Origin of the sequence: Desulfobacula phenolica (assembly GCF_900105645.1) — a bacterium.
GTDB classification, from domain to species: Bacteria; Desulfobacterota; Desulfobacteria; order Desulfobacterales; family Desulfobacteraceae; genus Desulfobacula; species Desulfobacula toluolica.
This window is the reverse complement of record NZ_FNLL01000009.1, coordinates 1-115,343: the sequence shown is the minus strand read 5'-3', so window position 1 is coordinate 115,343 and position 115,343 is coordinate 1. Positions and strand designations below refer to the sequence as shown.

Here is a 115,343-nt window from a genome sequence, read left to right as displayed (position 1 = left end):
TCAAACATCAGATGGCCATAGAGGTCATTGACCGGGTGGGTCTTGGATCAAAAGCCCTTCGCCTGCCGGATCAGCTGTCAGGAGGAGAACAGGAACGGGTTGCCATTGCAAGGGCCATTGTAAACAAGCCTCCCATTATCCTGGCGGATGAACCCACGGGAAATCTGGATTCAAAAACCGCAAAAGAGATCATGATGCTGTTGCAATCTTTAAACAATGAAGGACAGACCGTTATTGTGGTGACCCATAACTCGGATATGGAAGCCTATGCAACCAGAAATATCAGGGTTATGGACGGGGAATGTTTTGTTGAGTGCAAACCCAAATAAAATACCAGGTCATCCTTAGCTCATTGTCTGGCTTTAGCTCCTTGTCTGCCTCTATAAACCAAAATCAAACTAAACAAATATACAATTCAATTATAATGCCAAAATGCCTGTTATCTTATCTTTCAAATGTTTTACAGAAAAAGGTTTATCAAGCACGCTGGTAAAACCGTAACAATTGATTTCTTTTTCATCCATATCGTCAGGGTATTCAGTAATTAAAACGCCCTTGATATCGGGATCTATTTTTTTGAATTCTTCCATGGTTGAAAATTCGCCCTGCCCTTTCCTGATATCAAAATTAAGCAAAGCAATATCAATTTTTTTATCACCGGCTTTAGCTGTTTTACAAATTTCAATGGCCTGATTACGGTTAGATGCGACAAGCGTTTTATATCCCAGGTGCCTCAACATCTGGGATATGGCATCCAAAAGCAATTCATCCTCATCCATGACCAGCACCCAAACATTGGTTTTATTCAAAACAGGTTTGGCCTGATGTTCAAAATTTTTATCATGCTTGCTCTCCAACCCTTTTTGATTGAAAACCGGCAGGATAATATTAAAAAGGGTTCCTTTATTCAAGGTTGATTCAACATTAATATGGCCGCCATGCCTTGTGACGATTGTCCAGGCAACACTCAGGCCAAGGCCTTTGCTTTTCCGGTTGTCCATGTGTTTGGTTGTAAAATATGGATTAAAGACCATATCCAGATTCTCTCCGGGTATGCCGCAGCCTGAATCGGAAATAAAAATGGAAATTTGGGGATTTTTAGGACGGTGGTCCAGGTATCTTACGATAATATCAATTTTGCCGGCACCCCTCATTGCTTCAACCGAATTTTGAAGCATATTTTCAATTGCAACTTTTAACTGATCCGGATCTGCATAAAAGGGAACGGGAATGCTCTCCGGTTCAAAAGAAAAAATGACCGTCTCCGGGTAAAAATTATTTTCAAGGATCTGCCTGATCAATATTTCAATATCCGTCTTTTCCTTTAACGGTTTGGAACCTTTTCCAAACAAAACAAGCTTTGACGATATCCCTTTTGCCTGCATAACGCCTTTTTCGGCGTTTTCCAGATATTCTTGCGTTTCACTGTCAAGAGAACCCATCTGGGCCAGATTGATATTACCGATAATCGCGGTAAGGGTATTGTTAAAATCGTGGGCAACCCCACCGGCAAAGGTGCTGATACTTTTAAGTTTTCTTGATGTCTCAATTGTTTTATCAAATTCCCGGAATAATTTTTCGTGTTCTTTTTTGTCTGTGATGTCAAATGCCGTTTCAAGGCGGACGATTCTATTGTCAGGCCACTCAATGGCTTTGTCAATAATCCTGTACCAGCGGTTATTGAGTGTGTTGCAAAATTCCCATTCATATGCTTCATCCGGTTTTCCATCGGGATGAACAAGTCTTTTGTTGGTGCAAAAAGAACAGACCCCTGTCTGATTTTTCTGGATAACCTGCCAGCATTTTTGTCCTTCAAGTACCACTGAATCATCATATCCCAATGTCTGTTTTAATTTTTTATTGGTATATATCAATTCATGGGTCTGCATATCCGATACAAATACGATTGACTCCATTGAATCAAGTATAGCCCTGAAAATATCAACATCTTTTTCAATATTCTTTTTTGGTATGATTTGATCGTTTATCTGATTATATTTTTTTTCCATAATGCTCCCTGCTATATTCCCAATCGGCTTAAACAGACAGGAAAATTTTCAGGCGATAAGCGCCGATATTAATTTTATATATCAAAAAATCGCATTGTCATAAATTTTTCTATAACTGCCACGGGCAGACTTGGTATTTCATCCTGGTTTGCCCACAACAAAGATTGAAAGCCTCTGTATGAATTTTTTAAGACTTTCATATAAAATCATCTGGATTTTAATTAAAACCAAGTTTATACTTTGTATAAAAAAAATACAATCAGTAAAAACCCTTAATTTCAATAAATAATTTTCAATATTCCCAAAAAAGTTATGCTTAAAAATTTGGCTGTATTTATTTTGCATGGGATTTTTTATAAAATCATTACGATTTCAAGATAGCAGAAGAGACGATATGCGCCTGAAAAAGCAGTTTGCCCACTGAAAATTCATGCATATATTATGAAATGACAGATTCTAACAGCAACCCAAAAATCATGGAGACATAACTATGACAACCCTGAATAGAATTTCAGCAGTTGATGCAAAAACAAGGGTGGATTCTGGTCTGTCCTTGCTGGTTTGCATCTATGACGATGAAAAATTTCATTCCCAGGCCCACCTTGAAGGTGCCATTCCCATGAGTGAATTTTTAAAATTAAAACCTGATCTTGGCAAAGACACGGACATTATTTTTTACTGAGGCTGAGTCGATGATAAGTCTTCGGCAGGTCTTGCCGTACAATACACAAAAGAAGGTTACACCAATGTCAGGTTTCTTGACAAAGGAATCAATGGATGGAAAGAAGCGGGATTTAATGTTCTTTAATTGCATACCCTGCCATGGCGATTTTGCCATGGCAGGGTATGCAATTCCTATTGGATTTAACTGATTTCAGAACGCATCAACCAAATCAACCGGTAACCCAAAATCATCAACTTCTAATACCTATTGGACATCATTGATTCCCACTTCTTCAAAAGTTTTGATGTCTGCAAGAATTCTTGTGGAAAGATCCAGAAGTTCCATACACACGGCAGCGCCGGTTCCTTCCCCTAATCTGAATTTCAAATCAATCAAGGGTTCAAGCCCCAGTCGTTTGTGCATGAACCGATGACCTGTTTCCACGGATTTATGACTGACAAAAAGATAATTTTTTGCCGCAGGTGCAAGTTCGCAGGCAATCAAAGCACCTGCAGTAGAGATAAACCCGTCGCAGATAACCGGAATGCCCCTGGCGGCAGCGCCCAGGACGAGGCCTGCAAGCCCGCCGATCTCAAGTCCCCCGACTTTTGACAACACGTCAACAGGATCATGGGGATCAGGCTTATGAAGGGCAAGTCCTTTTTTGATGACATTAATCTTATTTTTCAAGCTCTTATCATCAATACCGGTCCCGCGGCCCGTAAGTTTTTCAACTTCAATTCCGGAAAAGGCGGCAATAATGGCGGAAGAAGGTGTTGTGTTGCCGATCCCCATATCGCCGGTTCCCAACAGATCAACCGGCTCCAGAGCCTCAAGTTCATTTACGATTTCAATGCCTGCTTCAATAGACAAAATAGCCTCTGCCCGTGTCATGGCAGGTTCTTTTGTGAAATTGGCGGTCCCGTATCTGACTTTTTTATGAAAGATGGGCAGGTCCGGGGCAAAATCATGATTTACCCCTATATCAGCCGCTTTAACAATAGCACCCGCATGTTTTCCAATGACATTGACCGATGCCCCGTTATTGGCAAAATTATAGACCATCTGGGGGGTGACGTCAGCCGGAAAAAGACTGACCCCTTCCTGGGTAACCCCGTGATCTCCCGCACAGGTAATGATCCGTTTATTTGAAAGATTAACATTAATGGTGCCTTTTATTGCGGCAAGCCTTGCTGAGATATCTTCCATGATGCCAAGACTTCCAACCGGCTTGGCCTGATTTGCCAGCCGTTCTTTTGCCGAATGAAATGCATCCTCATCAAGTGTTTCATCAATGGATAAAATAGTCTGATCTAATAAGCTCATAATACTTACCTCTTGTCTGTAATATCCTTCTCAAATATTTCCATGCCTTTTTTCATGGCACAAAAATCCCCGCACATGGTGCAGGTTTCTTGTTGGGCAGGCGCACGTTCCTCACGGGTTTTTCTGGCAATTTCAGGAAATAACAGATATTTTTCCAGATCATTCCATCTCATGTCCCGTCTTGCCATGGCAGCCTGTTTTTCATTTTCCCGCCGGTCAGGGTATTTGGAAATATCCCCGATACGGGCTGCAAGCCGAGTGGCCCTCACGCCTTCTCTCACGTCATTGACATCCGGCAGGGCAAGATGTTCGGCAGGAGTGATATAACAGATCAGATCCGCGCCAAACCGGGCGGAACTTGCCGCACCAATGGCGGCGGTGATATGATCGTATCCTGCGCCGGTATCGCAGGGGATGGGGCCTAAAACATAATAAGGCGCATTGCCGGACATGCGTTTTTCCAGCATGATATTGCCTTCAATTTCGTCCAGGGGGACGTGGCCCGGTCCTTCCACCATCATCTGGCAGCCCTGATTCCGACCGATTTCCGCCAGTTCGCAGTTGATGATCATTTCAGCCATCTGGGCACGGTCATGGCTGTCATGGATGGCACCGGCCCTGATCCCGTTGCCTAAGGAAAGAACGGCATCATATTTTTTCATCAACGCACACACACGGTCAAACTGCTCATACAAGGGGTTCTCTTTTTTATTGATATCCATCCAGGCCACCATATAGGTTCCGCCCTTGGATGCCAGACCGCCATAACGAAATCCCTGTTTTCTTAAGCGTTCAATGGTGTACTGGTTAATCCCGCAATGAATGGCCATAAAGCTCAAGCCGTCATCCAATTGCTTTTCAATCAGGTCAAACAGGTATTCAGGGTCTAATTTTGCCGGATTTTTGTATTTGCGGATGGCTTCTTTAAATGCCTGGTACAACGGCACATTGCCCACGGCAAGATCGGTATTGGCCAGAACCGTTTGCCTTACGTTATCAAGATCCCCGGCAGCAGACAATTCCATTAAGGTGTCAGCCCCTTCTTCCCGGGCAGCCTCTGCCTTTGCCACCTCAAGATTAACATCACAGATATCTGAAGAGGTTCCAATGGAAGCGTTCACCTTGGTGCGCAGGCCGGTTCCAATTCCGGTAACCTTTTGCCCGGGGCGCTTGGGATTACAGGGGATAACAATTTCACCCTTTGCCACATGATCTAAAATAAAGGATTCAGACAGCCCTTCAGTCTGGGCAACGATTTGCATTTGTTTTGTGATGGTTCCCTGGCGGGCATGCTCAAGCTGTGTTGTCATAGTTTCCTCGCTATCAAATCTCCTGTAAAACCAAAAAAATTTTGCAAGAGATGAGTTCTTACAAAACCTTTTACCATTAGATTTTACAATGATTTTTACCTGGCTCGTCTTCTGACTTCCGGCATTAAACCTGTTTTTTTAGCCTTCCCGTTTTCACAGTGGCCTTTATAAAAAAAAACAGATGTTTCCGGTTACAGCGGCGGGACCGTTACGGAGTTTCACCGTATTCCGTTTGCCAAGGCAACCAACAAAATATGAACACTTTTTATAGAATACGGCGTGTGAAGTCAATATTTTTTTTGCACGACGATCAAGGTTACATGGGTAACGTTGCACGGTCTCCTTGTAAGGATACGGGTCAGCTTAAATATAATCAATGAACACTAAGAAATTATTTTAAAATCGAACAAACTTATACGAGATCCTTCTGAAAACAAGCAAGAAAGACAAGAACGAACCTATATCCGATGAAGAAATACTTGAATTTTATGAATGAGATTAAAAATACTGATTTGGAAGCTGTAGCAAAAATCCTCGATCTTGAGTATTCTGAATCAGAATCCATACTTATTCCATTCCTGAGCAGAACATATAATGTGTCGCAAAAAGGCATATATCGTGATGATAGGGTGGACCGCTCCGCGCTCCACCCTATCGGTGCGATATCGGTATTATAATAATTTTTAACTTGTCTGCCGTTGAAAAGCTCAATGATATTTTCGAAAAAAGATGGGCCTGAGTCTGCTACCTTTTTAAACTGTTTGACGCATTGATGTTCAAAAAAAACTGGATCAATCTTTATCTATTTTAACCGCTCACCCATTAGACTTCCAATTCGCACGGCTTCGTCCCATACTTCCTTTTGATCCTCTACTTTGGCATATTGAACATCAGCTGCCTTTGTTCCGGTCTCAATCAGATTACTTCTGAATGCACTCATCTCGCAATCATACCCCACACCGCAGAACGCACAGACAATATTTCCCTGAACCGTTACCTGTCCGATAAGATCCATGTTCTCATATTCTTTGAACTCGGTAGCCAATGCTTTATTGACAGCGGTCAGTGCCTCCGGCACAAGTCCGGTCAGAACGGTTGCAACCAGTTTGCCTTTTAAAAGATTTTTCTGGTGTCTGAACGACCAGAATCTTTCTAAAAGCGCCTTTGTGAATCCATCAATTTGTGAATAGGGAATATATCCACCAATCACCAGGGCTTTGGCTGCTTTAATTTTTTCTGCAAGTGCAGGAAAGTCATCGTTTTGTTTGCAAACGTTATCATGGACGCATTTATAACAGGCAAGGCAGGGTCTGACATTAATTGAACTGAGCTTCACAAATTCGGTTTCTGCACCGGTTGCATCCAATACCGCTTTGATGATACGATCTGTGTTACTGTTTTTTGTGGGGCTTCCGGAAATTCCTAATACGTCGATACTCATTTATATTCTCCTTATTTGATATAGATATTGATTCCTATCGTTCATTGATACAAACGAATATATTTTAAATAGCCAAACATTCTGTAATAATTGCTACAATATTAACAATAATATTTAATAATACGGTTTACAAAGGAGGTTTGCAATTTAATCAAATTACGCATATTTTAACACCATTATCCTAATTTAAAAGACTATTTTGAACAAACATTCAAAAAATTGTTGATGCGGGATCTTTTGGGGTTTATCTTGAACGTACATTAAAGATTAATTTGTTTGTGAACAAAAACATTGATTGAGTTCCTGTTATTGATTTTAAAATACTGCTATTCTATCGTTATTATTAGGCGCTTTTCCTAATTTGCAGAAGGGGCACCATGTCGAATCGCAAGTTTATGTTACCGGTTTCAATTTTCAAAAGACTTTTTTATCATCAGGCATTTCCATCCCATGAGGTCCGGGGATGGCTTTTTTACCATGCCCTGAATCTTGCTTTTTCTGATGCATATCATCCGGCCTCAGCTTTTTGATTTGATCCCCATTCAGAATTTTTCCAACCGCCAGTCGAGATTCAATATCCTGGATAAAAATTTTACCTTTTATGTCTGAAATTTTTTTCGCCAGTTGAATGACTGCTGCATTGTCAACAATGTCATCGGAAAATGCCTTATCCATTTGCAGACGAAAAGCGTCGAGTTGTGCTTTCAACTCCAAACACTTTTCACGAAAGGTAAAATCCGCATCCCGGAGCTGTTTGACCTGTTCTTTTGTGAGTTTCAGTTTCTGAACCATTTGCGGATTTCGCCAGATTCCAAGGGCGGGCTGATTATGGTCTTGCCTGTCAAATCCCTTGTCCTGCCTTTGGTAGTCTGGTGTGAACGCCCCTGCCAGTGATGGAGTAAAGCATACCATAATCACAAAAACAATTACGCCAGTGCCGATTTTTTTACTAAAATTAGAATTCATGGTGTATCTCCTTTTAATGGTTGTCATTTTTCCAAGGATTTCTTCCTCGATCTTGAACTTATGATAGGCAACGGGTGTAAAGAATTTATGTTATTCGAAAACAAAATTGTAAGAATTTTGTAAAGTGAATTGCCCCGGTGTTATATTATGGTATAAAAAATGAGGATATTAAGTTGAATTTAAAAAAAGGATATCATAATGACGCATCAAGAGATTGTGCCGGCTAAGATGAAAATTTTGATTATCGACGATGACAAAAAACTGTGCCGGCTTGTGGCGGATTACCTGGAGCCCATGGGATACGATGCAGAGGCTGCCCACAACGGAACCCAGGGACTGCAAATGATCCTTGAGGGTGACTATCACGCGGTGATTCTGGACGTGATGATGCCGGGGATGGATGGGTTCGAGGTATTGAAACGGTTGCGCAAGGAATCCGACATACCGGTTTTGATGCTCACCGCGCGGGGTGAAGAAACCGACAGAATTGTGGGACTTGAGATGGGGGCCGATGATTATTTGCCCAAGACCTTTTCTTCTCGTGAGCTTTTAGCACGACTTCGCGCCGTTACCCGCCGATATTTCATATCTGAAAGTCAGTCTACATCCGAAGCTGCGGATAACGTCTTGATATTCGGGGATCTGCAAATTGAACAAAGCTCTCGAACCGTTCGTTTTCATGGAAAAAAAATAGTCCTTACCCCCATTGAATATAATCTTTTGACCTGCCTGGCCGGAGCAGCCGGACGGGTTCTGACACGGGATCAGCTTTTGGATGCCGTTACCGGTCGCAGTTATGAAGTGTTCGACCGAACCGTTGATGTCCATATCTCTTCCCTGCGGCGCAGGCTCGGTGAAGATCCTCGCAACCCTATGTTCATTCAAACTATTCGAAGCGTCGGGTACATGTTCAAGATGCCCGGGGAACAGACATGATCAGGCCTGTGTCGTCCCTGTTTTCAAAAATTGTGGGCTGGTTTTTTCTCAACATAGCCTTGGTGGCAACGGTTCCTGTAATCTTTATTGTGTTCCAGCCCCAGGTTAATCTCCATGCTGTTTTCGGAGAACAAGTGTTCAACCGCCTTAGGACCGCCGGCATGCTTATGGCCCATGACCTGAAACAGACGTCAAGGGATAACTGGTCCAAAGTGCTTGCCAGACATGCAGAAATCCATCAGGTTGATTTTACACTTGTGCTTGAAGACGCCTCTTGTTTTTCTTCCATGGAAACGAATCTGCCTGAAGAAGTGATCGCAAGGGCGAGGGAGGCGTTGGATCCAAAACCGCATCCGGGACATTTGACACCTCCTGATAGGTTCGGGATTCCTCAAGGGCGGCCGGTGCCCCCCGGAAAACGCGATCCCCGGGCTTTCCTTGAAAAAGAACCCATGGGGAAAAAATCGCATTTAATAATGCGGACACGGCATCCGGTTCGTTATTGGACCGGGATTCGAATCCTGTTACCTCCTGGGCCATCCAGCTGGCCGGCCCCTGCACTTTTACTGGCCGTATCGGATTCCGTAACAGGAAACGGCTTTTTTATTGACCCACTGCCCTGGATGATTGCCGCCCTGGCAATGATGCTGATGTCCATACTCTTGTGGATTCCCATGGTCAAAAGCATCACCCGCCCCCTTGCCCGCATCACCCTTGCCACAGAAAAAATTGCCAGGGGATGCTTTCATGTGTCCATTCATGAACCCCGGAGCGATGAAATCGGTCGCCTGGCAAGGGCAGTAACCCACATGGCCGCACGGTTGGAAGCTTTCGTGAAAGGTCAGAAAAGATTTCTAGGAGATGTGGCCCATGAACTGGGCTCACCCATCGCCCGAATTCAGTTTGGGTTGGGTGCCCTGAAACAGCGAATTCAGACAGAAAACCGACAACGGGTGATCGAGGTAATGGAAGATGTAGACCACTTATCCAAACTGATCCAGGAACTCCTCGCCTTTTCCCGGGCTGATATGAACAATAAAACGGTCAGGCTCGAAGCCATAGACCTTGGGTCCGTGGTTCAAACAGCGGTAAAGCGGGAGAACACACCGGCCGCTGAAATCATCACCACAATAGATCCGGGGATTCGGGTGGTCGCATCCGTGGAGCTGTTGATCCGGGCTATTGCCAACCTTTTGCGAAATGCTGTCAAATATGCCGGAGAAGCCGGTCCGATTCATGTTTACGCCGAAAAAAGAAACCATGGGGTGGCTATCGAGGTCAGGGATCTTGGCCCTGGTGTTCCCGAGTACCTCCTGGATCAGCTGTTTGAGCCTTTTTTCCGTCCGGAACCCTCCCGGGATCGAGACTCCGGTGGGGTCGGCCTTGGACTGGCCATCGTGAAAACCTGTATTGAAACCTGCAAAGGCTCTGTCTCAGCCCGTAATCTTAAATCCGGTGGATTTGCGGTAACAATCATCCTGACCGCTTATTAGGAAATCTCCATTGACTTTTTTTGCAGGTTCTATGCACTTTACAAAATATTTACAATTTAATCCCAGATCAACAATAAATCTTTACATTGTTTGACTATCATCCCTCCATTACATACCTGTACTGATAAAAAGTAAATTTATCTCTATCTACAACTAAAATTTGAGGAGAATAATTTTATGAGAATAAAACGAACAACACTGTCCATTGGGATTTTATTAATCTGTCTGTCCATGTTCCTGGGGGCATGTAACAGTAGTGATTCCACAAGTTCTGATGATTCTACGACAAGCACCACTGAAACCACTGATGCCACAACCAGCGAAGATGACATCACACGGCCCGAAGGCTGGACTGCGGAAACCCATGGAGATGATGCATCTGCCAATTATGAGGTGGTATTTAAAGATGATGAGGTAGGACGTATTGACCTCACCATAACAGCCTCCGACTGGGAAGCCATGATGACGGATGAAAATCTTGTAGCAGCCTACGGTTCATTTGGGTCACAGTCGGCCATAGGTATGCCCCCCGCAGATGAAATGGAACCCGATGATGTAGTGGAACCTGTAGGTGGAATGGCCCCCCCAGGCGGAATGCCCCCCCCAGGCGGAATCAACGAAGAAGCTGTGGAATTGACTGAAAATCCCATCTGGATTCCCTGCACACTCACATTTACCGGAATCACATGGAATTATGTGGGGGTTCGTTTAAAAGGAAATTCCTCTTTAAGGGACGCCTGGACTGCCGGCATTTATAAAATGCCGTTCAGGTTTGATTTTGATGAATTTGAGGATATTTACACGGAGATTGATGATCAACGATTTTATGGATTTAAAAAACTCACCCTTTCCAGCGGGTATAAGGATGACAGTCTGATAAGGGAAAAAATTGTGGCGGATATCTTCAGGGGGCTTGGCGTTCCTGCACCAAGGACAGCCTTTTATCGACTCTTTATCGATTGCAGTGATGGCGAAGGGGCCAGATATTTCGGTCTCTATACAATGGTTGAAGTCCCTACTGATCCCATGCTTGAGGCACAGTTCTGGACGTCTGACGGCAACCTTTACAAACCCGATGGAGCTACGGCAAGTTTCGGGGCCGGTTCCCTTTCAGAAGAAGACTTTGATAAAGAAACCAATAAGGACGAAGCCGATTACAGTGATGTCAATGCACTGTATACTGCCATCAATGATACCACCAGCGACGATGAAACCTGGAAGAGTACTCTTGAGTCTATTTTTGATGTGGATAGTTTCCTCAACTGGCTTGCGGTGAATACGGTTATCCAGAACTGGGACACCTATGGCAACATGACCCATAACTACTACCTCTACAACGATGATGGCATGCTAACATGGATTCCCTGGGATAACAATGAAGCTCTCAAAGATACAGATGCTGCCATCCAGAACCCCCTTTCCCTTGAGCTTGATGAAGGCTCATTGGACGTCTGGCCCCTTATCAGCCGGGTGCTTGAACAGACTGAATATAAAAACATCTATCAGCAATACTGTGAGACCACAGTGACGGATTACTTTAATACAGAAAACATGCAGGTTCTTTATGAAGATGCCCATAATCTTATTTGTAATTATGTTGTGGGGGATGAAGGCGAGCAGGAGGGGTATACGCTGCTCAACAGTTCCCAGGATTTTATTAACAGCCTTGACTATCTCAATACCCATGTTGAAAACAGAGAAAGTGCGGTGACCAACTTTCTTAATCTCTGATTTTCAGGTGGAATCCAGGTCATATTCAGCAAACAGGATCAAATTTCAGGAGACATGAAATTGCGCAGACAAAACAAAGGAAACGTGGTGCTTTATGGGGTATGGTTCATTATTTTAACTGCAACCATTGCCATAACCCGTTTTTATAGCGTGGAGAGTTCAAACTTTTATGGAATTGCCGAGACACGTGAAATTGTGGTCAATTTTGAAGGTGCGGTTGAAATCAAAAAAATTGATGTCACAGAAGGCCAATCCGTTGAACAGGGAATGTTAATGGTTGAACTCAGCAGCCCGGATCTGATGTTGAAAATCAATCACATCTCACATCAGCTGGATCAATTAAAAGCCCAGAAAGGGGTTGATAAATCAGAAATCCAGTCAAGACTCAGACAGTTAAAGGCACAGAAGGCCGCCAAAGAAAATGAGCTTAAAAACCAGATCGCACAACTTGAAAATCAGTATAAAATAAACAAGTCATTGCTTTCCGGTTTAAAAAGCATTCCAGGTGGCAGCGGTTATGGCAACGATGAAGGCAGAAGTCCCATGGAAATGAAAATCAGAAGTTTAAAAGAAGAGCTCAGGCTTTGCATCAATCCCCTTGCGATTCAGATTGAACTTTTCCAAAAAACCCTGGCCAACTCAAAGGATCCCGTCAAAATTCAGGTTGAACGACTTGAGAAAGAGTTGAGCCTGCTCAGAGATGAAAACAGCAAACTGAAGATATATGCGCAAATTTCAGGAATAATTGGTTCGGTGAACTTTAAACCCGGGGCAAAGGTGTCTCCTTTTGCCCCTATTCTGACACTCCATACAAGAACCCCTTCATTTATAAAAGGGTACATCTATGAGAATGCCTATGCCGACATCAGTATGGGGGAAAAGATAACCGTGGCATCCCTTGCCATTGCAAACAGGAATATTACAGGTGTCGTGGTTGGAATAGGAGCACGAATTGTGGCCTATCCGGAACGGTTGAGAAAACATCCCGACCTGCAAATGTGGGGTCGGGAAGTGGTCATCCAGATACCTGCAAACAATCATTTTATTCTGGGTGAAAAGGTATTGATTACCTCATCTTTAAAAAAGGCGAGATTTACTGACCAGTTGAAACGATTGTTTACCCCTTCGCAAAGCATTGCAGATGTTCTGCAAACCTGTAAAAACTTTTTGTTTCAGGAAAAGATCCTGCCCATCATCCCCCTTGAGACAGAGGGGATTGAAGCTTCAGCGCTTTTATATCTTGAGGATATTGACAGATATATGGTGTTAAGTGATGACACGCTAGGTAATGCCCCGCTTGTGATGCTTATGGATTCCAATGGCAGAATCACCAGGGAAACACCTATTGCCGGATTAGATCGAATAGATGACATGGAATCGGTGGCCGAAGGTGAACAAGGAATTCTCTACATTTCTTCATCCCTTGGCACCGGCAGAAAAGGCAAAATTAAAGCGGCAAGAAAACATCTTATTTCGGTCCAGCGACAGGAAAATCATTTCTCCCTTTTGGGAATGGTAGATCTTTATTCCCTTTTCATGACCCATGCCGAAACTGCGGCAGGTAAACCATGGGCAGACTTTATCCTTGGTGGCATTTTGAAAAAAACCCTTGATATGGAAGGCATGATGTATAGGGAGGGGACTCTTTTTCTGGGTTTTAAAGCCCCTCTGATGAACCAGAAATCGGTTGTTCTAAAGATCAATGAAATAGACCAGGTCATAAAAACAAAAAAACTCAAGCCGGGTCAAATCTCCATCTGGCAAACGGTCCGCCTGCAACGTGGGGAGGATCAATTACAGGAAGGTATTTCAGACCTGCTCTATTTTGAAGGGGCTCTGTATCTCACGGGTACTCCTTTGATTAAAAAAGAGGGATCACGATCCGGTAGCCTCTGGAAGCTTGAGGAATCAGCCGGGACACCCATCTGTCTCACCCATTTTAATGATCTTCAACCAGAGGGGGTCGCCGTTGGAAAAGAAAAAAACACCCTGATCATCTGTTTTGACCAGGGACGAAAGATAAAATCAAAAATATGCGTCGTAAAGGTGAAATAATGAAAAAAATATGTATCCTCCTATTCGTTCTTTTTTTAACCCTGACGGGTTTCGGTAGTGTCCATACCCTTGAAAACAAGGAAAAACTGACCATTGAGACCTTTGTCATGACAGCAAAGAATGATCTGAAACTTCAAAATCAGCGGGAACTTACCCGCTATCTGAAAGAAGCACCCACCAGTACCCCCTACATTGATCGCATGGAGTTCAGGACAGAAACCGAGGAGTTTGATCTGGAAAAACAGAAGTATTCACTGAGATTTTACCCCAAGGGGTGGGGCGAGACGCAGTATACGAAGCAGGTGACCGAACTTGCCAACCAGTCCTGCCGTACCGAGCAGCTCAATTACTACAACACCGCCCTAAAGATGCGCTATGATCTGGTTCTGGATTATCTTGAATCCAGCTCCATGATCGACCTGAAAAGTCAACTGGCCACCGTGTGTGAGGACAGAATCCATGTACTCAATAAAAAAAGTGCCGGAAGTCTCTCCTTTGATATCAGTGAGCTGATCGCGGCAGAGGAGCTGTTGACTGAACTTAGGCTGGAACTTGTGGCGCTTGAAAATAAAATTACCGGACTCAATCACCAGATATCCGTTGCTGCAGATTCACAAATGCCCGTTACTTTTGACAGGAGAAGGCTTATAGAGATCAGTGCCATTGAAAAAAAGATACATGAACTGCCCCAGGAGATAACGGTTAATAATGTCAAGTTGGAGGACCAGAAGAATAAGATGGACCTTGCCAACAGCAAGTACATGCTTGAGCAGGCAAAAAACCGGGATTATTTAAGTTATTTTGAAGTCTCCTATGACAGCGATGATTACGATGATGCACAAAAGGCCTGTTCCATTGAAGTGGCAATCAAGTTGCCGTTTATCAATTCCGACTGGGATGGGGTGAACAGAAGAAAAGTGAACTACATGAAAGAACGCCTCCAATACAATGAGGAGATGAGAGTACTTTCTGAAAAAAGGATATCCCTGACCTGTGTACTCGACCGGTTAATCAAGCAATACACGTTGCTTGAAACAAACAAAAAGAACAGTAACGCCGAAGTTTCCTTTAAAGCCTATTTGAAAATGGATGGCATGGAACCCCTGAACCTTTTGAAAATAAAGGAGTCCATTATCAAAAGTGATATCCAGATTGAAAAAACAGCTTTCAATATACGCTGCAGGTTCATCGAATTAATGGATATTATGGGAAACCTTCCTGCAACGCCCTTTAAAAATTACATTATCTTATAACTTACATGGCAGAAATACCTGCCACAATCAAGATTGAAAAAGCAGTTGCTGTTAACAACCCGGACCTGACACCCATCACCTGCTTTTTCATAAAAAAGGAAACATTATCTTGGGCAGCCATAAACAGAAAGCCATTCCTGCTTTACTTGAGCGATATGAACTGAAATTTTTAATTCCCACTGAGATGATAGATCCCATCTCAAAATTTGCATCGGTTTATTGTTCCCTGGATAAATACGCTTTGGATGCGCCCAATGGCTACTACAGGGTGAACAGCATCTATCTTGATTCACCGGAGTATCTGTTTTTGAGAAGGCGTCTTGAGGGGGTGCAGAACCGATTCAACATGCGGGTGCGTTCCTATGGTGACCATCCGGAACTGCCGTATTTTCTTGAAATTAAGCAGAAAACAGGTGGGGTGGCCAGAAAATATCGGGCGGCAGTGACGGATAAGGATTGGAGCAAGGTGTATACCGAACCTGGTTTTGAACTTGAAAGTGATGGGGGAAGTGGGAAAGAGGAGATCAATAAAAAATTGTTTGAACGGATGCTATACACCTACAATGCCGCCCCTAAAATACTTACGCAATATCTCAGGAAGGCATGGATAAGCGATGTGGATGAATATGCACGGATCACATTTGACGTTGACTTAAGATTCCGGCAGGAAAACGAATACCGACCCGTTCCGAGCCATGGTGAGATGGTTTCATGTGATCATACCCTGGCCTTTGATCCCGGATGTGCAGTGGTTCTGGAGTTGAAATGTTATACCTCCAGGGTTCCCCTGTGGATGATTGACCTTATTCGGTTTTTTAATCTGGAGCGGCGCAGTTTTTCAAAATACCTGACAGGTGCATCGGAACTTATGGTTCTCCATCGCTATGATGACGATTCAAGGGTCTCGGCAATTTTGTGAGCTACCCAAAGCTAAATCAAAAACTTCTATTCCAAACCTAAAGGATTGGGTTTTACGGCCTAAAGGCCAAGACTATAAAAAACCAACGTGTAATCAGATTTTTCCTATTACACGTTTTACCAGTCTGATCATGAAATACGGAGAATAAAATGTTAGATACACTGACACTTCAAACGGCGACATCCAATTCAGGCGTGCTGATTATCATCTATACCATGTTTGTGGCATTCCTCCTGTCGGTAACCATAGGGATAACCTATATTAAAACTTTCCGGGGACTTTCCTACTCAAGAACCTATGTTCAGGCGGTGATCCTGAGTTCCATCGTAGCGGCCACAGTTGTTCATGCCATTGGTGACAGCCTTGCCCACGGGCTTGGGATGATCGGTGCCCTTGCCATCATAAGGTTCCGGACAAGTTTCAAGGATCCGAGAGATATCCTTTTCATGTTTTCCGCCCTGGCAGCGGGAATCGGTTGCGGGGTTGGAGCATACAACGTTGCTGTTATCGGAACCTTGGGATTTGTACTGATGGCATTGTTGCTGCATGTTACACCCCTGGGACAACCCAGCACCTTTGATGGCATGCTGCGTTTCAACATTAACAGCAGTGATGAGAACAGGCATGAACTTGAAGGACTGTTGAAAAAATATTGCAAAACTTTTGCCTTGATCACATTAAGAGAGATGCAGCAGGGAGAGCGCCTGGATTATGCCTATCATGTGAAAATAAGGAAAAACCGCAAAAGCGCGCTACTGATCAAGGAAATGCCGGAAAAAATTCCTTCTGTACGGGGAGTGGGACTCATGCTTCAAGAGACTACGGTGGAGTTGTAGCCCCATTAAAATTCTTCATTGACTGGCCGCCATGATGGTTTTTCAAGGTTTCCGATCCCCCCGTACCGGCGGTCTGCCCATAGACGAAATTCAACAGGGGGGCCAGAAAAATAAGCTTACGCTTTCATCAAGCCGTTTGATTCATCAAGAATTCTATTTCATCGCTGTAACCATAGGCGCTGGTAACCTTTTCGAGCATCTGGTCATACAGGTCTTCAATGGTGTTTGTCTCAGAAATGGATGTCTCCTCCTCAAACAAAGATGATGATTGAGTGGGCGGTGGGGGCGGCATCATCTTTCCCCCGCCCTTGGATGGGCCACCGCCCCCCTGACCAGCCCCGGACGGCGAAGGCTGGAGTCCATAATCGGAAACTAGGCTGAACAACTCTTCCCCGCTCAGCTGATTATCTCCGTCCAGGTCATAGCTCTCCATGGCTGTTTCCGTATCAATGGTCTTGCCGGTGGTTTCTTCCACGCTTGACGCAAGGCTTTCAAGTTCAGAAGTTGAGATACCGCCACTGGCATCGGTGTCAGAGGACTGAAACCGATCGACCGGCCCTGGCCCTTGCCCCGTTTGATTCATACGCATGGTAGGCATGTAATTGTTCATACTGCTAACGCTGTTTATCATGTAATTCTCCTTTGATAATCGTGTTGTATTTTTCCAGGTCAGCGTCTGTCTCCAACCCCGCTTTTAAGTTGTGCTTCCATTTCCCTCCTTTTACGTTCTGGACAGATTTTGGGCCAAAATACATTTCAGGCAGTTTAAAAATCACCGGTTTAGACCAAAATATATGATTGATGTAAAGAAAGTTTGTTTGTCCGACATAAAATTGTAAAGATTTTGTAAAGAGGAGGCTGGGTACCCTTTCCCGGTTTTGATTCAACAATCATAGTACCGCTATGGTTCTTGGTAATGATAAAATATCACTTTATTCGTATCGCATCGCCTCTATTGGGTTAAATGCTGAAGCCTTTTTTGCAGGATAGTAACCAAAAAAAATCCCGACTGCCGCAGTAAATCCAACACTGATGATGATCATGGATGGTTCCACAATCACCTGAGTACCCATGATTTTGCCCAATCCAAAGGCGATACCTATCCCGGTCAAGACTCCGATGATTCCACCTGAAAGACTCAGGATGACCGCTTCGATCAGGAACTGAATCAAAATATCAAAGCTCCGGGCACCAACTGCAATGAGAATACCTATTTCCCGGGTCCTTTCGGTTACGGAAACCAGCATGATATTCATAATACCTATCCCCCCGACCAGCAGGGAAACACAGGCGACGGCACTGAGCAGCATGGTAAGAGTGCTGGTAACCTGGGTGGCCATACTAACAATTTCAGCCTGATCACGGATTTCAAAATCATTATCGTTGCCTGTTGCAATGCGATGATTTTTTCTGAGAATGCTTGTGATTTCAGCCTTTGCCTTGTCCATGGCTGATTCTGAAATGGAACTGGCCATGATGTCATGAACGGTTTTTCCGTCACTCATTCGATAAAGGGCGGTTGTGAATGGGACAAAGACAATATCATCCTGATCATTTCCCATGGAGGATTGGCCTTTTTCAGCGAGAACGCCTATGACTTTAAAGGGGATGTTACCGATACGGATACATAACCCCACGGGATTCTGGCCGAAAAAAAGCTCATCCACAATCGTTTGCCCGAGTACCGCAACCTTGGCCTTCACCTTTATATCTCTCTGGCTAAAAAATGATCCCTGGACTACCTCATAGTTGCGAATCATGGGATAGGTTATATCCACACCTTCAATGACTGAATTCCAGTTAGCGTTACCCGCAATAATTTGGGATGGAACCCGAATAACCGGCGATACATATTGGATATTTTCGTTGGATTTGGAGAGAGTCGTAACGTCATCCATGGTCAGGCAGCTTCTGGTACCGGCTCCACCCCTCACTCCATGGGTCTTGGTGCTGCCCGGTTTAACCATGATCAGATTGGTTCCAAGGGAACTGATCTCTGATTCAATATCTGCCTGCGACCCTTTTCCCAAGGCAACGAGTGCGATCACGGAAGCCAAGCCAATAATGATTCCTAACATGGTGAGCAGGCTTCTCATTCTGTTTCTGGCAATGCTTCTAAAAGCAACGATAACAAACTGTCTTAATTTCATAACAGGGATCTCCATTTCATGTATATGATATAGTATCAGGATATTTATATTGACGCATATCGTCGATGTGAAATCTCATAATCATTTATGATACGGCCATCTCTCACATCAATCAGGCGTTTGGCATGCTCAGCTACTTCCATTTCATGGGTTACAAGAACAATAGTGATTCCTTCATCATTAAGTTTTTGAAACAGGGAAAGGATCTCCTCCGTAGTTCGGCTGTCCAGATTACCACTGGGTTCATCTGCAAGAATAATGGCAGGATCTGTCACCAAAGCTCTGGCAATGGCAACCCGCTGCTGTTGACCACCTGAAAGCTGGTTGGGTTCATGGTGAATTCGTTTTGCAAGCCCTACCATATCAAGAGCCTCTTTTGCCTTTTTTGCAGGATGATTTATCTGTTTTCCCCTTCTATAGATGAGTGGCAACTGCACATTTTCCAGGGCTGTTGTTCTGGGAAGCAAATTGAATCCTTGAAACACAAAGCCGATTTTTTGATTCCGAATGTCGGCCAATGCGTTCTTATCCATTTGACTCACCTTTAATCCCTCCAGAAAATATTCACCATGGTCGGCTTGATCCAGGCAGCCGATAATGTTCATTAGGGTGGATTTCCCAGATCCGGATGTACCGATTACCGCCAGAAAATCCCCCCTCTCAACAGTGAGAGAGATTCCATCCAGTGCACGGATGGTTTCTCCGCCCAGTCGAAAAATTTTTTTGATATTTTTGAGTTGTATTGTTTTCATTTTTTTCCTCTTACAAATCGTCCTTAACCCCTTTTGATTTGAAACTGTATGCTATATTCTTGGCCCACGACCGCCTCCGGGAGACTTTGGAAAAATTTTTGACATAAACCCTTTGGAACTTTTGGTTTTTTCAATATTGTTTCCAATAATCACCAAGGTCCCGGGAGTCAGGTTTTCACTTTTTATAACCGTCGTCATACTGTCGGTGATACCGGTGGTAACACAAATTCTTTCGGATATGCCCCCATCAAGCACATATATGCCGGAATCCTCTTTATTCTTGCGGTCATCAAGCCTGAAATTCAGGGCAGCGTTTGAAACCAGCAGTTCGTTTTCCGCCTTTTCCACAACAAAATCTGCTGTAGCGGTCATACCCGGAAGCAGTTTCCCCTTCTTGTTTGGCGCAGCCACAATCACAGTATACATAACTACATTGGACGTTTCGGTTGGATTCATCTGTATTTGGGTTACTGTCCCATAAAAGAGATCATCAGGATAAGACTGAACCGTGAATGTCACCTCTTGTCCCTTGTTTACCATCCCGATATCACTTTCATCAACGCTTGCCTCGATCTCCATGCTTGACAGATTTTCTGCAATAATGAACAGGGTCGGCGTACTTAAGCTGGCTGCTACAGTCTGCCCCTCTTCAATATCCCGTTTGAGGATGACACCGTTAATGGGAGATCTGATCTGGGCGTTCCTGAGATTGATTTTTTCTTTTTTCACAAAAGCCTTAGCAGAAAGGAGTTCCGCCCTTGCAGTCTCCTTTTCGGTCTCATAGATAAGGATCTCCTGGGATGAGAGATGTCCCTGTTCATACAACGGCTTATTTCTTTCATAGTCGGCTGTGGCCTGTTTGTAAAGTGCGCGGGACTTGATAACCGAAGCGTTGGCTGTATCCACCGCTGCATTAAACGTGTCCAAATCGAGTTCGGCAAGAATTTGTCCTTTTGTCACCCGGTCATTATAATCTACCAATACTTTTTTGATTGTGCCGGACACCTGTGTCCCCACCTCCACGGTTCCAACAGCTGAAAGGGTTCCGGTACAGGAGATAGTGTTTTCTATACTGCCCCTTTTGATTTTTTCAATCCGGAATTGGGATGCTTTTGGCGTATCTTGATATAAAAACGCTGCCAAAGACCGATGAATGGTAAGGATAATAAAAAGAACGCCACAGGTCATGAGCGCAAGTTTTAAAAATTTTATTCCGATTTTTACTATTTTCATAACAATTCCTTCTTTAAAATATGTGACACTCCAAGATCTCCTTTGTAAAAAAAGATGGAAATGGTTTTCAGTATTTTATCCATCTCAGCTTTGATCTTGTTATTCCGGGCTTCCACTTGATCTGACCGGATCTGGGTTAATTCAGTCAAATTGGCCACACCCATTTTGTACCGCTGAAAAACGGATTCCAAGGCTTTGTTGGTATAAAACAGTCTGGATTTAGACACCATGATTGATTCACATGCTGTTTGGTAGTCGGCAACCGCCTGACCCAGCTCCTCACGGATCTGTTGTTTCAATTTTTCAAGGGTCACATTTGCAGACTGTTTGTCAATTTTTGCCTGATTCACCTTGGTTCGGGTAAGCTGTCTGTCAAAAATGGGCAGAGAGACTGAGACCCCTATATAAGAATATAGATTATCGTTGCTGAACTGATCCCCAAAATCTTCATCACACCGGTTGTCATACAAACTTCCCATGCCAGTATTAAGATCCACTGACGGGTATTTGCCGGACGCCGCCTTCTTTATTTCCGCTTCTTTGACAGAAACATTTTTCTCCAGCGCAAGAAGATCCGGACGGGTTTCAAAGGCTGCCTGTATCAGACGATCTGTATCTGTTTCCGGCGTCATGGTGAAAATCTTGATTTCAGGCATCTCAATTTCGATATCGCCAGGGATCGAAACACCTATGATTTTAATGAGCTGCATCTTGCTGATCTTGTAATTATTTTCGGCGCTGATAAAATCGAATCTGGCTTTAGCCGTTTCAGCCTGCTGCTGGTAAAGGTCTGTGGCTGGGACTTTGCCGGCTTCATGAAAGGCTTTGATCTCTTTCTCCTGCTGGCGGTTGGTTGTCAAATTCTCCCGGGCCACCTCAATTTCCTGAAATTGTTGCACAACATTGATATATGCACTCATAGTATCATAGATCACCTGTTGCTGCTGCCTGATCTGTGCGTGTTCATCCGAAGACAGGTCATAATATGCACTTTCGAGGGATGCCTTATCCTCGAATCCTTTAAAAAGATTGAGTTGGGCAAATACTTCTGCTCTCTGGGTATAATAGTCCTGGTTTGCGTCTGATTGCCCATAGTTATTGTTCAGAGTCGTATTTGCGGTACCTGTGACTTGAGGCAGATAATCGTTCTTTTCCTTTTTAAGCAAGAGCATTGAGTATTGAACACTGTTTTTTGCAAGTTTCAAATCCTGTTTTTTTTTTAGCGCCAGCTCAACCGCCTCAACCAGACTCATTTTCTGAATTTCAGAGGCCTGTGCCATCTCCCAGGAAAAAACATGAAGAAATAAAACAATCATCACCAGGAAAACGATTTGCTTATTCGTCATCCATGAGGAAATAGTAAATCCCCGTATCACCCGAATTTTTTCTTCTGTTAAATCCTTGATCATTTTTATTTTCCTGCTTTCTATTCTTTGGTTAAAATTTTTGATCATGATCTCTTTTCATCATGGTTGTGATCTGAATATAACCCTTTTTTTTCTCTCTTGCTGTAAAGTTACAGTTAAGCCAGGGTTAAGAATTGTAAATTCCGATCCAGATGACTTTACGTTTCTTTACATGCAAAATGATCATATTCGTGTATAATTAAGCATTTGGTAGAGGAGACAGCTATATAACTGTATTTATTAGACTTTTTAACCGTAAAGAAAAAACTATGAACCATATTCTTGTGATTGATGATGATGAAGAGCTCTGTGAACTGTTAATCGACTACCTGACCCCTGAAGGATTTGATGTCAAGGCGGTTCAGACCCCTGAAGAGGGTCTTTTGCTTGCCCTCAGTCAAGCCCATGACCTGGTGGTTTTAGATGTAATGCTGCCGGGGATGAGCGGGTTTGACACCCTGCGCCATATTCGTACCAAATCTCAAATCCCCGTCATCATGCTCACGGCAAGAGGGGATGATGTCGATCGGATTGTAGGCCTTGAAATGGGAGCAGACGACTATCTGCCCAAGCCTTTTAATCCCAGAGAACTTGTGGCAAGAATTCGTGCTGTACAGCGGCGACTTGAGACAAGAGCAGGCTCTGAAAGTATACCCCGGCAAAGTCCCTCTCTCGAAACAGGAGATGTTATCCTCAATCCTGGATCAAGGACCGTGTGTCTAAATGGAAAACCAGTTTCGTTCACAGCCGTTGAATTCAAACTGCTTCATGAACTCTTGAAAAATACCGGCAATGTGGTTAGTCGCGATATTCTTTCTGAAACTGTTCTGGGCAGAAAGCTGGATATTTTCGACAGAAGCATTGATGTTCATGTGAGCAGTCTCAGAAAAAAATTGGGATCTAAATATAAAGGCACTGAGCGGATTCAAAGTATCCGAGGCGTAGGTTATATCTACTCACTACCGGAAGAAGGGGTATAAGGAGACGAATCCTAATGATGAGCGCCCAAACAAAGAGATTTTGGCCTGATCTTTTCCTGAACAACTACCTCTCCGGCATCATAAGAAAAAATCTATTTTTCAAGATTCTCTTTTTTGCTTGCAGTATCAATTTTTTATCCATGGGAATCGCGCTGCTGGTTGCATTTACTTCCAGTACAGGTCCTGCTGCAAGGATGAAGCACCGGGAGGAAAATCGTCAACAGAATCTTGCTCAAATCCTTTATCTTTATTCAACCCCCTTGATTGAAAGGTGGGCCTTAAAAGGAAGCACCGCCGCTATTATTTATGCCAATCAACTGGAAAAATTTCTTGATTTCGAACCTTATGTGTTTAATTTTGAGGGACATGCATTGATCAACAGAAAAATGCCGCTGGAATTTGAGGCAATTCTGAAACGATTCAGAAAAGAAGATAATCCGGTTATAAATACAACTACCGCCAATGGCATCGTTGTGATGTGTCGAATGGTCGGGCCGAATGGGGAAACCTACATAGTAGCAGGACGTCAGGGACGACCAAAAAAAATTTTGATTTTTCCGCCTGATTTCACAATAAGAATTATAATCTCTATTATTATGCTTACCCTTCTCAGTTTTCTGCTTGCGCGCCATATCACAGGCCCCATTACAAAACTCCGCAGAGCAACCAGAAAAATTGCCACAGGGGATCTGGGAGCAAGGGTTAGTGAAACCATCGGAAGGCGACAGGATGAAATCGCCCAGTTGGGCTTGGACTTTGATCAAATGGTCTCTCAGATCCAGAATCTGATCAAAGACCGTCAGCAGCTTTTGAGAGACATTTCTCATGAGCTCCGCTCCCCCCTTGCAAGACTCTCCATTGCACTGGAAATATCAAGGAACAAGGCATCTGAAGAAGTAATGCCGAGCCTGCAACGTATCGACCTCGAAGCAGAACGGCTCAACACTCTCATCGGGGAAATTCTACTGTTGAACAGGCTCGAAGCAGGACCAAATTTAAGGATCTGTAAATCGGTTGACGTGTCCGAGTTGATCCATATTATAGGAGAGGATGCTAACTTCGAAGCCCAACATAGAAATGTTTCCGTGGTCATTGCCTCCTCTTCTGTTATCAAAACCCACGGTTATCCGGAGATGCTTCATCGAGCCATTGAAAATGTCGTTCGAAACGCGATCCGATATACGGATGAGGGTACAACCGTGAACATAAGCATTGAAACCAGAAACTTAGAAAAAGATCCCATCATTCTGACCATTAAGGATCACGGCCCTGGTGTCCCATCGACATCTCTACCCCATCTTTTCAAACCTTTTTACAGGGTAGAAGGAGACAGAGGAAGAAAAACAGGCGGCACCGGTGTGGGTCTTGCAATTGCATACAGAGCCATTAAACTTCATGATGGAGAAATCAGGGCGGAAAATTCAAAGGCCGGCGGCCTGAAAATCATAATCACGATTCCCAAAACAATGATTGCCGGTTAACGTGTACTGCACAGTTTGAAACAATTGTATTTATATTCAGGATTGAAACGATTGACAATACAAGCTTTGCTAAATGGCCTTCAGGAATATAATCATTAATGGCTTCAGGAAAAAATACCATTTGATCTCTTGACTCACCGGCTTTGAATCTGGGCATAAAATACTCCATAAATAGTTGGAGGATTCATAGCATTTGCCGCAATGAAAATCAATAAATATTACTTGCTATTTCAATTAGTTGCGGTATTTTTATGTTCCGTAACGGCCTGTCGAGTACCAATAATCATAAATCAGCTAAAAAACAACCATAATATAATCAAAGCCTAAATAAAAATAAAATATTTTGCAAAAAAAACAAATTCACTTGATTTCTGCTGGACTTGATGGAATACCCATGGCATAAAATAAGATTGAGGTATCATTGATCGACAAAAGGGTCTTGTTGTGAATATGATAAAAGCTGAACTGGAAAAATCTCGCCAAGTCAACATAAAAAAACAACCGAAAAAAAGACAACTAATCATCATTTTTATCAACCAGCCAAGGAGAAAAAAATGGGGAAATTATTAAGGGTTAACACCCAAAACAAAACCTTTGGGTTTGAACAAGTTCCCAAAGCTTATGCAGGTCTTGGGGGCCGGGCACTCACATCCAAAATGATTCTGGATGAAGTGCCTGCAACCTGCCACCCGCTTGGAAAAGCAAACAAATTAATCTTTGCACCCGGCATTATGTCCGGATCTCCTGCCGCAGATTCAGGACGGCTTTCAGCAGGAGCCAAATCCCCTCTTACAGGCGGCATCAAAGAGAGCAATGCAGGAGGACTTGTTTCACAGAAACTGGCCAAACTGGGTATCACCGCCCTTGTTCTTGAAGACAAACCCCAAACAGAGGGTTACAGCATCATTGTCATCAATAAGGATGGCGTTGAAATCCTGGATGCAGGCCATCTTGCCGGCAAGGGAAATTATGAGGTCATGGAAAATCTATGGCAAAAATATGGCAAATCAGTTGGAGTCTTAAGCATTGGCCAGGCAGGCGAACAATGTTTGAAGGGCGCAAGCATCCAGCAGGCCGACATGAACGGGAGACCGGGACGTGCCCACGGCAGAGGCGGTTTGGGAGCGGTTATGGGGGCAAAAAGAATCAAAGCCATTGTCGTGGATGACAAGGGTGCAGGACGTCTTGCGATAAAAGATCCGGATGCCTTTAAAGCAGCCAATAAAAAATGGGTGGACATGCTCAGAAAACATCCGGTTACAGGACAAGGCCTTCCCGCACTTGGTACGGCAGTATTGGTCAATGTCATCAATGAAGCCGGCACTCTGCCAACAAAAAATTTCAGGTCAGGCCGATTTGAGCATGCCCAGGACATCAGTGGGGAAAAAATGGCACAAAACATTGAGCAAAGAGGGGGTATTACAACAGAGCCCTGCCATCCGGGTTGTGTGATCAGATGCTCCAATGTTTACCATGACAAGAAAGGCAAATATCTCACCTCCGGGTTTGAATATGAAACAATCTGGGCATTTGGTGCCCACACCACCATCAGGGAGCTGGATGATATTGCCATGCTGGACAGGATGTGTGATGACTTCGGTCTTGATACCATTGAGATGGGAGTTGCCATCGGCATTGCCATGGAAGGAGGCATGATTCCATGGGGAGACGGCAAGGCTGCCATAGATCTTCTGTCCAAAGTCGGAACGGCTGCACCAGAGGGTAAAATCATTGGAAACGGCGCTTTGTTCACAGGAGACGCCCTGGGCGTGGACAGAGTTCCCGTGGTAAAAAAACAGGCATTCCCGGCCTATGACCCGAGAGCATGCAAAGGGGTTGGGGTCACCTATGCCACAACGCCAATGGGTGCGGATCATACGGCAGGCTATGGGGTTACAGCCAATATCCTGGGCGTGGGAGGCACTATTGATCCTCTTAAAAAAGAGGGTAATGTTGAATTATCACAGGGGCTTCAAATCGCAACAGCTGCCATTGATGCAGCCGGGCTTTGCCTATTTGTTGCTTTTGCCGTTCTTGACAACGAAGACGGGCTTCCAACCATCGTGGAGATGATCAATGCACAGCATGGCCTTTCTCTCACACCGGATGATGTTCTGGAACTTGGAAAATCAATTTTGAACAATGAAAATGAATTCAACAAAAAAGCAGGGTTCACACAAGCTGATGATCAGCTTCCTGAAATGTTTAACGAAACATTTCCCCCTCATAACACCAAATGGGATTTTTCTTCCGAAGAATTATCAAAAACACTCAGCTTTTAAAACCTGAAGCCGGATAATACTTAAAACCAGGGGCGGACTTTCTGCTCCTGGTTTTTTAGTTGTCATTCAATCACGGCAACACAGTTTCTTCAACATCATGATGCCTGGAATAAGCCTGTTTAAATTTATTTAATGGATTTATAAAGCTTGTTTTGCTATAAAAAGGACAAAAAAAAGTAATTATATGTGTCTGAAATTTATCGTAATTTAATGGCCATGTAATATATCATAATATAACCCATATGTTTTGGAATAATAATAAAATGAAAATATATCAATATCCTTCCAAGAGTGCGGAAAAAAGAGTGAAAGATACCATAGATCGTGGTTTGGGGTTTTCAAAACAAGATTATGAGACAGTCGAAACCTATCTTGAAGATGTCAAAACAAGAGGGGATGAGGCCCTTGTTGAATATACCAACAAATTTGATTCAAGCAAGGTAACTGTTGAAAATTTAAAAGTAACCCCAAAAGAATTTGATCTTGCATTAAAAAAAGTTGATGCATCCTTTTTAAAGAGCCTTGACCGGTCCGTCAATCAACTGGAGTATTTTCATTCCAAGCAAAAAGAAAATTCCTGGATCGACACACCCAGAAGCGGTGTCATGGTAGGCCAGCTTGTAAAGCCCGTTAGCGCGGCAGGCGTTTATGCCCCCGGAGCAAAGGGTGGGAAAACTCCTCTGGTGTCATCCGTATTGATGGGAGGAATTCCAGCCAAAGTCGCGGGTGTCCCTTCTATAAATCTTGTGACCCCTCCCATGGAAGACGGAAACATCAACCCTCATATTCTTGCCGCAGCCCACAAAATTGGAATTGACTCGGTGTTTAAGGCTGGAAGTGCCTGGGCCATTGCCGCCCTGGCCTATGGAACCCAAACCGTTCCAAAAGTGGATGTAATTGTGGGCCCTGGAAATATTTATGTGACCCTGGCCAAAAAAATTGTTTCAGGAACCGTGGGCATTGACATGATTGCAGGCCCAAGTGAGATCCTGATAATTGCAGATCAGGATGCCGACCCCCAATTTCTGGCAGCAGACCTTCTTTCCCAGGCCGAACATGATGTCATGGCATCTTCCATATTGGTTACCGATTCCGAAGATCTTGCAAAAGCAACCGTTGCCGCCCTGGAAGAACAGATTGAAAAATTATCCAGAAAAGAGATTGCAAAGCAGTCCATTGAAAATTTCGGTGCCGTCATGCTGGTGCCGGACATTGAAACCGGTATTGACCTTTCCAACCGCCTGGCACCTGAACACCTTGAACTTATCGTCAAAGAGCCATTTGATTATATCAACCGGATACAAAATGCCGGTGCCCTGTTTTTAGGCTCATATACGCCCGAACCCATGGGAGATTATATTGCCGGTCCCAATCATGTCCTGCCCACTGCCGGAACAGCCCGATTTTCTTCAGCCTTAAGTGTTGAACATTTTACAAAAAAAACCAGCTTGATTCATTATTCTAAGGCTGCCTTTAAAAAAGAAGCCGACGATGTGATACGGCTGGCTCAAACAGAAGGTTTGGGGGCACATGCCAATTGTGTTAAAATCAGAAAATAACTGCCATGGGCAAACCGGGCCTTTCAATTTAGTTTGCCCACAACAAAGATTTAAAGTCTCTGTATGAATTTTTCAAGACTTTCATATCAAAAATATTATTTTATATATTGACTAACACTCTGATTTTAATCTATAAAGAACGTTTGTTTAAATTTTGATAATAACTGCCGCGGGCAGACCTGGTATTTAACCTTATGTTTGCCCGCAGCAAAACATGAAAGTCTTTGTTGGAATTGTTCAAGACTTTCATATAAAAATTTTAGTGGTAAAGAAAAAACAATGCAGACCATACGAGGATTCAGAGATATACTGCCGGAGCATATTTCCCTTTGGCAGAAAGTGGAAAAAGAAGCAAAAGATTTATTTGAAGCGTTCGGTTTTAAGGAAATCCGAATTCCCATCATTGAAAAAACACAGCTGTTTGCCAGAAGCATCGGAGAGGTCACTGATATTGTTGAAAAAGAGATGTACACCTTTGCCGATCGAAAAGGGGACAAGCTGACCTTAAGGCCGGAAGCCACTGCATCCATTGTCAGATCCTATATCCAGCACAAGATGTATGCCGCAGATCCAGTCAGAAAATTTTTCATGATCGGCCCCATGTTCAGACGGGAAAGACCTCAAAAAGGCAGATACCGCCAATTTTATCAAATTGATGCGGAAGTGTTCGGCATTGAATCCGCCTATATTGACAGCCAGATGATTTTTCTGTTAAACGAATTGTTTAAACGCCTTGGTTTAACAGGCCTTTCAGCCCATATCAACTCCCTTGGCTGCCCTGACTGCAGGCCGGGTTTTCAAAAAGCACTCTTAGATTTTCTTGAATCAAAAAAAGACCGGCTGTGTGAAAACTGCTTAAGACGGATGGATAAAAATCCCTTGAGAATCATTGACTGCAAAGCCACTGATTGCCAAGAGGCCCTTCAGGATGCCCCGGCAACTCTGGATTATCTCTGCAATGAGTGCGAAGACCATTTTGCCACGGTTAAAACAACCCTTGAACATCAGGGGGTTGATTTTATTGTGGACAAATCCCTGGTACGGGGTCTGGATTATTATACCCGGACTGCCTGGGAAATTCAGACTACAGCCCTTGGTGCCCAGAGTGCCGTTGCCGGCGGCGGCAGGTATGACGGCCTTGTCAAAGAGCTGGGAGGCCCCCAGACACCAGGAATCGGATTTGCCATTGGATTTGACCGTCTGGTGGAGGTCATGGAACAAATTGACAAGACACCTCAAATTCCTGGCCTTGATCTGTTTATCGTGTCTTTAGGGGATGCGGCCATGGAAAAAGGATATCACTGGTCTTGTGAATTGAACCAGGCAGGTATCCGCACAGAAATTGATTTCAGGGCAAAAAGCATGAAAGCCCTTATGAAAAGGGCAAATAAATTCAATGCTCAATATGTATTGATTGCAGGAGAAAACGAACTGACACAAAATGCCATCATTTTAAGAAACATGAACACCAAAGAACAGGTTTTACTTGCCCTTGAAACACTGGTTCCGGAACTGATCAAGATATTAAAAAAATAAAATAGAGGAATTATTGAAGTGACTGATTTGCTAGGAGATCTGACAAGGACACATCATTGTTGCCAGTTAAGGGACACTGATATCGACAAAGAAGTGGTCTTAATGGGCTGGGTACAGCACCGCCGTGACCACGGAGGGGTAATATTCATTGATTTAAGGGATAAAGAAGGTATCACACAGATCGTTTTTAACCCGGAACATTCAAAAACAGTCCATGAAAAAGCCCAGGAAATCAGAAACGAGTATGTCCTTGGCGTAAAAGGAAAAGTCATTGCCAGGCCGGGTGATATGCTAAATCCAAATATGAAAACCGGTGCTGTTGAAGTGATGATAGATGAACTTTATATTTTTTCAAAAGCCAAGACACCGGCATTCCAGATAGAAGACCGGGTGGAAACATCGGAAGTTCTTCGTTTGCAGTACAGATATCTGGATTTAAGACGGCCCCAGCTGAAAAACAATATCCTGGCAAGGCATAAGGCCACCATGGCAATACGCAACTATCTGAACAATAAAGGCTTTGTGGATATTGAAACACCATTTTTGACCAAAAGCACACCCGAAGGTGCCAGGGATTATCTGGTTCCGTCAAGGGTCAACCAGGGGGAATTTTATGCCCTGCCCCAGTCTCCCCAGCTGTTCAAGCAATTATTGATGATTTCAGGGTTTGACAAGTATTATCAGATTGTCAAATGTTTCAGGGATGAAGACTTAAGAGCGGACCGGCAGCCCGAGTTTACCCAGATCGATATGGAGCTTTCGTTTGTTGATGAACAGCAGATCATGGACGTTGCAGAGGGTATGATCGTTGCTGTTTTCAAAAAAGTATTGAATATTGACCTTGTTACGCCGTTTCCCAGGATCACCTATGATGAAGCCATGTCAAGATTTGGTCTGGACAGACCTGATCTCAGGTTTGGTCTGGAATTGTGTGAGGTCTCCGATATTGTAAAAGATGCAGGATTCAAGGTGTTTGCCAATGTGGTAAAAAACGGCGGTCTTGTTAAAGCTGTCAATGCAAAAGGGTGTGCCACTTTTACCCGCAAACAGATTGATGAACTGACTGATTTTACGGCTGTTTACAAAGCAAAGGGACTGGCCTGGATAAAAATAAAAGAAGATAGCTGGCAATCCCCCATTGCCAAATTCTTTACAGATGAAGAAAAAGAGGCCTTAAGAAAAAGGCTTGACCTTGAACCAGGGGATATTGTTTTTTTCGTGGCAGATCAGCCGAAAATCACCAACGAAGCCCTTGGCCAGCTGAGAAACGAACTGGCAAGGCGGCTTGAGCTGATTTCCGAAGATACCTATAAATTTACCTGGGTAACCCGGTTTCCCCTGCTGGATTATGATGAAACCGAAAACCGCTACCAGGCACTGCACCATCCTTTTACAGCTCCACTTGAAGAAGATATTAAAAAACTTGATTCCGATCCCCTTTCAATTAAATCAAGGGCTTATGACCTGGTGTTGAACGGGATTGAAATAGGTGGGGGAAGTATTCGTATTCACGACACTGAACTCCAGGCAAAAGTCTTAAACTGTCTTGGCATTGATGAAACCGAAGCCAATGAAAAATTCGGGTTTCTTTTAAAGGCATTGTCGTCCGGAGCCCCCCCGCATGGAGGAATTGCTTTCGGGCTGGACCGGCTGATGATGCTGTTGTGCCGTGAAGACTCCATCAGAAATGTCATTGCATTCCCCAAAACCCAGAAAGCCACCTGCCTTTTGACGGATGCACCGTCCAAGGCATCGACTGCACAGCTCAGGGAGCTTGCCATCAAAGTCACTAAAATAGACGAATAAAACTGATTTTTCAAACAAAAAGGTGTCTTGCCCATTGCAGGCAAGACACCTTTCTTATCAAAGTTTTTTATCGGATTGGTTTGTTCGGGAAAACAGATGCTTCATGTTATGACGGTAATCTGCAGATATAAAGATTGCGGTGATCGTCATATGGAACTTGCAGGGTGCGTTGCAACATATCTATTAAAGCTGCCAATTGTCATAAGGCATTTCAATAGGTCCCATTATCTTATCATAGGTTCCATTCGCTTTTAACTTTGAGATGGTCTCAGATAAAAACTTATCAGTTTTACCGCCAGCCCCGTTTTTTGGTATGATTATTTTTACATCATAAACTTTGAAAAGATCTCTTTTTATATTGGTAAGGTTATTTTTCTTTACAAGCGGATCAGATGCAAAATCTGCAAAGATAAATGCATCAATTCTTCCAGCACTAACCTTTTTCAAACTCAATTCCAGATTGGATGATCCTTTGATTGGAAAATTAAAATATGGCAGATGCGCAATATCTGTTTCCACCTTGGAATTTTGAAGTTTGTCAATGCTTATATTGCTTCCTTTCTTTGTATAAAGTACAAAATTGACATGAAAAATTGTCTCAGTTGAATAATCGTAATCCAGAGTTGTCATGTCAATTCCAGGAATTGCAATTAAAGGCATATGAAAATCTGCTTTTCCAGAAACCACATTATGTAATGATCTAGCGAATGGCTCAATAACAAGGTTAATTTTTTCTCCTGATTGAGATTCAATAGCCTTTACAAGATCAACAAGAACACCCTTTTCCGCACTCTCTGCATAAATCGGCATTTTAGCAAGAGTTGCTTTATAATCCTGTGCGTATGCTGAAACTGCAGTGGTTAAAATAAAAATTGTAAGGAATAAACATTTCATAAAAAAAAATCTCCTTTGGTAATAAATTTAATTATTCAAATAAACACCCTTGCTACCGTAAGCAACAAGAAATATCCGCCATATTATTGCCGATCTAAAATTCTTTAAAGTTATCGTCGTCATCAAAGGGGATGACTTGGTCAGGTCCAATCTCTTTTGACTGGATTGCCACCATTCTTTTTTTAGAGACATGGTTGTGTTTTAATTGTGGAACAACAGTTCTGATTTTTTTAGCAGATGACCTTGCTGATTGATCTCCTTTTGATCCTCTGATAAGGAGGGCAAGCTCATTGATATAATTTTTTAACTTTTTTGCCTGAGCACCCATCTCTTCAGATGCTAAAGCAGATTCTTCTGCATTGGCAGCATTTTGCTGAACCACTCTTTCCATCTCAGTTGTAGCATTATTTACCTGTTCTATACCATCGGACTGCTCTCTTGACGCTTCAAAAATTTCCGAAACCAAATCCCCTACCTTGGCTGTACTATCTGCAATCTGGCTGAAAGAATCATTTGTTATTGAAACAATATCTATTCCCAAGTTAACCTTTTCTACAGTTCTTTCAATCAGCTGAGCTGTATTGCTTGCAGCATCCGCAGCTCTCATTGCAAGACTTCTGACCTCATCTGCCACAACGGCAAAACCTGCTCCTGCTTCACCTGCCCTGGCAGCTTCAACAGCAGCATTCAAAGCCAGAAGATTAGTCTGAAAAGCAATTGCATCAATGGTTTTTACGATCTTTGACGTCTCTTCACTTGCCTTGGAAATATCATCCATAGAGTGGATAAGCTGTTCCATTGATTCATTGGCAGTATTTACAACATGACTGGCTTCTTTCATCAGATTCTCAGCCTGGCCTGCATTCTCAGCATTTTTTTTGGTCATGGAAGCCATTTCTTCCATTGAAGAAGATGTCTCTTCAATGGATGCAGCCTGCTCAGAGGAACTTTCAGCAAGAATTTGGCTGGAAGAAGACATCTGATTTGATGCTGCTGCGACTTGGTTGGCACCCTCGTTCATACTCTGAGTGATCTTATTAATTGGGTTTACAACAATAAATCGCAAGCATAAAACTATGGATACAATTAAAGCGATAATAATACATGCAGCTACAAAAATTTGACTTTTAACAGAATCACTGATACTTTTTGTTGCTCTGCCTTGAAATCCCGCAATTCTTGTTTCTGTCTTTTTCTTCTTGTTTGCAATTTCATTTTGTACAAGCTGATCAATAAAATAAACTCGAACATTTCCAACCTTTGATCCATCATATATAGCATCTTGAACGTAAGAAAAATCCTCTTTCAGGCTCATCTCAGAAGGAATACTATCACCTGTTTTAATTTCTGAGTCTTCCCATGCAGCAGCAAATGGTTGACCATCCACATCAAGGACTTTGATGGCCACAAGTCCATCATTTTTTATAAAACCCGCCAATAACCCTTTAAGGTTATCGTGATCAAAATTATATATAAAAGATGCAGCTATGCTGCTGCATATTTCCAAATTAATTTTTGTATTTTTTCTGATTAATTGGTTTTGTGTTGATGCATATTCCTCCAAATCTTTACTCTGGGATTGTGTAAAATCATCAATCATAAGCTGGGATGACTTAAATTGAAGATTTATGGATATAATGCTGCTTATGCAAAGAAAAATAAGCACAATTATCCCTGAAATCATTGATGTCTTTGTGGAGACATCTAATCTTCTGCTTTTACTTAATCTCATTTTATTAACCCCTCAACTTGGTTTGTTATTTCTTTCATTGAGGAGGATTTGTTTAAAAACGCAGCAACTCCCAATGAAATTACTTTGTCATAACTTTCTTTTGAGGCATAACCTGTCACCAGGTGTTTGTCAATGAAGTTGTCGCCTAAACCATATTTTCTTTTTATAAGAAAGTCTTTAAAAATCCAAACAGCGACTTTCAATATTTGTTGTGGGCAAACCAAGGTGGAATAACAGGTCTGCCCGTGGCAGTCATTTCATGCCGCCTAAGGATCAACATGCGGAATATCATCCATGATATCTTCAGGTTCTTTATCCTTATAGGGCATTAATACTGCCTGGGAGGTCTTTCCGTCCACAAGAATTTTTATGGGATTTTCAAATTTTATATGCTTCAGATAAGTTGTTGTGGTTTCGCATGTCTGACAACTGAAAAATTCATAATCAATAAAATCCTCTCCCTTATCTGATACGGTAATATAACTGATACCAAGAGAGGTGATGTTCTGGAAAAAATGAGACCCCTGGGAAGGATCTGCCTTGATGCTTTCAATGGTGGTTTCCAGCATTACTCCCACATTGGAAATATCATTCCAGACAACCGGAATCCCCAGCCACCGGTCTGAAGTTCCCCACCTGCCCGGCCCGATCAGGACGTATTTTTTGTTATTTTCATTAAACAGGGCATTGATTTTATTTATTTCCGTTGCTATTTCAATGGTTTTACCTGGATCAAAGGTTGCAGGGTCCACATAGACAACATCATAGATATCCTTATATTCTCCGTTCCCAAGTGACATAGTGGAATAACAAAACGCATCCTTAATGTCATCTTTTCCTATTTTCACCTTGAGATTTTGTTTGTACCGTCCCATGGGCCTGATTTGCAGCAAGGAAAACTGTGCTTTTTGAGTCCCGTTTTCCGGTAACGTAACTGCAAATTCGATCTCAACAGACGCCCCCATCCATTTTCTTCCGATTTTGGTCACTTCTTCAAGAATGGAGGCCAGGGGAAAAGAATTGTATTTTAAAATATTGGCAAAGGTTAATATGGGAAAGCCTTTATTTGAAAAAGAATCTCTGATCCGGTTATCCTGGACATGAAAGGTGGAGGATAAACTCCTGACAACCGGATGATCGGTTGCATCATTTATGTCTATTTTTGCAATAGTAGGATCTTCAGGAGATTCAGATATGAATTTTTCATCATCCGGGAATTCATCAAGTTTTAATGCATAAAAATATTTTTGAGAGTTTTCAAGGATATCATTTATCATGGAAAACTGGGGCAGAAACTGGGGATATTTCGGGCAGAATCTCAAAGTTTGACCGCCTTCCATAACGATTTTTCCAAGGCCCAGCGCAATATAGCTTATGCCCTCTTCCGCCTTTAAATGGGAGATGGGATAAAAATTATATGACCGGGCCACGCCTGAAATTGACGGGTAAAAGTACTGTTTGTGTGCCTTGCCGGTCAATTGCTGCAGAATCACGGCCATTTCCTCATCCTCAGTTCTGTGCATGGTTGATCTTGCATAAGATCTGGGTGCTTTAAGATAGGTGGAGGCATAAACCAGTTTGATTGCCATAATAAGCCGTTCCAGCCGTTTTTCAAAATCAGGATGTGAATTGGGAAGCATATAGGTGTTATACAATCCGGCAAAAGGTTGATAATGGGCATCTTCAAAAAGAGAGGAAGACCTCACTGCAATGGGGTATTTTACATTCCTCAAATAGGCTTCCAGGCTTTTTTTCAACCCTACCGGGAAACGGGCCTCAACAAATTGCGCAACAATGTACTCGTCTTCCGGGGCATTATCAGGTTCCAGAAGCCTGGAAAGTCTGTTTTCTTCAATAAAACTTTTAAATCCTTCCGTTGAAATCACAAAGGTCTGGGGAATACTGATATCCACGTCAGGAAACTTGTCTTGCAAAGAAGGGTCGCGTTTTATCTGGGAGGCTATAAAGGCAAGTCCCCTGGCCTTGCCGCCAAGGGAGCCGTTTCCGATTTTCATAAAATCCGTATCAGAATCTAATTTTTCAGAATCAAAATCAATAATCTGCCCCTGCCTGGACCCTTTTCTTCTGGCATGGATGCTCTCGGTTAAAAAGCTTTTCAATTCCCGGGCATCTGGAAAATCACTTATCTTATAAGGCCTGAGCCGCATTGCAAAATCAAATTCACTCCTGGCCATAAACCACCTTGAAAAATCATTGTTCATGGCATGATAAACAATTGAATCATCGGGAATTTCAGACAAAAGCTTTTCAATGGCTCTTAAATCCCTGGCCCTGGCAATTTCCTTTCCATTGGGCAGTCGAAAAACAAAATCCCCAAACCCGAGATAGGACACAAAAAAACTTTTAATTCGATTGTTTAAGTTGTTTGAATTCTTATTGATAAATACTGCCGGGATATCAAGAACTTTTTTCCTGTTACGCTCCTCCGTACTCAGGATCAATACCGGCAGATCCGGGATCTCTTTTTTGATTTTTGATAGAAGCTTATATCCTGCTTCTTCATCCTCAACCCCTTTTTTCCGGTATCGCATATCGGAAAAAACCGACAACAGATAAGGTTTGTATTTTTCATACAGAACCATGGCCTCTTCATAATTATGAGCCATCAGCACCTTGGGCCTGCCACGCATCTTTAACAACCTATGTTCTTCGTTAATGGATTCATCAATAACGGAAAGAGTCTGCAGTACAATCTGTTTATAAAGCACCGGCAAAAAAGAAGAATAATGATAAGGGGAATCTTCCACCAGGATAATCACCCTGACATTGCCGTTCTCCGTATCAAAGGCCACATTCATTTCATCTTCAAAATTTTTGATAATGGCCAGCAAAAGGTCTGCATTCCCGCCCCAGATATAAGTGCGGTCAATGGCCGTGGAATTATCCACACAGATGTACTTGTCAATATCACAGGTATTGTGCAGCAGCATGAAAAAAGGCAGTTCGGAATATCTGGCCTTTACTTGCTCACCAAAGGTGTAGACATCCATTCCATCCAGGCTGGGCATGGCAAGAATCAAATCAAATTTCTTGTTCTCAAGTCGCCGGAATGCTTCTGATGCAGATGACACCCATGTAAGCCTCGGCGGTTTTGACAGGTTAAGTCCTTTATACTCATTGATAATTCTTGTTGACAGGCGGCCTTCTTCCTCCATGATGAATGCATCATACGGACAGGATACCAGGAGGATGTCCCCCACCTTTTTGGCCATTAGCTCATGATATAATTTAAGGGAAGGAACTTTAATCGAGTCATTTGAATGATTCTTCATCTGTATAAACCTTTTTAAATGATTGATACCTTTTTAATTAAGGTAAACTTTTTTAATCTTAATTTATATAAAAAATAATACTTGAATGCAATGAAAGAGCGGACTTGGCTCAAGGTAAATGGCGTCTTATTTCTATACTGCCATGATTTATGATTTTTTTGTATAAATTATTGCTAAGACCGACGGCAGTCTCTTCTGGAGATTATAAGTGAAATATACAGAAGTTTGCAACTTGCAGAAAATTAAAAAATGATATTATAATCTTCCGCACAGTGGATTTATTGAACCAATAACTGGTGCGAATTCAAAGTACAGGATCAAACATTTCAACCGTTAACACATAAAACAAGTATTGATAGGAGGAGACATGAAATTGAGATTAGCTGTATTTATTGTTGCAATTTTCACAATAGCCGGATGTTCAACTCTTGAAATAAAATCAAGTTCTAATTTGGATAATGCACATAAAACTGCTCTGCTTTATGAAGAACTGATTGAAGGCAAATCACCGGATACAGCTCAACTTACCCTTTTTTTTTCCAACATGCCAAAAGGCGGAGACCTGCACAATCATTATTCAGGAAGTATTTATGCGGAAACATATTTAGATTGGGTTAAAGATGCCGGTTATTGGATAGACAAAAACACACTTTATATCAGTAAAGCAACTACTGACAGCAGTATTTGCGTTGATGAATTACGTTCCGACAACAAACTTTATAGAAAACTTTTAACCCTTTGGTCTGACAAAGACTACCAGAATCATTACCACTTGCAGCCACCCCCGGATGCTAATTTTTTTAATACATTCGGTTATTTTGGTCCAATTTCTCAGCATTACAACAAAGGCCTGATGATTTTAAAAGACCGGGCCATAAAAGAAAATGTCGGTTTTATAGAACTCATGCTTAAATCAGTCGGTTACTCATACTCTGATAAAGAATTTAATGAAAATTTTGATGAAAAAATCAGGAAAGCCGCCGATAATGAAGCTGTTTCATTACTTCTTGACGTAATGTCTTCGAGAATAGATGCAGACAATACTTTTAAAGAATCGGTTTATGGATTCATCAAGACAGTAGAAGAAGCTCATAAGGGTGTGGATGATGATCAATTTATGATGCGTTATCAAACATATGCATCAAGAAACAGTTCGCCAAGCAAAGTATTTTCAGCGCTGTATTCAGCATTTAAGGCTGTTGATAAATCCGATCTTCTGGTAGGGGTTAATATTGTCGGCCCTGAAAATGGTGTGGTTGCAATCGCGGATTATAATTTACACATGCAGATGTTTGCATACTTAAAAAAGAAATTCCCAAGCGTTAACAAATCATTGCACGCAGGCGAACTTACACTCGGCATGGTGCGCCCGAAAAATTTAAAGTTCCATATTTCTCAGGCCATACATACCACCGGCGCTCAAAGGATAGGGCATGGTGTGGATTTGCCTTATGAAGACAACGCTATCAAGCTATTGCAGGAAATCAAAGAAAAATCGGTCATAGAGATCTGCTTTACCAGCAATGAATTTATATTGGGGGTTAAGGATAATGATCACCCTTATCTGATATATTCAAAATACGACGTTCCAATAGTTATATGTACAGACGATTCAGGAGTTTCCAGGAACAATTTAACCGGGGAATACGTTTTGCTGGCAACAAGATATAAACCAAGCTATGAAAAGGTGAAAGAATATGTGTACAACAGCATTAAACATTCTTTCTTTTCAAAAAGCGATAAAAATTTATTAACCGATTCGCTTGACGCTCGTTTTGAAAAATTTGAAGCTGATATGTCCGGGTATTCCGATTTAATACTTAAGTAAAGAGTGCTGACAATTGCTTGCACAACTGATCCCGGGGTGGACAAAAACAAAAGCCGTTTTGCAAACAATCCGGCAGGCAAAATGTCTGCAAAAATGGATAGAACAGTCAACCTGGGATAAACATTATGCAACTCCGGTTTTAGCTATACCTGGATGGTATATAAATACTTCTGCCAAACCGAGAAAATTAAGGATCAGCAACAAGAAAAATTTTGATTTTCTTGCAAAAAAGAAGATTGTATTAACTAAAAAAACAGGCGGCTGTTATTTCATTTCAGATCGAAAAAATGTATCGTACCATAAAAGGTAAAGCTTATAATAAGAAATAAATGCAAAAATCAAAATACTTTTTAGCGATTTACGGGCTTTGCTTGGATGGTATAAAATTAAAACTTTTACTTGAGAAGGAAAAATCAGATATGTCTTCATTAAGCAAAACATTTTTTAATGAACAACACAGGGCACTGGGTGCCACAATGGTTGATTTCGGCGGCTGGGATATGCCGGTACAATATGAAAAAGGAGTGATTCAGGAACACTTGGCTACCCGGAAGAGTTCAGGACTTTTTGACGTGTCCCATATGGGACGGTTTATTATCAGCGGAAAAGATAGACTGCCGTTTCTCCAGCGGGTGCTGACCAACAATGCCGGGGCTCTTGAAGTGGGCGAGAGCCAGTACACCATCATACCGGATGAAAACGGACATGCTGTTGATGATGCCTATCTCTACCGGTTTCATGAAGACAACTACCTGCTGGTGGTCAATGCATCCAACCGTGAAAAGGACTGGAACCATTTTATGGAACAGGCCAAAAAATTTGATGATCTTCAATTAAAGGATCATACCCTTGATATGGGGATGCTAAGTCTTCAGGGACCTGCCTCCAAAAAAGTCATGAATGCACTTATAGATTCTGGCACCCTGCCTATTCCCCTGAGAAACACCTTGAGCGAGGTGATGATTTGTGGAGCAAAAGTGCTGCTTGCCAGGACCGGTTATACTGGTGATCCGCTTGGATTTGAACTCTTCATGGACAAGGATGATGCCGTTAAAATATGGGATCTGCTCCTGGCACAGGGGGTGGAACCCATTGGGCTGGGTGCCAGGGATACGCTGCGGCTTGAAGCTTCGCTGCCCCTGTACGGCCATGAATTCGGAGATGACCCGGACAATAAACCCATTCCCATTTTTGCCTGCCCCCTTGCTAAATTTGCCGTCAGCTTTGCTGCTCAAAAAGGTGATTTCATTGGTAAGGCTGCCCTGATTGAACAGTTCAGTGCATTGAAACGCATTGCGGATTTCGATTATTCCAATATTGAGGCCCTGCCCCGGGTTATTGTGCCGGTGGCCGTTACCGGCAAAGGCATTGCCAGGAACGGCTGTGAAGTGATGAAAGACGGTCGCCATGTCGGGTATATCACCAGCGGCACCATGGTGCCTTACTGGAGTACGCAAGGAGAGGGGCTTTTTTCCGTGTTGACGGAGAATGATGAAAAAAGGGCAATTGCACTTGCACTTGTGGATGCAGATGTTGTACAGGGGGATCAGCTTGAAATTAAGATCCGCAAAAAAATATACACAGGGGTTGTGGTTCCCTATCACATGAGAGCGGAAGCACCTCCCAATGCCAGAGCTATTGTCTGGAATCAACTGGGTGTGGAGGTGTCCCCGGCAAAGGCATCGCAGACAAAAGAAACACAGTCCGGCACAATGTCAAAAACCGAATCCCTGATGTCAGGTCTTATTCAAAAAGCCGTGGACAACACCACCTGGCGCCAGTCCCAATGCATCAATCTCATCCCCTCGGAGCAGACAGCCTCCTCTTTTTCAAGACTGCTTTCCATCATGGACTCTTCGGGCAGATATGCAGAACATAAAAAAGTAAAAGCCTTTTGTGATCATGAGGTATTTTATTACCAGGGAACCCAGTTTATAAGTGAAGTGGAAGAGTTGCTGGTACAGGAATTCCAAAAATTTTTGGGGTGCCGTACCGTGGAAACCCGTGTACTATCGGGTCAGATGGCCAATACGGCTGTGTTCAGTGCCATGGTGGATTATCTCAACCGGGTGGACAGAAAAAGTGAACAGCGCCGTATCCGGAAAATCATGAACAACCACATCCTTAACGGCGGCCATTTAAGTGCCCAGCCCATGGGAGCTTTGCGCGATTTTGTGGCACGGGACCCGAAAACCGAAAAGCCTGCAGTGGTCAATTTCCCGGTCTGCCAGGACAATTTGTACAAGATTGATGTACCTGCCTGCCAAAAACTCATTGAAATCCATCAGCCGGAGCTGATTATTTTCGGCAAAAGCATGACCATATACCCGGAACCTGTGGCCCAAATCCGCAAAATGGTAAAAGCCGCAGGGCTTGATACTGTAATAATGTATGATATGGCCCATGTGCTGGGGCTTGTAGGCCCCCATTTTCAGGAACCGTTCAAAGATGGTGCCGATCTTGTGACCGGTTCAACCCATAAAACTTTTTTCGGCACCCAGAGAGGTATTGTTGCGGGGAATTATGCTCTTGATGACCAGAGATATCCTCTGTGGGAAGCCATTGAAAGAAGAACTTTTCCGGGAAGCGTGAGCAATCATCATCTTGGAACCATGCTGGGTCTGCTGGCCTCAGCCTATGAGATGAATCATTTTAAAGACGACTACCAGAAACAGGTGATTGCCAATGCCAGGGCGTTTGCATCAGCCCTGGCTGAACTGGGCATTGATGTGGCAGGAGAGAAAGCCGATGGCTTCACTCATACCCATCAGGTCATTGTGAATGTGGGATATTCAAAAGGTCCGGAGGTAGCGGACTTTCTTGAGAAAAACAATGTTATTGTCAATTATCAGGCCACCCCGGAAGAAGAGGGCTTTACCGCCTCCGGTTCCTTGCGCATGGGCGTGTCTGAAATGACCCGTTTCGGTATGAAAGAACAAGATTTCCAGGTCCTTGCCCAATTGATTCATGATGGTGTTAAAGGGGCTAAATCAATCAAGGATGAGGTGATTGGCTTGAGAAAACAATTTACACAAATGCAGTTTTGTTTTGACAATTCAAAGAATCTTGAAGGTTTGATGGAAAAACTTCATGCATTGGCTTAGGATCTGGTTTGTCAGGGACATATTTCAAATCGGTCCCCCTTTCAGGAAAAATATAACCATGTGATCCCATTATCTAAAATCAGCATGACATGCTCACCAGATCACTGTACCGGTTCCGGACTAATGGAAGATTATCTCAAAAAGTCCGTGCCGGTGCAGTGCTGAATTTCGGTGATGCAAAATAGATTTGTTTTTAAAGCCTTTCAAACCGACTTGAAAGGCATAAAAATTATTTTGCTTTGCACCACAATTGAATCCTCATTGTTCCCGGGCCGGCATGCTATCGATACTCTTTATAATTGATACTATATTTAGCAGCCTTATAGGAAAATTTTCTAACAGTGATTCCAATGAGTTTTGATGCCTTATGAATATTTCCTTTGGTGTTTTTCAACGCATCCATGAGGATCTCTTTTTCAAGGTGGGCAACCGCATCTTCAAGGGATAAGGGAAGGGTTTTGGATTTGGTTCCGGTTTGAAGGGTGGCAGGAAGGTGATAGCTGTGGATGGCACCTTCATTACAGAGGATGACAGCCCTTTCAATACAGTTTTCCAATTCCCTTACATTTCCGGGCCAGTGATATTCCATCATCATGTCAATGGCAGGGGAGGTGATGCGTTTGATCTCTTTTCCATGTTCTTTTCTGTATTTTTCAAGAAAGTGATCGGCCAGCAAAATGATATCGGTTTTGCGCATTCGAAGGCTGGGAATATAAATCGGGAATACATTCAGCCTGAAATAAAGATCATCCCTGAATTTGCCCTGTCGGGACATCTCTTCAAGATTTGAGTTGGTTGCGGCAATGATTCTGACATCACTTTTAATGGGGGTGTATCCCCCTACGCGTTCAAATTCTTTTTCCTGCAGCACCCTTAAGAGTTTTACCTGTGCTGAAAGGGCCATGTTTCCGATTTCATCCAGAAAGACAGTGCCTTTGTCCGCTATCTCAAATTTCCCTTTTTTCTGATGGGAAGCTCCGGTAAACGATCCTTTTTCATGACCGAACAATTCACTTTCAATAAGGTTTTCCGGGATGGCTGCACAATTGATCTTGATAAAGGGTTTTTTGTTTCTATTGCTGTTATAATGGATGGCATTGGCAACCAGTTCTTTTCCCGTCCCGCTTTCTCCCCGGATCAAAACAGTGGCTGAAGAAGATGATACCTGGGCGATCATTTGAAGAACTTCTCTCATTTTATTGGAATTGCCGATAATGTTGGTAAAGCTGTATCTGTTTTCAAGTGCTGATTTCAGTCGTATATTTTCTGTTTTAAGCTGTTCTTTTTCAACTCTTATGGTTTCAATATTGATCACATGATGTGCTACCATGGTTGCCACCACAGACAGGAGCTTTTCGCCCTTTTCCAGGGATTTTTTCCCCTCAAAGGGTTGATCGGCACTGATGGCTCCTATGACCCTGTTGTCTTTTTTTATGGGGACGCAGATAAAAGAATAATCCCGACCTTCCATGACCTGCCTTGAATGGGTTTTGTCAAGGAACAGCGGTTCTTTGCTGATGCGGGGAACCACAGCCGACTCTCCGGTTTGAATGACTCGACCGATTATGCCTTCCCCTGGAAGATATTTGATTTTGCGGGTGGTTTCTTTAGAAATGCCATGGGCCATTTCAATTCTAATTTCACCGGTTTCAGAGCTGATCAAAAAAATGATCCCCCTTACCAGGTTCAAGGATTCAGACAGAACGCTTAATACCTTGAATAATGATTTTTTCATGTCCATATGCTGGTTCAGTGATTCACTGATTTCATATAAAAGTGATATTTCTTCAAAAAATTTCATTTATTTTGTTCCGCATACTTAAATTCATAATTAAGCTATTGATTTAAAAGTTGTATTGAAATATTTCACAAAAAGAGGCCCTGTGGGAATATTATTGCATAAAATTTGATTTTATAACAAGATATAATGTTTTGCCGTGATTAAAAAGGAAATTTTTAATCTGTCCGGGCATAAGAAATTTTATCACCTGATTAATTCCGGTTGAATCGTTTTTTACTTTACAGGTGATAGCCTTTTTAATGAAGCAATTGTTCTTGATAAAATCAAGCTTTAATGGAATAATGTGATTTTTTTTGGATGTGCCTTAAATAAAAAGACAAAAAGGGTTGTCATGGGAAAAAATCAATCTGCAAAAACGAAAAAGAAGCGAAGTCCCGATAACACCCTGAAAGTATTGTTTGACATATCCGAAGCAATCAACACAACCCGGAATCTGGATGAACTCTATGCAGTGATTCATAAAAGTCTGGATGAAATTCTTAATGCGGATAATTTTTATATCGCTCTTTACGATAAAGCAAGTGATTCCATCACATTTCCATATTATGCGGATGAAAAAGGTGAGGCACCCGAAGAGATAATTGGTTTGAGTAAAACAGCCTCTTCCACCGGCATGGTCATTCAAAACAAAAAACCAATGATTTTTTATAACAAGGATCTTATTCGGCTTGCTGATCAGCAAAAACAAAAATCAAGGAAAACAGTCGGAAAAATCTGGCTTGGCGTACCTTTAATTATCCATGACAGGGTAAAAGGCGTCATTGTGGTTCAAAGCTATACTTCAGCAAGCGACTATAAAAAAAAGGATCTGGAACTTTTAGACTCAGTTTCCCGGCATATTGCCCTTGCCATTGAACGAAAAAAATCGGATGAAAAATCGGCAGAGCAGCAACATATTCTTGAAAAAATTCTGGAATCGTTACCAGTGGGAATCGGCCTTGCGCAGAAACGGATTTTCAAGTGGGTTAATAATGAAATGGTTCGAATGTTTGGATATCAATCAAAACAGGATTTTGAGAATAAAAGTACAAGGATGCTCTATCCTGATATTGATCATTATGATGTTAACGGGAAAAAAATATATTACAGCCTTGTCAACAATGGTACGGCAGATTATGAAATTGATATGGTTAAACAGGACAAGACTCTGTTTCCGGTCCATATCAAGCTGAACTGTGGTGATGTGTCTGATCCCGCTGCATGGACCATTGCAATACTTACGGACATCAGCCGGAGAAGATTGGCTGAAAAAGAAAAATACGAAAAAGAAAGACTCCAGGGTGTTCTTGAGATGGCAGGGGCGGTCTGTCATGAGATTAATCAGCCATTGCAGGCAATTTTAGGTTTTTCCGAACTATTATTGATGGGTTCAGAATCAGCAGATAAAGTAGACACAATTGAAACCAACAACCTTACTTCCATAAAAACCCAGGCAACCCGGCTTGGAAAAATCACAAAAAAATTATCCAATATTACCAGGTATCGCACGGTTGATTATCCCGGAGATACTAAAATTGTTGATATTTGGGGAACTAAAAGCGATAAGGATACCAAACAAGATAAGAATAAAGGATAGGTTTGTATTTTGAAAAAAGGTGTAACATTTGTGATGGGCGGATGCAGAAGCGGGAAAAGCTCTTTTGCTCTGGATCAGGCCAACAGGATAGAAAAAAAAAATAAAGTGTTTATTGCCACTTCCGTGCCAACCGATATTGAAATGGAAAAACGGGTGGAAAAGCATCAAAAAGAACGGGGAGAAGACTGGATAACCATTGAAGAAGCGGTTAAAATTCATGAAAAAATTAATGAGTTTTCTTCAAAAGCCGGTGTTATCCTGGTGGATTGTCTGACCCTGTGGACATCCAATCTCTTGTTTCATTCCTATGACAACAATCAAATTGACGGGGCTATTCAAGATCTGGAAAATTCCCTTGAACAGTGCAAATGTCCGGTATTCCTGGTTTCCAATGAGGTGGGCATGGGTATTGTTCCTGAAAATATGCTTGCCAGGCAGTTCAGGGATGTTGCAGGGCTTGTCAATCAGCGGATTGCAAAAACAGCCGACAAGGTTGTTATGATGTTTGCCGGAATTGATCACCAGATAAAACCAAAATTATAGCAGCTAAAGCCCATACCATAGAAGGAAACAAACATTCATGCAATATCATCATATTTTCGGACCGGTTCCGTCCAGGCGGCTTGGCATTTCCCTGGGAGTTGATCTGGTTACTCATAAAACCTGCAGTCTGGACTGTATTTATTGTGAGTGCGGGAAAACCACCCGGTTAACCATGGAGCAAAAAGAGTATGTCCGGTTCAAGGACGTGAAAAAAGAACTGGACCATTTCTGGCAGCATAATGATGATCCTGACTATATAACGTTTTCCGGTGCAGGCGAACCAACATTAAACAGCAAACTGGGACAGGTCATAGGTTATATCAAAGAGAAAAAACCCCATATTAATGTAGCTGTTTTGACCAATTCCACCCTTTTTTTTGATCCAACAGTCCGGCATGCGCTTTTAAAAGCAGATCTTGTGGTGCCTTCTCTTGATGCTGTGTCAGACAAGGCATTTGCCAGGATTAACAGGCCTGGCAAGACTCTGGATACCAATGAAATTGTAAAGGGAATTGAAGCTTTTGCAAAAGAATACAAGGGAAAGATCTGGCTGGAAATTTTCATTCTTCCGGGAATTAATGACAGTACATCTGATTTGCTGCTGCTCAAAGAGGCTGTTCAAAAAATTCAGCCAAACCTGGTTCAGATCAATACCCTTGACCGGCCTGGAACTCTTGCGGGCATTAAACCCGCCTCAAGATCCGAGCTTGAACGAGCAATCCAAATTATAGGGTTTCCCAATAGCCAGATCATTGCAAAGGTGGATAAAAATATCAGGGCACACATACAAAGAGAAAATATAAAAGCGGCCATTGTTGAAACCATTCATCGCAGACCCTGCACAAAGCAGGATCTGCTGAAGATTTTAGGGGTTGAAAAAGAGGTGATCGACAACCATATAACCATACTTGAACAGGAAGGCAAAATAGTTGGAAAAACCCAGGAACGGGGTGTTTTCTATCAGACATTAAAAGACTCATGACAATAAAAAACATATTAACGGATTTAAGATCTGCAATCTTGTTTATCACCATTCTTCCGGCAGGAAAAGATGTGGCCTATTCTCCCATGGGCATGATTAAATTTTTCCCCGTTGTCGGGCTTATACTTGGGGGGCTTCTCCTGGTATTTGATGCGGGCGTTTCAACACTTTGGTCGCCTGGTGTGGCAGCAGTTCTTGATGTTCTTTTCCTGGTTGTGGTGACCGGGGCATTTCATCTCGACGGTTTGGGGGATGCGGCAGACGGGTTGTTCAGTCACCGCTCCAAAGAACGGGCTCTTGAAATCATGAAAGACAGCAGAACAGGTATGATGGGGCTTGTGGCAGTGGTCTGTATCCTGGCTGTTAAAGCCGCCGGGATTTATTCCGTCAAAACAACCGGAACCCTTTTTCAAACAATGGGTCTGCTGTTGATTGTTCCGGCATATGCTCGCGGGGCAATGATCGTTGGCATCAAGGTGCTGGATTACGGCAGAAAAGAGACCGGGACCGGGCTTGATTTGTTTGAAAAGGGCATTGGTCCAAAGGATTTTGCCTTTGTGCTGATTCCTGTGGTCATCTCCCTTTTTTTGGGGTATAAATGTCTGGTTTTGAACCTGGTTTTTCTTGGAACCCTGTTGCTGATACTGGGGTTTTACAAAAAAACACTCAATTGTATTACAGGAGATATGCTGGGTGCCATGACTGAAATCCTGGAAGCGGTTTTATTTTTGGCAACCGGGGCATTAATCGCTTAAAAGGAAGAAATAAAATGATTATCGGCCATGGCGGAAACAAAGCAAATCTGGCAGAAACACTGGGCTGCGGGGTTGATGAAATTGTTGACATGAGCAGCAATTTAAATCCTCTGGGACCGCCTGAAAACATAGAAAAAGTCATTTGCAACAACCTGGTTAAAATACGATCTCTGCCTGAAGCAGATGCCGTGACCATGAGAAAAGGCTTTGCACACTTTCACGGAATAGATCATGAAAACGTTGTGGCAGGCAACGGAACCACCTGGTTTATTTACACCATCCCCAAAGCTTTGGCCTCAAAAAAGGTGTTGATTGCCGGTCCAACCTATTCGGATTACAAGGATGCCTGCCTTATGCATAACATTGACTTTGCGCATTGCCTTGCAAAAGAGCCAACAATGTTTGCACCAGATATTGACGATCTGTCCAGAATGGCAAAAGACGCGGATACGGTGTTTCTTTGTAACCCCAACAACCCGACGGGCGCATTGATGCCAAGAGAACAGCTTGACTACCTGATTCAAAAACACGAGGATACGGTTTTTATCATTGATGAATCCTATCTTCCATTTGTGGATCAGGCCCGTGAGATATCCCTGGTGTCGGAAACCGGATATAAAAATCTGATTGTGTTGTCCTCCATGTCCAAAATATTCAGGATACCAGGGCTTCGTACCGGTTTTTTAAGCGCATCCAGAAAACTTGCTGAAAAAATCATGGCCTGTTACCAGCCCTGGAGTGTTAATGCACTTGCCCAGACAGTGATAGAACATATCTTTGATCACCCTGAAAAAATCGAACCCTTTTATCAGAAAACAAGAGACTATATTAAAACGGAAAAACAGCTTTTTCTTGAAAGTCTTGAGGATATTCAAGAATTAAAATTGTTGGATTCAACCACATATTTTATTTTGGCCCGGCTGACAAACGGGCTGACCTCAGAAGAATTTTGCAAAAAAATCGGACAACACAAAGTGCTGATCCGGGATTGTTCCAATTTTATGGGCCTGTCCGATCAGTATGTGAGATTTTCATTAAAGCAAAGACCTGTCAATTTGCATCTTGCCGAGTTGATAAAAAAGGCTGTGAAAAATGATTGAAATTCATTGGTACATTATTCCGGCTGCGTTTATCCTTGACTTTATCTTTGGCGATCCTGACATCTTGCCTCATCCAATCATTTATATGGGAAAGGCCATCAGCTTTTTTGAGAGCCGTTTCAGAAAATGGTTCAAGCATCTTCTGGTTTCCGGGCTGTTTTTTTCCTGTTTTCTGATTTTTTCCACATGGCTGATCGCCTTTATCATTATAAAATTGAGCATGGCTGTCCATCCTGTTTTTGGCGATCTTGTTCAGGTCATTCTGCTGTTCTTCTGTTTTTCATCAAAAAGCCTTGAAAAAGCTGCATCAGGTGTTTTTTTTGCTCTTAAAGAGAATAATATTGAAAAAGCACGGAAAAAAGTTTCCATGATTGTGGGCCGGCAGACACAGGATCTGGATCAAAAAGCCATTACACGCGCCAGTGTGGAAACAGTGGCTGAAAATTTTGTGGACGGGTTTTTATCGCCTTTGTTTTTTGCAATGATCGGGGGGGTGCCATGGGCTCTTGCCTACAAAATGATCAATACCCTGGATTCAATGGTAGGCTATAAAAATGACACATATCTTCTTTTTGGTCGGGCATCTGCAAGAATTGACGATGTGGCCAATTTTATTCCGGCAAGACTGTCGGTACTGGTCATTGCCTTAAGTGCAGGTCTGCTTTCGTTTAAGAAAGGGATTCTGGCATTAAAGACTGGATTTGCCCAGGGATCACGCCATAAAAGCCCTAATGCCGGTTATCCGGAGGCTGCTTTTTCAGGTGCCCTTGAAATAAGACTTGGCGGGCCAAACATGTATCATGGTGCCATGGTTGAAAAGCCGTTTATTGGAAAAGATTTTAAAGATCCTGAAAAAGAAAAAATAAAACAGGCTTGTGATCTGATGATGCTCAGCTCTTTGACAGCCATCCTGGTTTCAGTCGTCTTTTTCTTTGTTGTTTAGAGTACTCTTAGGACTAAGAACTTTGAAGGGCCTTTGGCCAAAAACAACTCTTTGTCCTTTGATTGTCAATGTTATTTAATTTGAATTCCTTAATAACTGCCACGGGCAGACTTGGTCTTGCACCTTGGTTTGCCCACAACAGAGCTTGAAAGTCACTGTTTAAATTTTTGAAAACTTTCATATAAAAATTTTTAAAGGAAAAAATTTCAATGGCCGTATTACCTGACAAACCGTTCAAGCTTGGGACAACTTCGTTTATTTTTCCAGATCATATTATCCCCAATGTAAAAAAACTGGGGGCTTTTTTTGATGAAATCGAGCTGCTTGTGTTTGAAAGCCTGCCTGAAGAAGTTTTGCCTTCAAAAGATGATGTAAAAACTCTTTTAGAGTTATCCCAAAAATTGAATTTAACTTACAATATCCATCTTCCAATTGATGTGAGTCTGACTTGCGATAATTTGGAAAAAAGACAAAAAGCTGCGGACATGCTTTTAAAGGTCATTGATCTTTTTGCCCCCCTTGAACCCAGCACCCAAACACTTCACCTTGAGATGCCCCAGAGGATTAAAACGGATACGGGTAATTTAAAACAGCTCAAAGAGTGGGAAGAAAAAACCCGACAAGGCCTTGGAGCATTGGTGTCAGGACTGTCCAATCCCGGGATTATTTCCGTGGAAACCCTTGACTACCCGTTTTCCATGGTCGAAACCCTGGTGGAGGAGTTTAAAACGTCCGTGTGTATTGATGTCGGTCACCAGATAAAATATGGTCATAATCTTTTGAAAACTTTTGAAAAACATCAATTCAGAACGTCCATCATGCACCTGCATGGTGTTGATTTTTCCGTATTGCCTGGAAAAGATCATACTGCTTTGGATAAATTGCCGGAAAAGCATTTCAGACAAGTTCAATTCATTCTGGAAAATTTTGAAGGGGTGGTCAGTATTGAGGTGTTTAATCTTGAAAACCTGAATCGATCCTTGGCTTTTCTTTCAAAGATATTTAAAAATATTGCGCCATGTGTCTGACATTGAGAAGATTCAACACAGGTCTTATCCAAAAATTATGATACTTTTTGGATAAGACCTGTGAATCCATGTTTTTTTGTAATTATTGACCTTGATGCAGATGGGGTCGTTTACGATGAAAACCCTCTTGCCGTGGAAAAATAAGGTTGAGGGTGATATCGTTTCGGGCTCAAAGATGTTTTGCGGTAAGCTCACTGCCGTTTGCCATGATTTGATTTCCTATTTCCGAGTCACTGATCAAAAGATCCATGAAATCCTGGCGGGTAAGTTTGAATGCATCGCCGTCGGTTAATGCAATGCCTGTCCCCAGATATTTGGGTGCTGCAATGATGGTTGCCCAGCCGATAAAATCCCCTTTTTTGTCCAATGTGATATGTTTTCCGTTTTTAAATGAGATTTTATATTGACCTGAAAGGAGAATATAAAATTCTCTTGCAATTTCATCTTCTTTTATCAGGACATCCCCTTTTTTTATTTTTACCAGGTGGAGGAGGTTGAAAATTTTTTCAAGTTTTCCAATCTCTATATTTTTAAAAATAGGCATTGCTCTTAATATATTAATTTCATTAAACATTTCATCTCCTTTTAGACATAGCGTGTAGTAAATAACATATCAATAACTGTTACTGATAGAATAAATTAAACTCAGCAGTAAGTCAATCAAAGGATTTGCTGCCCTTACTTGGATAAATGGGATCATGGATCAATGAGATCAGGCTTTTGTTATTGTGTTTTGATCAACCTTTGGAAAAAAGAGTATATATAAAGTCAATTTATAATTATCCAAAGTTTATAAAGAGTGTTGTCTTGAATAAAAAGAACAGCTTTGGTATCTTTAAGGTTCGAAAAAAAACAATATTTACGGCTTACAGATTAAAGGCAATTCTGTGAGCTTTTAATTTTTATTAATTGCAGGAAACTTTAAGATGTCACTGGTTGATCAAAGACGTTCCACCCGGCAAATCAGTGTCGGCAATGTTAAAATAGGTTCCATGGCCCAGGTTTCAGTTCAATCCATGACCAATACCCAGACCCAGGATGTGGTGGCTACGGTTAACCAGATTCTTGCTCTTGAAAAGGCCGGTTGTGAAATCATCCGGGTGGCGGTTCCTGACATGGAAGCGGCGCAGGCCATTGAAAAGATCAAGCAGCAGATCACCATTCCAATCATTGCTGATATTCATTTTGATTTCAGGCTGGCACTGGCATCTGCAACAGCAGGTGCTGATGCCTTAAGAATAAATCCGGGTAATATCGGGGAAGCCAAAAAAATTAAAGCAGTCGTGGATTGTGCAAAAAAACATGGTATTCCAATTCGGATAGGCGTGAATGCAGGTTCTCTTGAACAAGAGATTGAACAGCGCCTGGGAACAACGCCTCAAGCCATGGTGGAGAGCGCGGTGCGCAATATCAAAATTCTTGAGGACCTGGATTTTCATGACATAAAAGTGTCCCTGAAAGCTTCGGATGTTTCAAGAACAGTGGCTGCCTACCGGCTGCTGGCACCCAGAACGGATGTACCTTTTCATATCGGGGTAACGGAAGCCGGCGGGCTTTATGCGGGTATCACAAAATCAGCCATCGGCATTGGTATGCTTTTGGCCCAGGGGTTGGGTGATACCCTCCGGGTTTCATTGACACGGGACCCGGTTGAAGAAGTCAGGACCGGTTATGAAATTTTAAGGTCTCTGGGGATCAGAAGCCGCGGACCGGAACTGATTTCGTGCCCCACATGCGGACGGTGTAAAATTGATCTTTTTAAAATTGCCGAACAAGTAGAAAAAGCTTTACTTGAACGGTCTTCCCGGATTAAAGTTGCGATTATGGGATGTGTGGTAAATGGACCCGGTGAAGCAAAAGAGGCGGATATCGGCATCGCAGGTGGTTATGGCAAGGGGATTCTATTTAAAAAGGGAAAAGTTATACGGAAAATAGATCAGGATGAACTTGTGGATCAATTGCTGAGCGAAATAGACAAAATGATAAAGAATTCGGAGAAAGTGAATGGCAAAAAAGAGTAAAACAGCGATCACCCCAACCCGGGAACAAGATTATCCAGCCTGGTATCAGGAAGTGATCAAAGCATCGGATATGGCGGAAAATTCACCTGTCAGGGGATGCATGGTGATAAAACCTTGGGGGTATGCCATCTGGGAAAATATTATGCACCAGATGGATGCCATGTTTAAGCAAACCGGTGTGAAAAATGCATATTTTCCCTTGTTTATTCCGTTAAGCTACCTGGAAAAAGAGGCGGAGCATGTGGAAGGGTTTGCCAAAGAGTGTGCCGTTGTAACCCACCACAAGCTTGAATCCGATGGTGAAGGCGGTTTAAAACCGGCTGGAAAACTGACTGAGCCTTTGATTGTCCGTCCAACATCAGAAACCATTATCGGGGAATCAATGGCCAGATGGACAACAAGTTACAGGGATTTGCCTATTTTGTTAAACCAGTGGGCAAATGTTGTTCGATGGGAGATGCGGACCCGTATGTTTCTAAGAACCAGCGAATTTTTATGGCAGGAAGGACATACCGCCCATGCCACGGAATCCGAAGCAAAAGAGAGAACCATGCTCATGCTGGATATCTATACAAAATTTGTTGAAGACTCTCTGGCCATGCCGGTGATCAGGGGCAGAAAAACGGTTTCAGAACGGTTTCCGGGAGCCGATGATACCACTTGCATTGAAGCCATGATGCAGGATAAAAGAGCGCTTCAGGCCGGCACCTCCCATTTTCTGGGCCAGAATTTTGCCAAAGGTTCGGATATAAAATTTCAAAATGAAGAGGGCACGGAAACTTTTGCCTGGACCACGTCCTGGGGAGTCTCCACCCGGATGATCGGCGGAATGATCATGGTGCATTCGGACGATGACGGCCTGGTGTTGCCACCCCGGATAGCGCCGGCTCATGTCGTCATTCTTCCGATTTTTAAAAAAGATGAAGATCGGCGAACCATTATGGAAAGCGCCCAGGGCCTTAAAGATGCATTGGAAGAAAAACAATTTCATGGCAGAAAGATTATTGTTGAAATTGACGACAGGGATATCGGCGGTGCCAGAGGTTGGGGCTGGGTGAAAAAAGGTATTCCCGTCAGGATTGAACTTGGTCCAAGGGATATTGAACAAAACAGTGTGTTCATGGCCAGAAGGGACAACCCCTCAAACCAGAAACAATCCATAGACAGAGAAGAGTTTATTGATCAGATTACTGATATTCTGGATAATATTCAGGATAGTCTTTTTAACCGGGCAGTAATCCGAAGAAAAGAAAACACTTTTGAAATTGATGATAAAAAGGAATTTTACAAGCTGTATCAAAAATCCAAGGGCTTTAATAATGGTGCTTTTATCATGTCCCACTGGTGCGGATCAGAAAAATGTGAGGAAAAAATCAAAAAAGATCTGTCCGTCACCATTCGCTGTATTCCGTTTGACAGCCCGACAGAAGAAGGCAGGTGCATTTGTTGTGATAACCCCAGTTCACGAAGGGTACTCTTTGCAAAAGCATATTAAGTTGCATCAATGATCAGGATTAACGACATACTGGATAAAATATATGAGTATAATCCCGAAGGGGATTGTGACATCATAGACCGGGCCTATGTTTACTCGGCAAGAGTTCATGACGGCCAGGTAAGGCTTTCCGGGGAACCCTATCTATCCCATCCTCTTGAGGTGGCCAATATTTTAGCCGACATGCGCCTGGATGTTGAAAGCATTGCCGCAGCCCTTCTGCATGATGTCATTGAAGACACCCCCGCAACAAGAGAAGATATTGAAAATATGTTCGGACCGGGTGTTGCCCATATTGTTTCCGGCGTAACAAAACTTTCCGCCCTGCCTTTTTCAACCAAAATAGCTCAGCAGGCAGAAAGTTTACGCAAAATGATCCTTGCCATGGCAGATGATATCCGGGTGGTTCTGATCAAGCTTGCGGACCGGATTCATAATATGCGTACCTTGAAATATCACCGCAAGCCTGAAAAACAGGCTGCCATTGCCCAGGAAACCCTTGATATTTACGCCCCAATTGCCGCCCGCCTGGGGATATTCTGGATGAAATATGAACTGGAAGACATTGCGTTTTATTATACCAAAAGGCATGAATATGAACGTATCAAGGCCCTTGTAAACAAAGCCCGGCATGAAAAAGAAGATTACATTATAACCGTAAACGAAAAGCTTCATGAAAAAATGAAGGAGATGAAGCTGGAAGCCGAAATAAAAGGTCGGTACAAGCAAAATTACAGTATTTATCAAAAAATGATATCCCAGAACCTTGATTTTAAGGAGGTCTATGATGTCATAGCGTTCAGGATTATCCTGGACACGGTTCCCCAGTGTTATGCCGCCATGGGCGCCATCCATTCCATGTGGAAGCCGATTTATTATAAAATAAAAGATTATATTGGAAATCCCAAACCCAATATGTATCAATCCATTCATACCACGGTTGTGGGACCCAAAGGAGAAAGGGTTGAAATCCAGATCAGAACCCAGGATATGGATAATATTGCGGAATCAGGAATCGCGGCCCACTGGAGTTATAAAGAAGGCTCAAAGATTGATGAAAATACAGGAGAGCTGTTTGCCTGGATAAGAAATCTTGTGGAAAACCAGGAAAATTATAATGATCCGGATGAATTTTTAGAAAATGTCAGGATTGATCTGTATCCCGATGAAATATATGTGTTCACACCTCAAGGTGAGATCAAGATTCTTCCCAAAAAAGCCACGCCCGTGGATTTTGCTTATCGCATACATACAGAAGTGGGTGCCGAATGCACCGGAGCAAAGGTCAACGGGAAAATAGTACAGCTTAGCCACCGGTTAAAAACGGGTGATACCATTGAAATTATCACAACCAAAGGCCATACTCCAAGTTCTGACTGGCTTAATTTTGTAAAAACCGTAAAGGCCAGAACTAAAATACGCGGCTGGATCAATGCCCGGGAAAAAGAGAGAAGTTATTCTCTTGGAAGAGAGATGTGTGAAAAGATATTTAGAAAGAGAAACCAAAATTTTAATGCCCTGATGAAATCAGGAGAAATCAAACAGGTTTCCGATGCCTATGGCTTTAAAACAGTTGATGACCTGATTGCCCATGTGGGATTTGGAAAAATAACTCCGCTGCAGATTTTGAATAAAGTTGCGCCTGAGGTTGAAAAACAAGAAGTTAAAGACGCGAGTGTTCTTCAAAAACAGACTGGAAAGCGAAAGAAAAAAGACAGTACCGGTATCATTGTAAAAGGGCTCCATGATATTCTGGTCAAGTTTTCAAAATGCTGCAATCCGCTTCCTGGAGATCCTATCATTGGGTATATCACCCAGGGCCAGGGGGTGACTATCCACCGCAAAGGGTGCCTGAATATCATGAAAATGAGCAATGAGCGCCAGATCGAAGTTCAGTGGAGCGATGAGGTCAAAGAATCCTATCCCGCCAGTATCAAGATCCGTACAGATGACAGGTCAGGGCTTTTAGCAGATATTGCCTCGGTTATCAGCAAACATAAATCAAATATTCTAAATGCCAATACTGAAACCCTGGAAACAGGTATCAGCCTGTTTTATTTCACACTGATGGTTGAAAGTACGGATCAGCTTCGTCAAATCATGTCGGCCATTAAAAAAGTCAAAAAGGTAACCGATGTCAAACGGGTTATCAGAAACGATTAATAAAGGTGATAAATTTGAAATATATCACCAAAGCAAAGGAAATCTTGTGAAATCCAGGGCTCTTGAAGTTAATTTATCCGATACAAAAGTTGATGTTATAATTGACTCAAAATATGAAGTTTTTTTGGATATTGTTTCATCCTATGTCGGGATTTTGAACCGGATGAACGTTTTTCTAAAAGAGCTGTCACATCCCTATAAAAACTGGGAATTTATTGTCAGCGAAGCCCGGCATTTTTCTCTTCAATATTTTTATTTGTACAAGTCCCATCCGGATGGCGGCAAAGCATTGGATCTTTTTGTTGATATTTTTCTGGATTCATTTGAATCAGATTCGCCTTTATGCCTGAAAACAAGGGCGGCAGATAATCTAATGCTGTTTTTGCAGCATATTGTCAAAGAATCTGATCATGACTTTGACCTTTTTTTGCATGTGATTGAAAAGGCTGTGCAAAAGATTGAATCTTATGAAGGCCGGGATTTTTATTTTTTTGTCAGATCTTATTACCAGCCTGATAAAATAGCGAAAGCTCTGTTGGTCAATCTTAAGGGGGATGCACCAATTTTTAAATCCCTTAATCTGTTTTTGATAAAATTTTATGAGTATTCATTTGACTATTGGCTGAAACAAGAAGACCCGATTTGCTGGATTGGCCAGAGCATTAATGTCAATCGTCTGGAGCAAGGGTTACAGTCTATTTTAAAATCAGTGTCACATGAAAAAATACGGCTGTGGCAAAAAAAACTTGAAGTAATCATTCAAGAATTGGATCAAGATCCTCGCAGGGCAACTCAAAAATTGACAGGTCTTGTAAGTTATCAGGATTTTGTAAGTCTGATCCGGGCCGTGCCTCAAAAAATAATGACCCAAAGTGGTGATGATCTCGGCGGTTTTCATCTGAAATTAACTTTTCTTTTTTATATTATTCATATTCCTGGACTTTCCACTATTCACGTTCAGGCGCTGCGCGACATTAACACTACACTGACCCACCTGATCGGTGACAAGGATTTTAAAAAAGATATCAATATTGTCAACCAGACATTTTTGCTGCTCAAAGAACATAAGGGAAAGTATCCTGAAACTGTTCTGGACTGCATCCATAAAATCGGGGACTCGGTTTATAAAGCGTCAAAAATTGATCTGATCAATCATTTTATTGACCGTGCCGTGGATCACGGGTTTCAGTTTCCCATGATTGAAGGGACCGGAGATGACTGGCAGATAAAGAGCAATTGTGCGCATGTGAAAAATATCAGGGTGTTTCTTGACCTGATCTCGCAGCATCCCAAAAAGTCACGACGCTTGTTGTCCGCGCTGATCATATCTTTGGCTATTGGCGGCGTTTTTATCAAGGATACGGATCTGTTTCCAAGGGATATCACAAATTTTTTAAATTCAGACATTGAACCGGTTTTTAATCTGGTAAAGCAGTTGGCGCGTTTATTGCCGGCTTTTTTCAATGAAATAGGAGCCGAGGGACAGCTTCGGGATATTTCAACTGAACTTGATGAGTCTTGTCAGAGAAAGGACCAGTTGATTCATTTTTTGAGAAAACAATGCCATGTTGAGAGTTCAAGCAGGATCGTGGAGTTTATCAAAGAAGTGATTCTCTTTTGGAAAACAGGAGATAAAAAAAAGCTGGAACCTCATGTTCCCCCTTCAATTTATCGGGATATCAAAGTGTCGGGTCCTTTTGTTGACGGGCCGAGAATTATTCTCAACAACCTGAAGACAAAGGATATATTCCTTCCAAAAGACTATATGATGCATACCCAAAAGGCCATCAACAAGTTGATTAATGAAGTTGAGGGCGTAACAGAGCCTGACAAATCCAGGGTGAAAATGATATTTGGTTTTTACCGTCTGTTAAACCAGAAATATATGATTGATAACCTGGAATTGAAAAAATATCTGTCTTCATTCAAGTCTGAAAATCTGCCGGATACAGCCAAGATTGTTTCAGTGTTTGAAGAAAAAAACCTGGAACACAAGATTTTGTCACTTCTTTCTTACATGAAAGAGCTTAAAAAAATAATTCTTTCGGACAGGATATATGAAGCCAATGAGGCCATTTATCATAAACGCCATTTTGCCGTTGATATTCCGTCCATGTACGGCAGTTACAATGAGGCAAAATTTGATGCCCTGGGATTGACCCTGAGGGTTGAAAGCATCCTGAACGTGTGGTTTGAAGAGCTGGTTAACAGTATTGATCTTCAAGTCATCACCAAGGCTACGTTTAAACGCATTTACAGTATACTGGACCTGTTCAGATCTGCATTGTCGCTGGACGGCATTATATCCAACCAGCTGGATGTCCAGATGGATTTTTTAAAATTTTCCATGGATATTAGAACCTGCACTTTTACCCAGTACCTGGATATTTTTAAGGGTTTCACAAGGGCGGTTGCCGATATCATCCATGATCATTTTAATAATATTCATTCTAATAATTTATTTCAGATAGAATCCAGACTTGGAAAAGATCAGATTCTTGAGAAATATCTTCCCAAAGAAGGGTCTGAAAAACAAAAATCCAAACTGGATCAGAGGGTGGCGGATATTTTTTTCAGGGACCGTATTGCAACCTCCCTTGGGCTTCAGCAGATGGACGTGTTTTTAAACCGTATACTTCATACTTTGTTTCAGCAATCTGAAAAACTTTCCCAGACCCATTTAAGCCGCCTGTTAAATTATGACCCTAAATATTCTGCCATTGAAGTGGGCAGTTCAGATCCCATCAGCAATAATATTATATTTTTAGGGAACAAGGGATTGAACCTTATTAAATTAAAAAAAATAGGCGTTGCTGTTCCCGAAGGTTTTATCATTACCACAGAAGTGTTTAAATGCCGTGAAATCATAAACAATTACAAGCCTGCCAACATCAATTTCAAGAAATATGTGGCAAAGATGGTGGGCAATCTTGAAAAGAGGACCCAAAAAAAATTTGGTGATCCTAAAAATCCGCTGTTGTTATCGGTTCGAAGCGGTTCTTCCATTTCACAGCCCGGAATGCTGGATTCATTTTTAAATGTGGGACTCAATGAGGAAATCGCTGCAAGCATTGCCGGGATCAGTAAAAACCCATGGTTTGCCTGGGACAGCTATCGTAGATTTATTCAAGGATATGGCATGGCATTTGGAATCAAAAGGGATGAGTTTGACCATATCATTTATTCAAAAAAGAAAGAATTTGGGGCTGAATTTAAACGATTGTTCACAGGCGACCAGATGAAGGGGGTTGCCCTTGTCTATAAACAATTATTACTTGATTCAGGAATTGATTTGATTGAATCTCCCATTGACCAGTTGTTTTTATCCATTAATAAGGTTTTTTACTCCTGGGAATCCAAAAGGGGAAAGGATTACAGGAGGATAATGGGGATATCCGATGACTGGGGTACTGCTGTAACGGTTCAGTCCATGGTGTTTGGAAATTTGTCCAGGCAGTCGGGATCAGGGGTGGTGTTCAGCCACAGCCCCAAACTTCCGGGAGATACGGTACGTCTCTGGGGGGATTTTACCATTGGAAACCAGGGCGAGGATGTTGTATCGGGTCTTGTAAAAACCCTGCCCATCTCGGAAATCCAAAGGGAGCTTGAAAAACCCGATTCAACAATCAGCCTTGAAAAAAGTTTTCCCCATATTTACTTAAAATTAAAAGAGGTGGTCCATCGCCTGGTGTATGATGAAGGATGGAATCCCCAGGAGATTGAATTCACATTTGAAGGAGAGAACAGGGAAGATCTTTTTATCCTACAGGCAAGGGACATGTCTTTGAGGGACAGAAAAAAGATTGTGGATTTTGATGTGACACCTGAGTTTCTTGACAAGGCATATCTGGGTCAGGGGATCGGTGTCAGCGGCGGGGCCATGAGCGGCAAAATCGTTTTTACCCTGGAGGAAATTGATGGTTTAAGAAAGAGTCATCCGGGTATCAGTTTGATTTTATTGAGAAATGATACGGTTCCTGATGATATCCTGGAAATTGATGCAGCAGACGGAATTTTGACGGCCAGGGGCGGATTAACTTCTCATGCCGCCGTGGTGACATATAGCCTGGGTAAAACCTGCGTTGTCGGGTGTGAAAATCTTGTTTGCAACGAGCTGGAAAAAGTGTGTCTGCTCAACGGCGTAAAAATGGTCACAGGTGACTATATCAGCATTAACGGTCAAAAAGGCTCTGTGTATAAGGGTGCAATTGAAATTAATTAAATAAACATTAGTGAAACGAGGTAATATAATGAGTATAAAAGGTTCTAAAACGCTTGGGATTAACGGACTGGGAAGAATAGGAAAGCTTTCTTTGTGGCATCACGCAGGCAGGAAATATTTTGATAACATAGTGATAAATATCGGCCGTGATGTGGGTAAATCCTTTCAAGATATTATTCATTATATGGAAAGAGATTCAACTTATGGGCGGCTGGATTCATTTCTTCACGGATATCAGGCAGAACCGGTTATCACTGATGTGGATGAGGCCAATGCATCGTTGACTGTAAATGGTGTAAAAGTAAAAATATTGCGGGATCATAGAAACCCCAAAGATATACAATGGGCAGAGCATGATGCCGGGATTGTAGTTGATACAACCGGTCAGTTCTTAGATCCTTCCCTTGAGGCCAATGACGCCAAAGGTTCAATCCGGGGTCATATTGAAGCCGGTGCCCAAAAAGTGATTGCTTCGGCTCCGTTTAAACTCAAAGAGGGTGTGGCCATGCCGGACGATGCCGTGACAACCGTGATGGGGATCAATGACGGAGACTATGATCCGGTAAGGCATAATATCATTTCCAATGCATCCTGCACCACCACATGTCTTTCACATATGATCAAGCCTTTACTGGATTATTTCGGTATTGAAAGAATACTGTCCGCCTCCATGGCAACCGTTCATGCTGCCACAGGATCTCAGCAGGTGCTGGACAGGCTGCCAAAAACCAATGCCAAGGATTTAAGAAAAAATCGCTCTATCATGAATAACATCATTTTGACCACAACCGGTGCTGCAAAGGCATTGCAGCTGGTTATTCCGGAAATGGCAACCATCGGTTTTATTGCAGAGTCAGTACGAATCCCCACAGCCACAGGCTCTTTGATTATCCTGGTTATGAACTTTCAAGAAGAGCTGAACAAAAAGCCCATTCGAAGGGAAATGATTAATTCAATTTATGAAGATGCCGTAAGAACAAATACAAACGGATACCTGATGTATACGGATCAGCAAAATGTATCTTCTGATATTATAGGAACGCCAAGGGCTGCAGCTGTCATTGAAGGCCATGAAACCCATACCCGCACCGGGGTCATCAAGATTAACCTTGAAAATGTCAGGGGAATTGACAAAAGCGTATTGGATGTAATCAAGGACCAGGTAGCCAGCATCCAGGTGACCCAGGCGGTTATTTATGGCTGGTATGACAATGAAATGGCAAGCTATGTCAATATGCTGGGTGACAGGATTGTCTCCATTGCAGAATCCATGCATTAAAATATCACAATGTAAAATTAGGGGTCACGGCAGACAAATCTGCCATGTATGTGATATCGATAAAGGAGACATCGCATCAGTTGGTGACATAACCGGTTCCGGAACAGGTCGGGCACTCTGTGTCTGGGTTACAGATACAGTCATTTATGCAGTTGTCATCATCCAGATGTCTCCATTCACTATTGCATTCACATGTGCCTGCAATGACTTGTTTCCCATTGCATATGGGACAAATTTCTTTTTCCATGATTTTTTCCTTATTTGATCCGTTGTTTTTTTGTTTTAATCAAAAGATTTATTTAAATAAAATCCTTTTTTAAAAATAATAAGCTATAAATTTTTTGCAAGGCCGGATGGTTTGGCCTTGCGATTTAAATAATGAAAAAATCAATTTGATTCTTTTAAAAGAAGATGGTAGGCAGATATTAATTATCCAAAATTTAGTGATGATTCGCGTAGAAATTTAATTTGGAGACTCATGTATGGAAGATGAGGAAAAAACAAAAAAAGATCTGATATCAGAACTTAACGCGCTTCGCAAAGAATACACTCAATTGAAAGCATCCCTTTCAAAAAATCAAGAATCACAAAATTTCAGCGGAACTGAAACTATTCTTATTGTGGATGACAACAAACAAACAAGGGAAACAATTAGAGCAATGCTTGAAAAATGCGGCTATAATATTATTGATGCTGATTCTTCCCTGAAAGCCATTGAAATTTTTAAATCCTGTGACAAACCAGTTCATCTGGTATTGGCCGATGTTGTTATGCCTGAAATCAACGGTCCTGAAATGGTTAAGAAACTATTGGACATGCAATCGGAGATACCTGTTGTTTTTATGTCCGGGTATGCAGCAGGAGATATTATTCATGATGATGTATTCAAGGTTCTTTGTTCACACGCCCCATTTATTGAAAAACCATTCACCTTTGATGAAATTGGCTTGGTTATAAGACAACAGCTTGATAGAAAAGCATAACACTCAGGGCAGGTAAAAAATGATAAGCAAAACCTATACGGAATCTGTTAAAGAATCAGGGAATTATTTGAGAAGTGCCTTGAAAAATATTGCCAAATATAAACTTCCGTATAATCCTGTTTCCTATTTATTATGGTATGAATATGCTCTTGGGCGAAACAAGGATTTGATTGATGATATTGAATTGATTTTTAAAAAAAATCAATTACTTACAAATGATACCATTGCTAAACTATTCAAAAAACATATAACCGATAATCAAATACTGATTTCGGGAAAAAAAATCAGGGAATTTCAAAATATATTAGCGCAAATGACCAAACACCTGAGTCAATCGGGCGACGAAATCGGCCTTCAAGGCAATATGCTGGATACATATGCCATAGAGCTGGGCCAGGCAAGCTCTTTAGATGCCATCATTGAAATCTCGAAACATATTGTTTTGGAAACAAAATCAATAGTTGAATCCAGCAGAAACCTTAAAAGCAGGCTTGATTCAACGATTTCTGAAATTAACATGCTGAGTAAGGAATTGGACGGAATACGGCAGGCTGCCAAAACCGATATGCTGACCGGTCTTTTAAACCGGAGGGGTTTTTATGGTGCCATGGTTCAAGCCATAGCAAACATAGAAAACGCCAATGACACTTTATCCGTCATTATGCTGGATATTGATCATTTTAAACGAGTGAATGATCAATACGGACATCTTATTGGTGACAATGTTTTGAAGATACTCAGTAAATTACTAAAAGACCATATAAAGGGCAAGGATATTGCTGCCCGGTTTGGAGGCGAAGAGTTCATTCTGGTTCTTCCCCAGACATCCCTTGAGGGTGCTTATGCACTGGCTGAACAAATCAGGTTGAGTCTGCTCAAAATGAATTGGAAAATTAAAGATACGGGTAAATCAATAGGGCAGATAACCATATCCTTAGGCATTTCATTATATCAGGAGGGTGAATCCATTGAGGCTGTTATTAAAAGAGCTGATGATGCCCTGTACCATGCAAAAAATAACGGCAGAAATAAATCTGTTACTGAAGTTAGTATCGCAAATGAAACAAGCTGATATACGGATCGGAGCAGGAAATTGTAATGAATAAACAGCCCATAGGCATTTTTGATTCCGGTGTCGGGGGACTTTGTGTGTTAAAACAAATCAGGGAACGACTTCCCTATGAGTCCATTACTTATTTTGCCGACAGCGGCAATTGTCCATATGGTTCAAAAGCAGAAAATGAGGCTCTCAATTTGGCCCGGAAAAATATTGAATTTCTTCTGGAACTCAATTGCAAATTGATTGTTATAGCCTGTAACACCGTTACTGCCGTGGCCATAGACTGTCTCAGATCAGAATATAAGGTTCCGTTTATCGGAATGGAACCTGCATTAAAACCGGCAGCATTGCAGACCAGGAGTAAAAAAATAGGGATTCTTGCTACGGAAAATACTTTGAACGGAAGGCTTTTTAAACAAACCTTTGATAAATATGCTCATGGCCTGGAGGTGTTTATTCAACCGGGGCATGGTCTAGTGGAACTTGTTGAAACCGGAAGCCAGAACAGTGAAAAAGCCCGCAGCCTTTTGAAGGAATATCTTTTGCCCATGCTGGAAAAAGGAGTGGATACCATTGTGCTGGGCTGCACCCATTATCCATTTTTAAAAGAGATGATTCAAACGGTTACAGAAAACAGTGTAACCATTGTTGACCCTGCTGATGCCGTTGCCTCACAGACCAAGAGAATACTGATCCAATACGAATTAATTTCAATTGCCTGCAATGATCCCCAACTTCAGTTCTACACAACAGGAGAAAAAACAATGGCCCAAAAAATTTTATTTGACACAATCAATAGTCCTTACGGGCTTGGATTTATAGAAGTTTAAGTGTTTTTTATGCCTTCCTTTCTTTTTTCAACCGTTGGATCAGTTCTTTTTCCAGGTGTTGAATGATAATTTTTAAAATATGGCTTTCCTGAACAGGGCCGGAATTATTCCACCCCATTCTCATTGCCCGGTCCTTTATCATTCTAAATTGGGTCAAAGAATCTGCAATGGCCTTCCAGGCAAAGAGTTTTTGCAGGATATGACGCTCTTCAGGGGTAAGGTCTGCCGTATCTATGGATTTACCACTGTCGGTTGTTATTATCATTGATGTCTTCCCGGTATATTGAATATGCTTATGATAATGATCATATTGCCTTTATCATAAAGGTCAAAGATTTTTTTATTGATTACAGGTTGAACTCTTCAGCCCAGATTGAAAATCTTTTTGCATGCTCCGGATCTATTTTTTCTAATTCTTTGATGATTTGATGTGTGGTTGTGTTTTTGTCTGCAAGTTTTGGATTTTTAGAATGGTATTTGTCTGCAACACAGATTATTTTTTCTTCAATGCTCAAAGGTATCATATCCCTTTGAGGCAATGGAAGGCTGTTTGATATGATATTTTTTCTGGTGATACCAGCCCCGGTATGCCGTTCACACACAAGGCCATATTCCGGCGGCAGGCCCAGCTCATCCAGAAGTATTCGGCCAAGGTATCCGTGACAAATATAGGGAGCATCGCCTCTACAGTCAATGGATTGTGCCCTGGTCATAAAGATACCGATATCATGAAGCATGGCAGCGGTTTTAATAAATTCAATATCCGGATTCAGATGAGTCAGATTTTTGGCAATATCAAGGCTCTTTTCAGTGACGATCCTGCTGTGTTCAACAAGAACCTGGTAAAGTTTTGTATTCAGCTTATAAAATTTTTCAATGATGGTGAGCGGATCCATTTTTTATGAGAGTAAAACGCCTTCAATAAACGGGTCCAGATCGCCATTCAGAACCCTGTCCACATCACCCATTTCAAAATCAGTTCGATGGTCTTTCACCATCCTGTAGGGGTGGAGAACATAGGATCTTATCTGGCTCCCCCAGGCAATATCGTCTTTGCCGTCATGAAGGGTTTGCATCTTTTTATCCTGCTTTTTCTTTTCAAGTTGGTAAAGCCTTGATTTTAAAACCTTGAAGGCAATTTCCTTGTTGCGGTGCTGGGAAGATTCCTGCTGGCATTGAACCACCACCCCGGTGGGAAGATGGGTGATCCTGACCGCACTGCTGGTTTTGTTTACATGCTGCCCGCCTGCGCCGCTGGCCCTGTATACATCAATCCTGAGATCCGACTCATCAATATCGATTTTAATTTCATCTTTTATTTCAGGGTAGACAAATACGGATGCAAATGAGGTATGGCGTTTTCCGCTTGCATTATAGGGTGAAATTCTGACCAGGCGGTGAACTCCGGATTCAACCTTCATAAACCCGTAACAGTTTTCCCCGGCAACCCGAATCGTTGCGCCTTTAATACCGGCTTCATCCCCTGGCTGATAATCGATGATTTGAAATTTGTATCCTTTTTTATCCATCCATCGGGTGTACATGCGAAACAGCATTTCAGCCCAATCCTGGGAGTCTGTTCCCCCGGCACCTGCATTTATGGAAACAAGAGCATCTCTTGCATCATCTTCGCCATCAAGGGTGATCTCCACGGAGAATTTTTTTATTTTTTTTTCAAGTGCGGATAAAAGGTCTGACACTTCAAGTTCACTGTCTTTATCAGACTCTTCAAGGGCAAGCTCCAGAAGGATATCGGCATCTTCAATGTCTTTATAAATGTTTTCCCAGGTTTCCAGAAGATTTGCCAGGCAGGTTCGTTCTTTTAAAAGAACGGTTGCATTGTCCGTATCATTCCAGAAATCTTCTTTGGAAATAATATATTCAAGTTCACGAAGGCGCTTTTTTTTTACAGAAAGGTCAAAGATACTCCTTGAGTTTCTCGGCTTTGGTGTAGATGGATTGAATTGTCTGTTTTAATTCTGCACTCATTTTAATTTCTCCCTAAACTTTTTTTCTAACCCCTTTTAACACAAAAGCAAGGCAGATTGCAACTATTGAGGTGATAGAGAAAATATCCCCGTATCGGGTATAGAAACTGATCCTGTTCAGGGCCGGGACTTGTCGTGTAAGCGTCTGGTCAGTGAATAAGGCGGTTGTTTCAAGAATTTTACCAGTAGGGTCAATAAAGCCTGAGATTCCGGTATTTGCTGCCCGCGCAACACTTCTTCGGCTTTCTACTGCCCTGAATACGGCAATGGAAAAATGCTGCTGTGCGGCTGATGTGTTCCCAAACCATGCATCATTGGTAATCGTGGTCAGGATATCTGCACCGTTTTTTACAAATTTGGATGCAATGGAGGGAAACAGAATTTCAAAGCAGATGAGAACCCCTGTTTTGTGTGTTGGCTTCAGGTTAGAATCATTAAATTCAAGAGGTGTAAATAATTTGTCACCCGTGGAAAAGTTGCCTGCCTGGGCCGTTATTTTCCCTAAGAACGTCAGATACTCTCCCAGGGGGACATATTCACCAAAAGGCACCAGGTGATTTTTGTCATAGGTTCCCGTAATAAGGGAAAACCGGTTCAGCATGTAAGCCCGATTGTAGAATTTAAATTTTTTCTCTTCTGATTTGACTGCCGGACTTCCGATTAAAAAATTGGTTTGTGATGACCGGACGCATTGATCCACTTTATTTGACAACAGCCTGTCATAGCCATAATAAAACGGCAGGGCTGTTTCCGGCCATATCACAAGGTCGGGGCTTTTTTTTGCCGCTGTCTCGGAAAGACGGATATATTTTTCCACTGTTTTTATTTTAAAAGCATCATTCCATTTTAAATCTTGTTTAATATTGCCTTGAACCAGGGTGATGGTTATTTTGTTTGCGGTTTTAATTTGAGACATTATGTCCGCAATTCTATGGTGGCCGTACAAAAGCACGCCTGAAAAAAGAATAACGGTATAAACAACAGGGATGACATGTTGGTTATGTCGTCTGTTTTTGACGCATATCCAGATCAAGGATAAAAGCCAGTTCACCAGAAAAATTAAAAACGATACCCCGTAAACCCCTGAAAAGTCGGCAATTTGAATCAATAAAAGATTTGAATACTGGCTGTACCCCAGAGTTCCCCATGAAAAGCCTGTAAATGCATAGGTTCTGACATACTCAAGACCTGTCCAGAGGGATGCTGCCAGCAGTGGTGCAAAAAAGGATGTCGGATCTATATTCTTTGAAAGAAAAGCATAAACCGCCGGGTACAATGCAAGGTAGACACATAAAAGGGCAAGAGTGGAAACGGCAAGAATCGGATGAAGTCCGCCATATACATGGACAGTGGGAATAATCCAGTAAATAAGGGTGGCAAAATGAAAAACTCCAAGTGTAAATCCGCTGTAAAACGCCTCTTTTTTGGTCATAGACCTGATGGACACAAGCCATGGGATCAAGGCAAAAAAGGCAAGGTAAGAAAGGTTAGTTTTGGGAAAAGAAAGCGTTAATAACAGGCCGCTTGCCAATGCAGGAAAGTATGCAAGTAAAAAAGTATGTTTTTTTTGAGGCAACATTCTTGATCTAATATCTTATGTTTTTGTATGAAAGAACTTCTAACTTATTGGAATAATACCTCTTTCATTTCTTATTACAGCAGATTAATCTGCCATGGCCGTTATTAAAAAAGTTTGTTATACTTACCAGCAAGTGTCTGGACAGTCAAATCATGAAACCATATTAATATCAAAATTTTAAAAGGTGATTCCATATGACAAACGAGTGGTATGAAAACAGCTTGGAAGAATTTTTCAATATGTCATCAGAGCCGGCAAAAGCATTTAATTTGAATGAACCGGCTTTAACCGTCCGGGAGATGACAACCATACTGGAATCAGCCCCCGCAGGGATCGGAATTCTCAAGAACAGGGTTCTTGGGTGGGCCAATGATATTTTTTATTCTATGCTTGGATATGACCCCAACTCTTTGAAAGGGAAGAATGTAAGAATTCTTTATTCTGACCAAGAAGAGTATGACAGAGTCGGGTTGGGTTTATATTCCAATTTGGATAAACATGGCGTCAGTCTTGTGGAAACAATGCTGTTAAGAAAAGACGGCACATTGTTTGACTGCAGGATCAGGGCTTCAAAACTTAACCGGGATGACCCTTCGATGGGCATGATCGTTGTTATTACGGATATTTCAGAGCTTAAACAGCTTCAGCTTCAGCTTCAGCAGACTCATAAAATGGAGGCGATCGGGTTGCTGGCCGGCGGGATATCCCATGATTTCAATAATATCTTAATGGGGATTCAGGGGCATTTGTCACTCATGCAAATTGATGTGTCTGACACTGAAAAAATCAGGGCCCATACAAAACATATCGGTCGGCTTGTAAAAACCGCGGCAGAACTTACAACCCTGCTGCTCGGGTTTGCAAGAGGTGGCAAATACCAGATTTCAGCGTTAAATATAAATGATCTGGTTGGCATGGCATTGGATATTTTCAAGCCCACCCGAAAAGATATTATTGTTCATGAAACCTATGAAAAAATGATTCACCTGGTCGATGCGGATCAGTCTCAGCTCAAACAGGTATTTTTAAATCTGTTGATTAATGCCTCACAAGCCATGTCTGAACAGGGCGATATTTTTGTGACGACTCAAAATTTTTTCATTGAAGAAGATAATGGATATCCCTTTGAGATTCAGCCTGGCCGGTATGTTAAAGTGACTGTAAAAGATACTGGTATCGGAATGGATATGGAAACCCGAAAAAAAATTTTTGATCCGTTTTTTTCCACAAAAGAGGTAGGGGATAAAAAAGGCCGGGGGCTTGGCCTGTCTACAGCTTTTGGGGTAATAAAAAATCATGGCGGCTTTATTCTGGTTGACAGTGAAAAAGGCAAAGGTGCCAGTTTTCATGTCTGCCTGCCTGCATCAAATACTGTTCAGGCAAAAGAAAAAGATGAGGATCAGCAATGTTTTGATGATATTCAAAAAGGATCTGAAACCGTATTGCTGGTGGATGACGAGGACGAAGTTGTTAATGCCGGGAAAAAATTTTTGGAAAAGTTAGGGTATAAACCGATTGTCGCCAGAAACGGATTAGAAGCCGTAGAGATCTTCAAGCTTTACAAAGATGAAATTTCCCTGGTGGTTCTTGATCTGATCATGCCTAAAATGAGTGGGAAACAGGCATTTTCAGAAATAAAAACCATCAGGAAAGATGCAAAGATTCTTATATCCACAGGGTATGCCATGGATGATAAGATAAAGGGCTTTTTAACCCAGGGATGTGACGGCTTTATTCAAAAACCCTTTTCCTTGAATGAGTTTGCAAGGGTTTTGAGAAAAATTATAGATAAGACAGTATAATTTGCAGCGGAGACGATTTTAAGTGAACAGATTTGGAATATGCTCACTTTAGAATAGTGTTTTTTGAATACAACTTTACAATATCCGGCTCAAATGTTATTTTATGAGGATATCAGATGGTCGATTTAACGGTATCATCAGGAGTTTTGTATGAAACATATAAAGATTCGGTTTGGAGATAATATTGATACACATGCTGCTGAGGAAAAATCTTTTGAAGATATGTTTCAATCCGTCAATCCCATGTTCTGTCTTTCAAAAAGAACCTGGAAACCTCAGATGGATATATTTGAAACAGAAAATAAAATTGTTATCCAGGCCGAAATAGCAGGCGTAAAAAAAGAAGATATTATCATTGAAGTAAGCAATAAAGCCGTCAAAATATCAGGCAACAGAAACAGCAACCATCTTGACAGGACTGCCACCTACAGACTTGCTGAAATCCAGTTCGGCCAGTTTGAGCGAGTTTTGTATCTGCCCTGTGTCATAGATGTTGAAAAGGTCTGTGCCACATTTTCAAATGGATTTTTGGAACTGGTTTTGGGAAAATTGTTCAGGAAAAATATTAAAAGCAAAAATAATATTTCCATAGACTTCATCTAAGCTATAGATTCCAAAAAAGGAACCCCGACCATATATGGATGATCTTAAGGCTCCATCGCGCAGGATAACATCAGACAACATCCCGGACATCATTCCCGTTCTTCCCATTGTCGACACCAATCTTTTCCCAAAAATGGTACTGCCCCTGGTATTGATCCAAAACGAGGCTGTTGAACTGATTGATGATGCCATGGCCGGAAATCGAATGCTTGGCCTGCTTTTATCCAAGCGCTCGGATATTGATTCCAGGCACAGAACAGATGATTTGCACAGGATCGGTACAGTGGCTGTAATTTTAAAAATGTCCAAAATGAAAGATGATAAAGCCCAGCTGTTAATTCAGGGGCTGGATCGTTTCCGTGTCATTGAATTTATTCAAAATAAAAAATACATGCAGGCCAGAATTGATGTCATGGAAAGCAGAAATGCCGACAGCAACAAAGAAAACAGGGCCTTGATGGCCAATATTGTCAAACAATATGAAAAAATTGTTGCGTTTTCTCCTGGACTTCCTTCAGAAATGGGACAGATGATCAAATCATTGCAAGAACCCCATGTGCTTGCAGATATGGTTGCATCCACCATTAATGCTCCTGTCAAAGAAAAACAGAAGGTTCTCGAACTTCTGGATGTAAATAAACGCCTGAAAAAAGTCACCCGATTGGTCAATGATCAATTGGAAATCCTTGAAATGAGCTTTAAGATCCAAAGCCAGGTCAAAGAAGATATGGACAAACGTCAGCGCGAATACTATCTGCGCCGGCAGCTTAAGGCGATAAGGGATGAACTGGGTGAAACTGAAGACGAAAGTGTTGAGATAAAAGAATACCGGGCAAAAATAGAAGAAAAAGCCCTGCCGGAAGAAGCCCAAAAAGAAGCAAAAAGAGAGTTGCAGCGCCTGTCACGGATGCATCCGTCTTCGTCTGAATATGTAGTTGCCTCGACCTATCTGGACTGGTTGACCTCCCTGCCCTGGGATGTCGCTTCCGACGATATGCTCGATATTAAAGAGGCAAAAAAAATATTGAATAATGATCATTATGGTCTTGAAAAACCCAAAAAGAGAATCCTTGAATATCTGGCTGTTCGAACATTAAAAAATGATTCCAAAGGTCCGATTCTTTGTTTTACCGGCCCGCCCGGGACCGGAAAAACATCCCTTGGCAGATCAATTGCCAGGGCGCTGGGCAGACAGTTTGTCAGAATTTCCCTGGGCGGTGTTCGTGATGAAGCTGAAATCAGGGGGCACAGAAGAACTTATGTGGGAGCGCTTCCGGGAAGGATTATCCAGTGTTTGAGAAAAGCCGGCACCAACAATCCCGTGTTCATGCTGGACGAAATCGACAAGGTGGACCATTCCTATCATGGCGATCCTTCTTCAGCTCTTCTGGAAGTTCTGGACCCGGAGCAGAACTTTTCGTTTTCAGATCATTACCTGGATGTGCCCTTTGATCTTTCAGATGTGATGTTCTTAACCACGGCAAATGTGCTGCATACCATTCCGGCACCCTTGAGGGACAGGATGGAGATTCTGGAACTCAACGGTTATACTGAAGAAGAAAAATTTAAAATAGCCACCCGGTATCTGATTCCCAAGCAAAGGGACGCCAACGGCCTGACTGCAACCCGGGTTAAATTTACGGCTGGTGCGGTCAAACTGATTATTTCCGGGTATACCAGAGAATCTGGATTACGAAACCTTGAACAGAAAATCGGGGCTGTCTGCCGGGGTGTTGCCGCCAGGATTGTCGAGGGTGAAACCAAAAATATAATTGTGGGGCAAAAAGATTTGCACCAATATTTAGGACCGGTACGCAACAGGCCTGATCCGGCCCTGGGAATAAAAAATCCAGGCGTTGTTATGGGGCTTGCCTGGACACCCTATGGCGGAGAAATTCTTTTTATCGAGGCGGTTGCCATGAAAGGCCGTAAAGGTCTGACATTAACCGGGCAGCTTGGAGATGTCATGAAAGAGTCTGCAAGCACGGCTTTGAGTTTTATCCGGGCCAACACAAAAAAAATAAAGGTGGATCATTCTTTTTTCAATACCCATGATCTTCATATCCATGTGCCTGAAGGTTCAATCCCCAAGGACGGTCCATCTGCAGGCGTGGCTATGCTGACGTGCCTGGCATCAGTGATGACGGGACGGCTGGTGAAAAAGCGCCTGGCCATGAGTGGTGAAATTACGCTCAGAGGCGAGGTTCTGCCCGTGGGCGGGATTAAGGAAAAAGTTATTGCAGCGCATCGGGCAGGAATCAAAACGATTATTCTGCCTTTATGGAATCAAAAAGATATGGAAGATGTGCCGGAATATATAAAAGATTCCATTGAGTTTCATTTTGTTGATAAAATGGAAGATGTATTGGCATTGGCTCTTAGCTGACTTTGTTTAAATGTTGTTTGTATATTGCGGAGGTATTTTTTGAAATTAAGATCACAGATTCAGATCCTGATATTATTTTTATTCGTCATTTCAGGATGTTCAACGCACCTTGACACTACCTATGATCCGGTCCATATTCCATCGTCAAAATCAACCATTCCGAAAAAAAATCCCGCAACCCAGAAACCGTATAAAATAAACGGGGTTAAGTATACCCCGCTGGCCAGCGCCACCGGATTTGTCCAGACCGGCCTTGCCTCATGGTACGGTAAAAAATTTCATGGAAGAAAAACAGCCAATGGCGAAATTTATGACATGTATGCCATGACTGCGGCACACAAAACATTACCCCTTGGGACCTGGGTCAGTGTTCATAACCTTGAGAACAACAAGAAAATTGTTGTGAGGATCAATGACCGAGGCCCGTTTGTTTACGGCAGGATCATAGACCTGTCCTACACCGGTGCAAAAAAGCTCGGGGTGTTAGGCCCCGGAACAGCAAAGGTGAAAGTGACTGCCCTTGGAAGGGCCACGTCTTATTCCGAAAAAACAAAAAACCCCATTGCATTTACGGCGGTTGACTACTGGAAAGGCAACTTCACGGTTCAGGTAGGTGCATTTCAGGTCAAAGCCAATGCAGATAACTACAGATATAAGTTATCGAGAAATTATCAAAATGCCCACATTAAACCCTTTGAGGATTACAGGGGAACCTTTTACCGGGTGAGAATCGGCAGGTTTACCAATTTAAAGGATGCCGAAAGGTTCAGTGACAAACTTATGGAGCAAGACTTCAGTCAGGCTTTTGCCGTTGCAGAATAAAGAAAAAATCATGGAATATACTGTGTTTCTGGACCGGGACGGGGTCATCAACAAGGACTCTTCCGAATATATAAAAGACCCGTCAGAGTTTGCCTTTATCCCAAACAGCCCGGAAGCCATTGCCCTTCTTACAAAAAATGGTTTCAATGTCATTGTGATCACCAACCAGTCGTTGATCGGCAGGCACATGGCCACCCCGGACAAATTACAGGCTATTTTTGAAAAAATGAAAAAAGGTGTGAAAAAGGCGGGAGGAGAGATCAAGGATATTTTTTTTTGTCCCCATGTACCTGAAGACAAGTGTTTCTGCAGAAAGCCCATGCCAGGATTAATTTTTGATGCAAACAAAAAATACCCAATTGACCTTGCACAGTCCTGCATGGTGGGTGACAGTGCCAAAGATATTGAATGTGCCCGTAATGCCGGGTGTTCAAAAGCCGTACTGGTTAAAACCGGCAATGGAAAAACAGCTCAAGCCGACCTTCGTAAAAAAGGCATCACACCGGATCATATTGCTTCTGACTTATATGAAGCCGCTTGTTGGATCATCAAGAGTGTAAAGTTTTAAATGATAACCATCAAAGGCATTTTAGACAAAGTCACCTATCAGAATCGGGAAAATCATTATACGGTTGCAAAACTTCGAATTCCTAAAATCAGTGATCCTGTTACCATTGTGGGATACCTTGCCGGGGTGGTTGAAGGTGAAGGCCTTGAAATATCAGGAAAATGGGTTTCACATCCCAGGTATGGGGACCAGTTTAAAGCACAGTCGTACAAGGTTGTTTTGCCTGCAACTGTTTCAGGCATTCGCAAATATCTGGGCTCGGGTATGATTAAAGGCATTGGCAAATCCCTGGCCGAAAAAATAGTGGACTATTTTGCAGAAAACACCCTTGATATTATTGAAAACGAACCGGAAAAATTAAAACGTATTCACGGCATAGGAGAGGTCAAGAAAAACCGCATTGAAAAGGCATGGAACAAGCATCATTCCGTCAGAAGGGTCATGCAGTTCCTCCAGGAAAATGATGTGGGCGTGTACCATGCCGCCACCATTCTTCAAACTTATGGCTCCGAGGCTTTGAATATTTTGCAGCATGATCCATATGTCATTGCAAGGGATATCCCTCAAATAGGGTTTCCCATCGCCGATATGATTGCCATGAAAGCCGGGGTGCAAAAAGATGATGAAAACCGCCTTCAGGCATGCCTGATCCATAGCCTGTTGTCTTTTGAACAAGAGGGGCATGTGTATGGATTAAAACAAGAAGTTTTCAAATCGGGTTCAAGAATATCGGGTGTGGAACCGGATACGTTTGAGCAGGCCCTGAAAGCTTTGACTGACTCTGATGACATAAAGATCCAAATTGATGACGATGAAACAAAACTCTATCTTAAACGCCTTTATCATGCTGAGTCAGGTATTGCATCACGGATGAAAGCCATTTTATCCTGTGTGAAAAATGTGGTTGCTTTGCCCCATCAACTGGGAAAAGACAAGATTCTTGAAGAAGTGCTGACAAAAATTGCCGTAAAATTATCCAAAGAACAATTAAATGTTGTGACCAAGGTGCTGCATGAAAAAATTGTGGTCATCACAGGAGGGCCTGGAACCGGCAAGACAACGCTTATACGGGCATTGTGTGAAGTTTTTAAATTGCAGAATCAAAAGGTCGTATTAAGTGCGCCCACCGGCAGAGCTGCCAGACGCCTTTCAGAGGTCACGGGAAAACAGGCCTTTACCCTGCACAAACTTCTGGGCTTTGATCATGAAAGCCAAACGTTTGAAAAAAATTTTGCCAATCCCCTTGAGCTGGATGTTTTTATTGTGGATGAAGCTTCCATGGTGGATACACAGCTCATGTATTGTCTTATTGAAGCCCTGCCGGTATTTGCAAGCCTGATCATTGTCGGAGATACCTTTCAGCTGCCTTCCGTGGGTCCGGGCAATGTGTTGTCCGATATCATTGATTCCAACCGTGTAAAGGTCTTTTTTTTGACAAAAATATTCAGGCAGGCCACACAAAGTCCTATTATCATGCATGCCCACAGCATCAGGAACGGAGAGATGCCTGACTTGCAAAAGCCCGGGGAAGGGCAATTGTCGGAATTTTATTTTATTGAGAACCAGAAACCTGAAAAAGTTGTGGAAACTGTTCTTGAATTGTGTTCAAAAAGAATTCCCCAGGCATTTCCCCATATTGATGAAATACAGGTCTTAACGCCTATGCACAGGGGGGAGGCCGGAACCATTAACCTGAACCAGCAGCTTCAAAAAGTGTTAAATGATTCTAAAGGCGGTATAGCTGCCGGAGGGATAACGTTTAAAGCCAATGACAAGGTCATGCATTTAAAAAACAATTATGACAAAGAGGTTTTTAACGGTGATATCGGTATTATTCATGAAATCATTAAATCTGAAAGCAAGGTCATGGTGGATTATGACGGCCGAATTGTTGAATATGACATCCTGGAACTGGATGAACTCGCCCTGGCCTATGCCATATCCGTCCACAAATCCCAGGGAAGTGAGTATGCAGCTGTTATTATTGCTCTGACAACGGCCCATTTTCCTCTTTTGCAAAGAAATCTTTTGTATACGGCCATGACCCGGGGCAAAAACCTGGTTATAATTGTGGGCTCCTCAAAAGCCATGGAATTGGCATTGAATAACAATAAAACAGCATTGCGCCTGACCGGCCTTAAGCAAAAATTAATGACTCCGTAATTTTTGTTTGTTATTTCAAATTGATGGCTGCATTTAGTTTATTGAGCAAATTGTCAAGGCTGGTGGATGTCAAGCAAGATGTCGCCTTTTTCTAAAGCATTTGGTTAATATTTCCGTATCAGTGGATTGTTTGATCTTCCAGATCAGACAATTTATTACCAGGAGCGGCTCAAGAGCCTTTTCAGCTGTCCAACAGACAATTTTGGCCCCAACATAGAAAATCCCAATTCATTCCAGAAATTCTATTGAAATAAGCGTTTTGACATCTTTGGGCAAGCCCCATATGATTCTGAGCTTAATTAATTCACTTTAATAGACTTAGGATGAACCCATGAATCTTAAACCGTTTCTTGCTTTTTCAGAACTCAGCATTGCAGATCTTGATGCATGGCAGAATCAAGGAGGAAAAACAGCAGGAGTCTACTGCATCTATGCGCCCGATGAACTCATCCGGGCCGCCGGGATCGTCCCTGTAAGCCTGTGCGGCAAAAAGCAGACCCCCATCAAGGATGCGGAAAGAGAACTTCCGGCCAGTTTATGTCCCCTGATCAAATCCAGCTATGGATATGCCGTGACCGACACCTGCCCCTTTTTCAGTTTTTCAGACATCCTCATTGCAGAAACAACCTGTGACGGCAAAAAGAAAATGTACGAACTCATGGGGGAACTCAAACCTTTGCATCTGATGCATCTTCCCCACACTCAGAAAGGAGCCGCCCCCCTGCGATACTGGATGGACAGCCTCAAAGAACTTGAGAATTTCCTGTTTGAATGCTCCGGGGTAAAAGTCACCAAAGAAGGTCTTCATAATCAGATCCGGCAGCAGAATGAAATCCGCAAAGCACTTTGGGACATATCTGTTCTGGCAGCTGACAGACGCTCCCCCCTGACGGCAACGGAGATGCTGGCCATACAGGAGAGCAAAAGCTTTTGTGTACACCCTGAAACATACTTGGCCCAATTGACATCCCTGAAAAGTGATATGGAAGACTTTTTTAATCAGCCGGATCTTCCGGACCAGGACGGAACTCGCATCCTGCTCACTGGATGCCCGGTTGGAAAAGGATCTGACAAGGTCATCAGGATTGCCCAGGACCTTGGTGCCAGGATCGTTTCCATGGAAAACTGCTCCGGGCTCAAGGGCATGACTTTGGCTGTGGATGAAACCGGAGATCCCCATGAGGCAATTGCCCGCAGATACCTTAAGATCCCCTGTTCCTGCATGACCCCCAACCCCAACCGCCCGGAATCCATCAGGGAAATGGCCGACCTTTTCAAAGTCGATGCCGTCCTGGATATGACCTGGCTGGGCTGTCACACTTACAACGCTGAATCCAGTACGCTTCAAAGGTTCGTGGAAGACAACCTCCACCTGCATTTCCTGCACATCGAGACCGACTATTCCGAATCCGATGAAGGACAGCTTCGTACCCGGATTGAAGCCTTGATCGAATTATCAGAGTAACAAATAATTTTATTCAAAATGACAAAGGAGAGACAAAAGATGAACACCCTCAGTGTAAAAAAAATTTATACAACCATAGCAGCCCTGGTGCTGGTCTTTTGGCTGGGCACAGGTGCCGCCCATGCAGCCCAAAAAAAAATCCCCAGCCTGTACCTGGGTTATGTTTTCACCACCCACCACACACCACTGATGGTTGCCGCCATAAAGGGAGAAGTTCTTAAAAAATCCGGGGCATATCTGGCCCCCATGGTTCCCAGGCAAAAGTATAAAATCATGTCTGCCGACGGGACCCCTCTGGCCGTACTCAACTTCATTGTTTCTAAAAGCGGGTCTGAGACATCCACCCTTTTTGCCATGAACCGCCTGGATATCGGCCTTGCCTCCAGCACCGCCTTTATGAGCGGTATTGACAAGGGAACCAAAATGAAAATTTTGTGCCCTTTGCATGTGGACGGCATGAGCATGGTTTTTCCTGCAAACAGCAAGATCAAAGGATATGAAGCTGTTTCCGCGGCCATCAAAAATTCCAAAACCCCGTTTAAACTCGGTTATCACTCCCCCACCAGCGCCCCTCGTGTGGTCTTTGAAGGGGCATTGCACAAGGCCGGATACAAAATTACAGGCAACCCCAATGATGTCGATGCCGACATCCTGATGGTGGACCTCAAGTCTACCTCAAACCTGATCCCGGCCCTGCTCAGCAAGCAGGTTGACTGCTGGGTGGGCCCTGCACCCCATCCTGCAGTGGCCGAATACAAACATGTCGGCCACATCGGCCTGGACTCCCGGGATCTGCCCCCTGAGGGCCAGTGGACCGACTTTCCCTGCTGTGTTATGGGAGCCGGCGAGCAGATCATTACAGAAAATCCTGAAGTTGTCCAGGCCATGACCGACCTGCTGACACTGGCCTCTAAATGGAGCAATACCAACAAGGCTGAAGCCGCCAAAATTTCAGCCGACTGGCTCGGTGTTCCACAAAAAGCCGTTGAAAAATCCGCCATCATCTATACCACCGATCCCACTGAGAACTGGATAAAGGGTGAAGGGGTATTCCTGGACATGCTCAACAGAATGAACAAATTCAAGGGAAAGATGAAGGGCGCGGACATTGCCGCAGCCTCACCTATTCTTTATGATTTTTCATTTGTAAAAAAGAGCCTGGCCAGATAAGCCCATGTCAACTTCATCAAATACCCGGATTTTCTTTGGCAGCTTTGGCAGCGCTTTTTTTGGAATCAAAATAAAGCGGCAAACCCTGTCCCTGATGATTCCGGTTCTTGCCCCTATCCTACTGGCCTTTTTATGGCTTATGCTTACCCCCAGGATAGACAACCAGGTGATCCTGCCCGGCATACGGGAGGTGGGCAGACTCCTGTTCCACCCCACACAGGATCTGATCGGAATGGGATCACTTGCAGGCAACGTGCTGGTGAGTCTGGTGCGTGTGGTAATGGGGTATGCAATCGCCGCAGTGGTAGCCATCCCCCTGGGGGTGGTCATGGGATACTACGGACTTGTATTCCGGTTTTTCAACGGTTTTTTAAACCTGTTCAGGCCCATCCCCCCCCTGGCATGGGTTCCTTTGGTCATGGCCTGGTTCGGCGTCTCCAGCCTTGCAACCCTTACCGGGGTTGAAACCGGAAAAGCTTTTATCTACCTGAACAACATCAAATTCTCCATGCTGTTCATCATTTTCATCGGTGCATTCTACCCCATTCTCACCTCCACCATCCACGGCGTAAGAAATGTCGGAGGCACCCTCATTGATTCGGCAAGGGTTCTGGGAGCCAGTGAAAACCAGATTTTCATTAAAATCCTGATTCCCGCGGCCATGCCATCCATTATAACCGGGATGCGCATCGGCCTTGGTATTGCATGGATGTGCCTTGTTTCTGCAGAAATGCTGCCGGGTTCACTTTCCGGTATCGGCTATATGATCACCCACGCATTTACCCTTGCCTCAACTGATATTGTCATCGCAGGAATGATCTCAATCGGAGTTGTGGGCGCACTCATGGATATGATTTTCCGCCGCATTGAGCTTAAAAAATTTTCATGGCGCCGGCAGGCAAATTCATGAATGAAAAAAACCGGGAAATCATCGGCATCAACGGCCTTTCCAAGACGTTTACCACCCAAAAAGGAGACCAGTTCCTTGCCGTGGACAATATCAGCCTGAGGATCTTTAAAAATTCCTTTACCTGCATTGTGGGTCCTTCAGGATGCGGAAAATCAACCGTCCTGCGCATCGCAGCCGGTCTTGAAAAAGCCTCGGCAGGAACGGTTCACTATTGCTGCTCCCCGGTGACGAAACCATGTGGTGAAATAGGGCTTGTATTTCAGGAATATTCCCTTTTCCCCTGGATGACGGTTCTGGACAACGTGGCTGCAGGGCCTGAATTCGCAGGAATTAACAAAAAAAAACGGCACCATGATGCCATGGACTACCTTTGCATGGTCAATATGGAGGAGTTTAAGAACGCATACCCCCACGAGCTTTCCGGAGGAATGCGGCAGAGAGTTGCCATTGCAAGGGCTTTGGCCAATGAGCCTGATGTACTGCTAATGGATGAACCCTTTGGTGCCCTGGACGCCCACACCCGCATCCTGCTCCAGCAAGAACTTCTAAGAGTATGGCAACTGACCCGTAAAACCATCGTCCTGGTCACCCACAGCGTGGACGAAGCCGTGTTTCTGGCCGATGAGATTCTGGTCATGTCCAGCCGCCCGGGCCGGATCCGTAAAATCATCCGGGTGGACATGGAACGTCCCAGGAGCCGGGCTAATCCAAAATTCGGAACGCTGACAGATGATATTCTCAGGGAGCTGGGAAACGGGACGGTTAAACGACTGGTATAATTGAGAAGGATGTTTACCGTCATCTGGAATTTATAAAAAAATTATATTACCTCAAAATAAAAAATTCCACCCCAAAGAAGAATCTCTATTCTGGCGGCAAAAAAGAATTTTCAAATAATCTACTAATAAATTGTCATCACTAAAATTCAGTATAAGGAAATCTTTAAAAGCAAAACCCGCTGTTGTTTTAGATCGAGACTCATTTTCCCTAACCACAAGATATTGTATCAGGATTTAATTTAGAAATACCATGACTGTTGCCAATAGTCCGGGGTTTGAGATCTTTAAAATACCAATATAAATCAAAACATTTTTTCATTCATAATTTTAGGAATGATAATGCAAGTATGGGCAACTGTTAGGTGTGCCTAAAAGCAACTACTGGAAGATCAAATCATGGGGCAGGAATTCGTTTGTACAGCCCCACAATCATAGACAAAGTACACTTTTCCTCAAGACTACAAATTTACCAAAATAATGCTTTATTCCGTATTCAATCATCAAAAATACGGGTTATTTTGAGTATGGCAGAAAATGCTTGTTTTTTTTCATTGCAGCCATTTTTTTTATCTTCTATATTATTCACATGAAAAAGCGAATTGAATTTTTGTTTTACCCCGGTATGGTGGCTCTGGGTATCACCGGTCCACTGGATGTTTTTCAAGCAGTCAATGAAATATTTTCCGGAAGCGGCAGGGAGAACGAAGGTGATGAAATGTTTTTTTCTGCCTTGATGCCGGGGCCTGTCCCAACCTCTTCCGGTCTGCGGTTGCACGCAGACAATCGACCAGAAAAGGAAGTGACGAACAGTTTTGCTGAAGTATAAACCCAAGAGAAACCTTATCTGATGCTCTAATTAGGCCGAAGTATATTCAACCCCGGCGGCGCCATGATGAGGGAAACTACTAAAACGACCATTCACAATGGAGTATGTTCATTCACTTTTACATTCTCCATTATGTCTGTCTACTATCGATTAAAGGAGCTTGTATGCCCAACTATACCAGTCCGGAACATTTTCATCGTTTGATGGAAGAGTATCCCGATACGATATGTAAAAAAACAGGATGCAGTTATGATGAAAAAAACAAGCTGTTCTCAATAGACGCCTGGACTGTTCAATATGAAGTTGATCCGGGTGGTGAACGCATATATACCAAGAACAATCAGCAACCGCTCCACGATTTTTTTGAGATTTTCCTATTACATTACCTGATTGAAGAAAAAACGATACAACCAACCGGGGAATGGATCTCTGAAAAAGACATGACCGGAGGGGTGACATTTTTTCGAGGCCCGCATGACATACCAACGGATCGTATAGTGGAAAAATTCGGTAACGATATAGACCGGTTTGGTCAGGAATGCGAGAAATTTTCGGGCAGCCGAATCGAGATGGCTGACATGGCTTACCGGTTTGAAATTTTTCCAAACATTCATGTGGCACTTTTATACTGGATCGGTGATGAAGATTTTCCTGCTGAAGCGAAAATCCTCTACGACAGTTCCCTGCTGGATGTATTTGCCCTTGACGTAATTTTTGCCCTCGCCATAGCAATTTGCGATAGATTTGCAGACGGGATTTGGACGGAATAATCTTGCTTTTACAGAACCGGTCAAGGCTCATAACAACTCAAGGTAAACTCAAGGCAGCCTTACGGCCGGTTTGGCAAAAAAGCTGGTTGTTTAATAAGTGGTACCAAAGCGTTTACTTATGGTATTTATGTTGCGACTTTTTTATGTTGCCAGTTCTAACCCGCCCGATCCAGCCGGACCCTGCCCCTATTATAAAAAAATAATACCCCGCTGCTTTCTGCCTATTCATATGGCACGAATAGCGGAAAGACTTTAAACGTTGGATATCGGTATGCTGTCGGTAGGCTTGGTCAGCGGCTGAAATGCCATAGATGGTCATTATTGCGGGGCTGTGTTATGCTTGTAATATAAACTTGGATTTTGATCACAGAGGTTAAAAACGATGGGGAAAATTATGTAGCCAATTTTTTTTCGGATTTTTCAAATGTGCCGTAACCCATTGAATTATAAAACGATACTCATTTGCACGAGCGTTGTTTGAATACTTTGTAAATTCAAGGGGTTAAGTCCACTCACAACATAATGGTATCATTGATGACCGGCAGTGATTTCAAAAAAGGCAGGACTGATAGAAGCAATGTTGGGGGGATTTTGAACAAACTTTTTGGGGAATAGGACTTATGACTAATTATCCAAATTTAAATATTGCAGACTTCGATTGTCCAGAAGTTCAAAATATATACTTCAGTTGAAAAATATCTGTATCTGATCAAATTATGTATGTAGGAGATGTGTTCACAATTGAACAACAATATTGGAGAGGCTACACATTGACTGAACAAGATCGCAAAAAATGGAACTCAAAATATCTGAAGAATATTGGGAATTCAGATCCTTCAGAAATTTTAGTAAAATACGTTTCTCTTGCACCTAAAGGGAAAGCCCTGGATATTGCTTGTGGAAATGGCAGAAATAGTAGATTCCTTGCTCAAAAAGGTTTCCAAGTGGATGCTGTGGATATATCAAACATTGCTATGAGTCATTTGGCAGATAAAGATACACGTATAAATGTAATCTGTCAGGACATAGACTCCTGGCAAATCCCACAGAACCGCTATCAGATTATCATCAATATTCGTTTTATGGATAGACGTTTGTTCCCAATGATTCAAAAAGGCCTTAAATCTGGTGGGGTTCTCATCTTTGAATCCTTCATTGATGAAAAAAAAGAGTATTGTGTCAAACAGAATGAATTTCTACATGCTTTCGAGTCTTTCCATGTTGTGTATTATGAAGAGAGGGAAACAAAACACTCTGATAAATTTGATCAATCTATGTATTTTGTCGCAATTAAAAATGAATAAACTTATTCAAATAATAGCATGAATATCGCTATTAAAAAGCTGATTGGCAACACTCAAAGATAATTATCCTTATGGAAACTGCTATAAGGTGTTCAGATTATCAATGATACCATCTCAAATCTTGATAAAATTATTGAAGATCTGACAGATGGCACTGGGCTCATATGATTGAAAATCTCCTTTTCATGGCTGGGATTTTATAATTTAAAGGCCGCCATGAAAATAACGGCTCCCGAAAATGTTCCGACTGCGGTTCATCGTCTGTCATTTTGAATGATATTAGCCCAGTGCCGTTGCATGGTTGCGTGAAAATAAATAATTATTTAAAATTTTATAGGTGATAACATTTGGTCATCTGTTTATAAAAAAAAATAAAAAGGATTCTGCAATGAAACCCAGGGAGAGTTTAAGCGGATCTTCAGACGGCATACTGAAAATCCAATATTTTATCTATTTCGGAGTAATGGGGATTTTTCTGCCTTATTTTAACCTCTATTGCCATCACCTGGGTTTCTCCAGTTTTGAAATCGGTTCCCTTTCTGCCCTGAGAACCGCTATTACCATCGTCTTCTCAATAGGGTGGAGTATTGTTGCCGACCGGTATGCATGGAGAAAACCGATTTACGTTCTGTTCAATTTTCTAAGTGCCGCGATCTGGGTCTTCTTTCTGTATATCAAAGATTTTTCGGGTATGGTCATTGTGACCATTTTTCATACTATTTTCTTTGCGCCACTCATTGCATTTATCGAAGCCTTTGCAATGGATGAGCTGGGAAGTGGGGGTGGTGACAAGAACAGGTATGGTCGGATACGTGCCTGGGGCTCGGTGAGTTTTATCCTTGTTGTGGCCATTTTGGGCAAGATTTCCGATTTTTTCAGCGTCAATATTATTGTGGCCCTCATTCTTGCCGGTTACACAATTCAGGCTATCTTCTCGATTCCAATGCCTCAGGCGAAAGCAAGGGGGGAACGATTTCATGCCAGAGTCAGAGAAATCCTCAATGCACGGACCCTGATCTTTCTCACCTGCTCGTTTCTGATGATTTTCAGCCATGGGACCTATTATGGATTTTATTCCATCCATCTGGATAAGCTGGGGTACGGCACTTTCTTTATCGGGGCGACATGGGCTGTGGCCTCCATCGCTGAGATCGTTATCATGATCAACTCCGGTAGGATTTTAAAATATGTATCACTTGAAAATGTACTCTTCTTCTCTTTTTTGGCTGCTACAGTCCGGTGGTGCCTTTTATGGCGTGCGACCACTGTGTCTGAAATCATGATAGCTCAGGTACTTCATGCATTTACCTACGGGACCTTTCATATTGCCTCCATCCTGTATATGGACCTGCTTTCAACCGGGGAGACTCGTACCCTGGGGCAGGCTGTCAACAATGCCGTCTCCTACGGGCTCGGCATGATGGCCGGTTTTCTATTGAACGGCTATTTGTATGAGGCATATGGAGCCCTTCTTTTTTTGATGAGCGCATGTGTGTCACTTGTCGGTGCGTTTGTATTGAAATTTTTGGGCCGCTGATTTGAAGTAATTAAAGCCCATAGCCATTGAAAAATCCAACCAAAACATATAGCACTTCTTATTTTTCCATCCTCAAGCGCAATAGTAAATTATTTGGAGATAAACATACGAGCTTAAAACATCCACCGGTCTGAAGGTGACTCTTACAGTCGATTTAGGGCGAGCTATTCTGTTAAAGTCTACATCCCAGTATGATGCATAAATAAATCACTTCTTTTATTTCAGCCTCAAACGACTCACTCAGTGTACAAAATCATCTCAGATTTAAGGTAAAAATCAACCAATCACACATTTATGCCTCTGAATTTGATTCCTGGTAAAAGATTGGCCGGCAGGTAAAAAGACTACTCATGTCGCAAAGCAACGATGGGATCAACCCGGGCAGCGCGGGCAGCAGGATAGAGACCAAAGACGATGCCGATCCCGATGCTCACGATCAGCGGCAAAAATATACCGGCCGGGGTTATAACAGTAGGCATTTTTGCAAACCATGTGATAAGCCAGGGAATGACCAGGCCCAGCAAAAGACCGATAATGCCGCCGATTGTAGAAAGAACAACCGCTTCGATAAGAAATTGAATAATAATCTGCCTGCGTCGGGCACCGATGGCTCTGCGGATACCGATTTCCCTGATCCGTTCGGTCACGGAGGCCAGCATGATGTTCATGATCCCTATGCCGCCCACCAGGAGACTGATTCCGGCAATGGACCCCAAAACAATATTAAAGGTACGTTTTGTGGCTTCTGCCTGTTTGAGCAGGGCAAGGGGAACACTGAGCTGATAGTCGATTTTTTTGTGAAACAGTGTCAGCATCCGTTCGATGGCTTCAGCCGTGGGTTCCACGCTGGACAGGGTATCCACCTGGACGATAATCTGATGGAGTTCAACCTTTTCACGCAGCCAAGATCCCGAAGATCTCTTCATTGTAACATCCCCGAAATAACTCCGGGCCGTTGTTATGGGAATGTAAGCATCAATTTCCTTGTCAGGAATCTGCATGGTTCCTGTCTGCCCGGTTTCGTTTCGAACAATACCGACAACCTCGAAGCTGTCCCCGCTGATTCGGATCATCTGACCAATGGTGTTCATGCCGGCCAGAAGTTTTCTGGCACCAAACTCCGTTAAAACAACTACAGGAGCCTTTTTCTCCTGGTCTTCCAGACTGAGAGTCCTGCCTCCGAGAAGATCCCTGGGAATCACTTCAAACCATTTTTGGGTGGTTCCCACCACCCGAAGTTCAAGAGAACGCTGCCCGAGACGCGATTGTTTTCTCACAAGTTTCACCGGCACATTCTTTTTAACCGATGAAAAGCTTTCCTGTATCCTGGCATGATCCTGATAGGTCAGCCCGTAGATGCTGATAAACGAACTTGTTGTGCTGTTGCCCTCTTCTTCAACCGATTTAACAGAAGAGATAATAATATTGTTACTGCCCAGTTTCCGGATCTGTTCCAGCGCATCCTTGCTTGCGCCCTCCCCAACCGCCAGCATGGCCACAACACTGCCGACACCGAACACCACGCCCAGCATGGTCAGAAATGACCGCAATTTGTGAAGCAGAAGTGTCTGGATACCGGACGAAAGTTCCCTGAAAAATTTTATCTGTCTGATGTCAATCCCCTTCGATCCGTTCGATCATCCCGTCTTTCATATAAAGCCGATGCCGGGCATAGTCTGCAATATGAGATTCATGAGTTACCATGATGATGGTTTTGCCTGCCACATGAAATTTATCCAGAAGTTCCATAATCTGTCGGCTGGTTTTGCTGTCCAGATTACCGGTAGGCTCATCCGCCAGGATCAGATCGGGATTTGTTGCCAAAGCCCGGGCAATAGCCACTCTTTGCATCTGCCCTCCGGAAAGCTCTGCCGGGCGGTGATCAAGCCGGTCTTCAAGTCCGACCATGGCGGCAAGATCCCTGGCATGATCTGCACTCCTATTGGTATCCCAGCCAAGGTAGTAAAGCGGCAGTTCAATGTTCCGCTGCACGGATAATTGGGAAATCAGATTGAAACTCTGAAAAATAAACCCGATATGCCGAAGCCGGATGTCGCTTAAGGCATCGTCATTCAGGCCGCTGATATCTTTTCCCTGAAAAATATACCGGCCGCTGGTCAGCCTGTCCAGGCAACCGATAATATTCATCATTGTGCTTTTCCCTGATCCGCTGAAACCCATGATAGCCCAGAAACTTCCCTTGGAAAAGCAGATATCAATCCCTCCTAACGCTGCGACTTTCTGACTGCCCATGGTGTAAATCTTCCGGGCATTTTCAAGCCTTGCAACAATGTCCGGTCCGCTGCCTGATGGTGAAGATGCCATGATTTTATTGTCCGTCCTGTTGTTTCAGATGCCGATTCCTCTTTTTGGAAGGTTGTTTTGCAGGCATTGCTGCAGATACGTCAGGTTGCTTTTTCAGACTCGTATAATCAACCCCGGCCGCCCTTAAAGGCGGCGTGAGAAGCACACGGTCACCGGGTTCAATGCCTTTGATCACACGAATCATACGATTGTTGTCAAGACCTGTCTCCACTGTCCTGGGTTCAAATTGAGTTTTGTTCATCACATAGACTTTAGGAACGCCTTCAATACGCATTACAGCCTGGACAGGAACATACAGAGTGTCGGCATACTCTTCAATGACTATCTCGGCCTGACAACTCATCCCGGTACGGACGGCATTGTCCTTCTGATCAAGAAAAATCTGTGTTGTATAAACCTTGAGGTCAGGATTCATCCAGAGGCTCTGGGCATCAGGAAGTGGTGCAATATGGGTGATCCTGCCGGTAAATTTTCTGCCCGGCAACGCGTCCACGGTCACAACCACGGGCAGACCTACGGTGACCTTTTTGAGATTGGATTCATGAATTGCAATCTCAACATTGCTTGAGTTGCCCGTGGGCAGATAGATCAGCTCCTGCCGCTCGCGGATATCCTGACCCTCCTGCAATGGCTCTGCATTGTGACGGAACAAACCGCCCCGGGCGCTGGTGGCATAAATCACAAGTCCGTCGGCAGGCGCGTAAATTTTTGTCTTGCCAATCTGCTCCTGAAATTTTTCCAGTTTATCCTTCTGGCGCTGATATTCTGCCTGTCGCGCCTTGAGTTCCGCCCGGGCCTGTATCACATCCGCACGGGCTTTGCGCTGAGTGCGTTCCAATGCCATTTTGGCCTGACTGACATCGCTTTTGCGCTGGGCAAGGTTTCTTTGATGTGTATAATTGACAAGAAGAGCATAATTGTTTTTGGCCAAATCCAGGTCCAGGGCTTTTTTCTTTTCCGACAGCTGATCAGCCTGAAGTTCTGTCTGGGAGATATATTTTTCTTTATACAGGGTTTGGGACCATTTCAGAGTATCCCTGACACGGGTGAGTTCTTCTTCGGCAAGAGTGATGTCTGCTTGAGTTTTTTTCAGTTCATTGGGATATTCTCCTTTGGTGTATTTCTTCAGGTCCTGGCGGGCAAATTCCAGGGTCAATTGAGCAAGGTCCATATCACTTTTTGCCTGGTTTTCAGCAACGGCAAGATTTTCCTTGGCATTGACATAAGATGCCTCGGCATTCTGCACCTTTATCTCCTGATCAAGCCTGGAATCAATAAGGGCGCTTGCGTCCAGTTCAACCAGCAAGTCACCTTTTGTAACCCGGGTGCCTTCGGGGATCAGATATATAATCGAAGTTTTTCCCTCCACTTCGTTCTTGATGATGATTTGCTCTCTGGCCTTTATGGTTCCTGATTCAACGACATTGACCGTAAGCGGCCCTCGTTTGACCATAAATGTCAGGGCTTTTTGTGCGTCGGTGTTTGAACTTTTAAAACCGACGGCTGTCAGAACCAGAACAATAACCAGGGCTATAGTTACAGCTACAGCAGTTATAATAACAATTTTATTTTTCAGCATTATTGTCTTTCTCCAAAGAATATTCCTGCCACATACCAGTATCCGTAACCTTAAGCACCCCCATGTCACGCTGGATTTCCAGCTCTGCTATGCGGTAATTCACACGGGCGGATGTCAGACTGAGCTGGGCTGACAACAGAGCATCCTGGGCTTCCAAAAGATCACGGGTTTCAGCTCTTCCTGCATCCATGAACAGATTGATGCTTTTAACGCGCTTTAAGGCGACCAATACAGCCTTTGCCTGGATATGAAGCGTTTCTCTGGCTTCAAGAAGATCCCTGAGCCGACTCCTGACAAATAGCTTCACGTTATCTTCAAGGTCTTGAACAGCTCGCACGGCTTTTTCCAGTTCAATAAAACTATTTCGGTAGGTAACGGCCTCGGCAGTCCTTTCAAAAGGCAAATCCAGGGTCAGCAGAGCGGAAAAGACCCCCTTATCCGTACGAAGCCTGGCATTAGCAAGATCTGCAGTGGTGATGGTCCTTCGCTCTCCCAGGGATGCCGACCCCAGTAATGTCAGCTCGGCTCCCAGATCATCGGCTGCAACAACAACAGTCCTCTGGGCGTCAAACACCCTGCCCAGGGCTATTTGCATGTCAAGCCTGTTGGCAAGGGCAAGCTCAGTGGCCTTACGGGCATCCAGCTCCAGGGGGCCGGCATTGCCCTGATCGGGTTCTGTCAGCCGGACCGGGGCGTCGGCAGGCAGGTTGTTTCTTTCCTGTGCAACTTCTTCGTTCTCTTGAGCAATTTCGCTTGAAAGCTTCCCGGCCAGAATGGCAGCAAGGTGTTTCAATTCATCCGTATCCAGACTGATATCAGCATCGGGCGGGAGCCCCAGAAGAATTTTAAAAGAATCCATCTGTTGTTTATATTCTTCCCGGGCCGATATCCATCGTTGTCTGGCAACAAGTTCGTTCTGGACAGATTGATCCACCTCTATCTCCTTGAGCCGTCCTGCATCAGCCAGACGGCTGCTGCGGCGGGCGGAAACGATTCTGCTCCGATAATCTTCCTCAGTGTTTTTTACCGCATCCAATTGTTTGAGAATAGTCAGGTATCTGCTGCCGACCGATACGGCAAACTCTTTTTTGAACCGTTCAAAATCCATGATGGCATAGACGACATTGCGCTCTGCCTGTTGCAGCGGCTCTGTGACAATGTGTTTTGCAGAGCCTCTTAACAATGGAATGGACAAGCTTGCATCACCGGCAATCCCAATGGATGAGCTTCCGCCGGAGGTAAGCAGAGTGGCCAGATCAATTGCCAGGGCAGTGGTCAGTGTCATTCCGTTTTGAAACTGCCGGGAGCCTTCGGTCTTGCTGCTGGTCAAAGTTCCTCTTTGGGACGGTTCTTTTGAGGCATCAGAACTTGCAAGACTTTGGATCTGTCCCAAAAGAGTATTTCGAAAGCTGTCCTGTTCAAGGTACAACGCCAGAGCAGCCTGAAAAACAGCCTCTTTTTTTGTCTGGAAATCAGAATTGTTTTGTGCGCCGATTTTAAGAGCCTGAAACAGGGTGATTTCCAACAGTCCGTCCGAAATTGGAAATCCCTGATTCCCGGTTTTTAAAAATTCAGGAAAACCGGGTTCCGGCCAGTGATCAACAGGCGACAATTGATCCGTGCCCAGAGATGCAGGGCCTGTGACAGGAAGGGATGCATGCTCAAGCAATTGCCTGCGAAGCATGTCGCCGGGACGGTCAATGCTGAATTTTTTTTTCATGCCCAAGACCTGTTCCTGCTTTTCAGCAATTATATCCAGGGCTTTTTCATCCACATCAACTCTATATGCGCCGGTCGTCTGACATCCTGTAAAAATCATGACTGCCGCCCATATCAAAATCAGGGCCGAACATGATCTGCCCGCCCCCTGGATCAGGAACGTCACAAACGGCCCGAATGTCTTCTGCCTTATCCGACAGCCTGGATAATCAGGAGTATATTCAAAGCAAAAGCAGCATACAACTTTTAAGACCTGTTTGAATCTGATGCCCAACAACTGTTTTATCATAATATTTGCCCCTCCTGAATGGATAATATAAGGGCTTTAAAGAAAATAAAACAACGAAAAAATAGCAAAAAGAACCGTAATGTCATATTTCTTTTGCTTAAACTCATAAAAAACTTGTGTTATGATGAGACACAAATCATTGATACAAAATTGTATCGCAATATTTTTATGAAACGATCAAACCCAGGTACACGGATAAAACTCTAATTTTTTAATCTGTGGCACAAAACTTGTATCGGTCTTTTTTGAAAAAACCGGACAGTTATCAATAATTTAACAACCAAACAAAGGAGGCTCTATGGCAGAAGAGGTAAAGGCCGGATGTGCAAGACCATCAGGCGGACCTGTAGAAGAAATCACCCTTGAAGAATCAAATGAAACCCAAACCCCAAAGAAAGGAATTCAAAGCATGATGCAACTTGGTAAAAAAGCGCCGGATTTTACTGCACCCGGTTATCAGAATGGAAATTTCATCAATATAAACCTGTCGGATTATTTAGGAAAATGGGTTCTGCTTTGCTTTTATCCGGGTGATTTTACATTTGTCTGAGCAACTGAAATTTCAGCAGTTGCTGAAAAATATGCAGAATATCAGAAACTGGGAGTGGAAGTATTGTCCATGAGCGTTGACAGTATGTTCGTACACAAGATGTGGAATGATAACGAGCTGTCCAAAATGGTAGACGGAGGAGTCCATTTTCCCATGCTGTCTGATGCCGGCGGGAGAGTCGGACAGGTCTATGGTGTTTATGATCAAGACGCTGGTGTGGAAATGAGAGGAAGATTTATTATTGATCCCGACGGTGTTGTCCAGGGATATGAAGTATTAACGCCTCCTGTTGGAAGAAATATAAATGAAACATTGCGGCAGGTTCAAGCGTTCCAGCTTGTACGGGAATCCAAAGGCACGCAGGCAACACCTTCCGGATGGAAACCGGGTAAAATAACCCTCAAACCCGGACCTGATCTGGTCGGCAATGTGTGGAAGGAATGGAAAACAACCATGGCCTTTGATTAGCAGAAAATTAATCTGTTTTTTTTTCAAATTGGTCACCTGCTGGGTGACCAATTTGAAAAACCCGCCCCCCATCCTGACTAAATGATTCAAACCCGTCTCACCCAAGCAGAAACCTTGACCTCTATCAATTGATTTGATAATCCTTTCTCAGGTTAGTAATCAATCGTCTTAAAGGAGCTGCCTGTTATACTTAGGTTCAAGGCAAATAATTTATCAGATAAAAGACTGAGCCATATTTCCTTATGAGAAGAAGCTATGAAAATACTGAGTCATATTGGTTCAATAACTTTTGTAATCGGATTTTTTTAGCATTTGATTTTAATCTTGTATCAAGTTGACATTTGCCGATATAGAAACTGCCGTATCAGCGGATAATGCAGGGAATAATAACACACAGGAAACAGCGTGGGAAAAAAAAATGAACACATCATGCCAGGCAAAAAAAAACAGATCGTCCGTATTTCAATCGGCAGAAAACTGATAATTGCATTTTTACTTCTTTCCATTGTTCCAATGTCTACTGTCGCCTATTATAATCTGATCCAGAGCCGCAATGAGCTTAACCGGCTTGCCAAAAGTGAATTGGCAGACCTGTCTCGCCATACCGCCCGATTCATTGATCAATTGCTCGTGGAAAATCAGCGCAATGCAGCAAACCTGGCAGGCAATCCGACAATTGTACAATTTATGTCAGAATCAGGTCAAGGCAGCCTAATCTTAAAAGAAAAAACTTACCAAGTCCTCCAAAATTTTGTTGACAATCATCCGGATTACAATGCACCCGGCCTTTTTGATGCCAACGGGATTGTTCTGGCTTCGCTGACTGATATTCTTGTGGGCAAGAACCGTTCCTTTCGCGATTATTTCCAGATTTCCATAAAAGGGCAACCCTACATCTCCGATATTCTTGTCGGACGGTCTACCAGGCAGCCGGGAGTCTTCTTGAGCCACCCCGTCAAATCATCACAAGGAGAAATCCTGGGCATCAATATAGCATGGCTTAAAGCTGATACTATTTGGAAAATCATTGATGATATTCATGTGGGCAAAAAGAAACTTGCTTATTTGATTGATCAAGACGGAGTGATCATTGCCCACCCCAACCGGGATCTTTTATATCACAGTCTTGGAAAACTCAGCCCCGAATCTGTCTCCACCATATCTTCTACCCTTAGATTTGGCACGATACAGAACACAAAGACACCTTTAATTCCTGAAAGCCTGGGCATGGACCAGCTTGCCTACAAAGTATTATCGATACGAGAATCCGATACATTCCGCTACTATTCACCAATTGATTATAAATATCATATAGCGGGATATTCACGTTTGGAAAAGCAAACCTGGGCCGTGGTTGTTGACCTTCCGGAAAGCGAGTTTCTGGCTTCGTTAAACCGGATTAAAACAGTGGCATATATCAGTATCGGACTTGTTACAATAATCACGGTTATGATTTCCATATTGCTGGCAAAGACTATAACTTTTCCTGTTCGCCGACTTACTGAGACTGTGGCAAAGGTAACACCTAGCACACTATTTAATCCTTCGAGTATTGCAGATGTAACATCAGGTAATGACGAAATAGCTTATCTTGGACAGGTATTAAGTGAAATGGTTCTGTCTTTACAGGCAAGTGAAGAAAACCTCAGAGAAAAAAAACAATTTATTGAATCCATTGTTAATCTTTCCCCGGATATTTTATACATCTACGATATTATTGATAAAAAAAACGTTTACAGTAATAATGGTATCCGGAAAATATTAGGCTTTTCATCAAAAGAAATCCAGGAAATGGGCAATAAACTGATTCCGCTGTTAATGCATCCGGATGATTTTAAATTTTATCTGAATCATACCTATCCCAGATATTTTAAAACAGCAGATAATGATTCAATTTTTCATCAAGTCAGGATGAAACACAAAAACGGCTCCTGGCATTGGCTTGATTGTATTGAAATGATTTATTTACGGGAACCGGACGGCTCCCCCAAACAGATATTTGGAGTCATTCATGATATTACGGCTCAAAAACAGGCGGAAAATGAGAAACTTAAAGCTGAGCAGTATGCTGCAAACCAGGAAAAGCAAGCCATTGTCGGGCAGATTGCCGGAAAAATGGCCCATGATTTCAACAATATTCTTGGTATCATCATGGGGAATACCGAACTTTCACTTTTATATTGCAATGACCCGGAAATTACAAAAATTCTTGAATTGATATTTGATCAGACCATCCGAGGCAAAAACCTGACCAAAAATCTGGTTGCTTTTGCCAAAGATCAGGAACCCAAATATGAATTTTTTAACATCAGTGAAAAAATTGATCTGGTTCTAAAACTTTTGAAAAAGGATCTTGAGCAGATTAAGTTAATCAAGGAATATGAACAAGGTATTCCCGACTTGCTTGCTGATCCTGGAATGATAGAACACACCCTGATCAATATGATTCAAAATTCCATACATGCCCTCAGCAACTCAGGACACCCGGAAATTATGATTCGGACTTACTGCCTTGCAGATACCATCTGCATTGAAATAGAAGACAATGGTTGCGGCATACCTGAGGAACACATCAAAAACATCTACGAGCAATCATTTACGCTAAAAGGCAAACAGGATAAAACCAGTTCCTATAAAAAAATAATCAAAGGGACCGGATATGGAATGAGCAATGTAAAAAAATATATTGAGCAACACAAAGGAACGATCCGGGTTGAATCTGAAGTGGGTTTGAGTACAAAATTTACGATCAGCCTGCCCATTATCAATAAAGAATTAACAACAGAAGAAAAAAAAGAAATTTTAATCTCAAAATCGTATTTCAGCAAATATATCCTTCTTGTTGAGGATGAACCGGGCATATCTGATGTTCAATATAAATTACTGAGCAAAGAGCCATTCAATAATAAAGTTGACATTGCGCCAAACGGACAGGTTGCCATTGATCTTTTCGAAAGAAATACCTATGATTTTGTAAGTCTGGATTATATCCTTCCCGGAGAAATAAACGGTTTGGGTGTGTATCGACATATCCGCAAAAAAAATCAAAACATTCCCATACTCTTTCTTTCTGGAAACATAGAATTTTTAGAGTCTATAAAAGAATTGAAACAAAACGATGCCCATATCGACCATCTGTCTAAACCCTGCCGGAATATAGATTATATAAACGGAATAAACAAATTAATGGCGATGGCTCTGGTTTGACATTCAATCAGACCTCATTGACAAAAGCCCTGATTTAAATTTATTTGTCAAAGTATTGCAATGCCTGCCTTTTTCCTAATCAATCAGGAAAAATAAGACGTATTATGTGGCACGGGGCATGTTAAAAGGATTGCTTCTGCAACATGTCGAAGGGACATGCATGATGCATCGCTGCATTGTTGAATCCAGTCAGAGGCTTCATCTGCAGCAATTTTACGTTGTTGCATAAGCACGTTATTTGCACGCATTAACAGGTCGTGGGTATTCAGTTCTTCCTTTGCAAGCTCTGCTCTCACCATAAGTTCTGTGTTAAAAATTGAAATGGCTGCCTGATCAGCCAAATTACTCATCAGGTTTACCTCTGTTTTAGAAAACTCATGGGGTTTGGTTGTAAAACAGTTCAGTACGCCTAACAATTTATCATTTTTGTATACAATCGGAACGCCTAACATGGAAACAATACCTGATCTGCGGGCCATATCTTTTTCTTTGAATTGCCTGTCCTTTAGTACATCGGCAATGATCAAAGGTTTTTTGTAAGTTGCCACCATGCCCACCACCCCCTGGTTCAATGCCAGAGACTTATGGTAAAAAAGATCGGTATCAATACCCCTGGATGTTTTCAGACGAATTGTCCACGGGTTTTCACGCTTGTCAATTAACCATAAAGAACACGTTTTTATTTGGGTAATAGTTGCGGTGACTGTTACAATCAAATTTAGAACGTCATCAATATATTTTTCATAAGTCATTGCTTCGGAAATTTTAATAATGTCTTGAACCTGGTTTGCCATTACACACATTGCCTCTACCTCACTGTCATTTTCCAATGCAATCTGCATTTTGTATGGTTATTTTATCATACAATCCAGTCACCTTGCGTTAATAGTTTTACGCATTACTATCCGGGCATCAAAACAATTCAAAGTGTTGCAAGATAGGTTGAAAGATTGATTTTCTGATTAGTTATCCCAAGTTTTTTGCGAATATAATTTCTATAGGTTTCTACACTTCTATAGGAAATATTCAGCAGTTTAGCGACTTCCTTGGAGCTGAGTCCGCTTCTGATCATATTGCAAATTTCATTTTCCCGTGGGGTTAGCCTGGGTATTTTTCTTGAAATACTGCTGCCAAAAGAAGATGTCAGTTGTTTTAAATTGTCTTCAAACACCTTAAAATATTCGTCTTCAATATCAGAACCTTTGTTTTGTAATTTTTTTAATAATGGCAACAATAATTCATCAATATTATCCAAAACTCTTTCTTCCAGGTTCTTTTTTTCAGAAATCATCTGATTCATGACCTCACGAAGAGCAATATTTTTATCTTTTAATAATTGGTTCTGTTTCTTCAGCTTTTTTTCACTTTCATAAAGTGCCTTTTCTGCCTGTTTTTGCTCACTGGTGCGTCCCAATCTTTCTGCAATAGCATTGATCAGTGATCTTTCTTCCTTAAGGAATGGTCCCTCATAGAGTTCAGGCTTTTGCTCCCGGTAGCATACGCTCAAAACACCGACAGTCTCACCATACAGGATAATATCTGCGGATTGTTTCCATGGAACTTCCATATAATTTTCAGTAACGAATTGTTTTCCGTTTATGATTAACTGTGCGCAGGTTATTTCCGGATATTGCCATGAACAAGGTATCACCTCGATAACAGCCTGGTATATTTCATTCAATGAGATATCTGCTTTTTCAACAATCTTTGATATGTTGTAAAGACAATTTATCTCTTTTATCCGTTCTTTGAGATCATGGGTCTGCTGTGTAAGCTTTTTTTCCATCTGATTGTGCCGGATCTGTAACGCTTCAAGTTCTGCATTTCTAATGCGTAATGCAGAAACTTGATCTAAAAGTTGTTCATCTAAAAATTGTTCGTCGGTTTTTTTCATTTTTCCATAATAGGGGTTATGATGCTCTTTGAACAAAACTCGTTCAAAGAGCATCAATTCATTAACTAACTGCCACGGGCAGACCTGGCCATTTTATCATACAATCAGGTCACCTTAGCTTGCCTGCAGCAAAACATGAAAATCACTGTTTTAATTTTTCAAGACTTTAAATATAAAAAAGTCACTAAAAAACTATTTTACATTAAATCATCGAAAAATTATACTATTCCTTGATCCTGCATTGCACTCACAACTTTCACAAATCCGGCGATATTGGCTCCGGCCACATAATTGCCGGGTATTCCATATTTATCAGAAGCGTCAACACATGATTTATGAATACTTTTCATTATCCCTTTCAGGCGGCTATCCACTTCTTCGCTGGGCCAGTTTAAGCGCATGCTGTTTTGAGACATTTCCAAACCAGATACTGCTACTCCGCCTGCATTGGAAGCTTTTCCAGGTGCAAACAAAAGCTTGTGATCAATGAAAAGGTCTACGGCTTCCGCTGTCGACGGCATATTGGCACCTTCTGCAACCAGCTTGACGCCGTTTTCGATGAGATTGGCAGCATCTTTTTCATTTATTTCATTTTGTGTTGCACTGGGAAATGCACAATCCGCGCGATGATTCCATAAAGGGTTATATCCCAGGGATTCATCAACAGCTGTGTAAACAGCTTCAGGATATTTTTCAGTATATTCCTTGATTCTTCCACGTTTAAAATTCTTCAGATCCATCACAAATGCCAGCTTATCCGCATCAATACCGGCTTCATCATAGATATAACCGGAAGAATCCGAAAGTGTGACAGCTTTACCTCCCAGGTGCAGAATTTTTTCAATCGAATACTGCGCCACATTTCCAGAACCGGAAACAAGGCATGTTTTTCCTTCCAGGCTGTCATTTTGTGTCGCCAGCATTTCAGACGCAAAATAGACGCAACCGTAACCGGTTGCTTCAGGACGGATCAGGCTTCCTCCCCAGTTAAGTCCTTTACCTGTTAATACACCGGTAAATTCATTGCTCAACTTCTTGTACATGCCAAACATATATCCGATTTCTCTTGCACCAACACCAATATCCCCGGCAGGTATATCTGTATTCGGGCCTATATGACGGTAAAGCTCCGACATAAAGCTCTGGCAGAATCGCATAACTTCATTATCTGATTTTCCTTTGGGATCAAAGTCGGAACCGCCTTTGCCGCCTCCGATTGGCAGAGTTGTCAAAGCGTTTTTAAACACCTGCTCAAAGCCCAGGAATTTTAATATGCTCAAATTAACTGACGGATGAAAGCGCAGCCCACCCTTGTAAGGCCCCAAGGCACTGTTCATCTCAACCCGGAATCCACGGTTCACATGCACTTGTCCTGCATCATCCACCCATGGCACCCGAAATATTATAGTACGTTCAGGTTCTGTAATTCTTTCCAGAATGCGGTCCTGACCATATTCTGGATTCCGGTCTAAAACAGGTTTTATGGTTTCCACAACCTCTTTTACAGCCTGATGAAATTCTTTTTGTTCCGGGTCCTTTTGGTTTATTTTTTTTAGTATGTCCGACAAAAAAGTTCCTCCTTTAAATTTAATAATATCACTTTACACAAATTTTTTTTGTATTTTTGTGTAAGGCAATGAATTCAGACCACAAATTAAAAAAATGTGTTCCACTGTTATTGACTTTTATTATTGACTTTATTTTTTCATGGTCATGACGCATTGAGAATTTCTTCCGTTAATTTTCATCATCAGCGGCTTTTCTAATTGAATATGCCGCAAAAATGTCGTTTCTGACGCTGCAGAAAGAGATTCTATCCATTCCCAGTCAAAATAATCGTTTGATATGGTTGAAGATTCCTTACGAATCTCATCGACCGTAATATAATGCACACCCAAAGGTGTAATATTGTGAAAAAAATGAGACCCCTGGGAAGGATCAGCATTAATACTTTCATTTCTAAGCTCAATAATGGCACCTGCACCGGAAATGTTGCGCCACTTCACAGGTATTCCCAGATACCTGTCCGAAGATCCCCATCTGCCCGGACCCACCAGAAGATAAGAACGTTTTTGCTGAATCAATTGAGAATTTAATCTGTTGATCTCTTCAGCTATTTGTACGGTGGCTTCCGGTTTGAAATCACGGGGTTTTACATAGACGATATCTGTCATCTTATCATTGATGCCATTTCCAAGAGCATGGGATGAAAAGCAGAACCCATGGTCGATTTCCTGTTGGGTAATATCTATCTTAAACTGATTTTCTTCAATGGCCATGGGCCGTATTTGCAGAAAAAAGAAATCGGTTTTACGATCCTGATCAGGATATAAATTCACCGAGAATTCAATCTCTACAGGAGTTCCGAAACTTTTACTCCCAAATGCCAGCAACTCTGTCAACAACCCGGAAATCGGCGGCATATTATATTTAAGAATCCTGGCAAATGTCAGCACCTTGGGGCCTGGCATGTCCCAAGTATCGCGAATACGATTCTCGCCAAGAACATAGGTGCTGGCAAGTGTCTGCACTGGAAATTCGTTATTTGCATCATTCACGGTTCTTTTTTCCAGATTCAGATGCTGATGAGCATTCAAATTATTATTTATTTTCAGCGCATAAAAAGAGTTTTGTGTATTCTGTAAAATATTTTCAACACTTGAAAATTCGGGTATTATGTTGGGATATTTGGGTGAAAACCGTAAGCTTTTCCCGCCCTCTACAACGGTTTTGCCAAGTCCTAATGCAAAATGAGCAACCCCGTCTTCCGGTTTTATGCGGGAAAAAGGATAAAAATTATAAGACTGGGCAACGCCTGAAATAGCCGGATAAAAATAGTCTCCGTAATGATCGCCGGCAATCTCCTGAACAATAACCGCCATGGAAGTTGTAAACGGCTGATTAGAACCGTTTAAAGAAAAAAGCTTTGCATCTTCAGAAAAGACAGATGCATAGACCAGCTTAATGGCTTCGATCATGTGATCAAGCCTGACTGACAGGCTGGCATGGTTGTTGGGAAGCTTATAGGTTTTATACAGACCGGCCGAAGGCGAAAAAGAAGCGTCTTCCAAATGATTGGAAGACCTGACAGCCAAAGGATAGTCCACCTGGGCAAGATAGGCTTCCAGATCTTTTATCAGCCACTCCGGCAATTGTGCATTTAAAAAACCCTCTTTAACTTCATCATCTGTAAAACCCAATTTTGAAAAACCTTGCAGGTTATTCATAGCCACAAAATCATCAAAAATATCCGTGCATATCACCATTGTTCTGGGAATTTTAATATTTATGCTTGAGTTTTTATTTTGAAGCTCTTCATGCTTGCTGAGAAGACCGAATACAAAGGCCAGACCACGGCCCTTTCCTCCCAGAGACCCTTGACCGATTTTAACAAATTCCCTGATATTCGGATCAAAATGATCTCTATTAAATTTTGAGACAATACCTTTTTGCCGTTTTTTTCTCAATTCGTTGATATTGGAAAGAATAAACTGCCGCAGTTCATCAGCACAATTAAAGTCGGAACTTTTAACTGCCCTGAATTTTAAGGCAAGATCAATTTCAAACCTGGCCATGAGCCAGTTGGAGAAATGATCCCGGTCTGCGTGGTATGCAATGGACTCTTTGGGAATTTTTGGCAGCTTTGCACCAAGCTGCAGAAGATTTTCTGCACGGTCAATCTCTTGTTTATCAGGCAAACAAAAAACAAAATCACCAAAACCAAGATGGGTCTGAAAAAATTCATGCATATCCCGAGAAAGTGTTGAAGAGTTTTTATCTATAAATACTGCTGGAATTGTATCGGATTTTTCACGGTTTTCCGACTCTGAACTTATCAGAAGAAGCGGTACATTCCTGTTTTCATTTTTGATTTTAGACAGCAGGGCAATCCCTGCTTCAGGGTCTGTTTCACCGTTTCTTGGGAAACGGGTATCAGATATCACACAGAGAAGAAAGGATCGGTATTTTTCATAAAGCTCAATTGCCTCTTCATAATTTCTGGCCAGAAGCACCTTAGGCCTTGCACGCATTGTAAGCAGTTTTAAATTATCATTAAGGCTTATTTTCAATAAGGCCTGGGTCTGTGTTACAATTTCTTTATAGATAATCGGCAAAAAAAACGAATAATAATCAGGAGAATCTTCCACCAGAATCAATACTCGTGTGTTACCAAGCTTTGTATCCTGGTCAACATTAAGGTGGTCCTCTGCATTTTTTATCAAAGCAATAAAAAGATCGGAATTCCCGGACCAGATATAAATATTGTCAATGCATTCCCCTAAAACATTTTCAGGCAAAGCGTATATTTCCCTGATGCTTGGAGATATGATGATAACCGGGAGATCTTTCTTGATTTCTTTTATCTTTTTTCCCAGGGAAAACAGATCCAGCTCTTCCAGATGAGGCACAATTAGTACCATGTCAAACTCTTTTTGACGCAAAAGAGACAGAGCTTCTTCTACAGAAGAGACACCGCTCACAGAAGGCGGATGAGAAAGATTCATGCCGTTATATTCGTTGACTATTTTTGACGTAAGACTTCCGCTTTCTTCCATATTGTACATATCATAGAGACTGGCAATCAGCAGAATTTCCTTTATTTCGTATGCCATCAATTTTCGAAACACCTCGGACCTGGCATGAAATTCACTGATATATTTATTGTTTTCTATATTCATCTTCAGTTATTTTTCCTGTCAAACAATATATAGGAACAACCTTTATTTTTATTTTCCAATACCATTATGGAAAAGAGCTGAGTCTTTATTCTCCAAAACAATATGAGCTATTCACATTTTTCAAGCGAAACAACACTATAAAACCACAACCATACTACGTTAAAATTCCACGCATTATATCCAGATATAAATAATTTTAATTTAAATTTTAAGCAACGCGATAAAAACACGCTAATAATGCGTATAAATTTCACGCATTCCATCAAACGCAACACTTCAAGGTTTGGCTTTCAGGCGATATGTTTTATGCTTTTTTCAGACGAGTGCGATCATAAATTTTAAAAAAAATCTGTTTCTACAGGCTGTTACGGAATGAACAATTTATAAATCTTATCACAACATGCAGTTGTCCATTATAACAACAATAGTATATATGGTAGTTTTTGCGAAATTTTTTTTAGTTCTGTAACAGCCTGTCAACAACTTGCATGGATACAAGTGAAAAGTTAACCGGCCAATGCCTTGCATCCTGGGCCTGTGATCGTACTTTTACCCCCGGAGACAGGAGTGATATTTATCTGCGTGCCGATTCTTTCTTTTAAGGCTGGAACATGGGAGATGATGCCGATCAGCTTGCCTTCCTGCTGCAGTCCGGACAATGCTTCCAGCGAGGTTTCCAGGGCATCCTCATCCAGGGTGCCGAACCCCTCGTCCAAAAACAGGGAATCCACACGGACATTGCGACCGGCCATATTGGACAATCCCAGGGCAAGCGACAGGCTTACAATAAAGCTTTCACCGCCGGAAAGATTTTTTGTGGACCGTATTTCACCTGCCTGATAATTATCCACGATGTTCAACTCCAGAGGCTGTTTTTTATCCCGGACCAGCAGATACCTGTCCGTCATTTTTTCAAGCTGCCGGTTGGCATGGGACACCATGACCTCAAAGGTGAGGCCCTGTGCAAAATTCCTGTATTTTTTACCGTCCGCAGACCCTATTAATGCATGCAGGGCCTGCCATCTTTCACACTCTGTTTTCTGATCATCAATCAATATTATTTTTTGCTGCAGCCTGTTTTTTGCCTTTGTGTTGTCCGACAATTTCTGTTTTATGGCACCGATCTGCTCCCCCAGCTTTTTAAGGGATTCCCTGATTTGGTACTGTTCTTTTTTCAGATGATCCAGGGGCAGATCCGTTATTTTCATTGTCTGCTCCCGCAAAAGCCGGGCTTCACGGTCTTTTTTCCGGGCTGCAAGATCTGTCTTTTTTTTATCCAGCTCCTCTGCCCTTTGACTTAATCTGCTTTTTTCCTCAACTGAGAGCCGGTGGGAAACAAACATGGGTTCATCATCAAAACCAGCCTGTTTACAACCGGCCATAAAAGAAATTTCAAGATGATCCAGCTCAGGCTTTCGGGCGGCTGTGCTTTCTTTTACGGCTGTGATGCGGGTGTTCAATTCATTGAGCTGCTGTTTTGTTTTATCCCGGCTCTGCCTTGCTGCTTTTGCCGATTTCTCGGTTTCAACAACCCTGTTTTCCAGCAGTGCTTCTTCCGTATCAGGATTTTTTTGGCCATATAATTGGCTGCGCTCAAGCCCCAGCGCTTCACACTCTTTTTTCCTGGCTTCAAGAACACTCTGCTTTTCCTTTAAGTCCTCTTCAAGGGTTTTCATCAAGGCATCAAGGGTTGCTATCTTTGCTGTCAGGTCATTGTTTTTCTTTTCGATTTCAATTTTCTGGTTTTGATGATCCTGCCACTTTTTTTGCCGGGCCTTAAGAGAGACCAATATGGCATCAGGGCCTTTTTCCGGGATGCTGCTTATGCCAAGGGGAGCAAGATTTGAGACAAGCTTTTGTCTTACTTCATTACAATTTTTTGATGCCGCCTGCAGCTCATTTTCAAGACGCAGGATATAAGCTTGGGACTCATCTTTTTTGTGCAAATCTAAAACCAGCTGTTTTTCCTCTTCAGCCCAATTCATCCCTGCTGTTTTTTCTTTGGACTCTTGTGTCTTCAGGCTATTTTCCAATTGTTCGGCCTTTTTGATCAAACAGGACAGGTTGTTTATTTTTTCTTCAATCTCATCAATTTTGGGGATATTGCCTTTTGCAAAAGGATGATCACATGAGCCGCACAATGGGCAAGCCTTGCCGTCTTCCAATTTTGACCGTTCATCTTCAAAGTTTTTGATCGTCCTCAAATATGCCATTTCACGCAAAAACCCGTCATGTTCAGCCCGGTATTCCCTCAGCAGGCGACCATCCAGAAGAGTTTTGATTTTATGTTGCGTATTTGCCACCTGTTTTACAGCATCTTCATGTTTTTTTTTAAGGTTACGGCAGGCTGCTGCCTGCTTGTCATGCCGGGCCATATCTGTTTTAAGCTGTTTTTTTCCTTTTAAAACCTGTTCGGTGATGACGGTAATGGCTGCCATGAAAGTTTTCAGATTTTTAACCTGCTCAATCAGGCCGGTCAAGTGGGTGACAAGTTCCGCATCACGGACATTGGCAGACAGATAGGTGTTTATCAGGGAAAGGTCTTTAACGGCCAATGCCTGATCTGCTCTTGCTGATTGCTGCTGGTCCTGTTTTTCTGAAACCTGCTGTTTAATCTTGCGGCAGTCTGATTCAACTGTGTTTACGACAGACTGCTTCTCCGACAATAAAAGATCCACGGCCCTGACCTTTTTAATCAGTAACAGCCCTTCCTTTTGTTCTTCCTTGACTTTGGTTACCGCAGTCTCAGCCGCTTTGAGATCTGTTTGCTTTAACCCCAGTATTTTTTCAATATCAGGAATCCGGGTTTTGGCATCTGTCAGAATTTTAAAATCATCCTGCTGTTGCTGCCGTTTGGATAACAATGTGGCATATTCACTGTCCAGGCTCGCGGCTTTCCGGGCCATTTCCAATCTTTTTTTATCATTGCCAAATGCTTTAATTTCCCCGGACAAATTCTCTGATTCTTCGTTGATTCCCGTCAGTTCGTTTTTTAATTTATCAATTTCCAAAAGCCAGAGAATTGTTTTGCCCAATTGATCGTTTTTTAAACCAAGCGTTTTTTCAGCAGCCTGATTTCTGGACAGTTCCTGATGAAGGCATGATTCGTCTTCATCGCTTAAAAGGGAGATCCCTTCAGTTTTTGCCATCAATACCCTGAGTTTATTGTGTTCAGCAGAATTGCGCTCATGAACCTGTTTTGAAATATCACTGTAAACTCCGGTTCCGGTAATCTGTTCCAGGATGGGACCCCGTTGATCCGGCCCTGCCGCAAGAAATGCTGCAAACCCTCCTTGAGCCAGCAGCATGGAACGGGTAAACTGCTCAAAATCCATGCCGGTTATTGTTTCAATCCTGGCGGCAACATCACGTTTTTTTGATTCCAGTATCCTGCCGCTGATCGCATCCGACACCTCATGCTTTGAGTCCAAAAGGTTGCCGTCCGCTTTTTGATAAGCTTTGCGCTGGCTCCAATGGCACTTGAATTGCCCGGTTATGGTTTCAAAAGTCACTTCGGCAAAGCATTCTCCGGTCTGACGGGACATGATTTCATTATTGCTTTTATTGATGCCTTTTAATCTTGGCGTCCTGCTGTAAAGGGCAAGGCAGATCGCATCCAGAATGGTTGACTTGCCGGCACCTGTGGGCCCTGTAATGGCAAATATCTTGTCCAAGGCATATTCCGCGCTTGTAAAATCAATGACCCACTCTCCGTAAAGGGAATTGAGATTTTTAAATCTAAGCTCAAGAATTTTCATGATCAGCTTTTCTATTGGGCATTTTTATCTTGTTCATGGAGAGTTGTAACGATTTCATTGTACGCCTGAACCAGTGGCAAACGTTCTTTTTCTTCCACATCAAATGTATCCAGCAGACGGATAAAAACATCATTTGCATCAAGAGTTTCCAAAGTTTCCTGCTCACCTGTCCGGTTGATGATCCGTTCAATCATACGCTTGTTTTTGATGCGGCTAATTTCCATCCCGGTATCTGCAACAGCTTCTTCAACCAGCTGCCTTAAATTCCCGACGATCTGCCTGCCGGTGTATTCAATCTCCAGCCAGGCACGACTGCCCTTGGATTTTTGTTCATCAATGCGTTGGATAATGGTTTCCAGATCCCCGGATATTTTTTCCAAAGCCTGGAAACAGGGAACACAATGTTCTTTGATATTGGGTGTTCTGCCGTCAAACTCCACTGAAACCACTATCTTTTCCTGGAGTGCCTCTCCATACCCCATGGGGATGGGCGACCCTGAGTACCGGATATGATCTTCTTTTCCAACCTTCTGGGGAACATGCAGATGCCCCAGTGCCATATAGTCCACGCAGGCCGGGAACACATCCTTGCCCACATGGGCCAGGGAGCCGACATAAAGCTCTCTTACGCCGTCACCGTCAATGGTTTTACCACCGGCCGCAAACAGGTGGCCCATGCCGATCACGGGAATATTACCGCAGTTTTTGATTTTTTCTTGTGCAACCATACCGACATCTGCATAATGCTGCCGCACTCCCATAATCAGGCTTTGATTCTTATCATCCATGCTTTCCCCGGCCCTGACAACCCTGATATCACGGTCCCGCAGATAGGGCACTGCACACACGATTGCTTCCGGCACACCCGAAGACCCGGCAAGGACAATAACCTCATCCTCCGTGTTGCCTGTGGTTGAACTGACAACATGAACATTAAAGGCCCTCAACAACTCTTTGGGTGCGTTTAAAAAAGAAGGGGAATCATGGTTGCCTGCAATGATCACAACATGACGGCAGCAGGATGCGGCAACCCTGCATAAAAACCGGTAATAAAGCTCCTGGGAACGGTTGCTGGGAGTGCTGGTATCAAAGACATCTCCTGCAACCAGCAATGCATCAATATTGTGTGTTTCTATGAACCTGGCCAGCCAGTCGAGAAATTCAAAAAATTCATCATAGCGCTTCCGGCCATACAATGACCGGCCGATATGCCAGTCTGAGGTGTGAAGAAATTTCATAAATATTATCTTTTGCTAATGCCCTTTGTGTTACTTTAAAAACTCCATAATCTGTCGTTTTAGTTTTTTTATCTGAGCAAATGAGTTTGCCCTGTTGTTACAGCGTCCAGTAACAATTTGCCGGTTATTTTCAATTGCCCGAGTTTTCCTTTCTTTTTGTCCATAATGATATCATACAGATCTTCTCGTGTTACCGGGGGTTTTGTTTCCTGTGCTTTTTTCTTCAAGGTTACAGCATTTTGCGGGCAGGCCGCCACACAAATTCCGCACCCTACACAACGGTTGAGGTCAATGCCTGCCTGCCGGGTTTTTTCAGACAACTTGACCGCGCCCACCTGGCATTTTTTTTCACAAATTCCACAGCCGTTGCATGCGTTGGTATCAACGACGGCATAAAAATTTGAAGCCCAGAAATCCAGGGGTTTGGGAATGCTTTTATGAATCCTGAGCATGCCGCAGCAGCATCCGCAGCAAGAGCAGATAAACTCGGCCTTTTGTGTGTTCGAAGGCTGCAGGATCAAACCCTCTTGCTGATTTTTTTCAAGAATTGATACGGCTTCATCCAGACCAATCTGCCTTCCCATGCCGTTGCGAATCGCTGTCAAAGCCATATCTCCGACAGCAAGACAGGTTTGCGTTCTATTCGTCACCTTGCAGGATTTTCCCTGCAATTGTTTTTTACTGCGGCAGATGCACTCACATACGGCAAAATTATCACTGGATTCTTTTAACAAAGCCATGACTTCATCAAAGGTACTGACATTGTTTTTAATGGAAATACTTTTGGCTATGGGTATGGTTCGCATCTGGGGCAGTTTTGTACTTAAAAATGCCGTTCCAAATTTTGGATTTGAGGTATAGGCATCAAAATCTTTAATAAATTCGGGAGAGAGCCTGCCAAGCTGAAATTCATACATGCCCACAACAAGAGGGATATTGCAATACAATCTTGCATCTTCTTTTACCCTGATTTCAAGCCCGCCTTTTTTTTCAATGGCCGCCAATATGCCTGCCAGCTCTTGTTTAGATCCAACCAGATTTTTTGCTCTTTTATAAACTGTTTCAATGGGTTCAGGCTTAAAATCCAAACAGGTGGCAATTTTTGCTTCCAGAGGTGAAAAAATATGTTTTAATATCCTGATTTCCACACCAGAATCTGTCGCAGGAAATCCAACAGCCTGGCTGTCCAGGTGCTTTTGCAGGGCTTTATAAATTTTTTTGTTTTCATTCATGCTGTTTGTACCGATTCAAAAATTATGGTTTATCAAATTGTTATTTTTTATATTTTTCTTTTTTCAGGTATACCAGATTTAACATAACCGCCACAAACGAAAAAAAATTGAAAACCTCAACTTTCAGGGTTGCCAAAATCAAAAATCAAATGGGGTCAAAACTCAGCCTGAAAATAAAATTAAGCAACGTTAAAAAACTCACAAAACAGTGGCGGATAATCTGCTTATGACCAGGCTCAAAACTGCAGTCACAACTATTAACAATGAACCATAGGCCATTGCCAGTCCTATATTATATTCAAATATGGCGTTCACCATGGCAATGGATACCGGTTTGTTGGAAGCTGTGTACAAAAAAACCGAAACCGTGTATTCCCCTATGCTTCGTATGAACACCAGTAAAAATCCAGCCAAAAGTCCCGGAGAGATTATGGGAACGATAATTTTTGCAAATGTCTGAAAACTTGAGGCACCCAGACTTTTTGAAGCTTCGATATAGGTATTATTTAAATTTTGAAAAGAGATATTGGCTGTTTTAACCATGATAGGTATGGAACGGATAACATATCCAAGGGGCAATAACAGATAAGTTCCCACCAGCACAGCGTTAAAAGCAAACAAATTTGGCTGGTTATAGGCATTGATCATATTAATGGCAATGGCGCTGGCAGGCATGGTCCAGGGCAGCAGTGTCAATATTTCAACAATCCATTTGACCTTGAGTTTTGTTTTTACGATCAGATATGACGATGGCACGGCAATCACAAGGCACACAAAAGAGGCCAGCAATGCCATGAGAATGCTGTCAAAAAAAGGGGCAAAGGCTCTGGCCCTTGTAAGTATATCCTTATAATTTTCAAAGCAAAATTCCCTTGGATAGATACTGACCATCCATTTTCCTGATTTAACAAAGGAAAGCCCGACAATTGAAGCAACAGGCAATAAAATTGTCAGGATCAGACAGCCAAAAACCAGCAGCATAAGCCCTTTTAAAAAACGGTTTTCAATTTTGACAGGTGAAATCAAGACACTTTTAACTGAAACATTAAACTGCTTTGTTTTTTCATACCACCTGAAAACAACAAAAAAAAACAGGGAAATCACCGTTAAGATAACGGCCTGAGCTGCTGCAACAGCCATATAATTATTTGCCTTGGACAAAAGGATCTGGGTTGTCAACACCCTGTATCTGCCGCCGATAATGCTGGGGGCGGTAAAAGAGCCGATTCCCGACATAAAGGTAATGACACTTGACGCAATCAAAGCCGGAGTAATAAAGGGAAAGATCACCGAGGTCAATACTTTTAATTTGGAAGCACCTAAATTACGGGCACTTTCAACAACGGAATAATCAATATGTTTGATGGCAATGGAAACACTGATATAAAAATACACATACTGGGTATAGGCGTGTACAAACAAAATCCCTTTTAAGCCGGAAAAATTCCAGAGCGGTCTTTCCAAACCAAGTATCAACTCAACTGTTTTGGTTATAAGGCCACTTTCTCCATAAAGCTGGACAAAGGAAAATACAATAATCAATCCGGGAAGCATCACCGGCAGCAGCAGCAATTTATCGACTATTCTCTTGTATGGGAATTCAAAATAATGAACAAAAAAGGCCAATGCCGTACCAATAACACCACATACAACAACGGACAGGCCTCCTAAAACAATTGAATTTTTTATGGCGTTCAAACTTGTATCAGCAGCAAATATCTTAAGATAGTGTGAAAAAGAAAAAACACCTTTTGCTGTCAGACTCAGCTCCACTGTTTTTAATGCCGGATAAAGAATATATCCGGTTAAAACCCAGAGAAGTGCGGCAATGCAAAGCATACCCGGGATCATGGATTTTTTTCTTTGAATGAACCTCATAGGGCCGGGAAAGCCTAATTATCCAGAATTTTCAAGCTATTGGTTTCAAATGAAACGTAAATATCATCAAATATTGTGATATTGAGTTTATTTGCAGTGGTGTTCAAAGCAGTTGCCTTAAAATCAATTCCTTTTACTTTTATACAATACTCTATCCAGGTTCCGTTTAATTGAATATCTTCAACCCGACCCTTAAATGTATTGGACTTTTTATCGCTTTTTTTTGACAAGATTATATCCTGAGGTCTTATGGAGATAAATTTTGACTGCGCTAGAACAGGCCTGTTAAGGCGGACAAGCAAATCATTGCAAACACAAGGATTGCCATTTTTCATATCAACGGCAAACAAGTTGGTGTCACCAATAAATTTAGCGACAAATGAGTTCACAGGATTTGCATAAATATCTTCAGGAGTGCCGGTCTGTATGCATCTGCCCTTGTTAAACACTGCTATCCGGTCCGACATTGTCAAAGCTTCGGTCTGATCATGGGTGACAAATATGGTGGTGATGCCCAGTCTCTTTTGAAGGGACTTTATTTCAAGCCTCATTCTGTCACGAAGCCTTGCATCAAGATTGGACAATGGTTCATCCAGCAAAAGTACAGCAGGTTCAATAGCCAACGACCGTGCCAGGGCCACCCGCTGCTGTTCTCCACCGGATAATTCTGCAATATTTCTATCCTCAAAACCATCCATGCCAACCATTGCGATATAGGTTTCCAGTTTTTCTTGTATCTCTTTTTCAGGCCTTTTTTGTATTTTTAATCCATATGCAATATTTTCAGACACACTCATAAAAGGAAAGAGCGCATAATTCTGGAACACCATGCCCACCTTGCGTTTTTCAGGTGCAAGGTGTGTGATATCCTTATCCTTGAGAAAAATTTTCCCTTTGTCAGGTCTGATAAATCCTGCAATAAGGCGCAATATCGTTGTTTTTCCACAACCAGAAGGCCCTAAAAATGTAAAAAACTCTCCCCTGTTGATGGACAGGCTGATGTCAGCACAGGCCATTGTTCCATTAAAAGATTTTTCCACATTTTTTAGAACAACAGCCTTCACAATCTGCCTCCCTGTTTTTATTTTTTATCTTTTCCCGTATTTTTTACCTGCTCATCCCATTTTTGCATCCACCCTGACTGCTTAGAAGACAAAGCCCCCCAGTCTACATCCATTACCTTGAACTTTACGGCGGCCATCCATGCCGGCGAGTTTGCAATGGCTGCCGGGTGTGTGGGCAGTCGGTTGAATTTATTGGCCAGCATAGACTGAATCTTTGCACTTCCTGCAAAATCAATAAAGGCTTTTCCAGCATTAGGATGCTTTGCGCCTTTGATCAATGCAATACCATCTGTAATAACCGGAGAGCCGCTTTTTGCATCAATAATTTCAAGAGGCAGATGATTTTTTATCTTATTGTCGAAAACAGAATTTAAAACAGCAAAACTGATGGCCGCTTCCTTGCGTCCAACAGCCTGAAACTGCAGGGACCCGCTTCCGTAATAGCGTTTTGTATTGGCATCCACAGCTTTTAAAAACCGCCAACCGCTTTCCAGATCGTTTTGTTTTTCATATTGCTGCAACAAAGAAGAATAGGTGGCTCTGGCAGATGAAGACAAGGCATTTCTGAATACAAGCTGATTTTTATATTGCGGTTTTATAAGATCTTGCCAGTCTTTCGGGGCGTCTTGCCCGGATATCATTTCGCTGTTATAAAACATCAATACAGGCGTTTGAATAGTTCCAAACCAGTAACCGCCCGCATCCTTAAACAATGGATTGATCTGATCAGCCCAGGACGGCACATATTTATCAAACAGGTGTTCTGATTTTAACTCGATAAAAACCGATGACGGTGCCCCAAACATTACATCAGACATAGGATTTGCTTTTTCAGCGCGAACCCTGTCTGCCAGCTCTCCTTTCAGGTTAATAAAATCAACTTTTACTCTGGTTTCTTGTTCAAATGCGTCTGCAACAGCTTCCAGCAAAGATTCGCCATGGGTGGAATAGATCACCACTTTTTTTTCCAGACCGCTTGCGTTTGCACCTGTCGGATTAAGGATTCCAAATACCATGACTGTGACTGCACACAGGGCGGCCATCAATGACACCATCAAATTATGCTTGAACATCATTTTTCACATCTCCTTATTTGATTTTTAAATGTTGTTAACTCAACTTTCAAAGTTGGCAAAATTTAGATGGGGTCAGGCTTGCATTATTGCACTTTGTTTACAAGTTTGATGATATTTTAATAAAAATTACAATAAAATAAGCCTGCCCCCGTTCATTAAAGCTTAAGTCCGAAAGTTGAGCTGTTAATTTATCTTGAATAACTGCCACTGGCAGATCAGGTATTTCATTTAAGATTTGCCCGCAACAAAAATTGAAAGTCTCTGGTTGGATTTTTAAAGACTTTCATATATAAAAAACCAGGGATTATATTGCCAGGTACTTGACCAAGGTCAAATTGTTAATTTAAATAAATTGGCAAAAACATATCAAGTTTATCTATAATGTTTTCTCTTTGAATTTTACCAGGTTTAATGCCATGATAATGGGTGATTTTTTATATCAAAACTGCGGGCTGGACCATGAAAAAATTCAACAAGCTGAAAACTGACAACCTTAAAATAAAAGAAATGGAAACTCCAAGTGACTGGGATCGTTATGTCATGGGTCACAAAGAATCAGGATACTGCCATCTTTTTGACTGGAGCCGGGTCATAAGTGAAGTCTATAATCACAAGCCCATTTACCTTGCAGCAGTTAAAAAAAAACCTGGAAATGGAGAAAAAATCTGCGGTATTCTGCCCCTTTTCAAGTTTAAAACTCTTACTGGCAGATCAAAGCTTGTGTCCATCCCCTTTTTTGATACGGCAGGAATTCTTGCCCAGGACAGGATCACACAATCTTTTCTTTTCAGGCAGAGTAAGGCTCTTTGCATGAGAAAAAGAACTTCAGGTATGGAACTGAGGCAGGATACGCCATTGAATATTGCAAACATGGAAATTAACGGAGCTGTTCCCAATGTGTATCAAGCCAAGGTAGGTCTGAACATTAAGCTTTCAGGGTCACAACAGTTAATGATGGACAGGTTCAAGTCAAAACTGCGAAGCCAGATCCGAAAAGGCCGGAAAAACGGGCTTACCTGGAAAATAGGCAAAAAAGAACTTCTGCCACATTTTTACCGTGTATTCAGCCGGAACATGCGGGATCTTGGATCACCTGTCCACTCAAGAAAATTTTTTAATGCTGTCTTTACCTATTTTTACCATCATTCATTCATATGTGTTGTATTTTACAGGTCAACCCCTGTGGCAGCCTCCTTTATGTTCCGGTTTAAAAAAAAAATTTCCAATCCCTGGGCATCATCTGTCAGGGAGTTTCGGCATTTAAATTCCAATATGTTTCTTTACTGGCAGATGATACGGTTTGCCTGCAATCTTTGCATGGAAACATTTGACATGGGACGCTCTTCCAAAGGGGTTTCAACATATCTGTTCAAAAAACAATGGAACCCGGAGGAAAACCAGCTGTTCTGGTATCACTGGGATCAGCCGGAAAAGCGCATGGGCACTCTGAACGAAACCCTTGGCATCAAGCCCTGGGAAAAGCTCCCGCTGGGCATGGCAAACCTTCTGGGCCCCCTGGTCAGAAAACACATATCACTTTAAGAGGCTGAACCATGAGCAACAACATTATCATACAAATTCCCATGCCCCTGATCATCAGCATTGAAGATGTGGGATGGTGGTCCGGCAAAAACGGCTCCGCATTTAACCAGCCCTATAGAACCGGCATGCAAAGGGATCACATCCCTGAAGATTATACCGCCCTTGCAGCACTGGGAAAAGGCCTTGACATGAGGATACTGGCGGGTTTTGTTCTGTGCGAATGGGATAAAACCAACCTGCTGCGCCAGGTGCCGTCTGCCACATGGATGGCAGACAAATGGAGAGTGTCTGAAAAAAACAGGGATCTAAAGGAAAAAGCAGCCTGGATCATAAACAAAGAAAAACAAAAAATCGAATTCGGGCTCCATGGCGTGGGCCATGAGTTCTGGACAAAAGGCGGAATGGAAAGATCCGAAT

The 115,343-nt window shown here is 42.5% G+C and carries 85 protein-coding genes and 1 riboswitch (1 of these 86 running past the window's edge); of the genes, 50 read left to right on the top strand and 35 right to left on the bottom strand.

The features are described from left to right. Positions 1–329 carry the end of an ABC transporter ATP-binding protein gene (locus tag BLT94_RS15175; protein ID WP_092235855.1) on the top strand. The gene continues 367 nt to the left of window position 1, outside the view, so 329 of the gene's 696 nt are visible here — the last part of the coding sequence; the start codon falls outside the window, past its left edge; its stop codon occupies positions 327–329. 90 nt (positions 330–419) lie between these two features. On the opposite strand, the gene BLT94_RS15170 is transcribed toward BLT94_RS15175, so the two are convergent. Then, entirely contained in the window at positions 420–2,009 is a 1,590-nt protein-coding gene (locus BLT94_RS15170) for a hybrid sensor histidine kinase/response regulator (RefSeq protein ID WP_092235852.1), read from the bottom strand. Between the two features lie 490 nt (positions 2,010–2,499). Here BLT94_RS15170 and BLT94_RS15160 point away from each other — a divergent pair, with 490 nt between their 5' ends. Then, positions 2,500–2,691 (top strand): apurinic/apyrimidinic endonuclease family protein, encoded by a 192-nt coding sequence (locus BLT94_RS15160; protein WP_041279666.1) that lies wholly within the window; start codon positions 2,500–2,502, stop codon positions 2,689–2,691. A 246-nt stretch (positions 2,692–2,937) separates the two neighbouring features. Here BLT94_RS15160 and cobT read toward each other — a convergent pair whose 3' ends face one another. The 4 genes from cobT to BLT94_RS15130 all read right to left on the bottom strand — a co-directional run bounded on the left by cobT (position 2,938) and on the right by BLT94_RS15130 (position 7,716). Continuing rightward, on the bottom strand, positions 2,938–3,999 hold the full coding sequence (cobT, locus tag BLT94_RS15150; protein WP_092235849.1) for a nicotinate-nucleotide--dimethylbenzimidazole phosphoribosyltransferase: 1,062 nt from the start codon (positions 3,997–3,999) through the stop codon (positions 2,938–2,940). Positions 4,000–4,004: 5 nt separating this feature from the next. Next, positions 4,005–5,309: a phosphomethylpyrimidine synthase ThiC gene (thiC, locus tag BLT94_RS15145; protein ID WP_092235846.1), complete on the bottom strand. Its 1,305-nt coding sequence runs from the start codon at positions 5,307–5,309 to the stop codon at positions 4,005–4,007. 84 nt (positions 5,310–5,393) lie between these two features. After that, positions 5,394–5,573: riboswitch (cobalamin riboswitch) on the bottom strand. 538 nt (positions 5,574–6,111) lie between these two features. After that, complete coding sequence (locus BLT94_RS15135) at positions 6,112–6,750, bottom strand: flavodoxin family protein (RefSeq protein ID WP_092235840.1); 639 nt, start codon at positions 6,748–6,750, stop codon at positions 6,112–6,114. A 414-nt stretch (positions 6,751–7,164) separates the two neighbouring features. Beyond that, entirely contained in the window at positions 7,165–7,716 is a 552-nt protein-coding gene (locus tag BLT94_RS15130) for a Spy/CpxP family protein refolding chaperone (RefSeq protein ID WP_092235837.1), read from the bottom strand. A 198-nt stretch (positions 7,717–7,914) separates the two neighbouring features. Here BLT94_RS15130 and BLT94_RS15125 point away from each other — a divergent pair, with 198 nt between their 5' ends. From BLT94_RS15125 to BLT94_RS15095, 7 genes are all read left to right on the top strand, one after another. Beyond that, positions 7,915–8,652, top strand: a complete 738-nt coding sequence (locus BLT94_RS15125) for a response regulator transcription factor (protein WP_092235835.1) — start codon at positions 7,915–7,917, stop codon at positions 8,650–8,652. After that, entirely contained in the window at positions 8,649–10,145 is a 1,497-nt protein-coding gene (locus BLT94_RS15120) for a sensor histidine kinase (protein WP_092235831.1), read from the top strand. Before BLT94_RS15125 ends, BLT94_RS15120 begins: the two co-directional genes overlap by 4 nt. A gap of 177 nt (positions 10,146–10,322) precedes the next feature. After that, the gene (locus BLT94_RS15115) at positions 10,323–11,876 is read left to right on the top strand and encodes a CotH kinase family protein (protein ID WP_092235827.1); all 1,554 of its coding nucleotides are present in this window, start codon (positions 10,323–10,325) and stop codon (positions 11,874–11,876) included. A 54-nt stretch (positions 11,877–11,930) separates the two neighbouring features. After that, positions 11,931–13,931, top strand: coding sequence for an HlyD family secretion protein (locus BLT94_RS15110; RefSeq protein WP_092235824.1), 2,001 nt, complete (start codon positions 11,931–11,933; stop codon positions 13,929–13,931). Further along, complete coding sequence (locus tag BLT94_RS15105) at positions 13,931–15,184, top strand: hypothetical protein (protein WP_092235821.1); 1,254 nt, start codon at positions 13,931–13,933, stop codon at positions 15,182–15,184. The genes BLT94_RS15110 and BLT94_RS15105 overlap by 1 nt, the downstream gene beginning before the upstream one ends. Before the next feature lie 109 nt (positions 15,185–15,293). Next, complete coding sequence (locus BLT94_RS15100) at positions 15,294–16,103, top strand: polyphosphate polymerase domain-containing protein (protein ID WP_092235818.1); 810 nt, start codon at positions 15,294–15,296, stop codon at positions 16,101–16,103. A 149-nt stretch (positions 16,104–16,252) separates the two neighbouring features. Then, the gene (locus BLT94_RS15095) at positions 16,253–16,939 is read left to right on the top strand and encodes a DUF4956 domain-containing protein (RefSeq protein WP_092235815.1); all 687 of its coding nucleotides are present in this window, start codon (positions 16,253–16,255) and stop codon (positions 16,937–16,939) included. 127 nt (positions 16,940–17,066) lie between these two features. Here BLT94_RS15095 and BLT94_RS15090 read toward each other — a convergent pair whose 3' ends face one another. The 5 genes from BLT94_RS15090 to BLT94_RS15065 form a co-directional block, all read right to left on the bottom strand. Continuing rightward, complete coding sequence (locus BLT94_RS15090) at positions 17,067–17,570, bottom strand: EF-hand domain-containing protein (protein WP_092235812.1); 504 nt, start codon at positions 17,568–17,570, stop codon at positions 17,067–17,069. 301 nt (positions 17,571–17,871) lie between these two features. Then, positions 17,872–19,089 (bottom strand): ABC transporter permease, encoded by a 1,218-nt coding sequence (locus BLT94_RS15080; RefSeq protein ID WP_092235808.1) that lies wholly within the window; start codon positions 19,087–19,089, stop codon positions 17,872–17,874. A 44-nt stretch (positions 19,090–19,133) separates the two neighbouring features. Next, positions 19,134–19,841 carry an ABC transporter ATP-binding protein gene (locus BLT94_RS15075; protein WP_092235805.1) on the bottom strand — a complete coding sequence of 236 codons (708 nt, stop codon included), beginning with the start codon at positions 19,839–19,841 and terminating at the stop codon, positions 19,134–19,136. A gap of 51 nt (positions 19,842–19,892) precedes the next feature. Then, positions 19,893–21,074, bottom strand: a complete 1,182-nt coding sequence (locus BLT94_RS15070) for an efflux RND transporter periplasmic adaptor subunit (protein WP_092235804.1) — start codon at positions 21,072–21,074, stop codon at positions 19,893–19,895. Next, entirely contained in the window at positions 21,071–22,483 is a 1,413-nt protein-coding gene (locus tag BLT94_RS15065; protein WP_175530369.1) for a TolC family protein, read from the bottom strand. The genes BLT94_RS15070 and BLT94_RS15065 overlap by 4 nt, the downstream gene beginning before the upstream one ends. 266 nt (positions 22,484–22,749) lie before the next feature. On the opposite strand from BLT94_RS15065, the gene BLT94_RS15060 reads away from it, so the two are divergent. The 6 genes from BLT94_RS15060 to aspS all read left to right on the top strand — a co-directional run bounded on the left by BLT94_RS15060 (position 22,750) and on the right by aspS (position 32,124). Further along, entirely contained in the window at positions 22,750–23,460 is a 711-nt protein-coding gene (locus BLT94_RS15060) for a response regulator transcription factor (protein WP_092235798.1), read from the top strand. A gap of 14 nt (positions 23,461–23,474) precedes the next feature. Continuing rightward, positions 23,475–24,941 (top strand): ATP-binding protein, encoded by a 1,467-nt coding sequence (locus BLT94_RS15055; protein WP_092235796.1) that lies wholly within the window; start codon positions 23,475–23,477, stop codon positions 24,939–24,941. 554 nt (positions 24,942–25,495) lie between these two features. After that, the gene (locus tag BLT94_RS15045; protein WP_092235789.1) at positions 25,496–27,223 is read left to right on the top strand and encodes an aldehyde ferredoxin oxidoreductase family protein; all 1,728 of its coding nucleotides are present in this window, start codon (positions 25,496–25,498) and stop codon (positions 27,221–27,223) included. 263 nt (positions 27,224–27,486) lie between these two features. Further along, positions 27,487–28,782, top strand: coding sequence for a histidinol dehydrogenase (gene hisD / locus BLT94_RS15040; RefSeq protein WP_014959312.1), 1,296 nt, complete (start codon positions 27,487–27,489; stop codon positions 28,780–28,782). A gap of 279 nt (positions 28,783–29,061) precedes the next feature. After that, positions 29,062–30,318, top strand: coding sequence for a histidine--tRNA ligase (gene hisS, locus BLT94_RS15035; RefSeq protein WP_092235786.1), 1,257 nt, complete (start codon positions 29,062–29,064; stop codon positions 30,316–30,318). Between the two features lie 18 nt (positions 30,319–30,336). Next, complete coding sequence (aspS, locus tag BLT94_RS15030; protein ID WP_092235784.1) at positions 30,337–32,124, top strand: aspartate--tRNA ligase; 1,788 nt, start codon at positions 30,337–30,339, stop codon at positions 32,122–32,124. A gap of 183 nt (positions 32,125–32,307) precedes the next feature. Here the strand turns inward: aspS and BLT94_RS15025 are convergent, their stop codons facing one another. From BLT94_RS15025 to BLT94_RS15010, 4 genes are all read right to left on the bottom strand, one after another. Beyond that, positions 32,308–33,018: a transporter substrate-binding domain-containing protein gene (locus tag BLT94_RS15025; protein WP_092235781.1), complete on the bottom strand. Its 711-nt coding sequence runs from the start codon at positions 33,016–33,018 to the stop codon at positions 32,308–32,310. Positions 33,019–33,112: 94 nt separating this feature from the next. Next, positions 33,113–34,750, bottom strand: coding sequence for a methyl-accepting chemotaxis protein (locus BLT94_RS22595; RefSeq protein WP_092235779.1), 1,638 nt, complete (start codon positions 34,748–34,750; stop codon positions 33,113–33,115). Then, entirely contained in the window at positions 34,747–34,953 is a 207-nt protein-coding gene (locus tag BLT94_RS15015; RefSeq protein WP_092235776.1) for a hypothetical protein, read from the bottom strand. The genes BLT94_RS22595 and BLT94_RS15015 overlap by 4 nt, the downstream gene beginning before the upstream one ends. Before the next feature lie 63 nt (positions 34,954–35,016). Continuing rightward, the gene (locus BLT94_RS15010) at positions 35,017–38,043 is read right to left on the bottom strand and encodes a PEP/pyruvate-binding domain-containing protein (protein ID WP_092235773.1); all 3,027 of its coding nucleotides are present in this window, start codon (positions 38,041–38,043) and stop codon (positions 35,017–35,019) included. A gap of 367 nt (positions 38,044–38,410) precedes the next feature. Here BLT94_RS15010 and BLT94_RS15005 point away from each other — a divergent pair, with 367 nt between their 5' ends. Both BLT94_RS15005 and gcvT read left to right on the top strand, forming a co-directional pair. After that, complete coding sequence (locus tag BLT94_RS15005; RefSeq protein ID WP_092235770.1) at positions 38,411–39,871, top strand: amidohydrolase family protein; 1,461 nt, start codon at positions 38,411–38,413, stop codon at positions 39,869–39,871. 419 nt (positions 39,872–40,290) lie between these two features. Continuing rightward, the gene (gcvT, locus tag BLT94_RS14995; RefSeq protein ID WP_092236176.1) at positions 40,291–42,975 is read left to right on the top strand and encodes a glycine cleavage system aminomethyltransferase GcvT; all 2,685 of its coding nucleotides are present in this window, start codon (positions 40,291–40,293) and stop codon (positions 42,973–42,975) included. A 280-nt stretch (positions 42,976–43,255) separates the two neighbouring features. Here gcvT and BLT94_RS14990 read toward each other — a convergent pair whose 3' ends face one another. Continuing rightward, the gene (locus BLT94_RS14990; RefSeq protein WP_092235764.1) at positions 43,256–44,776 is read right to left on the bottom strand and encodes a sigma-54 interaction domain-containing protein; all 1,521 of its coding nucleotides are present in this window, start codon (positions 44,774–44,776) and stop codon (positions 43,256–43,258) included. Positions 44,777–45,107: 331 nt separating this feature from the next. On the opposite strand from BLT94_RS14990, the gene BLT94_RS14985 reads away from it, so the two are divergent. The 7 genes from BLT94_RS14985 (at position 45,108) to cbiR (ending at position 51,703) form a co-directional block, all read left to right on the top strand. Then, positions 45,108–46,352 carry a GAF domain-containing protein gene (locus tag BLT94_RS14985; protein ID WP_139169046.1) on the top strand — a complete coding sequence of 415 codons (1,245 nt, stop codon included), beginning with the start codon at positions 45,108–45,110 and terminating at the stop codon, positions 46,350–46,352. A 9-nt stretch (positions 46,353–46,361) separates the two neighbouring features. Beyond that, positions 46,362–46,895: a bifunctional adenosylcobinamide kinase/adenosylcobinamide-phosphate guanylyltransferase gene (gene cobU / locus BLT94_RS14980; RefSeq protein ID WP_092235758.1), complete on the top strand. Its 534-nt coding sequence runs from the start codon at positions 46,362–46,364 to the stop codon at positions 46,893–46,895. 37 nt (positions 46,896–46,932) lie between these two features. Further along, a complete protein-coding gene (locus tag BLT94_RS14975; protein ID WP_092235755.1) occupies positions 46,933–47,877 on the top strand; it encodes a radical SAM protein in 945 nt (314 codons plus the stop codon). Beyond that, entirely contained in the window at positions 47,874–48,632 is a 759-nt protein-coding gene (locus BLT94_RS14970; protein ID WP_092235753.1) for an adenosylcobinamide-GDP ribazoletransferase, read from the top strand. Before BLT94_RS14975 ends, BLT94_RS14970 begins: the two co-directional genes overlap by 4 nt. A gap of 14 nt (positions 48,633–48,646) precedes the next feature. Continuing rightward, complete coding sequence (locus tag BLT94_RS14965; protein WP_092235750.1) at positions 48,647–49,732, top strand: pyridoxal phosphate-dependent aminotransferase; 1,086 nt, start codon at positions 48,647–48,649, stop codon at positions 49,730–49,732. Then, on the top strand, positions 49,725–50,675 hold the full coding sequence (cbiB, locus tag BLT94_RS14960; protein ID WP_092235747.1) for an adenosylcobinamide-phosphate synthase CbiB: 951 nt from the start codon (positions 49,725–49,727) through the stop codon (positions 50,673–50,675). The genes BLT94_RS14965 and cbiB overlap by 8 nt, the downstream gene beginning before the upstream one ends. A 209-nt stretch (positions 50,676–50,884) precedes the next feature. Then, positions 50,885–51,703, top strand: coding sequence for a cobamide remodeling phosphodiesterase CbiR (gene cbiR / locus BLT94_RS14950; protein WP_092235741.1), 819 nt, complete (start codon positions 50,885–50,887; stop codon positions 51,701–51,703). A gap of 169 nt (positions 51,704–51,872) precedes the next feature. On the opposite strand, the gene BLT94_RS14945 is transcribed toward cbiR, so the two are convergent. After that, on the bottom strand, positions 51,873–52,277 hold the full coding sequence (locus BLT94_RS14945) for a cyclic nucleotide-binding domain-containing protein (RefSeq protein WP_092235738.1): 405 nt from the start codon (positions 52,275–52,277) through the stop codon (positions 51,873–51,875). A 352-nt stretch (positions 52,278–52,629) separates the two neighbouring features. On the opposite strand from BLT94_RS14945, the gene ispG reads away from it, so the two are divergent. From ispG to BLT94_RS14915, 5 genes are read left to right on the top strand one after another with little or no spacing between them, the layout of a single operon-like run. Further along, complete coding sequence (ispG, locus tag BLT94_RS14935; protein WP_092235732.1) at positions 52,630–53,724, top strand: flavodoxin-dependent (E)-4-hydroxy-3-methylbut-2-enyl-diphosphate synthase; 1,095 nt, start codon at positions 52,630–52,632, stop codon at positions 53,722–53,724. Next, complete coding sequence (gene proS, locus BLT94_RS14930; RefSeq protein ID WP_092235730.1) at positions 53,708–55,219, top strand: proline--tRNA ligase; 1,512 nt, start codon at positions 53,708–53,710, stop codon at positions 55,217–55,219. Before ispG ends, proS begins: the two co-directional genes overlap by 17 nt. A gap of 9 nt (positions 55,220–55,228) precedes the next feature. Beyond that, a complete protein-coding gene (locus BLT94_RS14925) occupies positions 55,229–57,382 on the top strand; it encodes a RelA/SpoT family protein (RefSeq protein ID WP_092235728.1) in 2,154 nt (717 codons plus the stop codon). Between the two features lie 46 nt (positions 57,383–57,428). Further along, entirely contained in the window at positions 57,429–61,604 is a 4,176-nt protein-coding gene (locus BLT94_RS14920; protein ID WP_092236173.1) for a PEP/pyruvate-binding domain-containing protein, read from the top strand. A gap of 28 nt (positions 61,605–61,632) precedes the next feature. Next, positions 61,633–62,883, top strand: coding sequence for a type I glyceraldehyde-3-phosphate dehydrogenase (locus BLT94_RS14915; RefSeq protein ID WP_092235725.1), 1,251 nt, complete (start codon positions 61,633–61,635; stop codon positions 62,881–62,883). Positions 62,884–62,959: 76 nt separating this feature from the next. On the opposite strand, the gene BLT94_RS21805 is transcribed toward BLT94_RS14915, so the two are convergent. Then, a complete protein-coding gene (locus BLT94_RS21805; RefSeq protein WP_139169045.1) occupies positions 62,960–63,130 on the bottom strand; it encodes an ankyrin in 171 nt (56 codons plus the stop codon). Positions 63,131–63,365: 235 nt separating this feature from the next. On the opposite strand from BLT94_RS21805, the gene BLT94_RS14910 reads away from it, so the two are divergent. The 3 genes from BLT94_RS14910 to murI are packed head-to-tail and all read left to right on the top strand — an operon-like array spanning position 63,366 to position 65,756. Next, positions 63,366–63,866 carry a response regulator gene (locus BLT94_RS14910; RefSeq protein ID WP_092235722.1) on the top strand — a complete coding sequence of 167 codons (501 nt, stop codon included), beginning with the start codon at positions 63,366–63,368 and terminating at the stop codon, positions 63,864–63,866. 19 nt (positions 63,867–63,885) lie between these two features. Continuing rightward, complete coding sequence (locus tag BLT94_RS14905; RefSeq protein ID WP_092235719.1) at positions 63,886–64,938, top strand: GGDEF domain-containing protein; 1,053 nt, start codon at positions 63,886–63,888, stop codon at positions 64,936–64,938. A gap of 26 nt (positions 64,939–64,964) precedes the next feature. After that, the gene (gene murI, locus BLT94_RS14900; RefSeq protein WP_092235716.1) at positions 64,965–65,756 is read left to right on the top strand and encodes a glutamate racemase; all 792 of its coding nucleotides are present in this window, start codon (positions 64,965–64,967) and stop codon (positions 65,754–65,756) included. A gap of 7 nt (positions 65,757–65,763) precedes the next feature. Here the strand turns inward: murI and BLT94_RS14895 are convergent, their stop codons facing one another. The 4 genes from BLT94_RS14895 to lnt all read right to left on the bottom strand — a co-directional run bounded on the left by BLT94_RS14895 (position 65,764) and on the right by lnt (position 69,323). Then, positions 65,764–66,021 (bottom strand): hypothetical protein, encoded by a 258-nt coding sequence (locus tag BLT94_RS14895; protein WP_092235713.1) that lies wholly within the window; start codon positions 66,019–66,021, stop codon positions 65,764–65,766. Positions 66,022–66,103: 82 nt separating this feature from the next. Next, positions 66,104–66,652, bottom strand: coding sequence for an HD domain-containing protein (locus BLT94_RS14890; RefSeq protein ID WP_092235710.1), 549 nt, complete (start codon positions 66,650–66,652; stop codon positions 66,104–66,106). Between the two features lie 3 nt (positions 66,653–66,655). Continuing rightward, positions 66,656–67,745 (bottom strand): peptide chain release factor 2 gene (gene prfB, locus BLT94_RS14885; protein WP_217641246.1). Its coding sequence is split into 2 segments (ribosomal slippage): positions 66,656–67,687 and positions 67,689–67,745, totalling 1,089 coding nucleotides; the frame shifts between segments, so codons are not numbered across the junction. Between the two features lie 12 nt (positions 67,746–67,757). Beyond that, positions 67,758–69,323: an apolipoprotein N-acyltransferase gene (gene lnt, locus BLT94_RS14880; RefSeq protein WP_092235704.1), complete on the bottom strand. Its 1,566-nt coding sequence runs from the start codon at positions 69,321–69,323 to the stop codon at positions 67,758–67,760. Between the two features lie 194 nt (positions 69,324–69,517). Between lnt and BLT94_RS14875 the strand changes: the two genes are divergently transcribed. From BLT94_RS14875 to BLT94_RS14810, 14 genes are all read left to right on the top strand, one after another. Beyond that, positions 69,518–71,125, top strand: a complete 1,608-nt coding sequence (locus tag BLT94_RS14875; RefSeq protein WP_092235701.1) for a hybrid sensor histidine kinase/response regulator — start codon at positions 69,518–69,520, stop codon at positions 71,123–71,125. Between the two features lie 150 nt (positions 71,126–71,275). Next, positions 71,276–71,728, top strand: a complete 453-nt coding sequence (locus BLT94_RS14870) for an Hsp20/alpha crystallin family protein (protein WP_014959342.1) — start codon at positions 71,276–71,278, stop codon at positions 71,726–71,728. A 34-nt stretch (positions 71,729–71,762) separates the two neighbouring features. Next, positions 71,763–74,114, top strand: a complete 2,352-nt coding sequence (gene lon, locus BLT94_RS14865; protein ID WP_092235697.1) for an endopeptidase La — start codon at positions 71,763–71,765, stop codon at positions 74,112–74,114. Between the two features lie 39 nt (positions 74,115–74,153). After that, positions 74,154–74,936, top strand: coding sequence for a septal ring lytic transglycosylase RlpA family protein (locus BLT94_RS14860; RefSeq protein WP_092235693.1), 783 nt, complete (start codon positions 74,154–74,156; stop codon positions 74,934–74,936). Between the two features lie 10 nt (positions 74,937–74,946). After that, positions 74,947–75,504 (top strand): D-glycero-beta-D-manno-heptose 1,7-bisphosphate 7-phosphatase, encoded by a 558-nt coding sequence (gene gmhB / locus BLT94_RS14855; RefSeq protein WP_175530367.1) that lies wholly within the window; start codon positions 74,947–74,949, stop codon positions 75,502–75,504. After that, positions 75,505–77,667 (top strand): SF1B family DNA helicase RecD2, encoded by a 2,163-nt coding sequence (gene recD2, locus BLT94_RS14850; protein ID WP_092235687.1) that lies wholly within the window; start codon positions 75,505–75,507, stop codon positions 77,665–77,667. It begins immediately after the preceding gene. A 331-nt stretch (positions 77,668–77,998) separates the two neighbouring features. Beyond that, on the top strand, positions 77,999–79,132 hold the full coding sequence (locus BLT94_RS14845) for a double-cubane-cluster-containing anaerobic reductase (RefSeq protein ID WP_092235684.1): 1,134 nt from the start codon (positions 77,999–78,001) through the stop codon (positions 79,130–79,132). Positions 79,133–79,171: 39 nt separating this feature from the next. Beyond that, positions 79,172–80,302: a CmpA/NrtA family ABC transporter substrate-binding protein gene (locus BLT94_RS14840; protein WP_092235681.1), complete on the top strand. Its 1,131-nt coding sequence runs from the start codon at positions 79,172–79,174 to the stop codon at positions 80,300–80,302. Positions 80,303–80,306: 4 nt separating this feature from the next. Continuing rightward, the gene (locus BLT94_RS14835) at positions 80,307–81,212 is read left to right on the top strand and encodes an ABC transporter permease (protein WP_092235677.1); all 906 of its coding nucleotides are present in this window, start codon (positions 80,307–80,309) and stop codon (positions 81,210–81,212) included. Further along, positions 81,209–81,991, top strand: coding sequence for an ABC transporter ATP-binding protein (locus tag BLT94_RS14830; protein WP_092235674.1), 783 nt, complete (start codon positions 81,209–81,211; stop codon positions 81,989–81,991). Before BLT94_RS14835 ends, BLT94_RS14830 begins: the two co-directional genes overlap by 4 nt. A 538-nt stretch (positions 81,992–82,529) precedes the next feature. Beyond that, positions 82,530–82,817 carry a hypothetical protein gene (locus tag BLT94_RS21800; RefSeq protein WP_139169044.1) on the top strand — a complete coding sequence of 96 codons (288 nt, stop codon included), beginning with the start codon at positions 82,530–82,532 and terminating at the stop codon, positions 82,815–82,817. Positions 82,818–82,981: 164 nt separating this feature from the next. Beyond that, positions 82,982–83,587, top strand: coding sequence for a DUF3786 domain-containing protein (locus tag BLT94_RS14820; RefSeq protein WP_175530366.1), 606 nt, complete (start codon positions 82,982–82,984; stop codon positions 83,585–83,587). 770 nt (positions 83,588–84,357) lie between these two features. Next, entirely contained in the window at positions 84,358–84,891 is a 534-nt protein-coding gene (locus BLT94_RS14815) for a class I SAM-dependent methyltransferase (protein WP_217641245.1), read from the top strand. A gap of 388 nt (positions 84,892–85,279) precedes the next feature. After that, on the top strand, positions 85,280–86,428 hold the full coding sequence (locus BLT94_RS14810; RefSeq protein ID WP_092235662.1) for an MFS transporter: 1,149 nt from the start codon (positions 85,280–85,282) through the stop codon (positions 86,426–86,428). Between the two features lie 344 nt (positions 86,429–86,772). Here BLT94_RS14810 and BLT94_RS14805 read toward each other — a convergent pair whose 3' ends face one another. The 4 genes from BLT94_RS14805 to BLT94_RS14790 form a co-directional block, all read right to left on the bottom strand. Continuing rightward, positions 86,773–87,978 (bottom strand): ABC transporter permease, encoded by a 1,206-nt coding sequence (locus BLT94_RS14805; protein WP_245743143.1) that lies wholly within the window; start codon positions 87,976–87,978, stop codon positions 86,773–86,775. A gap of 64 nt (positions 87,979–88,042) precedes the next feature. Next, the gene (locus BLT94_RS14800; protein WP_092235656.1) at positions 88,043–88,753 is read right to left on the bottom strand and encodes an ABC transporter ATP-binding protein; all 711 of its coding nucleotides are present in this window, start codon (positions 88,751–88,753) and stop codon (positions 88,043–88,045) included. 4 nt (positions 88,754–88,757) lie between these two features. Next, positions 88,758–90,332 (bottom strand): efflux RND transporter periplasmic adaptor subunit, encoded by a 1,575-nt coding sequence (locus BLT94_RS14795; RefSeq protein ID WP_092235653.1) that lies wholly within the window; start codon positions 90,330–90,332, stop codon positions 88,758–88,760. Beyond that, entirely contained in the window at positions 90,319–92,340 is a 2,022-nt protein-coding gene (locus tag BLT94_RS14790) for a TolC family protein (protein ID WP_245743142.1), read from the bottom strand. The genes BLT94_RS14795 and BLT94_RS14790 overlap by 14 nt, the downstream gene beginning before the upstream one ends. 298 nt (positions 92,341–92,638) lie before the next feature. On the opposite strand from BLT94_RS14790, the gene prxU reads away from it, so the two are divergent. Beyond that, the gene (gene prxU, locus BLT94_RS14785; protein ID WP_092235650.1) at positions 92,639–93,358 is read left to right on the top strand and encodes a thioredoxin-dependent peroxiredoxin; all 720 of its coding nucleotides are present in this window, start codon (positions 92,639–92,641) and stop codon (positions 93,356–93,358) included. A 405-nt stretch (positions 93,359–93,763) separates the two neighbouring features. Further along, a complete protein-coding gene (locus BLT94_RS14780; RefSeq protein WP_092235646.1) occupies positions 93,764–96,565 on the top strand; it encodes an ATP-binding protein in 2,802 nt (933 codons plus the stop codon). A gap of 83 nt (positions 96,566–96,648) precedes the next feature. On the opposite strand, the gene BLT94_RS14775 is transcribed toward BLT94_RS14780, so the two are convergent. The 10 genes from BLT94_RS14775 to BLT94_RS14730 form a co-directional block, all read right to left on the bottom strand. Further along, entirely contained in the window at positions 96,649–97,395 is a 747-nt protein-coding gene (locus tag BLT94_RS14775; protein ID WP_175530365.1) for a GAF and ANTAR domain-containing protein, read from the bottom strand. Positions 97,396–97,487: 92 nt separating this feature from the next. Next, positions 97,488–98,459 (bottom strand): helix-turn-helix transcriptional regulator, encoded by a 972-nt coding sequence (locus BLT94_RS14770; protein ID WP_014959375.1) that lies wholly within the window; start codon positions 98,457–98,459, stop codon positions 97,488–97,490. 218 nt (positions 98,460–98,677) lie between these two features. Beyond that, positions 98,678–100,027 carry an NADP-specific glutamate dehydrogenase gene (gene gdhA, locus BLT94_RS14765; protein ID WP_014959376.1) on the bottom strand — a complete coding sequence of 450 codons (1,350 nt, stop codon included), beginning with the start codon at positions 100,025–100,027 and terminating at the stop codon, positions 98,678–98,680. Positions 100,028–100,156: 129 nt separating this feature from the next. Beyond that, positions 100,157–103,138: a PEP/pyruvate-binding domain-containing protein gene (locus tag BLT94_RS14760; protein WP_092235640.1), complete on the bottom strand. Its 2,982-nt coding sequence runs from the start codon at positions 103,136–103,138 to the stop codon at positions 100,157–100,159. A 506-nt stretch (positions 103,139–103,644) separates the two neighbouring features. Then, the gene (locus BLT94_RS14755; protein WP_092235638.1) at positions 103,645–106,896 is read right to left on the bottom strand and encodes an SbcC/MukB-like Walker B domain-containing protein; all 3,252 of its coding nucleotides are present in this window, start codon (positions 106,894–106,896) and stop codon (positions 103,645–103,647) included. A gap of 11 nt (positions 106,897–106,907) precedes the next feature. Beyond that, positions 106,908–108,134 carry an exonuclease SbcCD subunit D C-terminal domain-containing protein gene (locus BLT94_RS14750; RefSeq protein WP_092235635.1) on the bottom strand — a complete coding sequence of 409 codons (1,227 nt, stop codon included), beginning with the start codon at positions 108,132–108,134 and terminating at the stop codon, positions 106,908–106,910. Between the two features lie 68 nt (positions 108,135–108,202). Continuing rightward, positions 108,203–109,366: an ATP-binding protein gene (locus tag BLT94_RS14745; RefSeq protein ID WP_092235634.1), complete on the bottom strand. Its 1,164-nt coding sequence runs from the start codon at positions 109,364–109,366 to the stop codon at positions 108,203–108,205. A 198-nt stretch (positions 109,367–109,564) separates the two neighbouring features. Continuing rightward, positions 109,565–111,217, bottom strand: a complete 1,653-nt coding sequence (locus BLT94_RS14740) for an ABC transporter permease (protein WP_092236163.1) — start codon at positions 111,215–111,217, stop codon at positions 109,565–109,567. Positions 111,218–111,258: 41 nt separating this feature from the next. Beyond that, positions 111,259–112,308, bottom strand: a complete 1,050-nt coding sequence (locus BLT94_RS14735) for an ABC transporter ATP-binding protein (protein ID WP_139169043.1) — start codon at positions 112,306–112,308, stop codon at positions 111,259–111,261. 17 nt (positions 112,309–112,325) lie between these two features. Further along, positions 112,326–113,384, bottom strand: a complete 1,059-nt coding sequence (locus BLT94_RS14730; protein ID WP_092235631.1) for an extracellular solute-binding protein — start codon at positions 113,382–113,384, stop codon at positions 112,326–112,328. A 459-nt stretch (positions 113,385–113,843) separates the two neighbouring features. Between BLT94_RS14730 and BLT94_RS14725 the strand changes: the two genes are divergently transcribed. Then, a complete protein-coding gene (locus tag BLT94_RS14725) occupies positions 113,844–114,926 on the top strand; it encodes a GNAT family N-acetyltransferase (protein WP_139169042.1) in 1,083 nt (360 codons plus the stop codon). An 11-nt stretch (positions 114,927–114,937) separates the two neighbouring features. Beyond that, positions 114,938–115,343, top strand: a 406-nt coding sequence (locus BLT94_RS14720; protein WP_139169041.1) for a hypothetical protein, incomplete at its 3' end; no start/stop codon positions are given.

What these genes read in the sequence shown, in the direction of transcription:
- BLT94_RS15170 (WP_092235852.1), bottom strand. Translation starts at nt 2,009, where the DNA reads ATGGAAAAAAAATATAATCAGATAAACGATCAAATCATACCAAAAAAG.
- BLT94_RS15160 (WP_041279666.1), top strand. Translation starts at nt 2,500, where the DNA reads ATGACAACCCTGAATAGAATTTCAGCAGTTGATGCAAAAACAAGGGTG.
- cobT (WP_092235849.1), bottom strand. Translation starts at nt 3,999, where the DNA reads ATGAGCTTATTAGATCAGACTATTTTATCCATTGATGAAACACTTGAT.
- thiC (WP_092235846.1), bottom strand. Translation starts at nt 5,309, where the DNA reads ATGACAACACAGCTTGAGCATGCCCGCCAGGGAACCATCACAAAACAA.
- BLT94_RS15135 (WP_092235840.1), bottom strand. Translation starts at nt 6,750, where the DNA reads ATGAGTATCGACGTATTAGGAATTTCCGGAAGCCCCACAAAAAACAGT.
- BLT94_RS15130 (WP_092235837.1), bottom strand. Translation starts at nt 7,716, where the DNA reads ATGAATTCTAATTTTAGTAAAAAAATCGGCACTGGCGTAATTGTTTTT.
- BLT94_RS15125 (WP_092235835.1), top strand. Translation starts at nt 7,915, where the DNA reads ATGACGCATCAAGAGATTGTGCCGGCTAAGATGAAAATTTTGATTATC.
- BLT94_RS15120 (WP_092235831.1), top strand. Translation starts at nt 8,649, where the DNA reads ATGATCAGGCCTGTGTCGTCCCTGTTTTCAAAAATTGTGGGCTGGTTT.
- BLT94_RS15115 (WP_092235827.1), top strand. Translation starts at nt 10,323, where the DNA reads ATGAGAATAAAACGAACAACACTGTCCATTGGGATTTTATTAATCTGT.
- BLT94_RS15110 (WP_092235824.1), top strand. Translation starts at nt 11,931, where the DNA reads ATGAAATTGCGCAGACAAAACAAAGGAAACGTGGTGCTTTATGGGGTA.
- BLT94_RS15105 (WP_092235821.1), top strand. Translation starts at nt 13,931, where the DNA reads ATGAAAAAAATATGTATCCTCCTATTCGTTCTTTTTTTAACCCTGACG.
- BLT94_RS15095 (WP_092235815.1), top strand. Translation starts at nt 16,253, where the DNA reads ATGTTAGATACACTGACACTTCAAACGGCGACATCCAATTCAGGCGTG.
- BLT94_RS15090 (WP_092235812.1), bottom strand. Translation starts at nt 17,570, where the DNA reads ATGATAAACAGCGTTAGCAGTATGAACAATTACATGCCTACCATGCGT.
- BLT94_RS15080 (WP_092235808.1), bottom strand. Translation starts at nt 19,089, where the DNA reads ATGAAATTAAGACAGTTTGTTATCGTTGCTTTTAGAAGCATTGCCAGA.
- BLT94_RS15075 (WP_092235805.1), bottom strand. Translation starts at nt 19,841, where the DNA reads ATGAAAACAATACAACTCAAAAATATCAAAAAAATTTTTCGACTGGGC.
- BLT94_RS15070 (WP_092235804.1), bottom strand. Translation starts at nt 21,074, where the DNA reads ATGAAAATAGTAAAAATCGGAATAAAATTTTTAAAACTTGCGCTCATG.
- BLT94_RS15065 (WP_175530369.1), bottom strand. Translation starts at nt 22,483, where the DNA reads ATGATCAAGGATTTAACAGAAGAAAAAATTCGGGTGATACGGGGATTT.
- BLT94_RS15060 (WP_092235798.1), top strand. Translation starts at nt 22,750, where the DNA reads ATGAACCATATTCTTGTGATTGATGATGATGAAGAGCTCTGTGAACTG.
- BLT94_RS15055 (WP_092235796.1), top strand. Translation starts at nt 23,475, where the DNA reads ATGATGAGCGCCCAAACAAAGAGATTTTGGCCTGATCTTTTCCTGAAC.
- BLT94_RS15045 (WP_092235789.1), top strand. Translation starts at nt 25,496, where the DNA reads ATGGGGAAATTATTAAGGGTTAACACCCAAAACAAAACCTTTGGGTTT.
- hisD (WP_014959312.1), top strand. Translation starts at nt 27,487, where the DNA reads ATGAAAATATATCAATATCCTTCCAAGAGTGCGGAAAAAAGAGTGAAA.
- hisS (WP_092235786.1), top strand. Translation starts at nt 29,062, where the DNA reads ATGCAGACCATACGAGGATTCAGAGATATACTGCCGGAGCATATTTCC.
- BLT94_RS15025 (WP_092235781.1), bottom strand. Translation starts at nt 33,018, where the DNA reads ATGAAATGTTTATTCCTTACAATTTTTATTTTAACCACTGCAGTTTCA.
- BLT94_RS22595 (WP_092235779.1), bottom strand. Translation starts at nt 34,750, where the DNA reads ATGAGATTAAGTAAAAGCAGAAGATTAGATGTCTCCACAAAGACATCA.
- BLT94_RS15010 (WP_092235773.1), bottom strand. Translation starts at nt 38,043, where the DNA reads ATGAAGAATCATTCAAATGACTCGATTAAAGTTCCTTCCCTTAAATTA.
- BLT94_RS15005 (WP_092235770.1), top strand. Translation starts at nt 38,411, where the DNA reads ATGAAATTGAGATTAGCTGTATTTATTGTTGCAATTTTCACAATAGCC.
- gcvT (WP_092236176.1), top strand. Translation starts at nt 40,291, where the DNA reads ATGTCTTCATTAAGCAAAACATTTTTTAATGAACAACACAGGGCACTG.
- BLT94_RS14990 (WP_092235764.1), bottom strand. Translation starts at nt 44,776, where the DNA reads ATGAAATTTTTTGAAGAAATATCACTTTTATATGAAATCAGTGAATCA.
- BLT94_RS14985 (WP_139169046.1), top strand. Translation starts at nt 45,108, where the DNA reads ATGGGAAAAAATCAATCTGCAAAAACGAAAAAGAAGCGAAGTCCCGAT.
- BLT94_RS14975 (WP_092235755.1), top strand. Translation starts at nt 46,933, where the DNA reads ATGCAATATCATCATATTTTCGGACCGGTTCCGTCCAGGCGGCTTGGC.
- BLT94_RS14970 (WP_092235753.1), top strand. Translation starts at nt 47,874, where the DNA reads ATGACAATAAAAAACATATTAACGGATTTAAGATCTGCAATCTTGTTT.
- BLT94_RS14965 (WP_092235750.1), top strand. Translation starts at nt 48,647, where the DNA reads ATGATTATCGGCCATGGCGGAAACAAAGCAAATCTGGCAGAAACACTG.
- cbiB (WP_092235747.1), top strand. Translation starts at nt 49,725, where the DNA reads ATGATTGAAATTCATTGGTACATTATTCCGGCTGCGTTTATCCTTGAC.
- cbiR (WP_092235741.1), top strand. Translation starts at nt 50,885, where the DNA reads ATGGCCGTATTACCTGACAAACCGTTCAAGCTTGGGACAACTTCGTTT.
- BLT94_RS14945 (WP_092235738.1), bottom strand. Translation starts at nt 52,277, where the DNA reads ATGTTTAATGAAATTAATATATTAAGAGCAATGCCTATTTTTAAAAAT.
- ispG (WP_092235732.1), top strand. Translation starts at nt 52,630, where the DNA reads ATGTCACTGGTTGATCAAAGACGTTCCACCCGGCAAATCAGTGTCGGC.
- proS (WP_092235730.1), top strand. Translation starts at nt 53,708, where the DNA reads ATGGCAAAAAAGAGTAAAACAGCGATCACCCCAACCCGGGAACAAGAT.
- BLT94_RS14925 (WP_092235728.1), top strand. Translation starts at nt 55,229, where the DNA reads ATGATCAGGATTAACGACATACTGGATAAAATATATGAGTATAATCCC.
- BLT94_RS14915 (WP_092235725.1), top strand. Translation starts at nt 61,633, where the DNA reads ATGAGTATAAAAGGTTCTAAAACGCTTGGGATTAACGGACTGGGAAGA.
- BLT94_RS21805 (WP_139169045.1), bottom strand. Translation starts at nt 63,130, where the DNA reads ATGGAAAAAGAAATTTGTCCCATATGCAATGGGAAACAAGTCATTGCA.
- BLT94_RS14910 (WP_092235722.1), top strand. Translation starts at nt 63,366, where the DNA reads ATGGAAGATGAGGAAAAAACAAAAAAAGATCTGATATCAGAACTTAAC.
- BLT94_RS14905 (WP_092235719.1), top strand. Translation starts at nt 63,886, where the DNA reads ATGATAAGCAAAACCTATACGGAATCTGTTAAAGAATCAGGGAATTAT.
- murI (WP_092235716.1), top strand. Translation starts at nt 64,965, where the DNA reads ATGAATAAACAGCCCATAGGCATTTTTGATTCCGGTGTCGGGGGACTT.
- BLT94_RS14895 (WP_092235713.1), bottom strand. Translation starts at nt 66,021, where the DNA reads ATGATAATAACAACCGACAGTGGTAAATCCATAGATACGGCAGACCTT.
- BLT94_RS14890 (WP_092235710.1), bottom strand. Translation starts at nt 66,652, where the DNA reads ATGGATCCGCTCACCATCATTGAAAAATTTTATAAGCTGAATACAAAA.
- lnt (WP_092235704.1), bottom strand. Translation starts at nt 69,323, where the DNA reads ATGTTGCCTCAAAAAAAACATACTTTTTTACTTGCATACTTTCCTGCA.
- BLT94_RS14875 (WP_092235701.1), top strand. Translation starts at nt 69,518, where the DNA reads ATGACAAACGAGTGGTATGAAAACAGCTTGGAAGAATTTTTCAATATG.
- BLT94_RS14870 (WP_014959342.1), top strand. Translation starts at nt 71,276, where the DNA reads ATGAAACATATAAAGATTCGGTTTGGAGATAATATTGATACACATGCT.
- lon (WP_092235697.1), top strand. Translation starts at nt 71,763, where the DNA reads ATGGATGATCTTAAGGCTCCATCGCGCAGGATAACATCAGACAACATC.
- gmhB (WP_175530367.1), top strand. Translation starts at nt 74,947, where the DNA reads ATGGAATATACTGTGTTTCTGGACCGGGACGGGGTCATCAACAAGGAC.
- recD2 (WP_092235687.1), top strand. Translation starts at nt 75,505, where the DNA reads ATGATAACCATCAAAGGCATTTTAGACAAAGTCACCTATCAGAATCGG.
- BLT94_RS14845 (WP_092235684.1), top strand. Translation starts at nt 77,999, where the DNA reads ATGAATCTTAAACCGTTTCTTGCTTTTTCAGAACTCAGCATTGCAGAT.
- BLT94_RS14840 (WP_092235681.1), top strand. Translation starts at nt 79,172, where the DNA reads ATGAACACCCTCAGTGTAAAAAAAATTTATACAACCATAGCAGCCCTG.
- BLT94_RS14835 (WP_092235677.1), top strand. Translation starts at nt 80,307, where the DNA reads ATGTCAACTTCATCAAATACCCGGATTTTCTTTGGCAGCTTTGGCAGC.
- BLT94_RS14830 (WP_092235674.1), top strand. Translation starts at nt 81,209, where the DNA reads ATGAATGAAAAAAACCGGGAAATCATCGGCATCAACGGCCTTTCCAAG.
- BLT94_RS14820 (WP_175530366.1), top strand. Translation starts at nt 82,982, where the DNA reads ATGCCCAACTATACCAGTCCGGAACATTTTCATCGTTTGATGGAAGAG.
- BLT94_RS14810 (WP_092235662.1), top strand. Translation starts at nt 85,280, where the DNA reads ATGAAACCCAGGGAGAGTTTAAGCGGATCTTCAGACGGCATACTGAAA.
- BLT94_RS14800 (WP_092235656.1), bottom strand. Translation starts at nt 88,753, where the DNA reads ATGGCATCTTCACCATCAGGCAGCGGACCGGACATTGTTGCAAGGCTT.
- BLT94_RS14795 (WP_092235653.1), bottom strand. Translation starts at nt 90,332, where the DNA reads ATGCTGAAAAATAAAATTGTTATTATAACTGCTGTAGCTGTAACTATA.
- BLT94_RS14790 (WP_245743142.1), bottom strand. Translation starts at nt 92,340, where the DNA reads ATGATAAAACAGTTGTTGGGCATCAGATTCAAACAGGTCTTAAAAGTT.
- BLT94_RS14770 (WP_014959375.1), bottom strand. Translation starts at nt 98,459, where the DNA reads ATGAAAAAAACCGACGAACAATTTTTAGATGAACAACTTTTAGATCAA.
- BLT94_RS14760 (WP_092235640.1), bottom strand. Translation starts at nt 103,138, where the DNA reads ATGAATATAGAAAACAATAAATATATCAGTGAATTTCATGCCAGGTCC.
- BLT94_RS14755 (WP_092235638.1), bottom strand. Translation starts at nt 106,896, where the DNA reads ATGAAAATTCTTGAGCTTAGATTTAAAAATCTCAATTCCCTTTACGGA.
- BLT94_RS14750 (WP_092235635.1), bottom strand. Translation starts at nt 108,134, where the DNA reads ATGAAATTTCTTCACACCTCAGACTGGCATATCGGCCGGTCATTGTAT.
- BLT94_RS14745 (WP_092235634.1), bottom strand. Translation starts at nt 109,366, where the DNA reads ATGAATGAAAACAAAAAAATTTATAAAGCCCTGCAAAAGCACCTGGAC.
- BLT94_RS14740 (WP_092236163.1), bottom strand. Translation starts at nt 111,217, where the DNA reads ATGATCCCGGGTATGCTTTGCATTGCCGCACTTCTCTGGGTTTTAACC.
- BLT94_RS14730 (WP_092235631.1), bottom strand. Translation starts at nt 113,384, where the DNA reads ATGATGTTCAAGCATAATTTGATGGTGTCATTGATGGCCGCCCTGTGT.
- BLT94_RS14725 (WP_139169042.1), top strand. Translation starts at nt 113,844, where the DNA reads ATGAAAAAATTCAACAAGCTGAAAACTGACAACCTTAAAATAAAAGAA.